We start from the raw sequence: 115343 nt of genomic DNA, 5'->3' as shown, positions 1-115343 counted from the left end.
AACGAATACTTTTTGTTTCATGTCGTTATTTCGATCAAAGAAATTCTTTGTCGCTTCCAGCAGGTCTTCGACGGAAGTAAAGTGCTTCCCCTGGGTTACTTTTCTTCGACCGTGCATTTCCCGTCCCTCTTTCAGGGAATAAAGGGCATGTTTTGGTTCTGCTGTGCCTGCCACCATACCCTCTGCTCATCGGCTGCCATGGATATTGGAAATGTTCTATTCTTGCACAGCAAGCTTTTCGGAGGCGCTGTGTGGCAAAACATTTGTTACCAGCAAAATTAAGCATTGTAGATTTTAAGCTATCCTGCATAATCCTGCTAATGAGGGTGCTGTTGGCAACCGGCAGGGTTTGAAAAGCAGATGCTCCGGTTTCGGTTGCGCCACGTGCCTGGTAGCTACCGCAGCGTTAACAGAGGAAGAGAATTAATTCAGGTGGGTGCAGCAAAAGGAGACGCCGTTAGCGTGCGACACGCTGAAGGTGGTCAGCATTTTCCGGATCAAGTTCGGAATCTTTTATTTTCCGGGAGCGACCGGAGAGGTTTGGTATTCAAGGCCTGGCATTCATAATGGTGCATCAAAAAATGCGATGGCCTGAAAAAACCACCGGTAAGCTGCTGCAATTCCAGGTGAGCGTAGCCTGCTGCGTGGCAACCGGTGGAGCAGGGGTAAGCGTGCAAAGAGTAATTATAAAATTACGCCGGTATTTGAAACTGTATAACTAAAAAAGACATCCGACCTGGCAATTAAACATTAAAAGCCAGCCCCTTTACTTCTTTATTCTTAGGGATGACTCCCGAATAATTAACTCAGATATTAAGGTGATTTTGTTGGATAACATAACTTCCGATGCTCCGCTTAACTGATAGAGCATATTCCGTACAGCCACTTCGCCCATTTCGTGACCGGGATAATTAATGGTAGACAAATTAGGTTCCACGAGTGTGGAGATGAAGTCGTTGTTAAAACCCACCACCGCAATATCCTGCGGAATCTTAATGCCCGCTTTTTTTAGTCTGGCCATACAGCTTGCGGCGCAGGTATCGTTCGACACAAAGATGCCGTCGGGTAGCTGCTCGAGTTTCAAAATTTGCTCTGCTGCTTCTGTGCCTGCCTGCTGGCTGAGGTTATTGACAATTATGTTGCTTTCGTTGAAAGGAATATCATGATCGATATGGGCGTACTTGTAGCCTTTCAACCTGTCGGAATAAACGTTCCGGTTCAGATTTCCTGTGATATGGATAATGTTCCGGCAGCCCTGCTCTATCAGGTGTGTCGTAGCCTTATGAGCTGCCTGTAAATTATCGATTACAATGCTGTTACACTTTTTATGTTCTGCCACCCGGTCAAAAAAGATGACAGGAATGCCTTTGTTGATAAAGGGCAGAAAATGATCAATATCTTTTGTTTCGTAAGAGAGCGACACCAGCAAACCATCTACCCTGCTGTCGAACATCGTTTTGGCATTGCGGACTTCTTTCTGGAGCGTTTCCTGCGACTGGCTGATAATAAGATTATAGTCAGCTTCGTTTGCTACTTTTTCCATGCCAGCCATTACAGTAGACATAAAAGGACTGTCTAATCTTGGAACGATTACACCAATCGTATTGGTCCGCTGCTTTCGGAGGTTACTGGCAAAAAGGTTGGAACGATACCCCATCTGACTGGCAGTATCACAAATCTTTTGCTTTGTTTTTATATTAACTGCCGGATGATCATTCAGCGCCCTACTTACTGTAGTAGGAGATATATCCAGTTCTCTGGCAATATCATAAATTGTAATTTCTTTTTCCAAGACTCAAATACTTATCGTAACAAACTCCGCAATCGATTGCAATATAAAAAAATATTTTCATTTCCTGCCACTGTTGCAGGTTCAAATTTTGAAACACTTTGAAAAATTTAATTTACGGCAAGACAGCCATTGTACCGAAAGCAACAGGGTAAATCATGCTTTAAAGGTATCTATCTGCCTATCTTAATTTTTTTCCGGAGGAAGATAAAAATGTTGAAACCGATTGCAAAAAATACTTTATATTTGCTTTACCTCGCACCACTATTTTACCTACAGCAGGAATAAAACGTATTGCACGGGGCTCCTTTCAATATAAGTGCTGTCGGCCTTAGCAATATACCAGGTGGAAGTTGGTTATTACAAAACATGTATGGCGCGCATGATTAACAAAGGCTAAATAAAAAGTTATGTTCACTTTTCATCATAATTAAGTTAAAGATAATGGCAAAAAAAATTCATTTCGGTTCCTCCATGATGATGTTGTCTGTAGTTGGTATTCTGGCTGGAGGGTGCCAGGAGCAGACAACTGAAAACCAGGCAGAAACAACTGCCGAAGCACCGGCAGCGGAACCTGCAGAACGGAAGTTCCTGACAAAACCGCTTGTTACAGACATGTATACAGCTGACCCCTCAGCGCATGTATTCGAAAACAAGATTTATATCTACCCATCCCACGACATTGATGCGGGCATTGCGGAGAAAGACGACGGCTCTCACTTCGATATGCGGGACTATCATGTGTTTTCGATGGATAGCGTAAATGGCGAAATCAAAGATCATGGCGTGGCGCTGGATATCAAAGATATCCCATGGGCAGGCAGGCAGCTATGGGCACCGGATGCCGCCTACAAAAACGGCAAATACTACCTGTACTTCCCGGTAAAAGACAAGGAGGATGTATTCCGTATCGGCGTGGCTACCAGCACCTCGCCTGCAGGTCCGTTTAAACCAGAGCCAAAGCCTATCGCCAATAGCTACAGCATCGACCCCGCCGTTTTCACTGACACTGATGGGAATTCCTATATGTACTTTGGCGGTATCTGGGGCGGGCAATTGCAGCGCTGGAGCAGTGGCAAGTACAACCCCAATGACGCGTATCCGAAAGACGACCAACCTGCCCTTATGCCTAAAGTAGCCCGCATGAGCAAAGACATGCTCAGCTTTGACGGCGAGGTGCGCGATGTGCAGATCCTGGACGAAAATGGCAAGCCACTGTTGACAGGTGATAACGAAAGACGCTTCTTCGAAGCGGCCTGGGTGCATAAGTACAACGGTAAATACTACTTCTCCTACTCTACCGGCGACACCCACAACATTGCCTATGCCATCGGCGACAGCCCTATGGGGCCCTTTACCTACAAAGGCGTATTGCTAAACCCGGTACAGGGCTGGACAAACCACCATTCCGTAGTGGAACACAACGGCAAATGGCACCTCTTCTACCACGACACCGAATTGTCAGGCAAAACACACCTGCGTAACATCAAGGTTACGGAGCTTAAACTCCGCCCTGATGGCACTATCGAAACGATAACAGCTTACCAGCAGTAGTTTTTGTTGAATGTATACAAAAGATAGCCTGCTCTTAAACAGGTTTTCGTTCTTGTATAAAGTCACGATAAAAAAGACGCCTCCAAAGCTCAAACTGCTTTGGAGGCTTTTTTTATCTCTTAACTATTTTTCACTATTACAGGAGCAGTGGCTTTGGTCGCAGGCGCAACTTTGCCGAATATGAAATTTTAGTTGGATAAGGTATATCCAATTATTACAGAAAATGTCTTATAATCAGAACTCCACTGCGTATAGTTACTTAGCACTTCTCTTGCTGTCAGGTATCGCGCTTCTAAACTATACCTGTTCTTGTATTTAAAACCTGCTCCAAAAGCCATGTTATTTCGTGTCCTGATTTCTAAAGAGCTTTCCATACCGCTATTGTTCCAGGAATAATCAATTGTTGAATTAACAGAGTTGATATCGTAAATAAAAGAAGCATTCATGAATATGCTGGAGGCGTTATTAAGATAGAAATAGTACCTGACACCTACAGGTATTTCAATGGATTTGTAGTCCACTTTTGCGGTAACTACCGTACCGGATGCATGTCCTGGCTCCGATACATTTTCAGTTTTAAAATACTGGTAGGTGGGCTCTACCATGACTGCCCATTTGTTTTTGTTGAACGGCAAAAAGTACTCGGTTTCAACGCCTAGCCTGAAACTGGCCTTAGCGCCAAAATCTGCTTCTCTTGCATCTGTATCAGAATGTTTAACAGACAGGCTACTGATATTTAAACCTGGCCTGAACGTCAGGTTTAAGTAATCTCTCTTTTGCTTCTTTTCGAGGTTGACATAGCCCGGGTCCTGGCATATATTATATTTCACAAAGATTCGCTCTAAATCCTTTTTGTCGTACGCAATGCCTTCAACATCGTTCTTTGAAATATCCTGACATTGTAAATCCAGGAAAAGCTGCTGCCTGAAATAATGGTTCTCTGCTACAGCATCCTTATTAAGCCGGTAATACTTGTGCACCAATTGTTGAATTTCGGAATCATTCATTTTATAGAAGAAACGGGTTAAGCTCCCATCTTCATAAATGAAAAGCGATGCCTTCCCTTCTACAAGCACCTTCAGGAACAATTGTTCTTCCTTAAATATCGGACTTCGGTCCGCACTCATAAACCTGATATCGTCGCTTGACCTATCTATGTTTACCGAAGCTCTGATGTATTTGAAGTCTCCCGGAATTCCGAATTCTTTTACAGACTGAATGTCTGCTTTTTGAGTTTTTGAATCCTGAGAAAGCTTATATTCAAACTGGGTAGGATTATTTCTCCAGTCAACATTTTTAATGAAGCAATCTTTCTTTTGGTTTTCATTGTTAATAAAATACCCCTGTTCAAAAGCAATTTGTGAAAAGCATTTTATACTAACCATAAGGGCAAATGCAAGCAGTAATAGGTGTTTCTTCATAAAAATTAAGTGATTTCTATCCCTGCTTTTTATTATTAAAAAAGGAAATTGTATTTCTGCTGCAAAATAGCCAAAAAATTCTTAATCAAAATACGCCACTACCGCAAATTAATCCTGTTGTCAACACGCGCTTAACGATTCGCTTTAGTAGCCGCCTGTTCCTTCATCAGCTTATTTGCCCACTGGATAAAATGCTTTACATTAGGTGCATCGGTATGGCCGCCGTCGTGCTGCCGCCAGGCCAGTTCCCCATCCAGTTGCCCGACATTGACGCTTGGCATTTTAGCAGTTTTGTAATCGTGGCCTACGCCTAAATCCCGGGCACCAAGAAGCTGAAAAGCTGGCCCGGCCGCTACGGTAGCCATGTAGCTTCCCTGCTGGTCGAGCCACCTGGCATCCCCTCTTTCAGGGATGCCGTAGCTGATAAAGGTAAGGCGGGGGGCGCACAGCGCAATCAGTTGGTGCGCATCCACCGGGATGTCGTTTGCTGTTTTGCTGCCGAAAGCAGCCTCTGCGGCGCCATATTTCAGAAAATTACCGGACATCCAATGATAGCCGCCGCTTCCGGTTAAGTTCTCCACGGCCTCCCCAAAATTACGCCGATGCAGCTTGGCGCCACCTTCCCCCGAAGAACCAATCAGGCCCATGTAAAAACGCTGGTCGAATGCCATGGCTACAAGGGCTGCTTTTCCGTAACGCGATACGCCCTCTATGCCCACGCGTTTGGCATCCACGGCAGGGTCCGTTTCCAGGTAGTCCAGGCCACGGGATGCTCCCCAGGCCCAGGCACGCAGGGCACCCCAATCGTCGGGTTTGCGGGGCTGCCCTTTGTTCACCAACCCGATAATACCCTTTGTCAGGCCCGCCCCGTTATCGGCCTGAATACTGCCGGGTTCAATTAAAGCATAGCCCCAGCCTGCTGCCAGGAGTTGCTGCGGCGTTGGCGGGTCGCCGTCCTGTGGCCCTCTGGCAGTGGCAGTGGTGGCTGGTGCAATAGGGTTATAAGCCGGGTACTGCTCAAACACCGCCTGCAGCGACGGGTCTGTCTTCACCAGCAACTCTTTTAAGGCGGCATTTATCTTCTCCAGGCTTTCCTTCGGCGGCTGTGCCGGGGCAGGCAGGGCGCTGCGGCCAAACATCATGAGTACCGGCACCGGCCCTTTCGCGTTGGCTGGCGTTACCACGGTCATGGCAATTTTCACGTCCAGCAGCGGGTATTCGGAATTATCCACCACGCCCTCCAGTTGCTTTGCGTTTACCGGTGTCCAGCCCACGTATTCTCTTTCGGAGATAAGTGTTTTCCAGGTGACTTTCGGTACATTCCGGGGTACCCTTCCGTATACTTCACGCTCGAAATCTTCTACTATCTCAGGTCGCCGCTGCTGCCACCACATTTCCGGAGTCTTTACTTTCTTCCCGTTCTTCAGGGTGAGCAGCTCCGGCAGGTTGGGGTAAGGATTGGCCAGCGCTTCGTCGTAGTTGGCATGGTTGGGAGCCGATTCGTCGCCACTTGGTCCGGGCCGCAACGTTTTGATGCCCAGCTGCTGCATCATCTGCTGGTGGTCCTGCTGGGTGGTATAATTAACTACCGGCGGATACTTACCAGCGGCACCGGTAGTAGCCTGCTGTGCCGAGGCAGATGATACTGCCAGGGCAAACAAAAGATAAAAGACTTTTTTCATGCGGGAACGTGCCATTAGAGTTACAACTTATTCATCTGTCCGGAAAGGAGAAGCAGGCAATCCTTCTTTGTTATAAAGGTTGGCGCCATAGGGATTATCGGCCCAGGCGTAGCGCACATATTTCGGATTCGGCACCTCTTCGCTCCACACCACCACTTTGTCTCCTTCTATTTTTGCATTCGCCCAGACAAACTTTTTATCCTCGCCAGCTATGGCAAACCAGGTAAGTTCTTCGTCGTCTATGGCTGTAAGCCCACTGCCGGTGTTGGTAAAGCTGATGATAATTTTATCGCCTTCTACTTTTGCAGACTGGTAAAGCGGACCTGATGAAACAAGATTCTTCTCGCCATACACCAGCTTCTGTGCCGCCAGCGCCAATCGTTCACCTACATCCTTTTTATTGTCGGGATGAATATCGTTCCACTCGCCCAGCTCTATGGTTACTGCCATGGCGGTGTTAGGCACAGCTAATGTCTGCAAGGCAGCCTCGCGCATTAAGGCCCAGTTGCTTTCGGATGGGGTGTAATTCACTTCCATAAAGTTTGGCAACTGCACATACAGGAACGGCAGGTTCCCTTGCTGCCATTTGTTTCGCCAGTCGTTTATGAGGGCCGGTAATAACTTCTTGTATTCGGCAGGATTTCCGGCATTACTCTCCCCCTGGTACCACAGGATGCCTTTGATAGCATAATTAACAGCCGGCGCCACCATGGCATTATAGAGTGCAGTTGGCTGGTTCTGGGCGTTTATCCCGCCACCACCGCCTCCACCGGAAGCTGGCTGGTAAACCTCCCCTACTTTATACTGCCAGGTGCCCTTCAGGTCGAGTGTTTGCCCGTTTGCTTCGATGAAATAAGGTTTATCAGGCACGAACCCACCTTTACCGCCATTGTTGGTCACCCTGACCACAAACAGGTTTTTTCCGGGTTTCAAAACACCGGCGGGCAGGCTGTACCTGCGCTGCGGGTACTGGTAAGTCGTTCTGCCCACCTCTTTCCCGTTCACATACAGTACATCGGCGTCTACAATCCTGCCTAAATGCACTTTTGCCGGTACGCCAGCCATAGCTGCAGGCACGTCTATCTCACGACGGTACCAGACCACGCCGTTCAGGTCCCGGATGCCCTGGTCTTCCCAGTAGCCCGGCACGTTGATGTTCTGCCAGCCCTTCGGCACATAAGCTGTATCAAACCACTTTACAGCACTGACAAGGCCTTTGTCCTGTTCCGGTTTCCGCTGGCTATTGGCTGCAGCTGCAGCAGCTTTCCTGCTCAGGCTATTCACGTAGCTCGTATCCCGGTTCCGGTTAATGGCAGCAACAGCGTTAGAAAAATCTTTCAGACCTTCTTCACTCATCCAGGCTTCGATGGGCGTACCACCCACACTGGCGTTAATCAGGCCAATCGGAATCTTATACTTATTGTACAGTTTCCGGGCGAAAAAATACGCTACCGCCGAAAACTCATTCACGTCCTCCGGGTTAGCCGTTTTCCAGGTAGCGGCGGCAGGCAAATCTTTGGCCGGGCCTTGCAGGTTGGTGGTGGTCGGAATCCAGAAATGTCGTATCTGGGGGTAATTGGCGTTGGCGATATCATCGGCATAGGTTACGTTGTGGAGCTTCATCTGGTGCACCATGTTCGACTGCCCGGAGCAGAACCACACATCCCCAATTAAAATGTCTTTCAGCGTAATCGTATTCTTCCCCTTTAGCTCCATGGTGTAGGGACCACCTGCTTTCATGGCGGGTAAGGTAGCGAGCCATTTGCCGTCGGCACCCGTTGTAGCTCTGGCCCGCTTCCCGTTAAAAGATATGTTTATTTTTTCGCCTGGCGTTGCCCAGCCCCATACTTTCAGTTTCGCATCCCGCTGCAGCACCATGCCATCCTGAATTAAGCTGGGCAGGGTAATATCAGCAAAGGCCGACGTGGAAAGCAACAGAAACAACAGCAGGAGTTTGGGAATCAGTTTTCTTTGTTTCATCAGAGTTGAATAGTATTTTAATTAACATGTAATACAAATGGTTTCCGCAGGCTTCTACCACCCCGCATTTACTTCCTGCCCTGGTTACAGAAGAGCAGCAGAGGGTATGGTGGCAGCTGCAGTATAATAACTAGTGCTGTCTAGTGCTGTTCCGGACATCCTTGTCCGGAACTTCTCTGCTGCGGACGTCCGCGTTTGTAGCAATTAGCTCCTTCGCAGACGGGGACACGGATGTCCCCTACAGAAAGCATTCGGACAAAGATGTCCGAAAGAGCGAGAACATACTTTCCCGTGAGCAGCAGTGGCTATGGTGGCAGGTGCAGCAGGATAACTTACCGGAACAAACCTGGCGGGTTTTGGAAACCCGCCAGGTTTACGTAACGCTGCCTGTACCCTTACTTCCCGCCGACACTTTTCAATGCAACTGTACCCGCTTCCAAACCGGCAGCTTCTGCTTTTAACCTGATAGTTCCTTTCTGGCCGGGCTTTGCGCGAACAACCACAAGGCAGAGGCCATTAAATGCATCGCGCTCGTGCGAAGGAAAAGGCACCAGGTTCGTCGCATCGCCATTGTCCGTTGCCACAATTTCGCCCGGACCCTCAACCGAAAACCGAAGTGCATTTTTGGCGTCTGGCACCGTCAGCCCACTTTTATCGGCTACACGCACGGTCACAAACGACAGGTCCTGCCCTTCGGCCTGGATTGTAGCGCGGTCGGCAGAGAGCTGAAGCTTCTGCGCTTCTCCTGTAGTCTTCACCACATCCTCTGCCCATTTCTTCCCATTTTTATAAGCTACTACTTTCAGCTCTCCCGGCGTGTATTGCACATCGTCCCAGCGCAGGCGGTACTCGTACTGGCCTTTTTTCTTCCGTCCAAGCGATTTTCCATTGAGGAACAGTTCCGCTTCGTCGCCGGAGGTGAACACGTGTACCGGCGTTACCTGCCCCACCCGGTCGGTCCAGTTCCAGTGCGGCAGGAGGTGCGCCATAGGCAGCTCAGGGCGCCAGTGTGACTGGTAGAGGTAGTAACGGTCTTTTTTAAAGCCGGCCAGGTCGATAATTCCGAAATAAGAACTGCGGGCCAGGTAGTAAGGCGTTGGCTCACCGAGGTAATCCCAGCCGCTCCACACAAATCCGCCAGCCACGTAGGGGTGCTTTTCCAGGGAGGCAAACACCTTGTCGGCCGAAGACCCGAAATCCACCGAATATAATTCGTAGGCACTGACCTGAATGCTTTTGGGGTCGCCGCCCAGTCCCTCTTTCACGGGTGAGCTGATACCGTCCGTAACCGGGAACAGGTACTCGCCACGGGAGCTGATGGCTGCTGCATTTTCGCTGCTGAGAATGACCTTATCAGGAAACTTATCGTGGAAGGCAGGGTACAGCGGGGAAGTTCGAATTCCCTTTAAACCGGCATAGGCGGGTGCATCGCGGATTCCTTCGCCCTGGTAATTGAGGCTGATTATGTCTACGACTGCCGGAAGCGGCATGTGGGGTTTGGCATAATTCATCGAGACGGTGGTCGGGCGGGTGGTATCCTCTTCCTTTACGATCGCGTTCAGCCGCCTGGCTACTTTTGCTCCCTCCTCATCGGTATACTGCTCCCCTACTTCATTGCCGAAGCTCCACATGATAACGGAAGGGTGGTTGCGGTCGCGGCGAACCAAGGCGCGCAGGTCCTGCTCGTGCCAGTCGGGGAAGATGAGGTGGAAATCGAGCGGCGGCTTTTTCAGCTCCCAGGCATCGAACTGCTCGTCCACTACCAGAAAGCCCATCCGGTCAGTGAGCTCCAGCAGCTCGGGAGCAGGCGGGTTGTGGGCCATCCGGATGGCATTGCAGCCCATGTCGCGGAGCATCTCCAGCTGGCGCTCGGCGGCACGCTCGTTAAACGCGGCCCCTAAAGCCCCCAGGTCGTGATGCTGGTTTACCCCTTGTATGTAAATGCGCTCGCCGTTCACGAAGATGCCTTTTTCAGCATCGAAGCGCAAATCGCGGATTCCGAAGGGCGTTTCGTACACATCCAGGGGTTTGCCCTGCACAGCAACAGTGGTAACGGCTACATAGCGGTTTGGGGTTTGTGTTGGCGGCGGCCCCCACAGTTTCGGGTTGGGGATAGTTACGGAACCAGAAATAGTTTCACTATTCTTTGCCTTAACGGCTGCTTTGGCAGGATGTATCTTTGCGACAGGCTTACCCGCTTTCTTACCATTGGCATCCAGCGCGTAAATTTCCGTGGCAACCTCAATGTTTTGATCTGAAGTGGCGTCATTATCCACCGTCACTTTTAAGTCTACTGTTGCAGCAGCCTTTGAAACCTTGGAAGTGGTCACAACCGTACCCCACTGCCCCACGTGCACCGGATTGGTCTTGGTTAGCCAGACATTGCGGTAGATGCCGGCACCCGGGTACCAGCGGGAGGAACTTGGCGGGTTGTCGAGGCGAATGGCCAGCTGGTTCTGACCGCCTGGTTTGATATACGGGGTGAGGTCGACGCGCCAGGAAGTGTAGCCATTCGGCCAGCCGCCCACCAGCTGCCCGTTCAGCCAAACCATGGCGTAGGACATGGCGCCATCCACATCCAGAAAAACAGATTTGCCCGCGTCGGAAGCCGGTATCTCCAGCTTCCTGCGGTACCAGGCCACCCCATGCACCGGCAGGCGGCCCATGCCTCCTCCTATCTCAGTGTTCCAGCCTTTGTAGAATGGACCTTCGATAGCCCAGTCGTGCGGCAGATCCACCTTCTCCCAGGCCCCATCGTTAAAGCCGGACTGCACAAACGGAAAATTATTTCCCGGATTCCCCTCCGGACGGGTGTAACGGTTGGCGGGGTCTTTCAGGAATGCGTTGCCCGTTGGCAGAATCCACGGTTTTAAAACGGCTTTGGTAGCTGCCACCGCCACTGCTTCGGTTGGTCTCGCGTCGGCGGGCCTGGCATCGTTGTCCTCTTTAACCTCCGGGCGCAAATCATAAATCAGGGAATCGGCATCCGCAGCTGAATTGTATTTATAAAATTTCCAGCCATCGTTAATCAGTATGCGTTCCCGGGCGGTCCTGTTTGCACCTGCAGCTACACTTTTTTTATTCGAAGCACTTGCTTTTTGCTGCGCGTAAAGCTGGTACGACTGAAGAAGTATAAAACACAGGAAAAAAGTTATTACCAGATGAGGGCACTTTGGGATTTTTAAACTCATTTGAATGTATATTGTGTAACCAATTATTATTCCGTGTAAAGCAACACTTTCCACTGCTTGCTATTTTTGCCGGAACAAAAAAAACAGCTTTACATAGGCTGCCAGGTTTTCTGCACCTGCCACCACAGGCGCTGCTCCCTAAGCTATTGTTACAACCAGTGTACGAGGCAAAGCAGGAGCGACCTGTAGTTCATGCACAGCCTGATGCTTAATGTATGAGCACGTTTAAGTACAAAAATGTAAATTATCCGGAGCTATTACAACCGCTTACCAGGTTAAACAGCCCTGAAAGAAAGAGGCAGGTGAGCAGCAACCCCTGCCACCCACTTACCCATATTTCATAACTTACTTCTGGCACAATTGCATTTTTTTATCTGCTGCACCGGTTACCATAGCCTCAGATGATAAAAATTTTGAAACATGGTATTACGAAATAATCCTTCACAGAGGAAAAACCGGTTAATTCACTACAACCTTTCAGGAAGAGAATGTTTCTCCGTTATGTATCTGAAGGATATACAATCCTGGTTTCACGTTTAAATTAAACTCGGACGAGGACCGGTTTATTTGCGCAAATTCCTTAACAACAACTCCTTTTCCATCAATTACCGTCAGTCACCTTGTCGATTCTTTCCAGGCTGTTTACCACGAATTTGCCGTTTGAAACAGGATTTGGGTAAACATCAAAAGTAACCTCCTGCATAGGCCTTAGAATTTTTGATTTGTATAACTTATTTAACTAAAAGGGGTAAGCAGCAATTATTATATCCGACAATGGAAGAACATAAACTACCATTCGTTATTTTTTCATCAACCCAAAAACCACCTCCGCACAAATCCGGCGCTCAAAAAAGCTCTCAAGGTATTACAGGAAGGTTTTTTTAAAAGAAGTTAGGACAACCTGCTTATTTGAGTTGTAAACATGGAAAAAATTTTCGAATATTACAACCGATTGCAGAAATCATCTCAAGCTTTTTTGTTCAATCAGAAAAACATTCTCTTTCAGAAGCAGACAGGCTTAGCGCAGGCTACCTGGAGCCACCTTACACAATGCTTCATCTTGCTTCAGGTATATACTTTTGTAGAAATAACAAAAGAACAACTTAGGAACAGGGAGAACGGATAGCGTAAAAACAAAAGAAACATAAACCACACATGAAATCGGTTTCAAATATTTAATGGCATGCTGTAAATGAGTAAAGCAATAACGATTTATGATATAGCCAAATGCCTGGGAATTTCACCTGCCACCGTAAGCAGGGCGTTAAACGACCATCCGGCAGTTAATGAGAAAACGAGGGAAGTGATATTGGCTACAGCTTTTTCGTTAGGTTATAAATCGAACTTAGTTACAAACAATTTAATAGCTTACCAAAAGACCAGCACCATTGGTTTGATACTGCCCGAGTTAAACAGCTATATCAGAAACTCAATTGTAGCAGGAATAGAAACAATTACAGCTGAAGCAGGTTACAAGCTTTTGTTAAGCCAGACGCAGGATTCACTGGAAAAAGAAATCCTGAATGCAAAGGTTATGTTTGACAGCAGGGTCGATGGTTTGCTGGTGTCGCTCTCTTACGAAACAAAAGATATTGAGCACTTCCTGCCATTTTTAGAAAACGACATTCCGGTTATCTTTTTTGAAGGGGTAATGGAACATAAAAAATGCCTGTGCATTGTGATCGACAATTTACAGGCAGCTTATAAAGCTACGACACACCTGCTAGAGCAGGGCTGCCGGAACATTATCCATATTACAGGTAACCTGAACCGGAATGTTTATTCCGACAGGCTGAAAGGCTACAAGTACGCGCATATCGATCATGATATTCCATTTAACGAGAACAACATAATCGTCAATAACCTCAGCCAGCAGGCAGGCACAGAAGCAGCAGAGCAAATTTTGAAACTCGAGCAGCTACCTGACGGCATCTTTGTGTCGAACGATACCTGCGCCGCAAGCTGTATGGCCAGACTGAAAAAAGCGGGGATCAAGATTCCTGACGATATAGCCATCGTTGGATTTGATAATGAACCCATATCAGAAGTAACAGAACCAAACCTAACTACTATAGACTATTCAGGCAAGGAAATGGGAGAAGTAGCAGCAAAAAATCTACTTGTGCTGATAAATAACCTAAACGGATGGCTGAATACATTTATTACTGATACTATTGTTCTGAAAACGGAATTGATGATCAGGGATTCATCCTTAAAAAGATGATCCAACAGCGTTGTAATACCTTTTAGTTAGTATTAAAGTATCTACTCCAATTTAAAACGAATAAAGATGCAGAAATTATGTTTTCTTCTTGTTTGCTTGCTTTGGCTCATACACCCGCTACAGGCTGACGATGGCTACAGGCTCTGGCAGCGCTACGATAGAATGCAGGATGCTGCCAAACTACAGCAATACCAGCAAACAGTAACCGGGCTATGGGTAGAGGGGACCTCTCCAACGCTTATTGCAGCAAAAAAAGAGTTGAGCAATGGCCTGAGTGGTTTACTGGGCAAAGAAGTTCCGGAAGTAAAGCAACTAACTCAGAACGGAACAGTTATAGCTGGCACGCCTGCCTCTTCCAGTCTGATAAGCTCTCTCAACATTAGCGAAAAACTAAAGTCTTTGGGCGAGGAAGGGTATCTGCTTTTAACAACCAATGCCAATGGCAGAAAAAGTACGGTCATTGCCGCCAATACCGATATTGGGGTGCTTTACGGCAGCTTTCATTTCCTGCGTTTGCTGCAAACCCAGCAAGACATAAGCAACCTTTCGCTCAGCAGCGCCCCTAAAGTAAAGCACCGCGTGCTCAACCACTGGGACAACCTCGACCGTACCGTGGAGCGCGGCTACTCCGGCTTCTCGCTCTGGGACTGGCACAGGCTGCCCGACTACATCGACCAGCGCTACATTGACTATGCCCGCGCCAACGCCTCCATCGGCATCAATGGCACGGTGCTCACCAATGTAAATGCCAATGCCCTGGTGCTAACCAAAGATTACCTGGTGAAAGTAGCTGCCCTGGCAGATGCCTTCAGACCGTATGGCCTTAAAGTTTACCTGACCGCCCGCTTCAGCGCCCCCATCGAAATTGGAGGGCTTAAAACCGCCGATCCGCTCGACCCGGCCGTGCAGGCGTGGTGGAAAAAAAAGGCGGAAGAAATCTACTCCTACGTTCCCGACTTCGGCGGCTTCCTGGTGAAAGCAAATTCGGAAGGACAACCGGGCCCGCAGAACTACGGCCGCAACCATGCCGACGGCGCCAACATGCTGGCCGATGCTGTTGGGCCAAAGGGTGGCATTGTGATGTGGCGGGCCTTTGTGTACGACGACAAAGAGCCGGACGACCGGGCAAAACAAGCCTACAACGAGTTCAAGCCGCTGGATGGTACCTTCCGCAAGAACGTGCTGGTGCAGGTAAAGAATGGCGCCATCGACTTCCAGCCGCGCGAGCCGTTCCACCCACTGTTCGGCGCCATGCCCAAAACACCGCTCATGATGGAGTTCCAGATTACACAGGAGTACCTGGGGCAAGGCACCACCCTCGCCTACCTCTCCCCTATGTATAAAGAAACGCTAGAAGCCGATACCTATGCCAAGGGCAAAGGTTCTACCGTAGCCAAAGTTGTAGATGGCACCCTCGACAACCACCAGCTCACGGGCGTGGCAGGCGTAGCCAACATCGGCACAGACCGCAACTGGACCGGCCACCTCTTCGGACAGTCTAACTGGTATGCCTTCGGGCGGCTTGCCTGGAACCACACCCTCTCCTCTGAAGAAATAGCCGACGAATGGCTCCGGATGACCTTTACCGGAAATCCTGCTTTCGTGAATCCGGTAAAAGACATGATGCTTGCCTCGCACGAAACGGTTGTAAACTACATGACACCGCTTGGCCTGCACCACATCATGGGCTGGTCGCACCACTACGGCCCCAGCCCCTGGATTAAAGACAAGCACCGCGCCGACTGGACCTCTGTTTACTACCACCGTGCCGATGAAAAGGGAATAGGATTCGACCGTACCAAAACAGGCAGCAACGCCGTAGCGCAGTATTTCCCGCCGGTAGAGAAACAGTTTGCCAGCCTGAAGAATTGCCCGGAAAAGTACCTCCTGTGGTTCCACCATGTCAGCTGGGATTTTAAAACAAATTCCGGCAGAAAACTGTGGGATGAACTGTGCCTCCGGTACCAGGCGGGCGTAGACGGGGTGCGCCAGATGCAGAAAACCTGGGCAACCGTAGAAGACCATGTAGACGCAGAGCGCTTTGAGCATACTAAATCACTGCTTCGGATTCAGGAAAAAGAAGCCGTTTGGTGGCGCGATGCCTGCCTGCTTTACTTCCAGACTTTCTCGAAGCGGCCCATCCCGCAAGGCGTGGAGCAGCCTGCCCACACGCTGGATTATTACATGAAACTTGATCCAAAATTTGTACCCGGTATTTAAAAATTCTTTCTATAAAATTTAACATGAGTAATTATTCAACCGCAGCATCTCCGGTTGCCATCGTAACCGGAGGAGCATCAGGATTAGGCTATGCTATTGCTGAAAAATTTGTAAAAAATAATATCCGGACCATCATCATCGGCAGAAACGAGGAAAAGCTGCAGGCAGCAACGCAGGCGTTCGGAGAATACGCCACCTACATTGTTTGCGACCTGAGCAACCTGGCCGAAATTCCGAAACTGGTAGCCGAAATTGCAGAACGCTTCGGCAAAATAGATATCCTGGTGAACAATGCCGGCATCAATCAAAAGAAGCCTTTTATGGATGTTACCGACGAAGATTTCCAGAACGTGATCATGACAAACCTGACAGCGGTATTCAGTTTAAGCCGTGAAGTTGTGAAGGTGATGGTGGAGCAGGGAAACGGAAGTATCGTTAACATCAGCTCCATGGCAGCGCAGTACGGCATTCCGAAAGTTATTTCTTATACAGCCGCCAAAACCGGTATCGAAGGCATGACCAAAGCGATGGCAGTAGAACTATCGCCGATGGGCATTCGGGTGAACTGTGTGGCGCCTGGCTTTATTGCTACCGACATGTCTGCCAAAGCCCTTAACAACGATCCGGAACGCAAAAACAAAGTGTTGTCCCGCACCCCAATGGGTAAACTTGGCGAACCAGCCGATGTAGCCGAAGCCGTTTATTTTTACGCCACACAAGCTGCCAAATACGTAACCGGCACGGTGCTGCCGGTAGACGGCGGCAACTCGATCGGATTCTAATATTTATCCTACCTCTTCCTGTTAAGTACTGCTGAAAGGAAGAGGTAGTTTTTCGAATAAAATAAACAAACGGTAGTTCGTATTAACAATTACCCCCCCGGAGCGCTACCAGTTCTCCAGGGGAGCTATCGCAGGGCAGGTACCCTGGTCAATCCTTAGATAATTGCAGCAAACAACATCATCTTATAAACTTATTTAACAACATCAACCAAAAAAGTAGATGAACCTAACAAAAGCTTTCATAATGCAAACGTTGGCATTTGCCTGCTTCGCAACTGCCTGCATTGACTCCAAACAAGCCCCTCCGGATCAGGCAACAGCCGGCATAACCCCAGCAGAACAGGCAATAACAACACAGGCCCCAACTGCAACAGCGCAAAAATCTTTAAAAGAGGCCTACAAAGGCGACTTCTATATTGGCGCTGCCCTAAACACCGGACAGGCATTTGGAAGAGACTCCAAAGCTGCCGAAATACTGGCAAAACACTTCAACAGCATTAGCCCGGAAAACCTGTTGAAATGGGGTTCAATCCATCCAAAGCCTGACACCTACAACTTCCAGCCTGCCGACAGTTATGTGGCGCTAGGACAGCAACACAACATGTTTGTGGTAGGGCACACACTGGTATGGCATAACCAGACGCCGAACTGGGTATTCGAAGATGAGAAAGGTAACCCCGTGACGCGGGAGGTGCTGCTTAAACGCATGGAAGAGCACATCAATACAGTTGTAGGACGCTATAAAGGCAAAATCCATGGCTGGGATGTGGTAAACGAAGCCCTTAACGATGATGGCACCATGCGCCAGAGCAAATGGTACAAGATCATAGGCGAAGACTTTATACAGAAGGCATTTGAATTCGCCCATAAAGCCGACCCGGAGGCAGAACTCTATTACAACGACTACAACATGTGGAAACCGGCCAAGCGCGACGGCGCCATCCGGCTGGTGCGCAGCCTGCAGGAAAAAGGCATTAAAGTGCACGGCATCGGCATGCAGGGGCACTGGGGCGTGCAGCCCGACAAACCTACGCTGCAGCAGATAGAAGAAAGTATTGTTAAGTTTGCTGACCTTGGCGTGAACGTAATGATTACTGAACTGGACATCGACGTACTGCCTAACCCAAGCAACCGGCAGGGCGCCGACATCGATGCCACCTTTGAGTTCGACGAAAAATACAACCTCTACACCACCGGGCTTCCGGAAGAGCAACAGCAGCAACTGACGGCACGCTACGCCGAAATATTTACGCTGTTCCGCAAGCACCGCGACAAAATCAGCCGTGTCACCTTCTGGGGTGTAACCGACCGCGACTCCTGGCTCAACAACTGGCCCATGAGAGGACGCACCAGCTATCCTATGCTGTTCGACCGCAACTACCAGCCTAAACCGGCTTTCGAGGCAGTACTACAGGCAGCAACTAAATTGCCTTAAGGGAGGCCGAGATTTCAGAAAACGTGCAGCTGGTTTCTCTCTACGGGAGGAGCTGAGGCAATGGTGGCAGGTGCAGCAAAGTTTTCCCATATGAGATTAGTCTCACAGAAGCCAAAAAGAACAATCAAATCATCAACAGGTTTATTTATTATCAAAATGGAGAACAATAATTTAACAGCAAAGCAGAATCTCCCTTACATAGCAGGGATCACGCTGGTCGCAACCCTTGGCGGCTTACTTTTCGGCTACGACACAGCCGTGATATCGGGCGCTATCGGAGCCTTACGGACTTACTTTAATCTTACGGCAGCCGAAACAGGCTGGGCAGCTTCCAGCGCGCTGGTGGGCTGTGTGCTCGGTGCGGCAGTAGCAGGCTGGATTGCCGATAAATATGGCCGCAAACCCGGCCTGTTGCTGGCGGCAGTGCTCTTCACAATTTCCGCCATCGGCTCAGCTATTCCTGAAACGTTTACCGAATTTATCATTTACCGTATTGTAGGCGGTGTGGGTGTGGGTATCGCCTCCATGCTTTCGCCTATGTACATTGCCGAGATTGCACCGGCGCACCTGCGGGGCCGGCTGGTTTCCTTTAACCAGTTTGCCATTATTTTCGGTATGCTGGTGGTGTACTTTGTGAACTACGGGATTGCCCTGCAGGGCGACAGCACCTGGATGGAGAACACCGGCTGGCGCTGGATGTTCGGCAGCGAAACCATTCCTGCTGTGTTGTTCTGTCTCCTGATGCTGCTCGTGCCGCGCAGTCCGCGCTGGCTGGCCATGGTAGGACAGGAAAATAAAGCGTTCCAGGTTTTAGCTAAAATAACAGGTCCTGCGAATGCAGAACAGGCTTTAACAGAAATAAAAGCATCGCTGCACCAGGATAAGAAGCAGGAAAAAGTGAAGCTGGTTGGCCAGGGTTTTGGCCTGGTCGTATTTATCGGCATTATGCTCAGTGTGTTTCAGCAGGTAACCGGTATCAACGTGTTCCTGTACTATGCTCCTGAAATTTTCAGCCAGTTAGGCGGCGGCTCTACCGATACTTCGCTGTTGCAAACCATTGTGGTAGGTGCTGTCAATCTGATCTTCACCGTAGTAGCTATCCTGACGGTAGACCGTATTGGCCGAAAGCCGCTGATGATGATTGGCGCGCTGGGCATGGGCGTGTGTATTTCAGCTATTGGTTTTGCAGCGTATCTACAGTCTACCGATGTGTGGCTTTTGGTTTTTGTACTGGGCTACATTGCCAGCTTTGCGCTTTCGCTGGGGCCGGTGGTGTGGGTGCTGCTGTCTGAAATTTTCCCGAACCAGATTCGTGGTAAAGCCATGGCCCTGGCAGTGGCTGCCCAATGGATTTCAAACTTTGCGGTAAGCCAGACCTTCCCGATGATGATGGACAACCCTTTCCTGCTCGACAATTTCCACGGCGGCTTCCCCTTCTGGTTCTATGGTGCCATGTGTGCGGTAACCATTCTGTTTGTCTGGAAATATGTTCCCGAAACCAAAGGTAAAAAGCTGGAGGAAATGGAACAGCTCTGGCTTAAAAAGGCTGCGCCTGCCAAAAAGAAAGTGGCTGTTGCCAATTAGGCTTTCAGCAAACTATTGCTGTTGGAACCGCCACCTTTCGTGCTGAAGGGTGGCGGCTTTTTTTTATGTCAGGAGCTGTTGGTAAAACACTGCAGTACCTACGAAAAACAGTCAAAACAGTCAGGTTTCAACAAAGCCTCCCCCCTATTCCATCGTATCAGGTATTACAGCTTAAAAGTTAAGAAAGATGCCACTGCAAACTATTGCTGCATTTATGCGCTAAAAAATTTACTGCACCAGCCACCACACCTGCTGCTCGTACAGGAAGTGCAATACACCTGGTATTTATTGCTTCGAAAGATTTATATCGAATTTGTATTTACAAGCTATCCTAAAACTTCTCTTCTTTTAGCAGCAGCAGGTGTGGTGGCTGGTGCAGCAAATAAAATAGGCTCAAATTTTCTAAAAATTCAGATCCGTTCAAGGAAGATACTTTATACGATTTGCTTTAACACCGTCCAAAGGCGACATGTAGTAGAGACGTGCAAAGACACTCTTGGGCTCTGTCAAGTTACTCAAAAGTTGAAGCGGTTTCAACTTTTGAGTAACCTGCTGTTTGGCATTTTTTCCGCATGTTAGCAAAAGTTAGTGTTTAGAAGGATGGTGTAAAGCGTTACACATATCTTTGGATGTACTGTTCATAAAATTTGTTTCAGCTTTTTGGAAAGCTAAAAAAATAGCGCAAGTAATAAGTATCCTGGTAAGGGGCTTACTACTTGCGCTTGAATTGAACAGTTTAAATCAGTAGCTGATTAATACTGTTCGATACAATCTGTTTATTTTATTAAATTCTTAAAAGCTGATCCGAAAATCAAATAACTGGTATTTCCGTTAATCGTACCCTCGTTTTGTCCCCACAAAAATGGCCAGTCGTCGTAGTTTTCGAAATGGTCAGGTTTCCGGAATAAGATACCTGGAGCAACATTACCCGGAATAAAGGAAAAGTCAGCCCGGTTATTACCGTAAAAAACTGCTTTTGGCCGGGTAGCACCCACCGTTGCCACCAGCGAATAATTATGATAGGGATGACAGCCAAATAAATAGTTAGCGGCCTTAAATGCATGGCTGGCCTCGATTATATCCGGGAAATGTTTACTGGCAAAGGCGATGGTCGTACCAAAGTTCATTACGTCTCCGCTGCCTGCCCAGTTTGTAAGGCCAATCGGCACGCCATACGGATTATTTTTTTCAAGATCGCCGATGTAAGCTTTGTACTTTACCACATACGGACGGAGCTTTTCTTTGTAGGATGCATCCAGGTGTGGGATAGCATCCAGTGCCGTTAGAAGGTTGCCACTTACGTTACTTTCAAGCGCAGGCCATAACAGTTCCTGGAATTTATCAACATATTGTTTTTCACCGGTTGCGATATAAAGCTGAAGATTAGTAGCCATATTGGCTGAACCGCCGCGTCTGCCAGCTCTGGTTGTATCCTTCGGCTGATTGGCGAGTAATTCCGTTGCCTCCTTCAGTAGCCTTTTTGACTGTTGCAATGCCCGTGCCGAAAGATCGTCGTTATATCCCTTCAAGGCCCGGCTTGCTGCGGCAAACATGGTGGCTGCCCGGAGATCGAGGTTGGGATTGCGGCTTGTAAATGCCCACATATCATCCTTCACGCCGCTCGACCGGCCGTCCGGGGCTACTTCGTAAGGCCCAAGATTGGGGTTGTAAGGAAGACCGTCTGTTAAGGAGGCTGCGTCGCCCAGGTGATGGTAATTATCGAGCACTGCGTTAGAAAGCGTTTGTGTCATGTGACCGACAATCTCTGCCTGGGCTACCAGGTTCAGGGTGCCGTGCTCGATAAACTGCAATACATCCGGCTTCCCATCCGGACGGTGAAGATCTACATATCGCTGCTTTTGATCAACAAACGTCTGATCGCGTAAGGGTTTAAAACTTTCCCATGTTCTGACAAAGTTCTGCACTACGTTAATGTTCGATCCGGTTTCGATATCAAAATCTCCGGCATCGAAAAAACCGCCTATGTTTAAGCCAGGAATCAATTCCAGCGGTTTATACTTCGTATCAGTTGTTGGGCCTTGTGCGTGAAGGTCGAAGTGATCGGTGTTTGGCGGAGCCTGCCGGTAACCTTCCTTGAAAGGCTCCCCATGCCACACCCGGTATGCCTCGTTTACGAACATGTGATTCATATGGATTGGAATCCAGATGTCGCTGGTGGCATCGGTAATCTTATTGTAGACGCTGTTATCAATTAAAAAATTATTGGTTCTGATGTCGCCATACTGGATGTAGTAAATACCGGGAGTCTTTACGGAAGAAAAGTCGAACTTCACATAATGGTATTTGTAGTAGTCGCCCCAGGGCACTATATTTCCGGTAAATACTTTGGTAGCTTTGCCGTCGTCGCCTACTTTGTATAACGATGATTTTGAGAGTGGTTTGTCCTGCTTGTCGAGTTCAATAACAGCTACTTTTGGTTGCGAAGGAAGGTAACCCACCTGGGAAAAACCGATATTTGGCTCTCTCTTCCAACCTTTGATAGCATTTGGTTCAACGGTCCAGGTCAGAACTTTGCCAGTTTTTCCTGCCGGAAGCATACTGCGCACTACAAACCAGCCGTTTTGTGCCAGCATACGGCCATCAAAAAGCATCAGGTCGGCATCCGGCGAGGTGATTTTCACTAAACGTTCAGGATCATCGGGTGCCATCAGAATGGTACGCCCGGTTTCGAGCGGGAGCGGATCAATAAATTTACCAGTCCCTCTGTCGTCGGACGTTATATAGCCTTTGAACTGCTTTGGCTTTTGACTGTTCGGCTTGGCTACGGTGTTGCCTACCACATAGCGCGGAAACCGGTTAGGTCGGCCATCCATTAAATAGGCCTTGTTCCAGTATTGCGAAGGCAGAAATTCGAGGTTAAATCCGGCACTCCCTTCCATTGCTTTAGGAAGCGGTTGATCCAGGTAAACAGCGATCTCCACCCCTTTCCCCTTTGCCGTAACAACCACCCGCGAATCAAAGTTATACTCTTTATACCGTAAGGTAGCCTCAATGGTCTTAGCGCCACCGTCTACCTTTCGGTTTAATACTTCCGGAATAAGATCCCACTGCTCTGGCGTATTCGAAAGTCTCACCGCGCCTCCTTGCGCTGTTCTAACGCCATGGTGAATCAATTCTATACCGGCATTCTTCTCATCATTAAAACCTCCGGTAAAAAGGTTACTGTACACCAGTACATTGACACCTTGGGTCTCAAAATATTCCTTATCATTGAGTTTTAAATCCTGGCCCGAAGCGTAGTTGAATGCCGCCAGTAGTAGCACGACAACTGATAAAAGGTTTCTTTTTTTCATATTTATTGGAATTTACCTACTAATAGCATAATTAACTATTGTCCTTTGCACTGCAAAAGCAAAGGACAATAGTTAATTATGCTCTGACTACTTTTTAGGCTGGGCCTTGAGAAATTTGTTTACATCCAGCCAGTGCATAAAAGCATCGAACCAGCGATTACTGGTTCGGTCGGGATTGCCCAGCCCAAAACCATGGCCGCCGTTCTGATAGAGGTGAAACTCGACTGGTATGCCCGCTTTGTACCAGGACTCAACCACGCCAAACTGACCGCGGAAGAGAAAGTCATCGGAGGCGATAGCATTAAACATGGGCGGAGCATTTTTCGGCACCTCCACTGGTCCCATACCGCCATAGATGGGCCCGATGAAGGCCAGTTTCATCGTCTTGGAGTTGAGTGTTGCGTGCATGGTAAGGCCGGCCCCAGCGGAGAAGCCGATCATCCCTAACCTGTCCATATCGACACCCCACTCCCTGGCTCGTTTTTGAATCAGGGCATAGGCGGCCTCCGCGTCTGCGAGTTGGTTTGACAGGTCTTGCTGCGGCCGGCTTGGCGGGGTTGCACCGGGCGAAGTGTTGGAAGAAGCGGTTGGGGCCGGGCGGGGTTGATTCATGGATGCCGAAAACTCATCGAGTGATTCAGGCGTTGGGTGGAGCCGGTATTTCAGTACGAATGCAGCAATTCCTTTGTCGGCAAGTGCCTTGGCAACTTCCCAGCCCTCGTTGTCCATCGAAAGCCACCTGAAACCGCCGCCGGGTGCCACGATTACGGCCGCACCTGTTGCCTTGCCCGGTGCAGGCAGGAAGGGGGTTAAAGTGGCAGTCGAGATATTCCGCGCCATCGGGTCACCCCACTGGCGGAACCAGGTTTCAGGAGCTTTCTGCCCCTCCACACCACCCGTACCAAGCGAAATGGCATTCGGCTCGGCAGGGGCTTTGAGTGGATAAATGGTACCATCCTGCGCCATTGCTGATGCAGAAAAAACTAATAAGAAGGCCAGAACAGACGTTTTAGCCAGTTTTACAGGATTGTAAGTCATAGTGAGATGGTTAGAAATTAACGTTTAAATATTTGGTATGATCACGACAAATAATGCCAAATCGCATTTACTATATACCTTATACCAAATCGTATAAAGCACCTTCCATTCATTGCCGAAGCTAAAATTCAGCTCAATTTTTTTTGCTGCACCTGCCACCACACCCGCTGCTGCTTCCATTAGGGCATATGTTAAATGTGATTTGGTATTACCTGCCAAGCAGCAGGCGTGGTGGCAGGTGCAGCATAATTTCCGATATCAAATTCCGACAAGTTGTGACGTCATCTATATTACTTTTCAAGAATATCTCCCTGATTATAAACCAGTTAAATTATAAGAAAAACAATTTTTTCGTGATTACGGCCCCGTTACTCATGTAACTTCGGACTATATACAAGCCCTTTAGGTTTTCGCTTTTCTGCACCTTGTGCCCCATGATGGTATAATACTCCTCGAACAGAACTGTCGGGGCAACATCTTCCTCTCTAATGCTGGTTACGCCGCCGCCTACGCCGGCATTAAGGCCATTCAGCGTTATGTCATCCAAAAAGAAATCAGTGGCAGGGGCAGCCAAGCCCCAGACAAGCTGCGTGGCCCCTGTAGCAAAAGTTGCCACGTTATCGGTATTGGAGGCAGCCAGGGTCCAGGTGGTACCGTCTCTGGAGTACTCAAACTTTAAACTCACAGTTTCTTTTCCGGATACTGTGGCACGGAACCACACCGGCACGCCAACACCCGGCGACAAATCGTTTACACTTACGTTCACCCTTGTTTCCAGCCCCGTTGCCGTGGACCTGTAAATCCTGAACTCGGTTTTGTTTTGTGCCTGGTTCTTATAGGCTAAAAACAGGTAACCTTGCATAATCCCCTGCACATAGCCTGTGGTTTCACCCCCGACATTCTCGGTATCGCCCCTCAGCAGAACGCCAATTTTATAGTCAACCCCACTTGAACCTAAGTGCTGCTTCCAGGTAACGGAGTAGTCGTCTGCATCTTTGGGGAAAAGGTCCAGGTCCAGCACACCTGTGGCGTTTCGTTGGCCGTTAGAATAAGGCCTTAGCATATTGCTGGTGTAGTTGTTGGCATCTCTGTAAGACACCACGCCTGCAGTGGCACTGTTCATATGGCCTACCGTGACACCTGTTGCCGGTGGAGAAGAGGCTGAGGTGGTCGCATTATCGCTTGAGAAATCATATACCAACGTGGGCACATACGCCGAAACGTAACCGGATACTTCCATGGTGGTTTCAGGCATCCTTTCCGAGCCGATGGTAATTTCATTCTTATATACGCCCACCGGCAGATTCCCCTTCATCCGGACGTAGACAGGTACAGACTCCACTGTTCCATTCACAGGAGTAATAGAAATTGAGGGGCTATAGGCAGCCGATTCCTGGTTCAGTGAAAGCTCAAAGCCTTCGGGGGCGCGAACGGTAAGGTCGCTTACCAGGGCGCTTCCCCATACCCGGAAAGACTGGGAAAGCGACGGGCCCGTGTTCTGCGCATAACTGAAGCGGTCGAAGTTTAATCGCGAGACAGCAACATTACCTGTAAAAGAGGCAATATTATCCATTCGCCAGTCAAAGTTATTCGAGCCTAATCCCCAAACCAGCTGTGCAGCGCCTTGGGTGTGGCTGTTGTCGGTATAGGTTGTGGCAGTTCCGCCCATCCAGTTTATGCTATCCTGGGAGCATTCAAAAATCAGCTGGTTGCCGTTGGCTGTTGCCCTGTACCAGTAAGGCTTCCCGCTTCCCAGCTGAAACGTGGTGGTATAAGCCGGCTTGGCTTCCAGCCCGGTCGGGGTAACTACGTAAGGCCGCAGGGTTACAGTGTTATCGGTGTTGTTTTCGGAAACAAAGAGGTATCCCTGCTTCAGCCCTTCTGCATATGTACTTGTGCCATTGCCCCTCATCAGCAAACCTTTTTTACCGCCGGCAGCTGTATAATATTCTTTCCAGACTACGCCATAATCAGTGGCCGCTGAATAGAACATATCCAGATCGGCTACTCCTGTTGCATTGGCAGTGCCTGCCGAATAAGCTTTGAAGGTATTGCTTGTCACACCTGCCGCATTGGTATAGGCTACCACACCAGCGGTGCCACTCCGCAGGGTTACCAGTTCTGCCGGAGGAGTGGCAGCGTTGGTGGTGGCCCTGTCGTTCTCGAAGTGGTAGACTCCGTTGTCGTTGCCCTGTGTAAGGACGATGTTGTCAATAACCAGGGAATAAGACGCAGCGCGACTGGCTTTGTACTCGATTATGTTCGTCCCAGCATTCAACTCTACTGTTTGGGTATTATACTCCCATGCATTTGCGGTAGTCGGACTGGTGAACGTGGGGGTGGCAACTTTTACACCATTTACATAGAGGTCCAGTGAACTAACATCACCGGCGACCGTGTATCTGGTAATCAGCTTATACTTGCCGGTACGCAGGGCCTGAACGGTACTCCGCACGCTGGCTGATGCACTGGTGCCAACCTGCAGGTAGCCTTGCCCGGTATAGTTACGGATGGACCCGCTGTAGCCACTGGTCGTGATTCCCTGAATGTTTTTATAGTCAAAGATTTCCCCTTCGTATTGGCGGGGGCCTGCGTAAACCGGCGGAGAAACAGGCGCAAGCAAGTTGGCCTGCGTATAAGCGGTTAAGCGGCCTGTTGCCGTGCCTGCACAGTTTATGGTGATGTCCAGCGGGCCGTTGTGCTGCACCGTTAAGGTGAATACGCCATTGGACCAGTTGCTGGTAACGATGCTGCCCTGGTGATTGCCCCTGTCGGTGTAGGTGTAGGTAGGCGCCGAGGTGCTTCCGTAAATCCTAATCACGTCAGTTTTCAGGCCGGTATTCAGTGCATTGTCGTGGTTGCTCAGGTAAAATGTAACTCTGTCAGCGTATTCCTTCATCACAGAAGCAGTGTACTGGGAGTAGGTCAGCTCCACTCGCTCAGCAGTGTTGTACTTGAAAGGGATGCTGGCGCTGGCGGTCTGGCCTGTCTTGAACGGGTTGTAAATGACCCAGCCGTTCTCATGGCGCCCGGCATAGAGGTTGCCTGTGTATTCCTCCGGAAAGTTGCTGTTGAATTCATCAACCTTGCTTTGGATGGTAGGCCAGCGGCTCGCATACGCTGACTGGTTTATTTTGTACTGGAAGGAGTTGGCCGCCTCGTCCTTTAGTTTAAACACGGTCGGGATGGTGGGGTAGCGGCCTGTTTTCTTGAAGAAGCTCTTGTTAAACTGAAGGTTCCCGTCGCCGTCCATGCGGTACAGCCCCTCAAACAAGGTTTCGGGAGAGCTGTATACCAGGTCGCTGCTGCCGGTGTTTACATCTTTCACCACCACATACTTCGTGCGGTCGATTACTTCCTGCCGGGTAGGGATACGCACCGTCCCGTCCAGAATCTTCCGGAAAATATCGACCGTTACGTTGATAAATTGCGGGAAGGTTTCCCAGTTCCTGGTCATGTAGCCGTCGGTGGTGGGTATTCTGTTTGTTTCCCGGAAGCATTGGGTCCAGATCAGTTCAGGACCATCCAGCATGGTGGCGCCTGTCAGCATCATGTGCTCCAGGTGAACTGCGCCTGCCGTTGCCATGGAGAAATTTTTATGTTCTCCATTGGCGTCAGTCCAGCCCGTGTCGTCGTAGCGGATGCCGTAGTTCCCGCTGTAACCTGACAAATAGGCTCCGAGGCAGAGGCTCTCCATATCGGATTGGTACGACTCCTGGGTGTATTTCTCAAACAGGAGGTAGTTCTTCGTGTAGCGCTCGGAGGCCGCCGCGAAAGCCGGGTTTTGCTTGAGCATGCCAATCGGGTTAATAGCAGGGCTCCACTGGTTCCCGCACCAGCTGACGGTCAGGTAGCCGCCGTATTTGTTGCTAAGCTTGAGGAGGTTCGCAAAATGGTTTATTCTGTCTGTCCACTTGGGCGAAATCGGGTCCTGGTCGTCGTATCCCCAGAACTGCTCTGCGTAATTGAATCCTATTAAGTTCGGATATTCCCTGTAAAACTCTTCATACACGGAGAGCTCGAAATCAGAGAACTGGGCATAGCCGCCACTGGAGTGCTGCACCATCGCCCACATCTGGTTCTGGGCGCAAACCCGAAGCCACGACTTCGCAATTTCATAGCCATACTCCGCAACCCGGAACCGGCTGGTGGCTTCATCGTGGCTTATGGACAAGGAAATGTTCATCACCACGTAAGGGCGTATGTCAACTGGTATCAGATTTATTATCTTCTGTGGGTCGGGGTAGTTCCAGGTATCGATATGAATAAGATACATGGGTTGAGATGGCGAAATAGGGCGTCTCAATGGCGTGTCTGCCTGAGCATCCGCATGTACCTGAAAGAAGAACCAAAGGAGCAGCAAAAAATGAAAATGGAATTTGCCTTCCTTCCTTTTACAAGAGTAGTCTTTTTTCATTTGGTATATACTTTAATTTATTGATAACAAATCAATTAAGCTTCAATCATATCCACCACCTTGCCCTTCTTCAGAATTCTTCCTTCCCCGACCGGCAACTCCACAGAAACCTGATACAGCGCAACTACTGTTCTACTGCACCACCAGCTTACGCACCGAAGTGTTTTTACCGTCCGTTACCTGGATGAGGTAAAGCCCGGGGGCAACATCCAGGTCGAGGGTAACAGTTGGCTGGTTCGTGACTTTCCGCTCCTTCAACAGCTTTCCGTTGAGGTCGAGCACCCGGATGTGGGTTGTCTTTTCTGTTCCTTCTACAGTGAACCTGCCGTTTGTGGCGGGGTTGGGATAGAGGCTGAAACTAATCTGCTTGTTCTCTTTCAAGGCTGTAATGACAGTAGCGGCTACATAGCTCCGGAGCCAGGTGAGGGCGGGGCGCTCGGTGCCGTCGGCGTAAACCAGCGGGGCGCCTTGTTCGGTTCGCCACATGCCGGGCCGCCAACCCCAGAGCGTAATTCCACGAACGGCAGGGTGTTCCCAGAAAATCGGGAAAATCCGCTGGTATTCTGAAAGCTGGTACTGGTCTGCCTGCGCCTGGCTGGCAGGAGTCTGGTTACTGGCCCTGTCGTCTACATCAAACTCTGTGATGTACACCGGGATGCCGGTAGCGGCGATGGTGTTCAGGTTGTTTAAAATGTTGGTGGACGATACCCAGCCCGTTGCAAAATAATGCCCCTGTATGCCTACCGCATCAATCAGGCCTTCCGCTTTCAATAAATTTATGATGCCCACATATTGCAAGGTTCTGCTGGAGCTGCTGGTGAGATTGTATTCATTCAGCAGCAACTTTGCACGCGGAAAAGACTCTCTTGCCATCCGGAAGGATGTGAGAATCCAGTCCCAGCCGGTGGTGCCGTTACTGCCGAGTGCTTCTATGTAATTGCCGCTGCCCTGGTCGTTGGCATCGCGCTTTCGGGGAGGGTCGTTGATGGGCTCGTTTACCACTTCCACCTGGTCTATGTCGGGGTAGCGGGCGGCAACGGCGGCAAACCATTCTCTTATTTCGGCCAGTTGCTCTGCCGCAGGCAGGTTTTCTATCCAGGCCGGCTGCTGGTTCCCCCATACCAGCACGTGCATCCTGAACGGCATATTGTTGCTTTTAGCCAGGTTGTAGGCTGCATCGAGTGCGCTCCAGTTCATCACGTTGCGGGTGCCTTCCACGCTGCCCCACTTGCCGGCATTCTCCGGCGACACCTGATTCCAGTTGTTGGTGTAGTTTGGTAACTGGGGGTTACTGTAAATGTTGCCCAGGAATTTGGGTTTGCCCTGGGCTATCGGTCCCGGCGGATTCGTGGTGCTGGTGTTATTGTCGAGGTTGGAGACTGTGTATACCTGACTGCTAAGTCCAAAAGCAAACTTATCCAGGTCCAGGCCGTCTTCGCGGCTCCCCCACTGGAATGTCTGCGTGAGTGCTCCGGCGGGAACTACAAAAGAAACGCCACCGCCAATCGATGATACATTCAGCCACTTCCAAACAAGCGTAGTAGCCGTGCCTTCGTGTGTTACCACATTGGAAGCCCCCGTAAAGCCTTTATTATCAATCTGGTTTATCAATACCCAATCTTCGGGAGTGGTAGCAGCCTTTGTCCCGAAACCCCTGCCGTAGAAAAAGCTGTCGTCGTCGGCGGCGCCTGCCCCTACGAGGACCCTGACATAAAGCTGGTATGTGCCTGCCGCCGGAAAAGTGACGGAGTAGGTGGCTATGCGGCTGGCCGTTTGGGGAGCAGTGGCAGGCGACGCAAAATTGGCCGTAGGGGTGAGGTACGTTACGCCTCCCCCCGTCCTGAGGTCCAGTACTGTGTCGGTAGTCCGGGTGCCGGACTCTGCCTGAACTATGACAGGGGCCGTCTGTGCCAATGCCGCCGGACTCGTAGCGATGAGCAACAGCACCAGGATAGTATTGTAGAAGTTTTTCAAAGGCATAGAGTTTAAATGGTTTGTACTGCGTTATTTAACAGCGCCAGGTAAGCGTTTAAAATGCTTTCCCACAAGTTCTTTTCAAGCTGAAAAAAGCGAAAAAGCTTAATGAGCTAAGCCAAACACCTGCAAAAATTAAAAGCTCATGACCACGGTTGTAATGGTTCTGGCTTCCATGTTGAAGGTTACCATTTTTTCATCGGGTGTAAGCGTAGTTGCAGCGTGGTTCGCCTGTACCGATGTGGTGTAGGAAACAGCTGAAGCGATAGTTGTTGGGGTTACCAAACGCACACCATAAACCGGTGTATTTCCCGGGTTTATAATCACCGCCACTATTTTGTTGTCGCCTTTGTAGGTGGTTATTTTGAGTCCGGAAGCGTTCATGCCTGCCTGGGCAGCTACTCTCATATAACCGGGTCTGACATACTTGGCATAATGCGACATCGCATAACCTCTCTTGAGTACCGCGCCCCGCGTATTTCCTTGTTCCCCGTCGCCTAGGAAAGAATAGAAGCGCCTGATATACCACCAGATATAGGCATTCCAGTTAAAGGACATGGCACTATGAACAGTTCCAAGCATATTAAGCGTCTCTTCCCAGATAACCGCTTCATCCCGGTTCCAGTTATTTATGTTCACACCGCTATTCTGGTTCATCAGGTATTCGGTCATCCATACTTCTTTCCCCTTTTGGGCAGCAAGCGGATAAGGCGCCAGTCCTCCTCCATAAATGTGCCCCCCCACAATATCCAGGTTAGCCGCAGCTGCAGGGTCATTCAATATTTTATCGGTATAGGATTGTTTGAAATTAAAGGATTCGGCAGCTACTAACTTGGCATCTTTTACAATGTGACCGAAGTTTTTCACAAAATTGTAAACCTGGTCAATTGTCCAGTCGCAGGATTCGTAACTCACCTGGTAGTCGGGTTCGTTCTGAATGGAAACAGCGTGAATGGTTAAACCTTTGGAAGCCATGTGCTGCACAAAATCATTCAGGTAATTGGCATAGGCTTCGTAGTTCAATTCGAGCAAGTGTCCGCCTACCAGGCTATTGTTGCTTTTTAAATTTGCAGGAGGCGACCAGGGACTGGCCAGGATGGTGGCGCCATATTTCTGAGCCTCCCGGATTGTCGCTTCCACCCACGGCCATTCGCTGCGTACCGGCGAAAGCCGCACACGGTAGATACTCAGCCCCAACTCATGCTCGCCTGTTCCAAATGCCGACTTAATTTCGGTTGCCGTCAGGAAATCGGTTCCCCACATCATGTTGCCGCCGCCGAATCCGGTTATTTTCTGAAAGGTTGTACTGGGGTCGATGTTGACATTAATATATTGGACTGGTTTGGCTGCCTGTGTCAGTTCAATTTCGTGGGTAATATCTCCGTCAAGGGCTCGCAGAATTAACTTTTGCCTGTTCTTGACAAAGGACTCGTTTTGCTTATACTTTACCGAAACCTTGGTTTGCGTAGCGCCCCGGCTCTTTACACCAGCAGTAGCGGGCGTAATTTGCTCAATGAAAGCGGCTCCCGCTACAACCTCTCCGGCACTCAGATTCCACTGCGTATGCGCCCAATCTATATCCAATGACAGGATACCACCATCCGCTGAAAGTTCCTGAGCAGGAAGCGAACCTGCTGCAAAAGAAAGGACTGGCGCTCCGGCTATTTCGTCGGCCTCTTTTTTGCAACCCAGCAGCAGCATTCCTATCCAGAAAAGCAAAAGGTATTTCCTGTTCATAGTTCTGAATCATTAAGTTTATTTTGCTTTAAGTGCCTGGGCAAAATTAAATTACCACATCTCTTACTCCTGTCATCCCGCAGGGATCCTGTGGGATGGTGTTGAATAAGTTGCTAAGCGCTACTATAAAATAATTATTCATTTGAAATTACGCGTTTAGCCAGCTGTTCAGAGACTTTCCCACAAGAGCCCTGCGGGATGACAACAAATGAATTTGTTAAGAATAATTTCGACCTCATACTTAGGACGATTTAAATTGATAGCCTGATGTGTCGTTCCTGCCGGCGCAAGTGACTAAGCAATTTCTTCTGCTGATTTTCCTGGGCTTGTGGAAAAATAGCTGAGTGTAGTTAAAAACTACACCCAGAGCTCAGAACATACCTGCAGAGACTGTGGTGACAGGTGCAGCCGCCTTATCGTTGCAGGTAATAATCATTATCAAACTTCTTCTTTTTCAGCACCCGCTGTACTGCCTGGATAATGTGCGCATCATCCAGCCCATACTTCTTCATCAGTTGCTCGGGGGTGCCGCTCTCGCCGAAGGTGTCGTTCACGGCAACATACTCCATCGGCACCGGGTCGTTCGTAATCAGCACCTGGGCAATGCTGTCGCCGAGGCCGCCGAGGCGGTTGTGTTCTTCTGCACTTACCACACACCTGGTTTTGGCTACTGATTTCAATATTGCTTCCTCATCGAGGGGTTTGATGGTGTGGATGTTGATAATCTCGGCACTGATGCCCATTTCTGCCAGCTTCTCTCCTGCTTTTATGGCTTCCCACACCAGGTGTCCGGTGGCGAAAATGCTGACATCGGTTCCTTCGTTTACCAACCAGGCTTTGCCTATCTCGAACTTCTGGTCAGGTGCGGTGAAGACCGGAATTACCGGGCGGCCGAAGCGTAGGTAAACCGGGCCATGATGTTCGGCAATGGCAATGGTGGCTGCTTTGGTCTGGTTGTAGTCGCAGGGGTTTATCACCGTCATGCCGGGCAGCATTTTCATCATGCCAATGTCTTCCAGTATCTGGTGTGTGGCACCGTCTTCGCCCAGCGTGAGGCCGGCGTGGGAGGCGCAGATTTTTACGTTCTTATCGGAGTAGGCGATAGACTGGCGTATCTGGTCGTACACGCGGCCTGTGGAGAAGTTGGCGAAGGTACCGGTAAAGGGAATTCTGCCGCCTATGGTCATACCGGCAGCGATGCCCATCATGTTGGCCTCCGCAATGCCTATCTGGAAAAAGCGCTCCGGGAATTCTTTGATGAAGTCGCCCATTTTCAGGGAGCCTACCAGGTCGGCGCAAAGCGCCACTACCTTTTCGTTTCTTCTGCCTGCTTCGAGCAATCCTGCTCCGAAACCGGAACGGGTGTCTTTCTTTTCGGTGTAAGTATATTTTTTCATGGGTATTTCTGTTTTGTTGCTGCGTTTTAAGTTGCGGCAGCGGATTGTTACTTTATTCAAAGACTATTTTTCAGAGAAAAATTTAGCTGCACCAGCGACCATTGCCTTACCGGCTGCTGAAGTAAATTTTGAGTACTGGTTTATCCCCCTTGGCGAAGGAGGCAGGGGGATTGATGGCTTCTGCTGTCCTATTGGCATTTGAGCGCCTCAAGTATGTTAATTCATTTTATTGCTTTAATTCTGCAGTACCGGGTCAATCCCCCTACCCCCTTCGCCAAGGGGGATTTTGTCGCTATGCTGCCTTTTCTGCTTGTCAGGTAACGTAACCACTCCTCCTTTTTCCCGCTAATTTTTGCCTCCAAAGAGCCTTTTTTCAGCTCGTGCTTTTGACTAATAATCCTCCAGGTTACACATCAACTGACCCAGCGCTGCCTCCAGCTGTTCGTCGTTTGGCGCTACGCCATGCCACTTGTGGGAGCCCATCATAAAGTCGACGCCGTGGCCCATGTTGGTCTGCATGAGAATCATGATAGGTTTGCCTTTGAAGGCTTTGGATTTAGCCATCTCCAGCCCCCGAATCACATCCTGCAGGTCGTTGCCGTTCATTTCCATTACATCCCAGCCGAAGGCTTCGAACTTGGCGCGCAGGTTGCCCAGGGCCAGTACCTTGTCGGTGGGGCCGTCTATCTGCTGGCCGTTCACGTCGATGGTGGAGATGAGGTTATCTACTTTGTTGTGCGGGGCGTACATGGCGGCTTCCCATATCTGGCCTTCCTGCAGTTCGCCGTCGCCGTGCAGCGAAAACACGAAGCTGTTGTCGCCGTTCAGTTTCTTGGTAAGTGCAGCGCCTATGGCTACCGACAAGCCTTGCCCTAAGGAGCCGGAGGCTACGCGGATGCCGGGCAGCCCCTCGTGCGTGGCCGGGTGCCCCTGCACGCGGGAATCAATTTTGCGGAAGGTCTTTAACTCATCTTTATCGAAATAGCCTGACCTGGCCAGCACGCTGTACCAAACTGGGGAGATGTGCCCGTTGGAAAGGAAAAACAGGTCTTCACCTTCCCCATCCATATTGAACTCCGGCTTGTGGTTCATGATGTGAAAGTACAGCGCCACGAAATAATCGGTACAGCCTAAGGAGCCGCCGGGATGGCCTGACTGGCACTGGTGCACCATCCGCACGATGTCGCGCCGCACCTGGTTGGCAATATGTTCTAATTCTTGTAATTCCATTTGTAATTTGTTCAATTTAAGATGAATCAGGTATAGCAATCCCGGGCAGCATAACAGGCAGGCTGTTATGCTGTCGGTATTGCGCAATAAAAGGGAAAGTTGGTACTATCTTAGGTAACAGCAGCTGCTGTTAAGGGGCTTTTACGGCTGCAGTAGTTTCATACACCGGGTCCTTGCCTTCGTAATGGAACCAGTCGAAGGATGCTTTTCCGGTAGAAGGCTTGCCTTGCGAGGTGGCATACACGCCAAGGGTTGCCCCCACAAAACCACCTGCCGCACGCGTGCTCAGGAAGGTTCCGTCTACGTTGTCCTTCAGCAGCGTCCAGTCGCCTTCCCTGGTGCCGTAGTAGAAAGCGTACTCTCCGGCCTGGAAATCAACTTTCAGGAAAAGTGGCTTTTTAGCGTCTTTTTTCCTGAGGGGAGCTTCTGCCAGTACCGATGTTTCAGGTCCGCCTTCTGTTGCCTTTTCTGATTTGCGCAGCTGCACCACTTCCTTGCCGTTGGCGATTGTCTTGCCCAGTGTGTAGTAATTTGATTCGCCCTGGAAAGCGACAATACCGGCAAACTCGTCTGCAGACGCCGGCTTGAAATCCATTTTCGTGCTGGCGTTTCCGTAGATGTGCTGCTGGCGCCTGGCCAGGTACGAAGGGTTGGCGTTACCGGAAATTGTTTCCGGCCTTACATCCAGTGTCAGGCTACCGGCGGGTTTGCTCAGGCTGTACCACTCGGAGCGTGGCGTGCGGAGCATCATCCAGTTCATCGGCAGTTTGCTTTCATTGAATTCATCCCGGTACGTAAAGTTACCGTTCAGCGGCAGCTTCGGGGTTTCGCCCAGGGGCAGGTTGGGCCGTTGGTAGGAGAACTGCACCTCCTCAAAGTCCGGGTTGATAACCGGCCAGCCATCTTTCCATTCTACCGGGGCCAGGAATGTTTCGCGGCCGATGTTGTAGTGGTCCTGCGGCGTGTAGGGGCGGGTAGCCAGGAAGACGGCCCACCACTCCCCGTTCTGGGTCTGCACCAGGTCGGCATGCCCGGTGGCAGAAACCGGGTTCTTGCGGTCGGCGGGCAGGTGACGCTGCGTCAGGATGGGGTTGTTCGGATTCGATACATAGTCGCCGTTCACTTTTTTGCTGCGGAGTATCACTTCGGAGTGGTTCACGCTCGTTCCGCCTTCGGCCGCCATCAGGTAGTAGTAGCCGTCTTTTTTGTAGATGTGCGGACCTTCAATCCAGACTGGCTTTTTAGAAATGTCTACGCCACCGTTTACCAGGATAACCGGCGCACTGGTGGTTTTGAGGTTTTTATAATCGAATTCCTGCAGTTTGATGGTGCGGTGGCCGCTGTAGAGCGGCTTGTTATCCGGTGCATCGCTGTTGTAGATCACATAGGCTTTTCCGTCGTCGTCGAAAAACAGAGAAGGGTCGATGCCATGCACATCGCGCAACCACACCGGGTTAGACCACGGACCGGCAGGATTGGTGGCTGTCACGACAAAGTTTCCGCCCCGGTCGATGAGGGTGGTTATCATATAATACACTCCGTTGTGGTAGGAAAGCGTTGGGGCAAAAATGCCTCTGGACACGCCGTGCCTGTCCAGGTTGAGCTGTTCCGGCCTGTCCAGGATGTTGCCAATTTGGTTCCAGTTCACCAGGTCCTTGCTGTGGAAAATCGGTACCCCGGGGAAGTAAGCAAAGGAAGAGAGGATGAGGTAATAATCTTCCCCTACCCGGCAGATAGCAGGATCCGGGTAAAAGCCTGCCAGAATCGGGTTCAGAAACTTCTGTTTGTCCTGTGCAAAAGTTGTTGTGCTGAACAGACAAAAGCAACAGGCAAGTAACAGGAATGCCCTTTTCAGAAATCGGTTATTTTGATTCATACTTCGAATAGTTTTAAACTACTTTTATTTTATTCCTGATTGCTGCCTAACACAGGCTTACCTGGCTCATAAAGTGTTTCCTGTGGTCCCAGGTAACTTAGTCTTAAACCACCAGCATCAATCACTATTTTCTGTAGTACAACACCTGGGTCTACCATCCAGAATTTAAGCACATGCTCGCCCGGCTGGCTCACTTTGTGGGTGGAGGTTTTAATGTTGATGTTGTTGGCTACCCACTGGTCCCAGAGGCGCCTGTTTCCTTTCTCATTCTCATGCATGTTGATGATTTGCGGAGCTTCATCATCGATTGAAACAGCGTAACGCAGTCCCTGTGTGTCGTGGAAGTTGAGCGTGGGTGACAGATAGGCGTGCACTTTTACTTCCTGTCCTTCGAGCAGGTGGATGCGGTACTCCAGGTGCGGACTATTGCCGCCGGGTGTCTGGCTTTTAGCTGTTACCGGGAAAGGCGTCATGGCGGAACCGGTGCGTCCCAGGTCCGGGAGAAGCTGCCATTTTACAGGACCAGCCTCTACGGCACGAGTGTAATTTGGCGCTTCTATGGAAATATAGCCGCTGTTCTCTACAAACGTTTTGTTATTAGCTGGCTTTTGTACTGCAGCGTTATTCACCACGGCCATTACAGTTACTTTCCGGTTGTCCGGTCCGGTAATGATAACCGGCACGCGCTGCACACCTTTTGGCACCTGCTTCCAATCTACGCTTACCCACAGGCGCTGCTCTTTGTCTACTTTGCCTTTCTGCATAGACAGCTGCAACCATGGCACTCCTGCCTGTGCCGTAAATTCGAAAGGCGTCTGGCCCTGGTTAAACACCTCAATGGCGTACGCCTGCTGCAGGTAAGGTGTAAATGCCGGCAACACCGCTTCCTTCTTTTCTGACGGCCAGGCTGCTTCTGAACCTTCTATGGCCACGCCCATGTCAGCTGCAACCGGCACTTCCAGTTGTTTTACTTCCGGCATCACGTCTTTCTCGGGCTGCTGCCAATAGGTGTAGCTGATGTGGGTCTGGTCCATCATGTGGTCCCATTTGCCGCCGGCCATTTCTTTGTTGTAGTAGCGCGACAGTTCGGCGTCTTTTTCAAACAGCTGTTTTACCCTGGCAGCCAGATCGTTTGTAGCAGCACGTCCCTGCCGGGCATACAGTCGGTTCCAACCGGTAGTGATGTGCAACTCATTCAGGTTGGCGCAGGCTTTTACCGGGTACAGCACCAGTTGGTAGTAAGCATCTTTGTATTGAGCAGGCAGCGTATTGTAAATCAGTTCTGCCTCGCGTGCCAACTGGTTGTATTCGGCTACTATTCTTTCTGCCTCATGGTAGTTCACCAGGCTATAGGTAGTTGGCGACAGCAGCTCAGGCTTACGGCGGCTGTTGTACTTGGTGTACTTGCTTACAATGTCGGCGATAGCATTGGCATGTTTTTCACCAAACTCACGCGCTGCCCACAGCTGGGTGTATTCCTCCAGTCGCTCCACCGGCCACTTTTCGGGGTTCCAGGCGTAGTTCAGGAAAAATTCAATGGGAAATTCCATTGGCTTGATATCGCCAACATTTACAATCCAGATTTTTGTGGCGCCGTGGCGGTAAGCCAGGTGCATCTGCTCCCACACCCGTGGAATAGGGTTTGTGTTCAGCCATTTATAGTTACGCGGACCGCCAACGTAGTCGTAGTGGTAGTAGATGCCGTAGCCGCCGGGATGCGGCTTGTCGCCGGGCTTGGGCAGTTTACGGATGTTGCCCCAGTTGTCGTCGCAGAGTAGCAGTGTTACATCGTCGGGCACGCGCATGCCTTTGTCGTAGTACTCCTGCACCTCTTTGTACAGGGCCCAAAGCTGCGGCGTCTGGTTGGCCGGTTTACCTGTTACGTCGGCAATAATTTTGCGCTGGTCCGCTACGATTTGTTCCAGCAGGGCAATGTTGCTTTCTTCCGACATGGGTTCGTCGCCATCGCCGCGCATGCCAATGGTGACGATGCTTTCTTTGTTGCCCATGCGCTCGATGCCCTCTCGCCAGAATTGCTGAAGGCCGGCAGCGTTGGTCTGATAGTTCCAGGCGCCCCCTTTGCCATAGCGTCGCCACTCGTCGTGCGCGCGCATGAGGGGCTCGTGGTGTGAAGTACCTATCACCACCCCGTACTCATCGGCCAGCGGTGCACTTAGCTTGTCGTCGTCGCTGAAGGCGCTGCCCCACATGGCTGGCCAGAGGTAGTTGCCTTTCAGGCGCAGGATGAGTTCGAAAACTTTGTCGTAGAACTTGTGGTTGAAGCCACCAAACTCTTTGCGGGACCATCCGGAAAGTGCGGGGGCTTCGTCGTTAATAAAAATACCTCTGTACTCCACCACCGGCTCGCCCTGGGTATGACGGCCCGGCAGCACATGCAGTTCCTGCTGTTGCTTTACCGGCACATCGGCCCAGTAATACCACGGCGACACGCCAATCTGTGCCGACAGGTCATACATGCCGTAGATGGTGCCGCGCTTGTCGCTGCCTGCTATTACCAGTGCCCTGTCCACACCACGCATCGGCTTTTCTACCACCTGCAGCAGGAACGTTTCTCTTTTTCCGGCAATACCTTTTACATCCAGCTTCTTATCCTTTACCAGCTTATCGATAACCGGACTTTTCCCCAGTGTGCCCACCAGCACGATTTCTTTTACCTTTGGCAGGTTCTTTCCTATTATAAGTTGTGGCTCCGCTGTTGTCACACGCTGAAGGTCGGCCTGCAGGTGCTTTGCTACCCGGATGACACCAGGAAAATCGGTTTCGCTTACATACAAAGGCGCAGGTTTGCCTGCCGTAGCCAGTGCAAAAGTACCCTTCCCTTTCTCAGTAGTTATATAAGGCTTTTCTCCATTCACCGCTAAAACTGCGGGAGCATTGCCCAGCAGGAATACGGCCAGCACAAGCAGCATCACTCCTGGTTTGGAAAGCAGCAGTGACTGTGGTGGCTGGTGCAGCGTATTTTTCAGAAGTGTCTTTACTAAAAGCATTCAATATTGGTTTAATAGGTTTCCTGAAACAACCCGCAATAGTTGCACGAACATTAGTTCAGGTGGCACATTGCAAATTTATTTATTCAACTATTGGCAGGAACAAATTCACCTTACATGTCTTATGTATCAGGTTACATTTGCACAATGGTATGTAACAAACATTTGAGCTAGTGTTACACAAGAGCTTAATTTCAACGAATTGGCGTTTTTTGCTGCCTGGCAAAAGTACCGGCGAAGCAAATGTTTTCTTACCTTATTGCGGCACAAAAATTCTGCTGCACCTGCCGTTATGCATGAAACCGGTTTGTAAATCTGAGCTCTGGAGAATGAAGCGGAACAGCCTTTGATGGAGACAGGTTCACAGTTATTCCAAATAGTAAAAAGGATATTCCATTACGATGCGGCTTTTAGCAGATGTTTCTGCAGCTAGCCCACAAGTTCCCTCAGGGATGACAGGAGGGAGAAAGATAGGGAAGCGAATAAATACTATTTGGTATTACTGTTCATCTTAGGCATTCATTTATCGGGTAATACAACCTAATGCCGTAAACTTAGGGAATTCTTGGGTGTAGCTAAAAACTACACCCAGAGTTCAGGCATTTGTTTTACTTTCGTTGACGGCATTGCAATACCACCTAATAAAGCGACCGCTCTATGCCCATTTCCAGCCCCCGCAGCTCGGCCAGTCCTTTTAGCCTGCCGATGGCGGAATAGCCCGGATTGGTAACCTTGTGCAGGTCGTCGAGCATCTGGTGGCCATGATCGGGGCGGAACGGAATGGGCTGCTCACGCTCACGGTTAATAGCTACTAATTCCCGCATCACCCCATACATATCCACATCGCCGTCCAGGTGATCGGATTCGAAGAAATTTCCTTCCGCATCTTTGCGCACGTTGCGCAGGTGCGCAAAGTACACCCTGTGTCCGACAGCCTTCAGAATCTCCACCGGGTTGTTGTGGCCGCCCGCTCCCAGTGAGCCTGTGCAGAAACAGATGCCGTTCGGCTTGCGGTCCACCCGCTGAATGATGTGCAGGAGGTCTTCTTTGGAACTGGCAATGCGCGGCAGGCCGAGGATAGGGAAAGGTGGATCGTCCGGGTGGATGGTCATCACGATGCCTTCTTCCTCGCAAACATCCATGATAGATTCGAGAAAATAGGCCAGGTTTTCCTGCAGCCCGGCATGGCCGATGTTCTTGTATATTTCGATGCTGTCGGTGAGCTGCTCCAGCGTAATGCTGCCTTCCGTGGGAACGCCCATCAGGATGATGTCGTGCAGGCGCTTCAGGTCTGTTTCGGAAGACTGCTTGTGCCGTTCTTTAGCTTTTGCTACGATAGCCGGTGCATAGTCCTGTTCGGCACCTGCTCTTTTCAGGATAAACAGGTCGAACACCGCCAGGTCTGCCCAATCGAAGTAGAGTGCTTTGGCGCCATTCTCCAGCTCCAGTTCCAGATTGGTGCGGGTCCAGTCGAGCACGGGCATAAAGTTGTAGCAGACGGTTTTAAGGCCGCAGGCTGCCAGGTTGCGGAGCGACTGACGGTAGTTTTCCAGGTACAGTTCGCAATCTGCGTTGCGGGTCTTGATAGCTTCGTGCACCGGCACACTTTCTACCACCGCCCAGGTAAGCCCGGCTTCTTCGATAATGCGTTTGCGCTCCTGTATCTCTTCCAGTTGCCACACTGCCCCATGCGGCACGTGGTGCAGGGCACTCACAATACCAGTAGCGCCAGCTTGTTTTATATCTTGCAAAGTAACCGGGTCGTTTGGCCCGTACCACCTCCAGCTTTGTAACAGCGTCATAGTTGTTCTTGTATGGTAATTGTACTTAGAGTCTGATTTCTGAATTGCTATTTCCTGATTTTGCAGATCTGGCTCTCATGTCCTCGCATGTCCTTCCTGTTCATCATTGATGCCCGTGCCGCTCCGCAGACAAATGAAGCCGCTTCTAACAAACACATGGCCATACCCAGACATAAAAATCATATTAAATTTTTAAAATTGCAACCGATTGCGAAATATAATCATAGCATGTAAACCAAATAACCAGCCACTCTTTTCCTATCATCAACCGTTCCTGTTCAGCACCTTCTTTTATTGCAAAACCAATGTACCCTCTACGGTCTTTTTACTCTTTTTCGTAGCGGCATTGGGCTGGCTGCCGCCTACGCTTACCTGCACATTACCAGGCAGGTGGTGCGCATAGCCGTCTTCCCCTATTACCGTCAGATCCTGCGGTCGGAGCGTAAACGTCATCACCTTACTTTCCCCTTTCCGGAGCGGGATGCGCTGGAAACCTTTCAAAGCCCGGATGGGGGTTCGGTACCCCGGTATGTCCCTGCTGATATATAGCTGCACCACTTCCTCACCATCCATCTTTCCTGTATTGGTAACCCGCACGCTTACCTGAACCGGGCTGTTTACTTTGCTCGTAGCAGGAACCTGTAACTGGTCATAAGAAAAATTGGTGTAACTCAGGCCATGACCGAAGGCGTAAAGAGGCTGCCCTTCAAAATACCGGTACGTACGGCCATCCATCGAATAATCTACAAAAGGTGGCAGATCGTTATCGCTCTTGTAAAAAGTTACCGGAAGCCGGCCTGCCGGGTTATAGTCTCCGAACAGTACATCGGCAATGGCAGTACCAGCCAACTGGCCGGCGTACCAGGCATTCACGATGGCCGGCACATTTTCGGCTTCCCATGGAATAGCAATGGCACTACCTGTCATCATGACAAACACCACTGGTTTACCTGTTGCTTTCAGGGCTTTCATTGCCTCCGTCTGTACCTTTGGCAGCAGGATAGAGGTGCGATCGCCGCCAGCGAAGCCAGGTTCGTCCACTTTCATTTCTTCGCCCTCCAACTGCGGCGATATACCACCTACAAAAATAATAGCGTCAGCATCTTTCACACGGTTGGCCAGGGCCTTGAAGTCAGTCCTGGCCATATTGCCGGCACGCAGGTGAACGGAAGCTTTTCCTTCAGCCTGGTAGTATTCCAGCACCAGGCGGTAGGCTTTACCTTGCTGCACAGGCAGCTTATAGGTCCTGGCGCCCCAGCGGTTGCGCGTCCAGGCATTGAGCTGCTCCTTGCCGTCCACCAGGAGGCGGTATCCGTCGTCGCCTTCAACTTCCAGCATAATTGAGCCTGTCGAGCTGGCTGTATAGTCGGTGGTGTAACGGGCCGAGAAGTTGTAGGCTTTCATGTCATTCACTACCGTTTCTCCTTCCTGCCAGTTGTGGGCTATGTTTGGCTCCTGGCGCACGGCCACCGGCTGGCCCTTCAGTTCCTTGTTATTAAAATATTCAGCCTTTACGCCAGGTTTACCCTCGAAGCTGAGTTGTTTGCTAATATCGGTGTAGACAAGCAGCGTGTCTTTTGTGAAGGTGCTGGCACGTTCGTACACCACTTGCGTGTTTGGTCCTACCTTGTTTCGGATGCCTTGCAGCGCTGTCACGATTTCGGACGGGGTGCCATTGTAGTTGCCGAGCACCGCGATGGCATTGTCGGCATTCGGGCCTATTACAGAAATCTTCTTCAGGTTCTTGCGCAGGGGCAGCGTGTTTTTATCATTCTTGAGCAGCACCATCGACTGTTGCGCCATCTTGAGGGAATGTGCTTTATGCGGTGCACTTTCCAGTACGCTTACCGGCGTTCGCGCATAGGCCACCAGGGCCGGCGGATCGAACATGCCCAGTCGGAACCGGATGGTAAACAGCCGCTTCACGGATACATCTATCTGCCGCTCGGTTATCTTGTCGTCTTTCACGGCCTGCACCAGTGCTTTGTAGGCGTCGGTACCGCAGTCGATGTCGGTGCCGTGCATCACGGCGTCGGCAGAAGCACTTGCAGCATCGGGGTGGGTTTTGTGGTTTTTGAAGAAATCGTCGATGGCCCAGCAGTCGGAGGTAACGTAGCCGGTAAACTGCCACTGGTTGCGCAGGATATCGTTCATGAGGATATCGGAGCCGCAGCAGGGTTGCCCGCGGAAGGCATTGTAGGCACACATCACACCGGCTACCTTGGCGTTTACCACCAGTTCTTCAAACGCTGGCAGGTAAGTGTCCCAAAGGTCGTAGTCGGAAGCGGTGGCGTTAAACACATGCCGCTCCGGTTCCGGACCGCTGTGAACAGCATAATGCTTGGCACAGGCTGCTGCTTTCAGGTACTTCGGATCTTCTCCCTGTAACCCACGCACAAAGGCTTTGCCCAGCATGGCTGTCAGAAAAGGATCTTCGCCGTAGGTTTCCTGCCCACGGCCCCAGCGCGGGTCGCGGAAGATGTTGATATTTGGTGTCCAGTAGGTAAGGCCTACGTAACGCTGCCCTGATTTTCCTTCTGCAATGGCTTTGTTATAAATAGCTCTTCCTTCCAGGGCCGAAAAATCAGCCATATGGTACAGGGAGGTGGTATCAAAAGTAGCCGCCATGCCGATGGCTTGCGGGTAAACGGTTACTTTATAAGGCGTACGCGCCACGCCGTGCAGCACCTCGTTCCACCAGTCGTAGGAGGGAATACCCAGGCGGTCGATGGCGGGAGCCGCGTTCAGCATCTGGGCTACTTTCTCTTCCAGGGTCAGGCGCGACACAAGGTCATTTACCCTTGCTTCGGTGGTGAGTGAAGGGTCCTGGAAAGGGTACTCGTACTTTTCTTTCTGTTTAATGGTAAATGCTACTGTTCCCAACACTACAGCCATTAAAAGAAACGACAGGATAGCTCTCATTTATTTGTTTTTACAATACTTATAAATTAATTCAGAATTAGTCTACTATTGTTGTGTTTGTTACTATGAAATAAAATCAGCTGCACCTGCCACCAAACCTGCTGCTCCTGTAAGCGCAGTTGCTTTTTCTTGCTGCACATCGGGGCAGGCCCCCTAAGCACACAATCACTTACTTGCCTCCCCTCCTGAAGCTGCCTGCTGTGTAAGTATTTTCAACAGCATGTGGCGTTTTTATCCCAGCTCTTACTTACTGGCAGAACCCTCCGCTACCTCTCTTTTACTAGGTGATTCGTCCATGAACAAATAAGAAGGTTTGTACCCGCCGAAGTCCACCACTATCTTTTCAAACACCACCCCAGGGTCCAGCGGCTTCAGCGTGAGCGTCTGCACTCCATCGGGTGTTTGCGGAATATCCAGCTTCACTTTTTTCTCAACAACGCGACGTGCTACAGTCGGGTAAAAGACAGAGTAAATATTTTTGGGGTCTTCGTTTAAATCGGAATTGAAATTTACAACTGTTTCCGGTCCGTTGTTAAAGCTAACGGCATACCTATGTCCGCTCAGGTTTTTAAAAGCCAGCGTGGATTTAACTACTACATGTACCGTGGCAGAACGCACCTCTGCCGGTAACTGCATTTTATACGAAACAGCGGCTCCTTCTACGGGTTGGGAATAAGGCATTACGGCAATGCCGCTCAAAGTACGGCCTACATAGGGAATAACCGTCCAACTGGCATTGGATGCCGGGTTCTTGAGGTCGTAGTAATGTTCCGCCTCGATGGCTACATAGCGGTCTTTCGGCGTAAATACATATTTGCCTTTCGCTTTCTCAGGCTCCTTAAGGCGGTGAATCTCCGGCAATTTGTCTGCCGGGAAGTTGTCGTTCCAGGAGGTGTAGCCAATGTGCTTCTGCGACATCATGTTTTTCCACTTGCCGCCGGACATCACGTTGTTGTAATCACTCATTAAGAAGGCATCCCGTTTAAACGTCTGCTCCACTTTGTTTGCCCAAAAGTTAGCTTCCGGATTTTTTTCGGCATACAGTTTATGATTCATTGCCTGAGCATAGTACATCTCATACAAATTTGCCATTGCCTGAACCGGGAAGAGAATCAATTGCTTGTAGGCATCACGATACTCAGGTTTAAGACTAACATACTGACGCAGCGCTTCTGCCTCTAATTTGAGATATTCGTCCGACACTTTTTTCCATTCGCCTGTTTCCAGGTTATAGGTATTGCGGTCAAGCATTTCTGGTGTCACCCGCCCGTTGTACTTGCTGTACAGGTTGAGTATGCGCATCGCTTCGTCGGCTTGCTCCTCGCCAAATTGCTGGGCACAGAACTGGCGTGCGTGGTCGAGTAGATTATTGGCGTTATACTGGGTTGGGTTCCAGGCCATATCCAGGAACAAGGTAATCGGATATTCCATGGGCTTGAGGTCGCCGACGTTGAGCACCCAAAGCTTATTTACGCCGTAATCGTAGGTCAGCTGCAGCTGTTCCCACATGTGCTGAATGGGCGTCACGTTCAGCCACTTGGTATTACGGGGCGCTCCTACATAATCCACGTGGTAATACATGCCCCAACCGCCGGGATGCTTGAGTTCCTGTTTGGTGGGCAGGCGGCGCACATTGCCCCAGTTATCATCGCAGAGCAGCATGATGACATCGTCGGGAACGCGCATGCCTTTTTCGTAATAATCGAGCACCTCCTTGTACAGCGCCCAGACCTGCGGCGTTTCTTTGGCAGGGCGTTTCGTGGTTTCGGCGATGATTTTACGCTGGTTTTCCACCACCTTCTCCAGCAGCTTTATATCCGTTTCTTCCGACATAGCCTCGTCGCCATCTCCACGCATACCGATGGTAATCACATCCTCTGTGCCTTTTACCCGCTCAATCCCTTCCCGGAAAAATTTATCCAGTACAGCCTGGTTCGTAGCATAATTCCAGGCACCGTGTTCTTTCCTTTTGCGGGTCCATTCCTGGTGGTTACGCGCCATCGGCTCATGATGGGATGTACCGATGATGACGCCCATGGTATCTGCTGTTTTGCTATTTAAGGGATCATCCTGGTAGAAAGCCCATTGCCACATAGCTGGCCATAAGTAATTTCCGCGAAGGCGGAGAATCAGTTCAAACACCCGTGCATAAAAGCGATGGTCACCATAGTCGGTTCCGTAGGTGTGCTTTACCCAGCCGGTCAGGGCAGGCGCCTCATCGTTCAGGAAGATGCCACGGTAGTTTACGGCAGGCTCGCCGTCGGTGTACTGCCCCGGGAGCGCGTAAATATTTTTGTTGGGTACCACCGGCACATCAGCCCACCAATACCACGGCGACACCCCAATTTGTTTGGATAGCTCGTACACGCCGTAGATAGTCCCGCGCTTATCGCTTCCGGCAATCACCAGTGCCCTGTCAATACCTTTCGCCGGGTTATCAACGGTGGTAATGATGAACTTCTCCCGCTTGCCGGCCAGCTCTTTCTTCTTGATTTTACCGGATTTCAGCAGCCCGTCAATCAGTTTGCTTTTCCCGATGGTGCCTACCAGGATAACTTCTTTGTTTCCGGAAGCTGCATTGAGAAGTACCGGCGCCTTACCGGTTACAGCCTGAAAGTCCTGCTGCAAACTGGTAACCGCAATCCTGACACCTTCAAAATCGCCCTGATCCAGAAGGATGGGAAGGGGATTACCTTCCTGCACCAGGGGAAGTGAATTGGCTTCTTTTGAAAACTTAACAAAAGGGTCGGCACTCCACGCTGGCAGGGCGAACAGCACCATCAATACTACAAAAAGTTGCTTCATCGTATTCATTTTCTTTGATGTTTTTTACTGGTCTGTGGTTTAACAGGCTAGAGCATCGTATAAGTGGAGAGTAAATTGTTGTACAGGGGACCAGCTCATTTTATGAAGTATAAAAGCAAAATATCTGGCCTTTTGACCTGTATCTTGCTTTCATTATCTCCCGTCTTACATCCAACTAACACTTATTTTCTTATTATTACAAAGCTACATAAAGAACCGTAAAATGCAACCGATTGCTAAAATCATCTGCAACAAACTGAATGAATATCTGCCTGTTTTCTTCTAAAAAAAATAGACTGCACCTGCCACCATTCCTTCTGCTCATGCAGCATCCAGAAATTGTCCATTTTTTTTCTTTCCAAACCAGAGCTGGTAATGACATTCATATGAGCAGCTTCTACGTCATCGGCTATCACTTAAAATTAAAGATGTATGATAAAAAGGACTGGCTGCCCAATATGAGCAGCCAGTCTTTTTTATCAGGATTCAGCAGAGCAATTACATTCTGTATCCAGGGTTTTGGTAAAGATCTTTTTCTCCTGCAGTCATTTCCAAAGCATCGAGCTGGCTTTGTGGAATAGGCCGCAGGTAGTGATACGGTTGAATGGTACGCGTTACCGTTACAGGCGTATGATCGCCATAGTTTCTGCCGGCAATCTCGTAAGTGGCAGCAAGTTCTTCCCATTTTTGGGTACGCACCAAATCGTACCAGCGGTAACCTTCGCCAAAATATTCACGCGAACGTTCTGCCAGAATGTAGTTGATGTCGATAGTTGCCGGGGTGGCAGCAATCATAGCAGCGCTATTATCAACCACTTTGGCAGTGTTGCCGTTGTTGTCCCAGCGCCACTTGCCGGCACGGGCACGAATAACATTAACCAGTTCCCTGGCGTTGTAACCAGCCTGCGTAGTTGCGCCCATCACAGCTGCTTCGGCCGCTACAAAGTAAAGCTCCGAGAATTTGGCGATGTAGAAAGGACGGGTACTGCCGGCATTCGGTTGTCCTAAACTGGTTTCAGAGTCATGGTCGGTACGGTGAGGACCGAGCTTCCAAAGTCCCGGGTATACAATTCGGCTAATGCCGCGGGGATGGACAACAAAATCGGATCTTCCAGGCAACTCTCCTGCACCTACATTACTTTTGCCTGCTCCACTTGGATAAGAGATTGCCGTTGCCGGTTGCTCATTTAAGAAGGTAAGTATGGGCTCACCTGGATTAACCGGCAGACTGTTTGCGTTATACACAACCTGAGCATTGATTCCTCCTTTAGGCCAGTTGCCACGGTAAACGGTTGTAAAGGTGCCATCGTAGCGAGAATCATTTGTTTTGTCGGCAAAGGTATTTGTAACTACACCGATGGTTGGAGCCATACGTATCCAGGGGCGACCTAAGGCTTGTGTTGCTTCACGCTGCACAGAACTTACAGGATTCGTCCAGTCTGGATTTAGTGCACTCCTGATATTGGTATAGTTCCAGGTCATCATCCAGCCGGCAAAGTTATCGGGGGCGCCGCCACTTCCAAATGTCAGGCTGCCTCCGTTATAAAATTCGCTTGTTTCCGTGTGGTCGGCGTACAGCAGCTGTTCTTTGTTGCGGTCATTTGTCGCTACGTTTACATCATAATAGGTATCCACTAAACCGAAAGGCCCTGGATTTTGAATAGCGTTAACAGCCACATCGTATGCCTGCTGAAAATACCACTGGGCATCATGCCCGTCAGGGTCGGTTCGGGGAGCCTCCGGATAAGTGGGGATATTGTTGGGATTTCTAAGCCACCAGCCATAGGTTAGGTAAGCTTTTGCCAGATAAAGGCGTGCAACCGTTTTGGTTACACCGCCGGTAACACGCGGGTTTACCGGCAAATCTTCAACCGCTTTGAGCAGATCCGGGAATATGGCTTTGGTATAAACTTCAGGCACTGTGTTGCGCACCGAGGTTCTCACCGGATTTGTATTGAACTTCAGTTCCCCTGCGCCCAGATCCAGGGGCACGCCGCCAAAGGTTTGTACCAGCATAAAGTAATCGAAGGCGCGGAAGAACCTGGCTTCGGCAATCAGCGCACCCGGAATGGTGCCTACTGCGGCAGCATTTTCAATAATACCGCTGGCGGTGTTAATGTTCGGAAATGCGGCTCCCCACAACACATCGGCGCGACTTGTGGTAGGAGTAATCTCGCCCTGACCGGAAAGGTCCATCACCAGGAAGTTTTGATCCGCACTCTGCGCGTAGGTTACTTCATCGGTACCTGTTTCGGTGGTGTTGTAATAGTAGGCTTGTCCGTAAATATAACGCAGGTGCGCGTACATTGAAGTTAGTCCACCGTAAACACCTTTTTCGGTTCGGAAAAAGTTGGGTTCATAAATACTGCGCGGCTGTTCTTCCAGAATATCCTCGCAGGATACCAGGAACAACGACATCATCAGGGCTGTGCCTATTATAGTTTTTATACGAAAACGATTCATCTTTATCATCTTTTTTAGAATGTAAAATTGAGACCAACCAGGTAGTTCCGTGTTGCAGGTGCGTTCGTGCCAATTGTTAGCAGTCGGCTTGGAGTGCCAGTGGCTACCGCCACATTTTCGTCGGCATATGAGTTAGTTTCGGGGTCCTGACCTGATTCTCTGTGGTAAGGCGAGAACATCACAAACGGGTTCTGAGCAGAAACATAGAGCCGCAGATTGTTGATACCGGCGTTTTGCAACCAACTGTTGCTGGTAAAGTTATAACCTAGTGATATCGTGCGCATTTTCAGGTAACCTGCATCAAAGTAACCCAAGGTACTACCATATTTTGGGTTGTCGCCGCTCATTAAGCCGCCTGGTTTTGGATACTTGGCACCTGTATTCTCCGGTGTCCAGTAGTCCACACTTACGTTCCCCCTGCGCCCGCTCATCATATTGAGGTAACCTGATGTTCCGTAGAGCGTGCTGATAAGTATACCGCCGCTTTGGAAGGCACCGACTGCCGTCAGGTCAAATCCCTTATAAGCTACACGGGTATTGAACCCTCCCTGGAAGTCCGGATTTACATCCATGATCTGCCGGTCCAGAGGCCCGATTTGCCTTACAGGTGTACCATCGGCATTGTAATCGCCTGTATATTTCACCTTGATCATACCTACATTTCCGCCCGGTTCCAGGACATTCAGATACGGGTCTCCCTCTTGCCAGAGGCCTATTTTCTCGTAGTCGTAGATCACATTGATCGGATGGCCTACAAACCACCAGTTGGATTCATCCCGCGGTTGTTCCGAAGCAAGTGCTACCAGTTTGTTGCGGTTGCCATACAAGTTAATACCGGCTTCCCATGTCCAGCCGTTGAGTTCGTCCAGTATCACACCGTTAAGCGACAATTCCAGGCCTTTGTTCTGGGTTTCCCCGATGTTTGCCACATAGCTGCCTACGCCCGATGTAGCAGGCAGACCTACCCGCAGCAGAATGTTATTGGTATTTGTAACATAATACTCTACAGTACCGGACAGGCGATGGTTCAGGAGGGCGAAGTCCAGGCCAAGATTCAATGTCTGGGAGAACTCCCAACCTAAATTAGGATTCGGCAGTTCGGTCACATATAAAGCGGTTTCATAGGTATCAGGACCAAAGTTGTAAGGCCTGGTACTTAAGCGACCAAGGGTAGCATAGGGATTGATAGATTGGTTGGAGGTTTGCCCATAGCCCGCACGTAACTTCAACATATTTATCAGGCTCACATCCTCCATAAACGACTCCCTCGCAACATTCCATCCGGCCGATACCGCAGGGTAGGTATGCCACTTATGTCCCGGGGCCAGCCTAGAGGAACCATCGGTGCGTAACGTAGCGCTCAACATGTAGCGGTCGTCGTAGGAGTACATAACGCGTCCCATCCACGACATTAAGCCACTCTGCCAGTAGTTTTGGTCATTCGGGTTAACGGTAATTTCGCCGGCAGCCTGCCCCAGGTTGTAAAATTGAAAGGCATCCGCAGGAATATCTCTTGCTGCAATACGAGAACTATTGAACCTGGATTGTGAGGCAGAGTACAACCCTACTACGTTCACGTTATGCTTTCCGGCGAAGGTGCGGTCGTAGGTCAGCATATTTTCAATTGTCCAGTCGTAGGTATGCGAATTGCTAATAGAAGCGGTTGAAGGAGTTGTAAGTGTAGCACTGTTTATTCCTTCTCCTGTATAGGCGCCACCGTGGCTCTGGCGGTAATTCAATCCAAGGTTGGTACGATATTTTAAGCCCTCAACTCCCGGAATTTCTACTTCGCCATACATGGTGTTATATGTTCCAAAAGCCCTGGTTTCGCTGAGCCATTGATCGCTTAAACCCTCTACCACCTCTCCTGTAATTACAAACTGCTCATCCAACGGCATCCTGATGGTTCTTTTCAAGGTACCGTCAGCATTGAACGGATTGGCAATAGGGGACGCACTTAAGGTTCCGTATAGCCCTATATTAGAACCCTCCGTAACATTGTAGTTATTGTAGGTAGTAAAGCCAAGCCGGAAATATTTACCTACTCCCTGGTCAAGGCCACCGCGCATAGAGTAACGTTTGTACTGCTGTGTAGGAATCACGCCTTCATCCTCAAAATAGCCCGCACTGAAGTTGTAGCTACCATTTTCGGTGCCACCTGAAATGCCTAAGTCGTGGCTTGACATTTTACCGGTTTTGTACAACAAGTCTTGCCAGTCGGTGTTTACGTCATCGGATTCATCCAATGCATTTGTAAACATACCGGCTGCCTTACGGAGCGCAACAAACTCCGGCCCGTCCATCATGGGATATTTGGCAAACACATCTCTTATACCATAAAAACTATTATAATTTACCCTTGCTTTTTGTCCTGCTTTCCCTTTGTGGGTTGTCACCAATATAACCCCGTTGGCACCCCGCGAGCCGTAAATGGCCGTTGCCGAGGCATCTTTCAGGATATCAACGCTTTTAATGTCGTTTGGATTGATATCGGAGATAGACCCGGCAAAAGGAATATTATCCAGTACTACCAGCGGATCGTTGCTGGCATTTAGTGAGCGCGTTCCGCGAATCCGGATTTGGGTTGAGGCGCCCGGCCTGGAGGATGTTTGCGCAAACTCCACCCCTGGCAAACGCCCCTGCAGCGCCTGTGTGATATTACCAGCCGGCACGTCGCGCATGGCATCTCCACTAATGGAAGCTACTGAGCCAGTTACAGCTTCCTGCCGTTGAACGCCATACCCAACTACGACCACCTCATCCAGCGCCCTGGCATCGGTAGCCATGGTCACATTAATCGTAGAGCGGTTGTTAATGGGCACCTCCTGGGTCTGGTATCCCACAAAAGTAAATACCAGTGTTCCTGTTCCGTTCGGCACCGTGATAGCATAATTACCATCAACATCAGTAGGGGCAGCGGTGGTAGTGCCTTTCAGCATTACGGTTACACCCGGCATACCCACTCCTCTTTCGTCTGTAACCCGGCCTGTTATATTCAGGTTGCCGGTTTGCGCCAGAGCCTGTAAACTTAAAAACATACAAGTTAAAAGCACAGAGGCAACTTGCATAAGCTTCAGTTTACCCAACAGCCTGGTATTTGCTCCTGGTTTTCTCGTTAAATCCCAATTCATAGATATATATTTATTTAAGTTTTGTGTTTAATTAATAAACTATAACAGTTATGACACTGATAACAGGAGGTGGAGACATTGTAAAGTTTATTATATCTTGAGTAAAGTTTTAAATTGTGCTACCTGATCTAGTATTACTGTTTTCTAACTGCAGCAGCATGGGCATCAGACCTTATGCCTGCAACGCCAACGTTGGCATTTTGATTTAAAGGAAAATCTCTACAGTATAAACTCCCTATATCCCACAGCATTTGTTGCTTTACCTTTGTTTATCTTGCCAAACGAAGCAGCTTTAGCAGCCATAGAATTGAAATTATTATTGTTATTTTCCTTAATACCCTCCATACACCTGCATCAAATAGCAGTTTCTGATGTTTTTAAATTCGGCGACTTTGGAAGAAATCTTTTTCATAGGCGGTATTTAAACTAACATTAGTTTGTTTTCAAACATAAACTTGGGAATTATATTTCATAATTGCAACCGATTGCAAATATTTTTTTACTATTTGAAACTTATCCTTACATTCAACATTAAAGCACTGCCATGTTCTACAGCCTTACCAATGCCTTTTTAACCCGGAAGCAGAAGCAGTGGCTGTGGTGGCAGGAGCTGCAGATTGCCTGAACCGGGATGGGGGGCAGATAATTGGGTAAAGCAGGTTGTTTCTGTTAAAACATAAAATCTGTGAATTCAGACAACCCACCTATCCCATACAACAGCAAATGTCACGAACCACGACATCAGTACCGGTCTCCTCAGAAAGTCAAATTTTAGGTGTAGTTAAAAACTTCACTCAACTACTCCTGGCAAGGGATTTTCCGGAAAAATATGACGCTGTCTATAACTTTCCTGTTGCCCAATATTACAATTATACTCTTCAAGTACCCGCTTTCCGGAGATAAGTTTACCAATCCCGTTTCGGCAGAACATAAAAAAAGGTCCGGCACAAGTCCGGACCTTTTTTTATTCATTTAATAAGACTTTCAAACGGTAGCTTCCTTTTTCCTGTTAGTATCTCCACCTGCTCTAGCCGCTGCTCATCCGTTTACAAGTACGGGTGCGTTATGTACCGGGGCAACTGCGAGAGCTGCGAACAGAAACTATTGAACCAAATTCTGGGGATGCGCATCGTTGGCAGAAGTGGCGTACAAACCAATCATAGCACCCGTGAAACCTCCTGCAACATTGGTAGAGAGAATGTCCCCGGAAACGGTTTCACCCACATTCACAAAGTCGGCTCCATTCATTGAATAACTGAACTGGTAGTTATCGCCATCCGCTTTTACCCGAAGCTGGATTGGCTTCTTCACATCAACTTTCTTACTGGCTATGATTTTAGATGTACCTTTCTCTGTTCTTTCCAGCACCAGGTAAACGTCTTTATCTTTCCGGGTGAGGCCGTATACGTAATTGAATTTTTCGCTTTGCAACAACGTGATACCCGCCAGCTCTTTTTCGGATGCTGGTTTAAAATCGAGTGTGGTGGTGTAGGTGAAGTTGTTGTGCTGTTGGCGGAGGAATAGCGTGGACGTTGGCTTCACTTCCTTGATGTTGACCGGTAAGGGGTTAATCTGCAATCCTTTTTTGGAAGTAGAAACAAACGCTTCGCGTGGTCCTCTTAAGCCTACCCAGCGGTAATCCAGTTTGTCGGAAGTAAAGTTATCGGTAAAGGTAAAGTTGCCGTTGGGGAAGAAACCTTCTTTCCCGGTCTTGTTTTCTACGCCTGCAGGTACTTTCAGCTTTGGCTCCATTGGTACAAGACCATTTTCGAATACAGGGAATTCACCAGACCAGTCCACAGGCAAAATAAAGGTTTCGCGGCCTATGTTTACGCGGTTCTTTTCATTGGGGCGGATAGCCAGGAACACGCCGTAATGTTTGCCATCAGGCCCTTCCACTAAATCGGCATGACCAGCCCAGTCTACTTTGTTCGCCCTGTTCGGGTTCAGGTATCTTTGTGACAGGATAGGGTTGCTCGGTGCAGGTTTATAAGGGCCTCTTGGATTGTCACTCACGAAAATCACTTCGCTGTGCCAGCCTCCTGTGCCGCCTTCGGCGCACATTAAGTAGTAACGCCCGTTCTTTTTGTATATATGAGGCGCCTCAATCCAGATTGGTTTTTTCTCAATGTCAACCCCACCGTCTACGATAATCTTATCGGTTCCGGGAATTACCTGGTCCTTTTCGACATCATAATCCCAAACTTTAATCACGCGGTGCCCCTGATACAGCTCTTTTCCTTTATCGGGCGCATCGTTGTGCACCACATAGGCTTTCCCGTTATCGTCGAAGAAAAGCGAAGGGTCGATACCGTCGAACTTTAACTTCACAGGATCGCTCCAGCCTTTCAGGGGGTCTTTTGTTTTTACGACAATATTTCCCAGACCACCGGCAAATGCGGTCGTGATCATGTAGAACGTGTCATTGTTTTGATTATACTTAATGTCTGGTGCATACACGCCGGCACTTATGCCCGTGTTGTGCACGTTTAACTGCGAAGGCCTGTCGAGCACATGGCCTATCTGCGTCCAGTTCACCAAATCTTTGGAATGGAAAATAGGCACTCCGGGGAAAATGGCAAAGGAGGAATGCACCATGTAGTAATCGCCGCCTTTGCGCGTAATAGCAGGGTCGGGATAAGCGCCTTGTATAATCGGGTTGTAAAATTCGCCTGCCTTAAGCGGATTGTCATTGTATACCTTATCGTTTCCTTCGTACACAGATTTTGAGAATACCGGGGCATTTTTAGCCACTTTGACGTTCTGGCTGTTTCCGTTGAACCCCATAAAAGAAAACAAGGCCACCAACACACACAGAAAAGCTACCCGCCTTTTTCCTGATGGCACAAATCCTGATTTAATTTTCATTTTTGTAATATTAATTGTTAATTCTTTATTGTTCCGATTTCTTTTTTTGTTCCTGAGGCTAAGACCTATTTCAGTTTTGCGTTGCAGGCGAAAATGAAACATGGCCTGAAGCGCAGGATCATTATTTACTTCAATTACCTTTTCTTTTTACCCTCATAACTTCGTGCTCAGAGGAGCTTTCTGTCAGAGCCTGACAACTGTTTTCCTGCCATTGTAGCTGACCACTTTATCGAACTTTTCTACCGCTCCATCGCCGACAGCTTTACCTTTGGAGACCAGGATAATATTAAACTTGCGGTCTTTCAGCATGCCCGGGTACTCACCTTTCCGGTCGTTAATCGTAAGGGTTCTTTTTGCGTTGTTCCAGTTAAAAGTAATTGTTGAATACACTCCTTTTTCGTAATTGTAATTGTCGTTTTCATCTTCGTATAGCGTAAATTCGCCATTGCCGCCTTCGTACACACGTATTTCAAGGTTATCCCATTTCTTCTCTGTGGCAAACTGCACTTTAGGACCAATCGGCAGAATAGACCCGGCTTTCAGGTACAAGGGAATCACATCAAGCGGCGTGTCCTTGGTCACCGTCTGGCCACCGGACAATTTTTCGCCTGTCCAGTAATCTACCCAGTCGGAGCCCTTTGGCAGGTAAAGCTTCCGCGACTTAATCGTGCTGAAATCTTCTTCCCTATCCTTTGTATACATGCCTGTTGTTACCGGGCAAACCAGAATGGATTTACCAAACATGTACTGGTCGTTGATGTCCAGGGCCTGTTTGTCTGCGGCAAAATCCATTACCAATGCCCGAATCATACTGGACTGGTTGGCGGTTACATCCCAGGAGGTGGAATAAATGTAGGGCAACAGGGAGTAACGCAGGTTGATGTACCTTTCGATGGCATCGTACACTTTATCGCCTTTTTTGCCAAACTGGTAAATTTCGCGGGGGGCATCGGCTCCGTGTGAGCGCATCATCGGGCTGAAGGCGCCAAACTGAACCCAGCGGGCATACAACTCCCGGTATTCGGGGTCCTTTAGTTTCTCTTTAAACTCCCATAGAAAGAAACCGCCGATATCGCTATTGAAATGCGGAATACCAGTCAACGAGATGTTCAACCCACCGGATATTTGGTTTCTAAGCGCATTCCAGGAAGCCACCACATCGCCTGACCAGGTGTTGGCCCCATAGCGCTGTTGCCCGGCAAAAGCCGAACGGGTAAGTATAAACACACGCTTATCGGATGAGACCTTGCGCTGATTGTCGTACACGCCGCCTACAGATACTAACGGATAAGCATTGCGCACCTTCTGGTAGGACCCGAGGTGGGTGGTGGACGGTTTGTTGTCAAAGTTATCGGGCTCTGTGGAGTCCATCCACCAGCCGTCCATGCCTAACTTAAACACGCTTTCATTCAGGTGCTTCCAGTAAATATCACGGGCTGCAGGGTTAAAGGCATCGTACACCCTTACACCGGAAGGATAATCCAGGTTTGGCGGCCATTTTTCTGAACCCGACTCAGGCCATGTTTTGAAATTGTATAGCGCGTTTAGTTTTTCTAATTCTTTATATTGTTTTGTATGAGGGCCAAACGAGGACCAGACGGATATAATCAGGTGCGCATTAAGCTTATGCACATCATTAACCATCTTTTGAGGGTCGTAAAACTCCGGGTTCAGAAAATCCATGGCATTCCAGAGGTAGTTGTTTCCCCAATATTGCCAGTCCTGGATGATACCGTCCAACGGCACACCCAGCTCCCGGTATTTTTGAACAACGCCTAATAGCTCGTTCTGGCTTTTGTAGCGCTCTTTGCTTTGCCAGTACCCGTATGTCCACAACGGAAACATAGGCGCCTGACCGGTGAGGCTGCGCATATGGGCAATTACACCATCGGCAGTACCGCCATTCATGAAATAATAATCGATGCCATCGCCAACTTCCGAGCTGAATGACGTTTCTTCCTGTGTATCAGCAAAATTGGTTGGAGAATAATTATCCCAGAAAACACCATAGCCTTTTACCGACTGGAAGAAGGGAACATAATCATCGGTATTGCCCTGGACCATGCGCAGTTTCACGTTTCGCTGTGACATTTTGCCCTGTTGCTGAATGCCTAAGCCATAAATGGGTTCACCTTTCGCTAAGACAAAGGCCTGAGTTACCTTGTAGGCACTCACGCCGGCATCGTCGAATTTGACAAACTGGTTCGGGGTTTCTTTTTCGGCCAGGAGTGTTTCTCCATCAGGTGTTTTAAAGGAGATGGCACCGCTGCTCAAGTTCAATACGACAAGCAGGTCTGCACTCTTCAGGGTTATAGCTTCTCCCTTTTGCTGTACACTGAAAGTTGTTTTTTGAGGAGCTTTGATAACTGACAGGCTCTTTTTATCAAACGTATCGCCCTGTGGCCACTTCAGCACCCGTACTGTGGAAGGGTCGTAAAACTGAACTTCCACCGCAACAGACTTTATCGCTGTTTTGATACCAGCATCTGTTTTTTGATACGACTGCCCTCTGCTGGTTAAGCTCCCAGCTAACACCAGGAACAGGAGCATGCAAATGCGTATTTTATTCATTTTCAAAATTTTGTTCAGGCCTGTGTAAACTTGATTTCCCGGGAAGCATGATTTGAACTCACTACTCCGAAAACCGCCAGTAGTCGAAGTACATGATATTGCTTGCTGCTTTTCCTTTAAAGACAAAAAACACATCATGAACGCCCGTTACTTTTTTTACATCGGTTGCTACCACGGCCCATCGGTCATTCCCGCCGGTAAGCGGCACATTTACGGTTCCGAGTAATTCTCCTTCCACACTGCCCAGCCTGATTTCCATGGATACATTGCCGTTGTGGGTTGTACCAAGCCTGGCGGTAAATTTTGAAGCGCCCTTCTTCCGGAAATCAACGTCTTTTACTTTGGTGTAAGCCCCGTTCCGCATGGCCGTAATGAAGACACCAACCTGTTCATTTTGCATGGATTTCACACCTTCAGACCAGGCCATTGTCTCCGCTTCGTTCATCACGTAAGGATTTAAAGTGGCCAGGCTTTTGGTGATTCCTTTCGTCATTTTCACAGGCTGAATTGTGCCGTCTTTTTTGAAGTCAACTTCTTCAACAGCGACAGAGCGGGTAAAGCCGCCACCGCCCGGCAAGGCCCCGTTGTGATAGAAGAAATAGGTTTTCCCCTTAAAATCTATCATGCCCGGATGATTTGTAAAACTGCCTCCTTCGGTAGGCATTAAAACGCCCTGGTACTTCCAGGGGCCGGTCGGGTTGGAACTGGTGGAATAACCGATGTGCTCCGGAATGGGGCCAGCGGCAAATAACAAGTAATAGAGTCCTTTGCGTTTGTAGAGCCACGGGCCTTCTTCGTAAGTGGTCGGCCTTTCCGGGTTTCCTTCGCGCTTCCCGAACGACTCAACGGTGTTGGGCACTTTCACGACTTCTCCCTGGTACGAAATCATGTCTTCGTTCAGTTTGACGTAGTAAAGATTCGGGTTGCCCCAGTATAGGTAGGCCTGCCCATCATCGTCGATAAAAACAGTAGGGTCAATGTCGCCTACGCCGCTTTGTACCAGCGGCTTGCCCAGCGGGTCGGTAAAGGGTCCGTACGGGCTGTTGGCTACCGCTACCCCAATAGCTCCTTTATTATCTCTCGTGGTTACCGGAACATACATGTAAAACTTCCCACCCCGTTCGATACATTGCGGTGCCCAGGCATTGATTTTTGCCCAGCTGAAATCGGAGTAGGCCAATATGGTGCCGTGGTCCGTCCAGTTCACCATGTCATCGGTGGTGTACAACTTCCAGTCATTCATCGTAAACCAGGTAGATTCGGCCTCGTCGTGGCTGGTGTACAGGTATAGCTTGTTGTTGTACACCATGGGTGCCGGGTCGGCTGTATAGGAAGTCTGGATAATTGGATTTTGCGCCTGGCTAAACTGAAGGGCAATAAACACCAGCAGAAGACTACCTACACTTTTTAACTTCATCATAAGTTGAAATACTACTTTATTATCATTTAACTATTTTATCGTATCTTGACATCTGCAGTGGGTATGGTGGCTGGTGCAGACTGAAAAAGTTGTTTTACTTCCTTTATGAGACAAGATTATCACTTTGTGTCTGTTCCTCCGGAGCCCTCTTACTGTCTTTTCCATTGTTAACTTTCGCGCTCCTCGGCCGCGCGGCCGCGTTTTCGCTTCCGTCGCTGTCTACGTGAACCTGCCCTCGCTCCGCTGCGGGCTGCTGAGCAAAGCTCAGCACCGGAACACGTAGAAGGCTCCTACAGCGAAAACTGGAAAAGTTTCTTCCTTCGAGCCTAGCAAAATAGAGATTACCAAACCATCAAGTGTCTCATTCTTAAATGGGAAAGGAAGTAATTCCTATTTCCGGGTAGTTAAGTTGCTGTCCGTAACCGGAACCAAGGAAGCAGCGAAACCACCTCTCCGGAGCATTTTAACATCTACCGAGTCTGATTTACTGATGACTAAATACCTGGTCGAGAACTCTTTATCGTGACTTCCGTCGGCTATTAGGGTCAGTTTGTATTTAACTCCCTCCGGCAGAAAATCAAACTGCACTTTTTTGCGCTTCTCCTTTTGCTCTCCATTGATACCTGCTATGTACCAGGACTTGCCTTTGCGCCTGGCCATGATTACCTCCTGCCCCGGATAGCCGCCCAGTAGTTTTGTATCATCCCAGGCGGTGGGTACGTCCCGGACAAATGTTTTTGCAGCATCAGGCAAGGCATTGTACCCTTCCGGCCTGTCGGCCATGTGCTGCAGGGCTGATTCAAACAATACACCCAGGGCCAGTTCATGCCCATAGGAGGTAACATGCGGGTACTGCGAGTTCGTGAAAGTGACGGGGGTATAATCCATGGCGCCCACCACATTCCGGGTAAAAGGAAGAATGGTATTGTGCGTGGGAGCAGCCATCGTAAAATCCGGTACATTATTATACCACTCTGCCCCTCGAACGCCTTCGTACGTCATCAGGTGCGGATAAGTGCGGGACCAGCCGCGTGGCACCAGGCAGCCATGGAAGTACACCATCATTTCGTATGTAGCGGCATCTTCCAGGATATCGAGGTAGTACTTTATCATATCCTGTTTCTCGCTCTCAAAGAAATCAATCTTCACACCGGCGATGCCCATCTTTTTTAGTTTTGTGAACTCTGCCACACGGTTTTCATGGGTAAGCATCCGGTCTTTTGGTGTAGCGCCAACCCAGGTATGATCGCCGCCCGAGTTATACCATATCAGGGGCTTTACACCTTTGGCGTGGATGTATTCCAGCGCATCGTTCAGATTGCCACCGTTGCCCATCGCATCCCATTCCCAGTCAAGGAGGGTGTAGGGCCAGCCCATACGGGCCGCCAAATCGGCAAACTGGCGCACCACCTGGTAGTCTTTTGTTCCGTGGTTATTGGACCAGTAATTCCAGGAGACCAGGCCCGGCTTTATCCAATCAGTGTTTTTCAATACAGAAGGCGTGGAAACGTCCTCTACCAAGGTGGACGCCACTACATCTGATAAACTGCCCATGATGATAACCCGCCAGGGCGACTGCCACGGAAGCGTAATCGTGGGTTCAGATGCACCCTTTCCGCGTCCGTCTCCCGGGTCAGGGAAAGTTGTTTTGTATTTCGACGGGGCTGCCTTATTGCTCAGTTTGGTGCCGCAGTAGCTGCGGTTCACATCAGCTTCGTGGATCAGGTACCAGGTGGTGCTGTCGGCATTCTCAAAAAGAGCCGGGTAGCCCCACTCCTGCTGCACCTTGCCGTCGGCAGCAGACGAGTAATAGCCTTCATTTGCCGGATTCCATTTTTCGAGCCAGCGTTTGGTGCCGTCCGGAATGTTGTAAGCCGTGAGTTCGTCTTTTACGGTATAAGAACCGCCTTTCTCCGGAAACTCGTACCGAAACACCACGCCATCGTTGTAAGCCCGGATGATGATGTTCATTTTAGACTTATCGGGCCGCTGAAACGAGGCTACTACTTCGTTGGCTTCGTTGCTTCGGTTGATGCGTTTGCCATGCACGGCAGTGTAGGATTCTTTCACCAAGCTGGGTTTACCGGCTCTCAAAAACTTCAGGTCTTTCGAAAAATCCTGGTCGCTGCGTACCAATCCCAAATCAATCTGCGGAATGGCTTCATGGCTTTTGCCATTTTCCAGGTAGCTGACCTTCAGAAACCATCCCCCTTCCCTGCTGTTGTTCTGGCTGAGCAACGCAACACTCACCTTTTGATTAGGTGAAGTAACTGTTGCCTGTTGTGCAAATGCCGAAAGTGTAAAAAACATGAAACTGACCACAGCACCAGCCATTTGCTTTATCGTAAATCCAGTCAGGTAGTCATTTATCATATTACTTTGCTTTATAATTCTCCCCTACCGCCTTTACCTCCGTTATCCGGTCTGTTATATGGAAATAGTCAAAATCCACGTAGCCGCCTGGTGTTTTGGTGGCGTAGTTAAACAGCCCGAAGCGGTAGCCCATGAAGTGCGGGATGGTGTAGGCCATCTTCAGTTGGGAGCCTATCTTCGTCCAGGTTTTGCCATCGAGGCTATAGTGGAAGGTGGCCACATCCCGGCGGTTGTTAAAATCACCTTCTGCTTTCAGGTATACCCTTTTCTGTTTAAGCGGCACGCTTTCTTCTACTACCGGACTACCCGATTCGGCGTTCACCATCACGATGGACTTAGCCCCGTTCTCGAACTTCACTCCCACCAGCCCGTACCGTTGCTGCAGCATGGCAAGACCGGCAAAGTCTCCTTCCTTCATATTGGATACATCAATAGCTGTGGAACCGGCGCTTTCAGGTCCGATGGTTCGTTGCGTCAGAGTATTCCGGGCGAGCAAAAAGTCATTGTCGACACGCCCGGTTTTCAGGCGCAGGTAGCCTTTCCGTTGTGTTACGGACCAAAGCTTATTGTCGGGATTGTGGTTCCACTGCCACACCAGCGGCAGTGCCGGTTCTCCTTTTTTGCGGGTAAATTCATCGGGAGCCACAATATTCGGAATCAGCCCTTTGCTGGCCGGCAGGTCAAGCTCATCGGATACCTTGCCATCCACACCCAATACAGGCCAGCCGTCTTCCCATTTCACAGGTACCAGGTACGGGATTCGGCCTACTGCTCCGTAGTCGCGGAAGAGGTAGGCATACCAATCGCCATTCGGCGTGTCAATCAGTCCGCCCTGCGCTACACCTTTATCCTGTAAAGCCACCCTGCCTTCGTAGGGACCAGTTATTTTATCGGCCCGATGCACAATAACGGTGCGCATGCCGCCTTTGGGCCAGGAGATGTTAAACAGGTAATACTTACCGTTTACCTTAAACAGCTGCGAACCTTCGGCAGGAAGGCCCACATTGGGGCCGGATGGTGCCGTTGCGTTTTCGATGAGTACCCGTTCCGTCCCCGGCTTTGTACCCGACAAGTCCTCTTTCAGCTCCACCATGCTGAGTTTGCCCGCTCCCCAAATCATGTAGATGCGGCCGTCATCATCAAAAAACAGCGTGTGGTCGTGCATAGAGGGCCTAAAGGAAATAGCTTTCCAAGGTCCTTTTTCGATGTCCTTTGTCGTATACACGTGTGTTTTACCGGTAGTTTGGGCAAAGGTGCTCACATAGTAGGTGCCGTTGTGGTACCGCAGGCTGCTGGCCCATGACCCTCTGCCGTAGGTGCTTTTCCCGTTTGCAAGTGTCATATCATCCACATCAGTCAGCACATCGTAAGCGTAACCTACCATTTCCCAGTTTACCAGATCTTTCGACTTCATAATCGGCAGGCCCGGGCTCATGTGCATGGTGGTGCTGCTCATATAAAAGGTGTCACCAACCCGTATCATGGCCAGGTCAGGTACATCGGCGTGAATAACGGGATTCTTTGCACCTTGACCTTGTGTAGGCAACGCTATAAAGAGATACACAAGAGTAAGGAATGCGAGTTGAAAGAGTTTTTTAATCATTGTGTTTTTGTTTTCTTTGAAGAATGCTACCGCGGAAAATTGCTATTCTCCTGTGTTCTGACTGAATGTGTCTATTCATGCCGAAAAAGATTATTCCATCGGCCCGATTAATTCTATAAAAGTCCCATCAGGGTCCTGCACCAGCACAAAGTGTGATTTCTGATTTAATGGTGTAGGTGTACTTCCCAGAAATTTAACATTTCTCTCCTTCAGCCTTTCGATGACTGGCTTTAGTGCTTTTACATTAATGGTAATGTACTGCACACCGGTGTTATCCTGGATAAAGTTTTGTGTGGGATGCGTTTCTTTTTTCCCGAAGTTCACCAGTTTCCATTCATTCGCTTCCGGGCTGTTCTCCAGTTTTAAAACGGTTACAGTAGCAGGTACTCCGTTCGACAGACCTGAGCGCCTGGAAAAATCTTCATTAATTTTAAAATCATAGACTTTAACCATACCTATACCGTTCATATAAAAATCTAACGAACGGTCCAGGTCAGACACCACCACACCTAAGCCAATCAGCTTACTGCTAAAGTTGGATTGCGCATGAGAAGCAAAAGTTATTAACAGTGCTGCTAGCAAGAAAGAAAATTTTAGAACGGACTTCTTCATAACCAGTATTTACTTTTGAGCTGAGGTGTTATTAGCCATTTCAGGTGTGACAATCCGGTAATTCCCGCTTAAGTGCATCAGGCTGAACAGGTACAGCAAGCCGTCGTAATAGGGGTCGAAATAGCCGTCGGCATAGGGCAGTTTGGCATTCCAGACTTCGTCCACCAATTTACGGTTCTCTTTGCTGTGACTGGTCCGGTTTACTGCGTTATAAAGTAATAGTACCTCGTATGCTATTAAGACACTCACAAGGCTGCAAGACGCTGTGATGGCTGTGGTAGCCTGAACGGAATTATATCGTCTTTTTATTGACCTGCTTTACCTGTTTACTTTTTTTCCCTTTTGAATTTGAGGCTTCTAACGACAGCATTTTTTCACCGTACCTTTTGCCCAGTTCCCTGTACCCTTCTGCCGTAAAATGCAGGCGATCCGGTAAGCCGGCACAGCCATCCGAAGAGATAACATGTGCGTTCGGGATGACAGTAGGGAGTGTTGCGATAATGGCGTTCATGCTGGCGCAGGCTCCGTTTTCTTCTGCGCCTACTACCTCCCCGGCTAACAGGGGAACGGAATTTGGCGGAAGGTTCAGGTCCTTGAGCAGGTTGTCGTAAACGCCTTTCACTTTTAAAGGCCATTGCGCATCGCCTGTATTTGATTCTCCCTGGTGCAGCAGGATTCCCTTAATCACACCATCCTTCTGTGCCAGCTTTGCCATCTCTACCAGGCGGCCATAGGGATTTTTGTCGTAAGCATTCAGGGCTGTCATCATCCAGTCAGGTGCTGTGGCCACATAGGACTGGTAAGTACCTTTCTCGAACAGCTCTATTTTGCAGCCGCCTACGGCCACGTTAATCACACCTACTTTTACATTTTTTGGTAGGCCGGCCAGCAGGGTTCTGCCAAAGTAATCTGCGGGCGTCAGGCCGGTGTTGCATCGGCTTAAAGGCGGAACAGCAGTATACCACTCCCCTTTCTTTCTACCCAGGTTCGGGCAATCCACTGCTTCCAAAACCCTGAACCGCTTATCCACCCCTGTAGTATCCTGGGGCTCGAATTTGGTATGGCCCTCCATGTTGGATTGCCCGAAGGCCAGGTAAATGTGGAAGTTCTTGTCCTGTGCAAAAACAGCTGTGTTTATCAGAAAAAGTAAAGCAACTAAAGGGAGTCTCATGATGCGTTTCATAATATAATTTTTTAAGACTTGTGAATCATACATTAACTGAGGGTGCAATGCCCTGTTTATTTTTTAAGGCTGATGGTATAAACACCACCTGCTTTGGTGGAAAGGTCGTACTCATAAACTTTTTTAAGCGGAGTACTTTTCATTTCTGCTCCGGATGCTGTTAAGGGTTCTTTTATGTCAGCTACCTGGTAAAAAGTATTCGTATTTGCGCCCTTTGCATTTTTCAGCCCTTTGCCTGTGAGCGGGTAATAGGACCTGATTCTGCAGTTGCCTCCCTGTGAGGACCGGATAGCCACTTCGCCTGGTTTGCTGTCCTCCCATTTCACATCCAATTCAAAACCTCCCCTGGCTTTGATGCCGCTGATGCTGCCTTTCTGCCAGGCGTCCGGTAAAGCTGGTAAAACATGGATGGCGCCGTCGTGGCTTTGCACCAGCATTTCGGCAATTCCAGCCGTGCAGCCAAAGTTGCCGTCAATCTGGAACGGCGGGTGTGCATCAAACAAATTCGGATAGGTACCTCCTTTCTGTCCTCCTTCCGGCTGAATGGAGGGCGTTAACTGGTCCTGGATTAGTTTCAGGGCATGGTTTCCATCGAGCAGGCGTGCCCAGAGGTTTACCTTCCAGCCCATCGACCAGCCCGTAGATTCATCTCCACGAGCCACCAAGGATGTTTTAGCTGCTTCAAACAGCTTAGGATGACGGTAAGGCGATATCTGGTTGGAGGGATAAAGCCCATACAAATGCGACACGTGCCGGTGGTTGTCTTTTGGATTATCCCAGTCGTGCATCCACTCCTGCAGCTGCCCCCACTTGCCTATCTGCATGGGCGGCAATCGTTTGATGCGCTCCTTCAGTTGCGCTGCCAACTCCTTATCCGTATTCAGAATTTCGGCCGCCTTGCTTGTTTTGGTGAACAGGTCGAAAAGCAGCTGATTGTCCATGGTAGTACCAGCCGCTACGGATGAGCCGGGATGAGCCGACGGCGCATTTTCGGGCGAAACCGAGGGAGCCACTACCAGCCATTTATGCTCAGGCTCTTCCACCAGGAAATCCAGGAAAAAACGGGAAGCTTCTTTTAGGATAGGATAAACAGAGGCCAGGAACTTCTTGTCGCCGGAAAACTCGTACTTGTCGAACAGGTGCTGCGAAAGCCAGGCGCCACCCATGGGCCACATGCCCCAGAAAGCGCCATCCACGGGTCCGTTGATGCGCCAGATGTCTGTGTTGTGGTGCAATACCCAGCCCTGGGCGCCGTACATATCCCGGGCTGTCTGGCGACCGGACTCGGAAAGCTCGCGGAGCATCTGCACCAGCGGCTCGTTCAGTTCGGTCAGGTTGGTAATTTCGGACGGCCAGTAGTTCATTTCCGTGTTGATGTTGACGGTATACTTGCTGTCCCATGCCGGTCTCAGCTGATCGTTCCAGATTCCCTGCAGGTTGGCCGGTTGGCCGCCGGGCCTTGAAGAAGAGATTAATAAATACCTGCCAAACTGAAAATACAGCGCTACCAGGTGCGGGTCGTTCCCTTTGCTGAACTGCTCGATGCGTTTATCCGTGGGCAATTTTACGGCATCGGTTGTGCCCAAATCGAGGCTCACCCGGCTGAAATACTTTTTATAATCGGCCACATGGTCTTTGTAAAGCGCCTCATACTTTTTATGCAAGGCTTTTTGCAGGTAGGCATCGGTCCGTTCTCCGGCGTTCCCGCTGATATCCTGGTAGTTATTAAAATTAGAGGCTATGGAAATGAAAATAGTAACGGCATCCGCCTGCTCCACCTGCAAAGCGTTTTCGTCGGCTTTAACCGTTCCCCCGGTGTTCTGAATTTTTGCCTTTGCCTGGAACTGTACCTTGCCCTGCACCCCCTCAAAATCTGATGTTTTCCCTGCCAGTACCAGTTCATCATTTCCTTTTACAGAGACACTGGCATTGGCCGGCCTGTCCATGGTAGCGGAGAAATTCAGCGCACCTGGTTTATCGGCAGCTATCCGCACCACAATAACCTGGTCCGGGAAAGAGGAAAAAACTTCTGTTTTATAGGTTACACCATTCACCCGGTAACGGGAAGATGCCACCGCCTTTTCAATGTCGAGCTCCCGGTAGTAGTCGGTAAAATTTTCGTGGTCTTTGAAGGATAGCTTCAGGTTACCAACCGTCTCGTAGGGCATGCCATGCGACGATTTACTGATGAATTTCTGATTGACTACGTTCTGGGCCTCCGCGTATTTTCCTTCAAAAATCAGCCTTCTTACCTCCGGCAGCGCTTCTTTTGCCTGGGGATTATCGTTACGATTAGGCTGTCCCGCCCATACCGTATTCTCGTTGAGCTGGATAACTTCCCTGGAAGGATTCCCGAATACCATGGCCCCCAGGCGTCCGTTACCTACCGGTAAGGCCTCCACCCACTGACGCGCCGGCTGGTCGTACCATAATTTTAAAGGAGCATTATCCTGCGCAAAACCCTTACCTACTATTGCCAGGCTTCCAATCATAAAGCAAATAATAAAATATCTCATCATGCTTCGGTTTATCTTTGCACCTGCGGGTCCTGCTGCTTTTCTTTAAACTCCACCCAGTCTACCTCTACCTTTTGAATATCTTTACAAACTGCCATAACGAGCATTACTTGCCTTTTTTCGTTCTGCACCTGCCACCACAGCCTCTGCTGCCTCTACCTGGCACTCGTCATGTTGCCTTCTTCTTTATTCACTAAAACAACCCCGCCCTGCGGCTGAATGGTTAGTTTCACTTCGCCCTTTTTATCTACTTTCAGCTTTTTCAGGTAACTGGTTCCATCAGGGTTATCGCCATAAAACTGCAATTCTTTACCTGCCAGCATCGGGAGTTTTATTTTAAGCTGGACAGGTTCCTTCTGGGCATTGATGCCGGCTACATACCACTCCCCCTCATGCTGCCTTGCCAGTACACAATACTTACCCGGATAGCCCTCGAGGAACTGGGTTTCGCTCCAGGTAGTGGGCACCTCTTTCATAAAGTTTATAGCGAAATCAGGTGCGTCCTGCAGATTGTTGGGTGTGAGGGCAAAGAACTGCACCGGGTTCTGGAAAAGCACGGCGGTAGCCAGCTGGAAGGCGTCTGTTGTTCTCCTATGGTTGCCCCCATCGTTGGTGCGGTTGTAGCGCTTGTTTAGTACTACACCACCGAACTCCATGCTGCCCATGGCATTCCGGATAAACGGATGCAGGGTAGCCTGAAACGCTTCCACATCATTGGCATGCTGGCTGAACATCAGGTTCTCCGAAGCAAGCACGGCTTCGCTGCCTACATAGTTCGGGAACATACGCTCCCATCCCCGGGGCAAGGTGGCTCCGTGGAACACGACCATTAACTCATTGTCATCGGCATCGGAAAGGATATCTTCGTACAGGCGCATGGTTTCCTGCTTGTCGCCCCCGAAGAAATCTACTTTGATGCCTTTCACCCCGTTTTTCTTCATCCACTGCATTTCCTTTTTGCGGGCAATGGCGGTGTTCATTTTATTTTTGGGCGTCTGAGGCGCATCGTTTACAGTACCGTTGGAGTTATACCAGAGAAAAACACCCACGCCTTTTGACTTGGCATAGGCAATTAACTCTTCCATGCGCTCGTAGCCAATCTGCTTGTCCCACAAGGCATCTATTAAGATGAATTTATATCCGAGCTTGTTGGCCAGGTCGATGTAGGCTACCTGGTCTTTGTAATTCATGCTGCGGTCCTGCCACATAATCCAGCTCCAGGTGCCTTTGCCGAATTCATATTTTACAGACGGCTCGTACAAGGGTTCTACCACATCAAACGGAATGGTGGTTTCTACAACAGGCTTCAGACTATTGCCCACCGTGATGGTGCGCCAGGGTGTGGTGGCTGGCAGACCGATGGCTGCTCCGGTGCTGCCGAACCCGTTGTTTTCCGTTTGGTCCGGGAACGCGATGGTGTAGGTGCCATCCGATGTAGGGTCGCTCAGGTGGGAGCCGCAGTACAATCCGCGCACACCCGTTTCTGATACCAGCGCCCATTTATCACCTACTCTAAAAAGGCATGGGAAGGTGTAGCCAAGCCCGTTTGCTGAACGGGCCGCAATATCCTGTTCCAGTTTATAGCCCTCTTCATAACTGGGTTTGGTCCGGGCAAAGCCCACCATGGATTTCGACTGCGGCGTAAGAAAGCCTTTTGCTTCCTGCGGGAAATTGAAGCCGGTTGCTTCCTTCTCCACCACCAGCGCCAGCGGCTCTCCGGATTCGGGTAGCTCGTACCGGAAAGCGATGTCGTTATTGCTCACCCTGAACTCAACCTTCAGCGGCTTGCCGTCTTTGTTTTTCAAAGAGCAAACCAGTTTGTTGGCCTCGTAGCGAATGTCGGAGCGCTTGGTCCTATCCATTTTATACACCTGCTCCACTTTTTCCTGCTCCGCACCTACCCAGCTAAGGTCAGAGGCGAAGTTCACCAGGTGGGTGGTCAGGCCTAAAGGCGAATTTTCCAGTACAGACTCTCCTCCGTAAGCTACCCGGTAAAAGGCCTGCCCGTTCTGGAGCAACACTTCTACCTGCAGCTTATTATCCGGGCTGGACACTTTCGCCTGCTGGGCCTGCGCCAGCACCGGGAGGAGCACCAGTAAATAAAGGAAGAGGTTAAATGCTCTGTTTGCGCTTTTTCTTTTCATCATGAGCTGGTTGTTGTTGAGCTGCCTCTATGAGGGCTCTGACTACAGATTTAGGTTGATTATTTCGGTCGAAGAGCAAGGGGTAATCTGTCCGGCCTCTCACAGGAAAGTCGTTTTTCCAGGACTGCGCATCATTTACGCCCCATACCGTTACCCTTTCCATCTTATCCTGATGCTTTAAAAAGAGTTTGAAGAAACTTACGTAGCGGTCGTTAAAGGCCACCGTCACTGAATCAGGAAGCCCGTTGGTATAAGGATTAAACCTTTGCTGGTATTCGAAATTGGTAGCCACATCGGCTCCTACGTTCCGTCTTGGAGAAGGAAGCGCCGAAATGTCCATTTCGGTAACCGAGATTTTCACGCCCAGTTCAGCAAAAGCAAGCAGGCTTTTCTCAAACTCCTCGATGGAGGGGTGGTCTAAACCTAAATGCCCCTGCATGCCGATGCCATGTATGGGCACTCCCTGCTGCTGCAGGTTCTTTACCATGGCTACCACACCATTTCTTCGGCCAGGCAGGGCCATGGAGTAGTCGTTGTACATCAGCTTCGCATTTGGGTCGGCTTCGTGTGCAAACTGGAAGGCCAGTTTCACAAAGTCTTCGCCAATAATTTCGTAAAACTTACTCTTCCGCCAGGACCCATCGTCCATGATGGCCTCGTTCACCACATCCCAGGTGTGGATGCGGCCCTTGTAGCGGCCCACTACGGTGTGGATATGGTTTCTCATCCGCTCAATCAGCACCTCCCGCGATACATCCTTGCCCTCGCTATCACGGAAAAACCAGCGTGGCGCCTGCGAGTGCCAGATGAGCGTGTGCCCGTTGACGTACATGCCATTTTGCTCCCCAAACGCTACAAACTTGTCTGCCTGGTCAAAGTAAAACTGCCCCTCCCGTGGCTGCACTAATCCACTTTTCATGATGTTCTCGGCTACAATGGCGTTAAAATGCTCTTTCACAACCTTTACGGCGGCAGCATCTTCACCTGTAATCTGCTGGGTGTTGAGGGCAGTACCAATGTAAAATTTATCTTTATAGGCATCCTTAAGCGTCAGTACCTGCGATTCCTGCTTTTGTTCCTTCAAGCCGGCGCAACCAAAAATAACAGCGCAAAGAATGGCTGCTATTGAATTATTCACTATTCCTCTTCTCTTCATTTTTTAATCATTTGCTGCTATTCGATTGATGCAGAAAAACTGCTGCACCTGTATTAACTTCCTGTATTAATTATTCCTTAATTACGTTTATGAAATGCCATACCTCAGATTTTATTTTTTCCTAAAACAGCAGCGCTTCCCTGAAACAAACATTAGTAATTTTTTCACAAAACAAATTTACCCATGTCGGCGGTTAGTGTAGCAAAAAGAGTACTACATGTCTTTTGTAGCATGTTACATGTAGCCGAAAAAATGTAACAGATGTTTATCAGGATGTTACATAAGGCCAAAAACAAGCCAGGAAAGACCTTTTTTACCATTTCAGCGTTACTGCACCTGCCACCAGAACCACTGCTCCTGGTTCCGATATAGTTACACGGGGAACAGTGGATTGCTCCCCTATTGTATGAGAAGCTTGCTCCTAAAAGAAAAATTATCACCTGTTATTTCCAGCAAATACATGCCCTGCTCCAGTCCTGTACTGATAAAGCTTTCGCCATACTGCAGTTGCTGCTGCCCGAACACCCGTTTTCCACTTGTGGTGTAAATGGTAATCCTGTAATTTTTAACAAAAGGAGAACGGAGTAAAACTGTAAAATTTCCATTCGTGGCAGGATTTGGAAAAATCTCAAAGGCCTTACTTATTTCATTATCCTTTATGGAAGTCGTATTACAACCAGCTACAGGAACATTGCTGTTGGCGTACTGGGCGAACCACTGCATTACCGGTGCTGCACAAGCTTCCCAATCACCATTGTAGGCCAGACCACCATTGGGATCGCCCTTATCCAGCAGGTTATCGGGGGCCAGCACATTCCAGCTTACATTCCCGGATTGATTGGCGATAAAATTCAGGTTTGCTCCAAATCCTTCCCCTCCTGCTGTTCCGGTTGTTGCCTTGCCCCAGGCGCCATAGCCTTCAGGCGCCCAGTCGGTTTCAGTAATAGCAATGGGAGCAATATCTGCAACCGGTTTTACATGCTCATTCCAAGCTCTTTGAAAAGCTTCGTAGTTCTGAGTACTACCCCAATAACCCGGATACACGTGTACTGCATACCCTATGTTACCACCTGTTATCGGATAGGTGGCATAACCTGCATAATGAGATTGCCAACCTGTGCCTGGTATCCAAAGTATATTATTGGCGCCATTATTCCGGATGATGTCTACCAGTGGTTGAAAAAAGTTTTTCAGAGCAGCAAAATGCGCGAGTCCGGTTTTTCCGTAAACACCATTTGTTCCCAGGATATCGACAGGTTCATTGGCTAACTCAAACATTACATGGTCGACATTCTTTAGCCCTGGGTGCTGCGATAAATAGGTCCAGATGGTTTTAAGATAGGCATGGTAGGCATCATTCACCGCAATACGCTCCGGACAAACGCCTGGTGGGCGCAGAATGACATACATTCCCCTTTCGCGGGCATGGTTTATCAGCGGAATAATAACCTGATCGGTGTAGGTTACCAACCGGTCGTAACTGAACCTGGAGATATCGTTTTCAAAAATTGGAGGCCCGGGCGTGTTGGTCCAATAAGGATCGATGTGAAGCCGGATGTAATTCAGGTACCAGCCATCGTTTGTGTTGGTGAGCCTGTCCATCACTGCTTTGTTATAATTCAGCGCGCCCTGCACATTGTAATTATCCCAGGTGCAATACCGAGAGCTAAACCCATACTGGCAGCCATTAAACCATGGACTTGGCGTAATGGCTATACCGTGCAGCACGACATTATTCCCGCAGTTATCTTTCAGATTACGCCCCTCCACATGCAGTGGCGGCAGGGGCATACCAGGCCAGGCCATCAGTTGCAAAGGGAGTAGCCCCAGTAGCACCGACAGCAATATCAAGTTGAGTTTTTTCAAAGCTTATGGGTTTAAGGTTAGCAAATTACAGTCAGCTGCGTATTTAGCTTTCCTATCTGACATTTGTGGAAGCCGGTATATCCAGGACAGTTATGTTGGAAAACTTAGATTTATCTACAGGCTTAAACAAGAGTTGGGAGAACATGTACAAATCGTTTTTCCACACTTTAAAGTCGTGGCCGCCCGGTTCTACATAAAAAATGTGAGGCACCTTATTTTGGTCCAGGTACTCATGTGTGCGGGTACTGATCCGCATCAGGTTATCCTCAGTTCCACAGGAAATCCAGAGCAGCTGTAATTTCTTTTTGGCTTCTTCCGGATTGGGAAGTAATTTATCCGGTGTCTTCGTATTAGGTGCAGACGAAAAGCCACCTACCCAGGCAAATTTATACAGGTTGCCTAAACCAAAATTCAGGGACTGACCGCCACCCATAGATAAACCTGCAATGGCACGACGTTTCTGATCTTTGTGTACAGGATAATTCGCTTCAATGAAAGGAATAAGGTCGTTAAGCAAATCCTGCTCAAAGGTGGCAAATGCCTGCACTTTGGTGCTATCGAAAATATTACCTACTGCCCGATCGTCTTTCATCGCACGGCCATTGGGCAGCACGACCAGCATGGGTTTGATCTTTCCCTGCGCGTATAGATTATCCAGGATTACTTGGGGCTGGCCATTTCGCAGCCACTCAAATTCATCACCGCCGATGCCGTGCAACAGGTATAAGACCGGGTACTTTTTCTTTTTCGAGTATCCCGGAGGAGTATAAACTACTGCTTTACGCTGTGAGCCAACTGTCTTTGAATTATACGTTACTGTGTCGAGTTGCCCATGTGGGATGCCTGTTTGTAACTTGTCAAACCCTTCTGGAGCTATCTTCTCGTTTTCCTGCGCCCAGGAACTAATTGAGAATAGAACAAAGCTTAGAATAGCAAGGAGTATCTTTTTCATAATTTTTCGGGATTTGTAGTGAGATTAGGAGGATAGGCTAATGATGTCATTTAGAATTTTATTGACGAACACATCATGGATTTACTATTACAATGATTAAAAATCATCCTATTTGAGGAGCAGAGACTATGGTGGCTGGGGCAGCAGAAAAGTTCTAAAGCTCTAGGCTAGCGAAATCTTTTACCTTGATTGGCGAACTAAAACTGATGACAATTTATAAATCTACAGCTCCTGTTACCACACCCACTGCCATAGCTCCGCTATAGCAATGATATTGTTACCCGGTTCAGCAAACACCTAAAAATAAGGGTTAGCAACAAGAACAGATTCGGCGAAAAATTCTATTCTTATTGCTAACCCTTCTAAGTATCAACAAAAAATTATTTAGCTTTCAGGGCATCTGCAAAACCTGAATAAGCAGGCTTTCTGGTAAGGTTTGCGTCAGATGTCCACATGCCAAGCGGATCAGCGGTCGAGGCTGGAGTTGGGTCAGTTGGTCGCCAAACAGTAATACCGTAGCGTTTAGCAGCAGGAATAATCTCCATGTACTTTTCAACCACATACTGATACATCTCTTTCTGAGCGGCATAATGTGCTTCAGTAGCTTGGTTTGCAGCAACACCCAACGCTACTTCAAGCTCAGAAACTTTAATCATTTTGCCGGTAGCTGCTAGCAACTGGAACATCTCCCGGATGGCGTCTTTATTCGAATCAATTCTGATACGCATCTGAGTTGCTATGCCATCCACTTTGGCACCCTGGCTTTCCAGGTATTCCACGTACTTGATAAGTCCTCTGGTTTTATCAAGGTTGCTATGCAGGTTATGATCGCTGATAAAGAGCAGATCACTGGCATTACCATGTTGCCGGGCAAGTTTAAAGGCTTGTACACCATAATCTTTACCTAAATAATCCTGCCAGTAAAACTCATCTGCAGCCATATTAGCTTTACCAATTCCGGTTTTCAGTTCATTCGGGTTAGTATCATCCATCGGGTCTTTCACCACAGTCCATGCTTTCACATAAGGTGCTGCAGTTTTCACCATACCGGAAATCCACTGCTCCATATGCCCGGCAATAATTTCTTTTTTCTCCGAAGGAGTTTTTTCTACGGACGTCGATGTGCCTCCTGTAGTGGCACCTTCCATGGCTAATACAACCTTGTCAATGTAAACCGTCCCAGCAAATTCACCGTAGCTGATTACTAAACGGCTTCTGTCATCTGCATTTATGGTAGTGGCAAGATCTACCTGTTTCCATTCTGTAGTAACACTCACCTGCCCAAAGCCGCTTGAGCTATAATTAGGACTCTGTATTTCAGGTCTTATGATACCTTCTGTAGTTCCTTTTACCCAAAAGCTTAACTTGTAAACTTTTCCATTCTGCAATGCTCCTCCGGGCAATTGATAAAGAGTTTGAACTTCCCAAAAACCACCGGTTTTAGAAGGGTTTGTAACAAAGAAGGCTTTTCCGCCCTGTACACCCTCTCCTGCTGCGGTTACTCCTCTTGTGGAGTTGTTTCCCCAGCCTCCCCAGCCAGTTCCGGTTTCAAAATCGCCCTCATTAACAAGGTTCGTGACTATTTTTTCGCCCTGGGTATTATACACATAAAAGTTTTTAGCATCCAGGTAATAGGTTACATTAGGTTTGTATCCTAAATCAAAATGAAGCTTGATTTTCTCTCCCTGGAAGTCCTTGATCTTAAACCTGATTTCTTTCCAGCTGGTACTGGTAGCAAACGTTTTAGTTGCTTTACCGGTCTTCATCCAGTCTATCTCAGGCGTATTATTAGCTAATCCTTCGAAAGCGATACGCCCCTCTCCCGGTTTATCAGACTTAATATAAGCAACCACTTCGTATTCTTTTCCGGGTACAACGGTAATCTCCGGAGTTACCAGTTGCAGGTCCTGAGGCTGTGATGAACCGGCACCTGATGTAAGCTTTATCGCTTTTCCTGCGCCCATACCTTCAGCATCAACAACAGAAACCCCGCTGGTTGATGTCCAGCCTTGCATCGTTCCAGTACTTAAACCGGAAAGGTTTAACGAGTTAACATACACAGGGGACTCCACAACCAAAGGAGCCAGTAAGCCCTTAAGGTAAGTAGCATTCTGGTTTAAGTGCCAGGTAAGTGCCTGGCCATAAACTGAGGCACCAGCATCTTTTGCTGTACCAAGCAATGTTTCTACATTACCCAGGCTCAGGCTTCCGTTTGCTTGTACAACTGCTCCGTGGTTCATTTCACTTCGCGGCGTAATTTCATCAAAATTCCGGTTGACCAGCCTGTACATTACCCCTTTCTGTACATATTCAGATAGAGCAACCCCCGCCCCTAACTTAAAAGTAGGATTAGCTTCTCTATTGATATAGGTTTTAAGATCGGCGTAGGCATCTATCTCTTCCTGTGCTGCAAAACTTGCCGGTTTCTCTACTTCAAATTCGAGAGGCTCCTGCTCACAAGCTGTCGCCATTGCCAGGCCAGCAACAAAAAGGCATGTTTTATATATATGTTTCATTTTTAGTTACTTTAGCTTTTTTATATCACTGTACTACCGGAGAAAATGTTTCAAATGCAACTCCACGGTTCCTCATCACTAAGGTATCAGTAGATTTTATCTGCATGTTCGCGAAGTCTACAGTATAATTCAGATAAATGGCATCGCGATCGACGTTACCCCAGCTGTTTTTTTCTCCTCTTTTCTCGAACTTGCCGCTACCAGTAACAGTGTATTCAGTTGAATTAGAAGATACTGTAATGTTACCTTGTTCATCAAATGTCAATATTAAATTAACATTGATATTTTTTCCATCTTTATCCTTATAAACTACCGGAAAATCAATTTTACTCAATGATTGAGTAGTCAATTTTACAACTTCATCAAGTTCAACATACTGTTGTTGTCTTACAAGCGTCTGGTCAAGTGAAGTATCTCCGTTCTTACCTTTGATCTCATCTTTACCCCTGCGTAAATAAAATCCATGCCATGGATTAATATATTTTACTGCATATAAAATAAAATCCTTAGGAAGAACACTCCATTCTCCTGCTACACCTCTCTTTGCATTCTGAACCAAAGGTTTACCAGATAAAATTGTATCTGCATTCACAACGTTTGTCATGCGCAGAGGGATAACATAATTATTCTGAAGAGCCAGCGGATCTGCGAAAAATTCAGGAGTAAGTTCTACTTCAACACCACCTATCAGTTTGCCTGCAGGAATAACAATTTTATTGGATGCCAACTTATAGTAGTTACTGGGCATTGCCTTTACTGCAGTTCCATTTTGATCAAACAATATACCTTGGGTAAGTGAATTATCAACCGTAAAGTCTACTGTAACATCTTTTTTATTGTCATACACACCTCCTGTTGTAGCCATTATCTTCACTCTGCGTTGATTGTCAAGTGAAGTATCCACAATATCTTCACCGAGCGTGAGGGTCCGCACAGGGTATTGATAAGCAAAATAGGTTGACTGATACTCGTAATCCGGGAATACCACTTCCTTATTTTCGCAAGAAGTAAGGAAGGCCAGTAAGGCTAAAAAATTAAAGCATATTTTTTTCATCTTTTATAACTTTTTGTTATATGATTATTTAACAGATGTAATAGGTTCTAACCTTCCTTACCACCCGTTGTTTTGTGTTAAAGCATTAAACTTCAGAATTTCGCTATATGGAATTGGGCCATGGTACATATAGTCAGTAAATATCCTTTCCTCAACAATGAATGGCTGGTGGTTTCCATCTACAATCATTACACCCCGAGCCGGAACATTGAGGTTTTCCTTCCACCGACGTAAGTCCCAGAAGCGGAACCCTTCAAAACTCAATTCTAAACGACGCTCATTTCTGATCAGTTCACGCATAGCTTCCTTATTACCTTTAACAGATTCCAGGTAATTATCCGGTTGAGTAATTCCGGCGCGTCTTCTGATTGCAGAAATAACATCATATGCCGAGAATCCAAAAGAACCGGTTCCCATAGGTCCCCACGCTTCGTTAGCTGCTTCTGCATAAGCAAGATATATTTCAGTATACCTGATACGTGGTTGATAACGTCTTTGCTGGGTGGTAGTCTGAGGATTAAGGTTAACATCCGGACGGAGTAACTTCCTTAAATAATAACCTGTTCGTGTAGAGGTTTCTACCCTGTTAAGAGCATCATTATTAGGAGTACCATCTGGATTAGTAAGAGCATCCGCAGCCGTCTCGATTATTGTATTGTTTACTCCTAAGGTACTTCTGTTCACAACAATATATTTTGCCAGACGCGGGTCTCGGCCAGCATAAGGATCTGAAGGATTAAAATTACTGGAAGCATGTGTTATTGGGTAACCATTGCTCATTGGAAATGCGTTCACCAGATTCTGCGTAGGATTTAGACGGCCATTACCAAATAAATCAGGAGGAAACATCTGTCGTTCAAGTGCATTACTTTCACCAATATCCGTTCTCCACAGAATTTCTGGTGGATTAGCTCCGGATGCCAGCCCTGCAAGTTCTGCCGTATTATTATACCAGGTACCGCCATTAGGGGCCAATCCACTTACACCCCCATTAAGCTGTAATACTTCTCCTGCAAATTTTGCAGCATCTTCCCAGGTGGTAGTGTTACCTGCACTATAAGCAGGGCTAGCGGCTAAAAGGGCAGCCTGCGCTCTTATCGCTTTTGCTATACGACCTGACATTCGCTGCCTGGCAAATTCACCAAACACTCGCCTGTAATTATCCAGATCATTTACATCATTTCCAGTTCTATACTTTTCAGGAACCTGGGATATATTAGTTATACTACTGTTCAGATTATAATCTAAAGGAAGAAGTTCTTCGGCCATTTTCACATCGCTGTAAATTTGCTGCATATTCGCTTCGAAGGTATCCCTGGGTTTATTAAAATCTGATTTTGGATCTTCCGGCTCCAGTAAAATAGGCACACCTAGTAATTGGCCATTAGACCATCCTGCATGATTCAGCAACAAATGATACATAAACAGCGCCCGCAGTCCATAGGCTTCCCCTTTCATCCGGTCATTGAACATAGCGCTAGCTTCTTGGTTTTGCGCCCAGTTTACCTTATCAGTCTCTTTTAGCATGAGGTTCAGGTATTGAATGGCTGCTTTCGAGTTTGTCCACTGGTTAAATGGATCCATGTTAGCTGCCCATTGCCCTGTAGCGGCCCTTAAATAGGCGCTGTTTACATCATTACTTACAGCATCATCCGTTGCAACATCATTGAAAGACCATGAGTTTGTTGGGATGCGATTATATGCATTTAGCAGAATTCCCTGCGCAAATATTGGCTCTCCGTACATCCCCTCAATCTCCCGTATGTTTTGGTTTGCAGGTTCGAACAAATCATCGCAACTGCTAAACATTACAGCAACTGTCAAAAAGAATATTATTTTCTTTTTCATTTCTCTTTTTTTAATTCTTATTAAAATAATGCTTTAACCCCTAGATTGTAAAATCTTGTCTGAGGAGCCCCCCCTACATTCATCTCCATCAACTCACGTTCTTTAGAGACTGTAAGAAGATTGAACCCACTAGCATACACCCCCATTTCGCGGATAAATGAATTCCCAAAGACTCTCTGAGGCAGGTCATAAGAAACCTGAATTTTAGCCAGATCGAATCTGTTGTTTTTGTAAAGCCAGAAGTCTGAATTGCGGAAGTTATTATTTCTTCCTAAAGTTGTCAGTCGTGGGAAAGTTGCTGTCTCTTTAGTTTCTTCTGTCCAGCGACCACGTACAACTTCAGAATACTTATCTTCGCCGGCTATCCAAAAGTATGAATTGTTCTTCATGGCATAAGCACCATAACGGCCAAGGCCTAAAGCAAAGAAGGTAAAGTTTTTCCATTTAGCAGTCAGGTTGAGGCCCAAAGTTAGCGGTGATCCGTACCAACCACCTCTTCCAAGAAATACTTCATCCTGTGCATTTATTATTCCATCACCATTCTGATCTTTGTACTTTAAATCACCTGGTTGTACCGGACCGAAACTCTGTTTGGGAGAACTCTCTATTTCATCCTGGCTTGTGAAAAAGCCTTCGCTTTGTAATCCCCAAATGGCATCCAAAGGTTTTCCTTCTCTATATTGATATTCATCTTCGAAAAATTCTGCTCGTTTAATAGCAGTGGTCTTATAGTAACTTCCTACAAATCCTACTGTCCATTCTAGTTCATTGAGCTTATTGTTAAGCCTCAGGTTATAATCGAACCCTACCCGCTGATCATCATTATAGTTGATATAGGGAAGAAAATTAGCATTTGGGAAACCTGTGACAAAATAACTTGGATACAAAACAGGTGTTTGTACAACATTACCAGTCATTTTATTTGCAAAAACCGAACCCTCAAAGTTTACCAGGTTATTAAATAATGATGCGTCGAGGCCCACATTTACTTCATCTCTCTTTGCAAATGTCAGATCAGGGTTAGCACCTCGTCTTGAGTCTGTAGTTCTGCTAAGCGATCCGTCTCTCCAGCCAAACCAGGATCCTTCTGTCTGGTTATAATTTTCTGTATACAGGTAATAGTCGTTAATACTCATGTCTGTATACAATCTACCAGCCGATGCGGTTAGCTTCAGGTTGTCTACTACCGATGAACCTTGCAGGAAATCTTCTTCACTGATTCGCCAGCCCAGGGATACTGTAGGCGAAAAAGCTTGTCGGTTAGCCTCAGGCAGTCTTGCTGAGTGCACCAAGGCACCATTGAAGTCTGCATAGTATTTATTCTTGAAATCATACCCCAGGTGAAGTCCCAGGTTTGCATTACTTGTCCTGTGGTACACACCAGAGTTAGACAACTGGAAACCATTAGCCACCAACATGGCTGAAATGTTGTGGTTATCATTTATCGTATTCAGGTAATTAAACTGACCGGAAAAGGCGAGGTTTTGCCTGAAGGTACTTCCAGAAACATTTTGATTACCTGTTCTTGCATCAGTACCAAACTGTGTTAAACTAGTGATCTGGTCATATCCTGCATAACTGTTCCAGGTTGGTGCAAATACAGCATAATCGTTGTTAAAGGATTGGGTATAAGAAGTAGCGTAGTCTAGCCCTATGGTGGACTCAAAGCTTAAGCCTTGCAACACATTGCTCAGGTTAGCACCAACTGTCGTGTTAAACTGGAACTGGCGGCTTGTGAATTGCGAGTTTCCTCCAGCGTAAATGGTTGCAAAGGGATTTGTTTGTTCTAATTGTGTACCACCTAAAACAAACCTGCCGTCAATAATATTACTGCTATTGTTTGCCAATATTAATGAGGCCTCATCATTGGCTTCGATCATACTTATCGGCACAAGTGGAGCAAACCTATTCGGGCGAAGTGTAGCAGCACTTTGCCAGTAATTAGTATTTACACCGCGCTGATTGTAGTAGATAGCAGCAGCATCAACTTTTGCATAAATGTTATCTGTTATACTTACATCTACATTACCGCGAACATTAAGACGGTCGTTGCTATTATGCTTAAGGGCTTCACCAAAGTTTAGCAAAGAGCCTTCGGTATTAAACCCAATATTAGTATAGTAACGGGCTTTTTGATTGCCCCCTGAGATTTCAACAGTTGCATCGTGTCTGTTATAAGTTTTCTTCAGGTATTCTGGTGAATAGAAATCTATACTCGGATATCTATAAGGATTCTCCCCAATGGCATGGTTATAAATAGTTGACTCTGAATACAAATCACTCAGCCCGTCATTACGGCGCGCTTCATTATACAGTGTCATATATTCTGCCGAGCCAAGATACTTAGGGTAGCTTTTTGGAACATGGATGCCACTATTTACCCTGCCTCTAATTTGCAGATCTCCTACCACTCCTCTTTTTGTAGTAATATACACAATGCCTTTTGCTCCACGACTACCATACAGAGCCACTGCTGACACACCTTTCAAGAAAGTTATCTGGTCTATTTCAGTAGGCATAACGCTACCCGCATCGCGAGGTACCCCGTCTACCAATACTAAATATTCGTCCATCCCCCAGATGTTGCCATGGAAGCCATTAGCTAATCCTTCCATATTTTGTAAGCTGGAGGTAGTGTAGTTTTTTTCCAGCATTTCCGACACGTCAACAACTGTAACTTCCGTGGTAAGATCCTTTTGGTCGACTTTTCGGTGTGCTACCTGTACCGGCCTGTTATATTGATCTAAGGCAATTGTAATTTCGCTCAAATCTGAGCTCGCTACAACTGATTTTGATTTATATCCCGAAGCGCCCACTGTCAGAATAGCATTAGGTGATGTACTTAAGGTAAATGCCCCCAGGGAATCTGTAACAGCAGTAATGCTATTATCCAATTCATTTTTCACTACAACACCTCGTAGCGGATTACCTTTAGCATCACGAACTACTGCCTGAATATTTATTTTATCAGTAGTCTGCGCGTGCATCATCACTGGTAATACAGTGGCAATCGCACCTAAAACTACCTTCTTATATATGTGTTTCATTATGTTCAGTTTTAAACTTTATTATTTAAAATCATAATTAGATTACCAACCTGGATTTTGATAAAGCTCCGGGTACATGTTTACATCAGCTACCTTCAAAGGTAACCAGTAGTGTTTATCACTGAACTTTCGTTCCAGAATAACCTGCTCTCTTAGGTTAGCTACTTTGTTTTGGCTTGGATCCTGCGCATTAAATGTACCTACCCTATCAAACTCTACAGACTTTTTAAGTGTATATGGGCTTTCGGTGAGTAATAACCAGCGGCGAAGGTCATTAAAACGGTGTCCTTCATATGCAAGTTCCACAGCCCGTTCACGTCTTAATTCCTCCATAAAGGCATCTAGCGAGCCAAGGAAGCTGGAAGCGACTTGTCCAACACCGGCCCTGTCACGGATCACATTTACGGCTTCAACTGCAGTCTTACTATAATTTGGAGCTTTACCGGTAGGAGACCCATATGCCTGCGCAGCAGCTTCTGCATACATCAGATAAACATCAGCTAAACGCATGTATGGAACTTTGATATGAAGGCTGTTACCGTAATCATATCCGTTATCATATTTGTTTGCAGTTATTGGAATAAACTTGTAAAGCAGGTATCCCGTACGGCTACCGGTTGCTACATTCCTGTATCTACCGCCGGTGGAAAGATCGGCATAACGGACAGTAGCATGGTCAGGAACACTCGTAGGTATACTTCCCTGCACAGTCTTTACGCCATCATACACAATATCATTATAAAAGCGTGGGTCACGGCCTTTCCATGGATACTCCGGATCATACCCGGAAACCGGATCAGCCTTTGTTATATCTTCAATAGGCAACCCGTTTGCCATTCCATAATAGGCTACATAATTAGATGTCGGCAAAAACTTTACATCTCCGTCAGCTAATATCGCTGGTTGATATTGCTTACTTGTACCCCAGTTTGATCCGTTTGCACCCCATGTAGGAGACCGGAAAATGGCCTCGGCAACAGTCATATTTGAAGTAGGATCAATAATACTTCCCGGCATTCTCCAGTTTTGTCCTGTTGTATAGAAATTACGGGAGTATTGTGCAAAAGGAAACAAACCATATTGAGTCTGGCCATTTTCTACCAGGGATAATAACTCACCAAATGCTTCGGCAGCTTTTTTGGCATATTCCTGGTTATAGGTACTATTTCCTGTTGAAACTTTATTCATCAATGGACTTGCCGCCCAAAGATAATTTTTCCCTAAATATCCCAGCGCCATGATCTTGTTGATACGCAGATCATTTTGTCCAAGCGTTTTTCTTCCTGCAACAGTATTATCCCAATTTATAGGCAGTAAGTCAGCGGCTTCCCTTAAATCTTTTGCAACTTTTTCAGCGCTCTCGTGGTAACTGAGTCGGGGCAATCTTAACGGCTCATCGGAAGGGAGTACGTAATCGATGTATGGAAGCCCTCCAAAATACTGAATAAATTGAAAATGGAACCATGCCCTGAAGAAAAGCAACTGACCTTTAATCAGTTTCTTCTCCTCTTCTGTTGCATCGGTCATTTTATCCAGGTTAGCAAGACCAAGGTTTGCTTTGCGTATGCCGTACCAGCCAAGTGGCCATAACCTCTTCGACATCCTGTCATTATTTGTACTACCGCCACCATCCATCCATCCGGCCCCCCAGCCATCATGTTCTCGCTGCCATCCCCAGAAATTTCCGTTATCAATTTTCACATCAAAATGGAAATCACGAGCTGTAGACTGTATTTCGTCTTCTCCCCAGTTCCATGAATTTGTCCAATAGGCATTGGTAAAATCAGGAATGGCATGATAAAGCTCTTCTGTATAGCCCTGGAAATTAACATAATTTTTAAATGCCTGGTCCGGAGATACTATAGATTCAGGGGTCCTTTCCAGGTAATCTTCGCAAGAGGCAAACATAATTATGCATAGTGCCAAGCTGCCTCTTACGATATATTTCAGATACTTTTTCATATTATTTATTTAATTAAAATGTAATATTAGCCCCAACATTATATCTTTTTACAGTTGGGTACGCGCCTTGTGAAGCCCATCCTGTGCCTGCAAAATTAGATTCTCTGTCGTCTGGCATTTTAGTCCATAACAGTAGGTTATTACCGTTTACAAAAAGTCTCACATTGTTCACACCTAGTCGTTTTACTAAATTAGAATCAAATGTATAGGCCACTTCCATGTTCTTCAGACGGACATAAGAGCCATCAAACATATACTGGGTACCTCTGTAATAGCCAGCCGGCGTAGAAAGCCAACGAGGCAGAGGTGTATCAGCATTTGGATTATCTTTAGACCAGTAAGTACCTTCGGCGTATACAACATTGTTTTGTCCACCTAAGCTACCAAATACCACCTGCCGTGTTACATTATTTACACCGTAGAACTGCGCAAAGCTGCTAAACCCTTTCCACTCAAAACCGAAAGTAGCATTGTAGGTGTTTTCAGGCGTACCCGAATGACCGTATGGAATAACATCCCGTGCATCAATCAAACCATCAGCATTATAGTCAATGAGATGGTAGTTTCCTGGCAATTTGAACCCATCATTCTGGTCATGCATTGTGCTGGCATAAAGTTCATCCCAGGTATTGTAATAATCATGATTTACATGAGAAGTAGCCTGCCCTATTCGTCTTCCTTCCTGCTTTTGATATTCAGGAAGCAACTGCGGATCGTCCCGTTCAATGATTTTGTTTCTGGCATGTGTCATATTCATATTAGACCACAAGCGCAACCCGTTCCCGAAGGTGTGGTTAAGGTTAAGCTCATACTCAAAACCCCTGTTGTGTACTTCTCCTAAGTTGGCTGTCGGAGCTTGCAAGCTACCCAGACTACCGTAGTAGAAAGGAATTGCACGCTGATTACCTGCTAAGAGAATATCTTCTCGCTTATCCTGGAAGAAATCTACGCTACCTCTTATTAGGCCTTTTAGAAATTCAAACTCAATACCTACGTTTCCTTTTGTAACTGTCTCCCATTTTAGTGCCGGGTTTCCAACTGCTGCCTCTCTGTACCAGACATATGGACTTTGGGCTCCTCCTTCTCCGACTGTGCCTAAATTAGACCGACCACCATATGCCCATTGTGACATAAACAGGTGCTGGAGGTCAGTTCCAGCATCGTCCCCAATTTGCCCGTAGTTGGCTCTTACTTTCAGGTAATCCAGAAAGCTGATTGATTTCATGAATTTTTCGCTCGAAATTAACCAACCAACGCCTGCTGACTGGAAGAAGGCAAAACGGTTTTCCGGGCTGAATTTTTCTGATCCGGTATAGGCCCCGTTGTACTCAAACATGTATCTACTGTCGTAATTATAAGTAGCCCTATACACCCAGTCTTCGCGATAGCTTGGAATCCGGCTACCCATGGCCGTTTCGTTACGGTTAAAAAGAGCCATGGATGTGATGTTATGCTTCTGCCCTATCTTAGTGGCATAATTAAGTTGTGCCTGGTAAAAAAGCCTACGCTGAGTAAACCTATTATCTACTAAGCCGCCGGTTGTTGTCCATGCTACAGATTCCCGATAATCAAACCTGTTGTTTGCATCAAAAGCCTGCCTGTAACTTTCTAACCCTGTAACAGGATCTATCCATTTTTCCTGGACAGTATTAAAACCTTCATCAATTCCTCTATCGACCTCAACAAAGGTATTATCAAAGGCAAGGGTACCGGAAAACTTCAGGCCTTTTGTAATGAAATCCAGCTTTTGATCCAGTGTAAAATCTGTGTTAAGGCGTGTAGTTGTATTATACCTGTAACCAGTGGTTCCTATTACTCTCATAGAGTTTTCTGCTCTACTGGGATTTGGCGCATAGTAGCCCCATGTACCATCAGAATATTGCGGATAAAATACATCAGGTGCATTGACGTAGGCAGAAATCCACGCATTGTATTCGTTCAGGTTTATTCTAGGCCTTTTCTGCACACCGTACGAGCCGGCAAGGTTACTTCTTAAAACGGTGGTAGGTGTTAACTGAAAGTCCAGGTTACTCCGAACGTTCATACGGTTATAACCATAACCACCCTCGTACCCTCTTTTATTATCATAAACTTTGAAGAGGTCATTTTCCTGCATATAATCAACAGCAGTAAAATACTTTACAAGCTTTGTACCTCCACTAACATTAAGACTTGCATTATAGGCCATTGCATAATCCTTAAACAATTCCTTCTGCCAGTCTATATTCGGATATCGTTGCAACTCTTCCTCATTAGCCGGGTTTCTGTATTTATCAATAATAGCCTGCGGACGATAATCTACCCAGCTTGCCGGCCTTACCGAAAGCTCATTCTCAATTACCCGGTTCCGAACCATGTATGTATCATAGGCATCGGCTTTACCTGGTAATTTTGAGGGTGCCTTCACAGTAGTCTGCACTCTTGCCCTGATAGTAGCTTTTCCTTCGGCACCTCTTTTGGTAGTAATCAGGATAACGCCATTGGCTCCTCTTACGCCATAAACAGCTGTAGCAGAGGCATCTTTCAGAACAGACACAGACTCAACTGAGCTTATATCCACCGTATTCATCGGCCTCTCTATACCATCCACCAAAACAAGTGGCTCTGCGCCCCTCAAGGAACTGGTTCCACGAATTACGATTCGGGGATCTTCTTCACCAGGCATCCCTGTACTAGCTGATGTAACAACACCCGGAACATTTCCTGTTAAGGCGGCACCAATGCTTTGCACGCCACCGGACCGCTCGAGTACTGCGCCTTTGGTTTGCGCAATGGCCGCAATCACACTTTCTTTTTTCTGCTCACCATATCCCACCACTACAACTTCGGTCAGCGTTTTAGTGTCGGCAGTCAGGGTAACATTAATCTGCGTTTGGTTACCTACAGTTACTTCCTGTGTTACATACCCTATAAAACCAAAAACCAATACCGATTCCTGGGAAGGAATATTAATTTTAAAGTTGCCATCAATATCTGTGACCGTACCAGTGCTAGTACCCTTTACATAAACACTTACCCCAGGTGCTCCCTGTTTGTCATCACCCAGGATTACCCTGCCGGTAACTGTCCTGCTCTGTTGAGAAATGGCCCGCTCATTAGCTTTGGGTATAGAATTTTCATCCAGAAGGTAAACTTCATCTGTGTTTTTTGGCTGGAAATTAATATCAGATGCCCATGATACTCCAACAAAAAAACACTGAACAGAAACCCCTAAAAATACATACTTTACCAGATGCAGGTTTTGTCGTAGTAATTTTTTCATATTATCATTATTAAATTTTAAACTATTTGAATGGCCCTGCCCGCTAATCTGGATCAACCGATTAGGTTACATACACCTGAATTATAGATTCAAATTCATCTAAGACTGTATAAAAGTATCTTTGATTGCTTTTTCAATGCTCTTATCATGCGCCAGTTTATGTCATGTAAAAAAGCGGTCTTTAAAGGCTGTCGCCACCTAAATCCCGACCAGATCTACATCCGGACGTTATTGAAACCAAGGAGCAAACACTGGGAACTAATGGTAGTTATTATCATATAAAAAATATTGAACCCCATCTTCCATCTAAACTTGTAAGATTTGCCTATAAGGGTCTAAATGTATAAACTATTAATTAAAACTTTGCAATCGGTTGTAATTTTATTTCCAAATATTTTCTCTTTCTCTTTATACATATCATCAAAACTTCTACCTACTTATAATTAAGCTAAAAACAGGAAATACCTATATATTATATGACGTTTCGGATTTTTAAAACCAATTCACTCTTCCAGGACTTAAAAACCGCCTAATCAACAGTAAAAAAAAGAACAGCACCTCTCACCTCTATCATTCATCCTTTTGTACGCTTTAAAGGGAGATATTTTAACCTAAATACTGAAATCGGTTTCAGTGCATTTCCCTTCACAAACTTTATATGCAGCAAAACGGGTGCGTGCCTATTTTTCTCTTATCACATCATGTATCCCCTTACCAACCCAGCGAAATAGTTCTGCTGCCCCTGCCACCATTGCCTCTGCTGCTCAACTTATGACAGCGGGTTTATGCACTTTTATTATTCCCTGATCCAACTTCTCATCTTCATCTTATTTCATCACTTCCTGAATCAACTCCACTATACATTTGCTGCATTACTTTCAGCACGATCAAGAGCAACTCAGGTCATTAATATCGACTGCTGCTTTAATGTATACTTTCACTTACATTACTCCTGTTATAGCACATAAAAACACAGACTAAATACATTCTACCCAAACGCTAACAGCGCCACTTTAAAGAGCTGCCTGGAATATTATTCCCGTATTAAAGCATCCGACTTTTATTCCTGCCATATTTTGTAGTCAAAACATATATAATCCCGGATATTTTGAAAAAATAACACGCTCTTATCAGTCACCTAACTAACAATTGTTCTTATTTTTCTTTAGCAAATATATCTTACTATTATGAATGGATGTTAGTCATATGCTACACGTCTTATATACCATGTTACATTTACAAAATTTTATGTAACACATCTTTATGCCCATGTAACATAATGGCCTAAATACAGCGTGCAGGCGGTTTTTATCAAGTAACGATTTAAGCCAGAGGCAATGCAGGTAACATTGTTTTGCGCGTAACCTATGGCCCAAAAAGTAAGAATATCAACCCTGCTCTGGAAAATAAACCCCTGTATTCCAGGTAAAAAAATTTGTGAATTCTTTGTAAATTGTGTAGTTTAATAGTTTTAGAGAGGGAAAGATTACTTCCCGGCAGTAAACTAATCTGAACAACAGTTTGTTGGATTCTAAATTAATTTTACATCTTGAATAGAGTTGTGTTGCTGCTCGAGCCTGCTATACATTTAAAAAATATTTTACTTTGAAAATAAAATACACGCTTTTTCTTCTATTCTTCTGGATTATTAATCACGCATTTTCACAGTCCGGGAAAATGTTCTCTGTAGATCTGGAACTCTCCAATAGTCTCATCTACCAGGTTTACCAGGATAGCAAGGGCATTATTTGGGTTGCCACTGAAGATGGGTTGAACCGTTACGATGGTTCCAAGTTTACAATTTACAAGCACGATCAGCAGGATCCTCATTCCATACTGAATAACTATGTACGCCTTTTGTTTGAGGACAGCAAAGGTCACTTGCTAATCGGATATTATAATGGTCTGCAGGTTTACGACCATGCTACCGATGCGTTCAAGCAAATTCCCCTGTTCCCGGCAGGTGGTGAGCAACTTGATGCCCACGTTATCAGCATAACAGAACGGCAAAATGGAGAGGTGCTTGTCGGAACTGCCGGCTATGGGGTATTCTCGCTAAAATTTGAAGGCACAGAGCCTAAAGTACAGCAAATCCAACAACAGATTCCGGCTAATTTTATCGACTACCTTTTTGAAGACAAGGATCAGAACCTTTGGATAGCTTCCCAGGACAAAGGCATTATCCGCATTGGCAAGAATGGCAAAGTAAAGTATTTCAATAGTTCCAAAAAGACACCCAGAAGTACCATTACCAGCATTTGCCAGGATAAGGAGGGCAATGTGTATCTGAGTAGTGTGAGCAATGGACTGTTTGTTCATAATAAGATTGCTGATGACCTTAACCACATCCCCTACCCCCCTTCTCCGAATTTATCTATCAGCACGTTATATTTAAGTAAAACGAATGAGCTCTACCTCGGAACCGATGGCGAAGGAATAAAAATCTATGACCTTAAGAAAAAGATAATAACTGATGGCAATTTCAATGTAGCAACCTTCGATTTTAAAAAATCTAAAGTCCATTCAATTCTGGAGGATCAGGCTGGCAACCTTTGGTTAGGTATTTACCAAAAAGGGGTAATGCTGCTACCCGCCACCGCCAGTAATTTCAAGTACATCGGCTATAAATCAATAAACAACAACACAGTAGGCTCCAATGCTATCCTTTCTGTTGTCGAAGATCATGAGGGGACACTCTGGGTTGGTACTGATAGCGATGGCCTTTATAGTATTGGTGCTAATGGAGAACAAAAAGCTCATTTTACCCATACAGACGATCCCGCCTCCGTATCTTCCTCCATCATGAGCATATACGAAGATTCGAACAAAGATCTGTGGTTGGGCTCATACCTGCATGGTTTGGCGAAACTGAACCGCAAAACAGGTAAATGTGACTATATCACTTCTATCCGGGATGAAAATTCCAACCCGGTAGAGCGGATCTTTAGTGTTGTAGAAGACCGGCAAAACACACTCTGGATCGCAACTATGGGAGCCGGCCTTTTCTCTATGGACTTACGCTCGCAAAAGGTTACCCAGTATGTAGCCCCGCCGGGCTCGAATAACGAAGGGGCTAAGAATTTCCTGCATAACCGCTGGATTAATTGCCTGCTGCTCACCAGCAAGAACAAACTCTACATAGGCACTTATGATGGAATTGGCTGCCTTGACCTGAAAACTAAAAACTTTGCCTCCACGCATGGCACCAATAATTTATTGCATGGCTATATAGTTTACTCCCTGCACGAGGACCAAAAAGGAAATATTTGGATAGGCACCTCAAAGGGCCTGCTGTACCTGGACACCAGCACCAGTAAGATAAAAGCCTATACAATGGAAGATGGGCTTCCCAGTAATGTTGTATCTGCTGTCAAGGGAGACAAATCCGGTAACATCTGGATCAGCACGAACTATGGTATTACAAAGCTTAACCCAAAAAACAGCAGCTTTATTAGCTATTACGCGAACGATGGCTTGCAGGGAAATGAATTTAGTAAAGGGGCAGCATTTGTAAATAACAGCGGACAAATCTTCTTTGGGGGGATTAATGGCATTACGTACTTTAATCCGGAAGAAATCACAAATACAATCTCCGCCTCCGGGAAAAAACTGGAAGCTCGCATCACAGGCTTTTATATTCATAATCAGGCGGTAAAGAAAGGAATGAAATCCGGTAAGTACGACATTGTAGATACTGCCGTGATGGATGCAGCGAATTTCCACCTCTCGCACAAGGACAATTCCTTCAGTATAGAATTATCCACGATAGACTTTGCCAATCCTGAGCGGATTACCTACCAATATTCCCTGCAGGATGGAGACTGGATTAACCTGCGACCGGGCACCAACACCGTTAACTTCACCGATATGGCTCCTGGAACCTATCATTTCAGGTTTAGGGCAAAAGATTATAGCCATTATTCTGCTATTAAGGAAATAGTAGTTGATATTTCCCCGGCCTGGTATTTTTCTGCCCTGGCAAAAGCTGCTTATTTGCTTATACTGGCCTTCGTGTTTTTGTTGGTGGTGCAACAGATACGCCACCGGCAGCGCACGCGTCTGAAGATGCAGGAGCACATGCACGCAAAGCAGATAAACGATGCCAAATTACAGTTCTTCATAAATATCTCCCACGAGATTCGCACACCAATGACCCTGATCATCAGTCCCCTGAAAAAACTGATGTCCGTGGACAAAGACCGGGAGCGGCAGAAGACATATGCCACCATGCATCGTAATTCTGAACGTATCCTGCACCTCATTAACCAGCTCATGGACATCCGTAAGATCGATAAGGGGCAGATGCAGCTGGCATTCCTGGAAACTGAAATTGTTGGATTCATAAAAGAGCTTTGTACCATATTCGAAGAACAAAGCCAGTCTAAGAACATACAATTACGCTTCCACCATAAAATGGAGCTGCTACCGGTATGGATTGATCCGAATAATTTTGATAAGGTTATCCTCAATGTGTTGTCAAATGCATTCAAGTTCACACCCGAAAACGGGAAAATAGATATTTACCTGCACACCGGGGAAAATGAAAGCGTGGCAAATGAATTGCGCCAGTATTTTGAAATAATCATTTCGGATAGTGGTATCGGTATTGCGGAAAGTGAGCAGGAAAAAATATTTGAGTGTTTTTACCAGGTTCAAACACCACAGAATCATTTTGTGGGAGGAACAGGCATTGGACTGAACTTAACCCAATCCATTGTAGAACTTCATCATGGCAGTATCAGAGCAGAAAACAACAAGGAAAGCAAGGGGTGCCGCTTCGTTATGCGTCTGCCTTTAGGCAAGGACCACCTGCAGAAAGAAGAGCTAGCAGAACCACTGCCTCTTGTTCAGAAACCTGAACCTGCCCTTCATGTTTTATCAACACCGGCAGATGATACGGATGAAGTGAAAGCAAAATCTAAAACCAGGAAACGCGTGCTTGTGGTAGATGATGATGAGGAAATACGAAATTACATTTGCCAGGAATTCGCTTCAGAGTACCACATGACGGCATGTGCCAACGGGAAAGAAGCGTTATCCATTTTGTTAAGCAAAACGCCTGATTTAATTATCAGTGATGTAATGATGCCTGAAATGGATGGAATTACCCTCTGCCGGAAAATCAAACAGAATGTGAATATTAACCATATTCCGATTGTTCTGCTCACAGCCCGATCGGAAGAGGAAGATAATTTAGAAGGTTTAGGGATTGGTGCTGATACCTACCTGGTGAAGCCATTTAACATTGAAATTTTGAAAAAGACGGTTGAGAGCCTTATAAAGAACCGCGAAATGCTTCGGAACAATTTTAGTGGCAACCAACAACAAAATACTAAAATCCAGAAAATTGCGATAAAGTCGGCAGATGAAAAGCTGTTAACTAAGCTCCTGGACGTCATCAACCAGAACATTGACAATCCTGCTTTAAGCGTTGAAATGCTAGCCAGTGAGATTGGTATCAGTAGGGTACACTTACATCGTAAGATGAAAGAACTAACAAACCAGTCAACACGTGATTTTATTCGGAATATCCGCCTGCAACAAGCAGCAGACTTACTCTCCAGTAAACATATAAATATTTCTGAGGTAGCCTTTGCTGTAGGGTTTACAAACCTTGCTTCTTTTTCAGCTGCTTTTAAGGAACTTTATGGCGTACCTCCAACGGCTTATATGGAAAGCCATGCAGGCAGCACGAAACAGTTGAAACCAGTTGAACTGTAACAGCCAGGATAGAAATGCGCTGGCTGTTACACCTGAGTAGTAAAGTTTATACCAATGTTCTTCTTTGAGGTAAACCGGTTTCCCCAGTCAAAGCTTATTGATTCCAGCAAAAGAGCTCGCTCCGGATCCAGGTTTTCCCTCTCCTGCCGCATTCGGCTGACCCACTTGCCCAACTTTGGGTCCTTGCTCCATTTTACCGGTACACGCGTATGCCCATGCTCCTGTTTAAATTCAAGCAGGCGATAAAACATTGTCTGCCACGGCACAATTATTCTGCGGTTCAGTGACCAGTCGAAGCCAATCTTATTTAACAGCTCTACCTTCTGTGTACTCAACTCCTGCTTTTGCCGCCTCAACCTGTACACCCATCTCGACAAATGAGGATTTGGCGCCCACTGAAACGGAACGCGTGTATGACCTGATCTGGTTTTGAAGTCGACCAGGGCCTCGTACATCTTCAGCCAATACCCCTCCTGCACACTCCACGGGAACCGGATTTCATTCAGCCGATCGATGCGCGCTTGCAAGAGCTTTCCCTTGTAGAAGAGCTTGCGCTGCCAGCTGGTCCAGCGCTGGAGCTCCGGATCTAGCTTCAGCGATACCTGGCATGTACCATGTTGCTGCCTGTAGGCCTTCAGCTTCTCAAAACTGTCGTTCCAATGCTTGTCATAAACTGATTGCAGCTTGCATTCTGTATTTTTGCTCCACACAAAACCCAACTGGTCCAGCTTCTTCCTCTTTGCTGCCGGTAGCTTACCTTTTGCTTCAAGTCTTCTTTGGGTAGATACCCATATGCCCAGGCTCCTGTTTTCCCTGTAGTTTGTAGAGACAAAGCTGTGACCAACAAGTCTTTTGTACTCTTTCAGTTGTTTATATCTCACCTCCCAGCTTCTCCTTTTCATATCTTCGCTGCTCCAGATAAAGCCAATCTCTTCCAGCCGCTTTAACCTGTCCTGTGGCAACTGGCCCTTTTTCCAGGAAACCCTTTGGCGCTCAATCCAACTTACAAGCTTCTCATGCCTGCACGGCACCCGACAATGACCATGCCTCCTGCTAAAGGAGAGCAGCTGCTGGAAAAACTCCTCCCACTGGGCTTCATACACATCCTGTATTCTCCAGGTAAACTGCAGTTCATTGAGCCTTCGCTCCCTGTCCTCGCTCAGCTTACCCTGCTTGTGCATCCTCCGCTGCACAACAACCCAAAGTGCCAGCTGCTTATCCATTGACCACTGCAGGGGCACACGGCAATGGCCAAAGGTTCTGTAAAAGTCTTTTAACCTCCAGAACATCTGGTTCCAGCGATGTTCCCTGCTAACAGGCATGTCCCAATCTACCTCCAGCTCATTTAGTTGCTGCAACTGAACATCTGTCAACAGCCACTTGTTTAGGATTTGCCGTATCAGCCAGTCTTTTAGCTGCTCATATTCCTTATCATCAGGCAGAACACAATGACCGGTCTCCCGCACGAAAAGGACTAACTGCTTATACATGGTATCCCAGGAATTAGCAGTGTATTGAAAGACACTGTTCAGCTCCGCCAGCCTCTCCTTTAGCTCAGCAGGAAGCATATACCTGATACGTCTCTGGATGCTTACCCACTGCGCAAGTTCTTCATCAACAGCACCTGTACTGAGCGGATTTTTTTGAACATGAACTTTCAATCTGCCATAGTTCTGATACCACTTCTCCAGGAACTCCCTGTTAAACAAACCTTCACCTTGATGTTCCATATTCACCCTTTACTTCAAGCAATTATATTTCTACTGACTACATCTTACATCTATTTGTATACAAAAAGTATCTCCAGCAACAGATAAGTGATGAGGAAAAACCTCATCTTCAGGATACTGAGTAACTATTTTCTCCGGAAGCCTAATGCATATAAGATCAATTTATGAAGCTGCTACCCTAGGTGAAGAAGTAGAAGACCTTCCCTTCTTCTAATAGAAACTTCATCAGACCTGTTGTGGCACACCAACTGGTCATGAGGATTGGTTCATAAAGCTTTTGTCTTGGCTTCCGTCACAATGTGCTGCAAGTGACCCCAAAACAAGACCGGTATGGTGGATTTTGTTTATGTTCGACAGATATTGGAAACATCTCTAAGCTGTTTTCACAGTTCCGCCCTCCCCAGCTCTCCTGCTTAAGTTTCTTTTTGACTACGAAAGGTCAACCCAAAAAACGTGTTAACTAACACACATTCGTAACTTCAACAAATATATTTCGCACCAAGAGAAGACAGGCATAATTATGTTACAAGTGTTTTATATCATGTTACGCTTATACATTTTCATGTAACATATCTTTAAGCAAATGCAACATGATAACTAAACATGAATAGGTAAACAATTTAACTGAGCCCCCAAAAAGCTATGGTGCTCCCAATAGTTTGGACAGCTAAAACGGATAAATTTAGAATGATTTGGTTAACATGTTTAATTTTTGAATAGTATCCTCTTTAGGAATCTGTTCTATACCGTAATATACTTGTGCTGGCGTGTTATTTCCCAGCGACTGATGAGGTTTTTGCTCATTGTGGAGCTTGAAATACCAGCTTAGCCCCTGGTGCAGTGCATGGCCATCCTGGTAATCGTAGAGGTAAATATGCTGATGTTTTACGTCTCTCCAAAGGCGCTCGATGAAAATATTATCCAACGCTCTCCCTTTACCATCCATGCTGATACTAACCTCCCGATTCAGCAGGTAGCCGGTGAAGTCCAGAGAGGTAAACTGGGAGCCCTGGTCGGTGTTGAATACCTCGGGGCGGCCAAAGACAAAAGCCTTCTCCAGGGCTGAGAGGCAGAATCCGGTGTCCAGGCTGTTGGTCAGCTCCCAGGAGAGCACGTAACGGCTGTACCAGTCGAGGACGGCCACCAGGTAGAGGAAGCCCTGCCGCATGGTAACATAGTTGATAATGGTGCTCCAGACCTGGTTAGGCCTCACAATGGGCACGTTCAGCAGCAGGTAGGGATATATCTTGTGCCCGGGGCTTGGCTCGCTCAGGGTAGGCTTGCAGTAGATGGCTGCAATGCCCATCAGCCGGTAGAGGCGGTGAATCCTTTTCAGGTTTGCCTCATGCCCTGCTGCCGGAGCCAGGTCCACATACGGCGGTAACCATAGAAAGGGGTAAGCAGGTACTGCTCATCCATCAGGCGCATGAGTTTGAGATTCTCCTCGCTCTCAGGCACCGGCTGGTAATAGTAGCCTGAGCGGGAAATACCCACAAGTTCGCTCTGCCTAGAAATACTTAAGGTGGAGAAGGGCTCTATCATGGCTCGTTTAGCGTGTAAGGTGCTAACTAAGCTTTTTTTAGCCATTCCAGCTCCATTTGTAGCTGGCCTATTTGCTGATAAAGCAGCGCTTCCTTATTTTGCTGCTCAACTGCTTGCTGCTGGTGTTTAGAGGAATGGGTGAAAAACTCCTCGGCCCCTTGTACCAGTTGCTGTTTCCAGGTGGAGATCTGTGAAGAAGTAACGCCATACTCCGAGATAAGCTGGCTGAGGGTCTTGTTCTCTTTAACTGCCTTCAGGGCGATTTTTGCTTGCCGCTGTGCTTTTTGTAGTTTGTCATGATGCTAATTTTAGGTGGTTTAGTTTAGCATCCTAATTTTAAACGATTTTACTGTCTAACTTATGGGGAGTACCATAATTTTTTTCTGTACATTATGGAGATATTAGATAGATTATTTATTTTTAAAGGTTTATTTAATTATAATATAATAATTCATTCATGCGTTTGTTAAAACTTTATTCTTTATTAGGGATAACCTTTTTTATTGTTTGTACCTGGGGTTGCCATAAAAATCATCTAGATGAAGAAGGGGCTACCGATGCTCAAGAACCTGGTTTATTTACCATCTTGTCCCCAGAACAAACTAACATAAGTTTTAACAATACTCTTATGGAGTCGCCGTATGTAAACATTATTGTTTACCATTATTTTTACAATGGCGGCGGGGTTGCCATCGGGGATTTAAACAACGATGGCCTCCAGGACATCTATTTTTCCGGTAACATGGTAGGCAACCGCCTGTACCTGAATAAAGGTAACATGCAATTCCAGGATATAACGTCCCAGGCCGGCGTAGCAGGCAAAAATAATACCTGGAAAACCGGCACCACCATTGCCGATGTAAACGGCGATGGTCTTCCGGATATCTATCAATGCTATTCTGGACTTTTATCTGGCGAGAGCCGCATTAACCAGTTATTTATAAACCAGGGGCCGGACCAGAATGGTACTCCCAAATTTATAGACCAGGCCCGAGAATATGGGTTAGATGATTCGGCTTACAGCACCCACGCCACGTTCTTTGACTTTGACCGGGATGGTGACCTGGATATGTTCCTGCTTAACCATAATCCAACCCCTCTTAATAACCTGGATGATATCACCATTAAAGAGATCCTGAAAAAACCGAACCACGATGTGCACGCCAAATTGTACCAAAACAACGGGGGCAAGTTTACCGACATCTCCCAAAAGGCAGGCCTGGCTAATTCATCTTTTTCGTTTGGTTTAGGGGCGGGCGTTTCTGATATAAACAAAGACGGCTGGCCGGATATTTATGTATCCAATGATTATTCTGCCCCGGACTACCTATTAATTAATAATAAAGACGGCACCTTCACCGACCAAACCAAAGACGGCATCGGGCATACTTCCTTATATTCCATGGGCAATGACATAGCCGATATGAATAATGATGCCCTGCCGGATATTTTCACTTTGGACATGCTGCCTGAAGACAACCATCGGCAAAAATTACTATTTGGCCCCGATAATTACGAATATTTTGAAATGCTTGTCCGCTCCGGGTTTAATCACCAGTACATGCGCAACATGCTGCATGTAAACAACGGCAACGGTACTTTTAGCGAGGTGGCGCAGTTAAGTGGCATCTCCAACACTGACTGGAGCTGGGCTCCTTTAATGGCCGACTACGACAACGATGGCTGGAAAGATATTTTTGTAAGCAACGGGTACCTGAAAGATTTTACAAACCTGGATTTCCTAAAGTTCCGGAGCTCATATATCCAGTATCTACAGGGCCGGCCAACCCCTAAGAGCATTAAAAATTTACTGGATAAGATGCCGTCTTCCAATGTTACCAATTACATTTACAAAAATAACGGAAACCTCCGGTTTAGTAATAATACCATAGATTGGGGTATTAATAAGGCCTCCAACAGCAACGGCGCTGCTTACGCCGATTTAGATAATGACGGTGACCTGGACCTTGTAGTCAATAACCTGAATGAAGTAGCTTTTGTATATCAAAACCAATCGGAAAAGCTCCTGAAAAACCAATACCTACAGCTTAAATTAGCAGGAAACGGTAAAAATACAGCTGGTATGGGTGCTAAAATCACCCTATACCATGCAGGCAAACAACAATATCAGGAACAAATAACATCCCGGGGCTTTCAGTCCAGTGTATCGCCGGTTATACATTTTGGTTTAGGCACAAATAAAACCGTAGATTCCCTGCGGGTAGTTTGGTTAAGCGGGAAGCAACAGGTATTGCAAAACGTAAAAGCTAACCAGGTGCTTACGCTGGAAGAAAAAAATGCTGGTTCGGTTTACAAACTGCCCTGGCCCAAAAGCCTTGCTTTTACAGAAGCGCCTTCGCCGGTACAATTTACCCACCAGAAAACCCCAATTAATGATTTTAAACGGCAGCCATTACTCATTAACCCGCTTTCGTTCTCCGGCCCTTGTCTGGTTAAAGCAGATGTAAATGGCGATGGCCTGGAAGATATATTTGCCGGTGGGGCAGCTGGCCAGGCCGGGAGCCTTTACCTGCAAGGAAAAAATGGGAAATTTATCCAAATATCAGCGGCCGCTTTTGAGGCAGATAAAAACGCCGAGGACACCGATGCTCTTTTCTTTGATGCCAACAATGATAAGGCACTTGATTTATATGTAACCAGTGGCGGGTATCACAATTTTATGCCCAAGGATCCGGCCCTGCAGGATCGGCTGTATTTAAACGATGGCAAAGGCAATTTTAAGAAAAGCCCCGACTCTTTACCTGCTATGTTAACCAGTACCAGCTGCGTACGGGCTACAGATATTAATGGCGATGGTGCATTGGATTTGTTTGTAGGTGGCCGCGTTATTCCGGGCCGATACCCGGAAGCCCCCCGCAGTTATGTTTTGCTCAACAACGGAAAAGGCCAATTTACTGATAACACCGCCGCCGTAGCCCCAGCTTTAAAAAACCCGGGTATGGTTACCGATGCCGCCTGGTACGACTTAAACAACGATTCTAAAGCAGAACTAATTGTAGTAGGAGAATGGATGCCGGTAACGGTATTTGCAAACAACAACGGCAAGTTAACGGATAATACCCAGGCCTACTTTGCAAAGAAATACAATGGCTGGTGGAATAAACTAACCATAGGCGATTTTAACCAGGATCAACACCCTGATTTAATTATAGGGAACCTGGGGCTAAATTCCCAATGCAAGGCCTCCGATAAGGAACCCGCCGAATTATATTATAAAGATTTTGATGATAATGGCGCTATAGACCCTATTCTTTGTTTTTACATCCAGGGCAAAAGTTACCCTTACGTTACCCGCGACGAATTATTCGATCAGATGAGCAACATGCGCACCCGGTTCCGGGATTACAACAGTTATGCCAGTGCTACCCTTAAAGAAATATTTAAACCAGAGGAACTAAAAGGGGCGAACCATTTGTCTGCTAATCACTTACAAACAGCTTATTTCCAAGGCAGTAGCAATGGGAAGTTTATAGAAAAGCCGCTACCTTTGCCGGTGCAATACGCGCCGGTATTTGCTACAGCTGTACTGGATTATAATAAAGATGGTGCGCCGGATGTGCTCATAGGCGGCAATATAAATAAATCCCGCTTACGGTTTGGTAAAACAGATGCCAATTACGGTATACTGTTACAAGGCGATGGCAAGGGGAATTTTAAATATGTACCGCAAAACGAATCTGGCTTCCGGGTGTTTGGAGATGTAAGGAGTATTTTGCCTGTTAACAACAGCGTTTTATTTGGGTTGAATCAACAGTCTGTAAAAGCATATAAATTAAAGTAATGAGAAAATTTTTACCCATCATTTTTATTTTAACTGCTCTTGTAAGTTGTTTCTCTCCGGGAAAACAAACAAAAAAAAACCTGGACTTTAGTACCGCACAAATTACTCAGGTTATAGATCAAATGACAGACCTGATGGTGAATGATGTTACCAATCCGCCCCTAGCTGCCCGCTTTTTTTCTTATGCAACCCTTGCCGGTTACGAGGTGGTTTCTCAGAACGACAGTACCTATAAAAGTATGTACGGTCTGCTGAATAACTACCCCCAGATTCAAAAACCGCAGGGAATAACGAATTACTCCCCTGAATTAAGTTCCTTGTTGGCCATGCTGGAAACTGCTAAAAAAATGCAACCATCAGGTGTTTTATTAGATTCCTTTGAAGTAAAGTTTTTAGACTCTTGCCGCCGCGAAGGCCTGGATGAACAGGTTATCGCTAATTCCCTGACTTATGCGCAAACGATTAGCAAAGACATTCTGGCTTATGCCAAAGCTGATAAATATAACCGCATCAGTAATTACCCCCGGTATATTCCGCAAGAAACAGAAGGAGCCTGGTATCCTACTCCCCCCGGTTATTTTGCTCCCGTAGAGCCTAACTTTAATACTGTCCGCACCCTTACCCTGGATACCTGCATCCAATTTATGCCGGCACCGCCCATTGCATTCTCTACAAATAAAAATTCTGTCTTTTTTAAAATGATGCAAAAAGGATATGATGATACCAGAAATTTACCGGAGGAACACCAGGTCATTGCCGCCTTCTGGGACTGCAACCCATTTGCCTTGCAAGATAACGGTCACCTGATGGCAGGCCGTAAAAAGATATCACCGGGTGCGCATTGGTTAGGCATAACCGGCATCGCGTGCAAAGACGCCAAAGCAGGTTTTGCCAAAGCCATGAAAGTACATACCATGGTTTCTATAGCTCTCCTGGATGGGTTTATAGCTTGCTGGGATGAGAAATATCGGAGCAACCGGGTTCGCCCCGAAACAGCTATCCGGAAATATATAGATCCTACGTACCGGCCACTCCTACAAACCCCGCCTTTCCCGGAATATTTAAGTGGCCATTCCACCATTTCTGCTGCTTCTGCGGTTATTTTAAGTTATTATTTTGGTGATAACTTTAAATACACCGATACCGTGGAAGAGCGTTTTGGTTTTCCTGCCCGAACATTTAATTCGTTTCAGGAAGCGGCCATTGAAGCTGGTATTTCCCGTTATTATGGAGGTATCCACTTTATGGATGCTATTGACAACGGTCGTACCCAAGGCCTGCAAATAGGTGAATGGGTGCTGGGCCAGGTAGAGCACAAAGCACAGTTAGTTGCTACGGTTAAATAACTTCAGCTTTTTCGTTAACGTTTAGTTGCAGCCTCTCATCTATCAGGGAGTGTACCCATAACTTTTATCTCTGGCCTCTGGCCACCGGATTAACAGACTTTTCAATTAGGATGGTTTCCTTCACCTCGTAAAACTTTTAAAAGCTTTTTAAGGTGAAAGTAAACTAAATTTTTCCGGAGGCCGAGGAGGCAATGCTGTACTATTTTTAGAGCATGTTTAAATTTTCTCTAAACTACTAAATTCTGTCATTCTGTTAGCTCCAGATGAGGTTGTTTGTTGAATCCTTAAGATGGCCTTGGAGCTACCTTATACCCATGATTCAGTAAAAAAGGTAGCAGAAGAATTGAAAGATAAGCCCGAATCACAGATTATGAGCCGCAAGGATAAAGCAGGAACGATGCAATGACAGAAAGCTTTTAAAAACAAAAAACTTTTCTGATTTATCATGGCTCCTACCAAATCGAAGTACTACCCAGTCGGCTATAATTTAATGCTTGGGAATCTGGCACAACAGGAAAAGGAGACAATTTGCATTGGATTACAGACACCCTATCAGCCGGAAGAACTGGTGCTCAACGAAGCTGTGACGGCCTATAAGATCTCTCAAGGAAACTGTTGCAGTATTAACTATGCCTACTCCCCTTTACCAAGGCCATTACTCTCTTGAGATTATCATTTATAACAAGTTCATCAGCTTCCAACTGCTCCCGGTATGCCAATTACACCTTCATTTGCATAATTCCCAAGTATGCGTTTAGAGCCTTACCTGCTTCTTTTGTACCGGAGGCTCGTCCGGCAGCGGCATTCCATCTAGCAGGCTCACATTCTCTACCGGTTGCCACTTCGGCACGCTTTCCGGCTATGGTAATTCTCAGGTAAACAGGCACCGGGCCTGTTTGATAGTTTTTGGGCTTCTTCAGGTAGAAGAGAAGGCTGAAATTGACTCTCATAATAGTGACCTTTAAAGTTAAACAAATGTAGCTTTGCAGTCACCTGTAGTCAAGATGTACAGCTATTGTACATCTTGTAAATCAGATGGTTATGTAAAATCTGGTGAGTAAAGAATAACCCTTAAATGACTCACCGAATCACTCACCTTTTCTTTGCGAAAAATCGAATAATTTGGTAGAGTTTTAAAAACAAAAAAGCCTGCAATCATTTGATTTGCAGGCTTTTAGCTGTTTTTGGTATCATTACCAGCAGAGAGGGAGGGATTTCTCCAACCTCCGTAAATATTTGATTTCCAGATATCTTTTATATATCTAATGCTTGGGTAACCGAATTTTCACCCTCACTCAAACAGTAGTATTTTCTCCATTCAAAATTAACAAAAAAGCCTTGAAATTCAATACTTAAAGAACGACAAGCAACTAAAAATTTCATCAAGTTTTAGCTACCAAAGACCTTTGACAGGAAAATCAGTTTGGTATTACCTGCCAAAATCATCCTGCACCCGCACAATATCTTCTTCGTCCGAAGGATGTTCGGCATCGGTATGCTGCCATATCTCTGCCAATACCCCCCACTCCTGCAGACCCACTAATCGGTGGCGTTCACCCTGCTGCAGTGTTATCAGGTCACCGGGATTTAGTACCTTTGTTTCCCCTTCTTCGTTAGTATCGCTGGTAACGACGCCCACCGTTCCCTGTACAGCTTTCCAGATTTCGGCACGGCGGTGGTGGTACTGCCACGACAATCTTTTGTTGGGTGCCACTACCAGAATTTTTGGGCTGAGTTTTCCAGATATCCGCAGGTTGTCTACCGACAAGCCATCGAAATATGTATCGGCGAACTGCTGTGCCTGGTCTTCGTTTATCACGAAGAAACCTCCCCACGGACGTGTCTGGTCCTTCTTATCTATCTGAAAACCCTGTGAAGCTAAGCGCTGTTCAATTTCCTTGAACAAGACTTCTTTCCCGTTTTCTGTTGTCATTTTATAATAGTGCTAAATAGGTGATGTATAGTATTGTCTAATTTTTTATTTGTCCCCACCTAATAATTAAGCTGGATAGTAACTATGGTGACAGGCGCTATTGCACTAAAAATTCTGCTGCACCACCCAACAAAGCCACTGCTCCTCGTTTTACTTCGTAATCCGGAACCAGTCAAAGTCAGCGTAGCCGCCAGTCCGGACATCAGGGCTGCTGGTGCAGAAAATACCGACTTTGGCTCCAATCCATTTGTCCGGCTGTGCTTTCATGGCTTTGCCTATGGATTTATAAGTGATGCCATCCTCGCTGTAGCTAAAGTTATAGGTGGCTTCGGGGGATTTGACCTGTACCCGCAGGTACACCTCTTTACCTTTTAAGGGTTGAGAGGCTATCACCACTTCTTTGCCATTGTTTAGTGCCTCCAGGCATGCCACCTGCGACACTTGGTACCCTTGTTCGCTTTTGGTAATAGACAGGTAAGAATAGTCGTTGCCCATTACGAGTAGTCCTGCTTTCTTAGTCTGCCACACATCCCACTCAATGTTCAACTCTACTTTGGTGGTGGCTGTAAAGTCAGGGGCAGGAAATTTCTGCAGCAGCAGGTTTGGTACCGGCCACAGGTTGGTGGCATCAGCTGGCATGGGCATCGCAAACAGGCGCAGGAATTCGTTACCGGGAAGCAAAGCGCTCCAGGTTACTTTAGGGTTTGCCTGCCATTGCCACTGCAGGCCCAGTGTATCAGAATTAAACTCATCTGTTTCGGATGGTGTGGCTATGGGATATGACCTTCCTACATTTGGCTTTTTATAGGTGGCCACAGGTTCGCCGATACCGTTGCCGTCTTTGTCTTCGCCCATAACAGGCCAATCGTTTACCCACTTCACGGGTTGCAGGTGCAGGATACGGCCGTACGCTCCCAAATCCTGGAAATGGATAAACCAGTCTTCGCCTGTTTTGGTATCGACCCAGGCACCCTGATGCGGGCCATTAATTTGTGTGCTTCCCTGCTCCAGCACTACCTTCTCCTCGTAGGGTCCATAGATGTTCCTGGCGCGCAACACCAGTTGCCAGCCGGTAGCCACTCCCCCCGCAGGCGAGAAGAGATAATAATAGCCGTTGCGCTTGTATATTTTAGGGCCTTCCACGGTATGGTGGTAGTCATGACCGGAGAAGATGTTTTTGCCTTCGTCTAAAACTTCTGTACCGTCGCTGCTCATTCTGTACATGGTGAGCAGGCTGTTCATACCGGCACGGCTTGCGGCCCATGCTATTGTCAGATAAGCTTTTCCGTCTTTGTCCCAGAACGGGCAGGGGTCAATCATACCTTTGCCCGCCAGCACCAGCACCGGCTTCTCCCAGTCTCCGGTGGGGTCTTTGGTCTTGACCATATAAATGCCATGGTCTGGGTCTCCCCAGTAAATGTAAAAATCCCCTTTATGATGCCGAATGGCCGGAGCCCAAACGCCATAGCCGTGTCTAGGCGTATCGAAGAAATCAGAAGGAATCTGTTTTTTGACGGCATGGTTAATCAGCGTCCAGTTCACGAGGTCTCTGGAGTGCAGGATAGGCAGGCCGGGCATGTTGTTGAAACTGGATGCTGTCATAAAGTAATCGTCTCCAACCCTGATCACATCCGGGTCGGAATAATCGGCATAGACAATGGGGTTTTTGTAAGTCCCGTCTCCCTGGTCCGCTACCCAGACTTCGGATACATACCTATTTGTGGCGCCTGCAGCTGTAGTTGCTACAGCATTTGTAACGTCGGAAGGTGCATCTGCTGTTTTGCAGGATACGAGGTTAGTTAAACCTACTACACCTGTAAAAACAGCAAAAGCAATCCTGTTAAGATAATTCATTTAAGTGCTTAAATTTAACTGATACCTCCTACCGTTGCGGGGGAGAAAATATTGCCGGGAATTCTTAACTAATACTGTTTCGATAGCGCCAGTACTAGCGGGCCATCCAGCCGCCGTCTACCAGCAATATAGCACCGTTCACGTAAGCGCCTGCTTCTGATGCAAGAAATACAACCGGGCCTTTAAAGTCTTTTGGCTCCCCCCAGCGACCGGCAGGGATGCGACTAAGTATGGCATTGGAACGTTCCGGGTCGGCACGCAGGGCTTCGGTGTTGTTGGTGGCAATGTAGCCGGGAGCAATACCATTTACATTCACGCCTTTAGAACCCCATTCATTGGCAAATGCTTTTACCAGACCAGCCACTGCCGATTTGCTGGCAGTGTAACCCGGTACATTAATACCGCCCTGAAAGCTGAGCAGGGAGCAGGTGAAGATAATTTTACCGCTGCCTCTTTCTGTCATGTCTCTTCCAAATTCGCGGGTGATGATAAACTGGGCATCCAGGTTTACTGAGATTACTTTATCCCACCACTCGTCCGGGTGCTCGGCCACTGGCTTGCGCAGAATCATACCGGCGTTGTTTACCAGGATATCAATAGTATGATTGGCTTTTACATCATTAATAAAGCTGTACAAGCCTTCGCGGTTAGAGATATCAACTACATATCCGGTAAACTTCCGGCCCACCTCCAGGACAGCTTTTTCGGTGTCGCCCCCTTTTATGGCTTCCACGTTAGAGGCACCTACTATATCGGCACCTGCTTCTGCCAGCGCAATAGCCATGGCCTGACCCAAGCCTGTGTCGCTTCCTGTTACCAGGGCGGTTTTACCTTTAAGTTCAAATTGGTTGAGAATACTCATTGTTGCTTTGTTTGTTATGGATAATTACAATATCTTGAATAAGAAGCCTTAATAAACCGCATGCAGGGGCTCGGCTACCAGGAAGGCCGCTCCGAATACACCGGCACTGTCGCCCAGCGATGGCTTCACCACGGGGGCTTCGAACACATGGTCGAAGACGTGCTTCTGCACTTCGGCTACACCTTCGGTGTAAATTCGGTCAATGTTACCAACTCCTCCGCCCACCACAATTACATCCGGGTCCAGGATATTGACTACCACACTCAAGGCCAAACCAAAGCCTTCGGTGAGCCGCTTCATGGTCTTAGTGGCGGCTTCATCGGTACCGTCGTCTGCCCAAGCAGCTATTTCTTTCAGACTACGCTTTTGCCCTGTCAGGTCGGAATAATAGCCTTCGAGCGCAGGACCTGCCAGAATGCTTTCGTTGCACCCCACCTTGCCGCAGAAGCATTGTTTTCCTTCAAAATCGGTCAGGTAATTATGTCCCCACTCCCCTCCGATGCCATGGTGACCGGATAGCACATGCCCGTTTACGACCACACCGCCGCCTACGCCTGTACCCAGGATGATACCGAACACCACCTTCGCTTCCGGGTATTGTTGTTTTACCACGCCCAGCTGTGTTTCTGCCAGGGCAAAGCAGTTGGCGTCGTTTGCCATCTCCAGCCTTATTCCAAGCAAGCGCTCCAGGTCCGCTTTAAAGGGCTTTCCGTTCAGGGCGGTGGCGTTGCAATTTTTCATTATACCTAATGATGGGACATTGATGCCTGGTGTACCCATGCCTATTCTATCAGGTTTGTAGCCGGCGGCCAGCATCATTTTATCCACCAGTTTCTTCACCTGGCCCATAATGTGCTCGTATCCTTTGTCTGCCTCGGTCGGAACCCTGTCCCGGAAAATGACAACGGGCTCCAGTGCTGACTTAAGAATAACGCCCTCCATCTTGGTGCCCCCCATGTCGATACCCCAGAGGTTATCTAAATTAAAATTGTCCATAGTACAGTATGCTGAACTTATTCTTTCTCTCAAAATCTTACTTCTAACGGCGAAGCGACACGTTTGGCAAAACTTGCCAGGTACTGGTCCCAAGCTTCCTTGGTGGTAAATTGTCCGCTCTTCTCCCAGCCAAAACCTGCATAATACACCAGCTTGTCGTTGGCCGGTTTGGTGATAACGTAGAGGTGGCTCTGGTCTTTGGTGTCTACCCGGTGGTCTTTAAAACTTTGCACGGCAGACGGAACCAGCACAACGCCTGTTCCCAGGAAGGAGTCATCCATGGGCTCCCAGTAGCGGAACCAACCCTGCTCCGGATTGCCTTTTACTTCTCCTTTTTTATCGTGCAGCGTGATGCCGATGGTGTAGTTGGGCACAGGCTGGTCGCTCTGCAACTGACTCTCGAAGCGCGTCAGGTTACTGCCCAGGTCCAGGCTGATGCGTTTTTTTTCCTGAATGGTGCGGCCATTGACCTGCCAAGGGGCGTAGGTCAGCTCAAACATGGTACGTATGGGACCTTCAGCAATCGTTTTGTAACCTGTAAAGTTTCTGGAAACATAGAGCGTGTCACCTTCCAGCACACCGATGCCGCCGATGCCCCTGCTCGCGCCCACGTGGTAAGGATCGTAGCCTTCGCCGTGGTCGATGTGATAGTAGCCTGGCTCCGGTTCATTCTTTTTGTACCAGTTGTTGATGATGGGATAGTCCACACGCTTCAGCCAGGCGTCCATGCCGCTGGTGAGGGTGCCGCCTTCTTTACCTTCTTCTACCAACTGCTGCGCCACAGGGCCGTAAGTACGGAAGGCAACACGGTCGTTCTCCCAGGTATAGTCGTCGGTGCGTTCGGGCACGAAGCGGCTGTAGGTAGTCAGTTTGCTTTTGGGTTGCCTGGCGGCTCCGTCTTTGGCTCCTTCTATCGTAAACTTCTTTTCTTCGTTGGCTTTGAGGCTTGCCTGGAAAAGGATTACATCTATGGTGCCGTCCTGGTCGTTGTCGATAGCCTGAGTAACGAGCAGGCTGTCAGTAGCGTCATCTTTTATGAGCAGGTTTTCTGCACCGTATTCCTGCAACAGTTTAGATACCTTATTGGCAGGCACGCTTACTGTTTCGGCGGTACGGTCCAGGTCGAGGTTGTTCTTGACGGTGAAGGAAACGGTGTCGCCACTCTGCTGCTGGCAGGCCGACAGGAGGGCTGCACCAAGCAAAAGACTTTTCCAGGGTTTCATGCGTTTGTTTCGGGGAATCAAGTTCATGTATGTCGGGTTCTTCAAATCTCTTTCTTAACTGTGGCCAGAAAGCTGGTCACCTCTTTAGTAAAAGCCTCTGGTGCCTCCATATTGGACATATGACCGGCATCTTTCAGCAAAATTATTTTTGCGTTCGGAAACAGGTCTTTTGCCTCGGCTTCTGATGTAGCGCTCCGCCCGGGACCGCCGTCGAGTTCGCCTATCAGTACCAAAACGGGAACCTTTATTTGCTGCTGTTTTAGTTTTGGCACGACAGCGTTACCCAGGAGCAGGCGTGGCTCTATGTGCAGAGGCTGCCAGGCTTTCCACTTGTAAATCATGTCCCAGAGCGGACGGCGCATCTCTTCTTTCCGGGAGCCGCCGGAGCGCATCAGGGCCTGAAACCACTCCCACTTGTTTACGTCAATGCCATTCTTTTTGTAAGCTTTTATCTGCTCCTGCCGCTTTTGCCGCTCTGCCTCCGTAATGGGTTGGTCGGAGCCGGTAAAGTGGTAGTAGATGCCGCTGGCTGCCGTCAGGGAGAGCAGCTTCTTCGGGTGCAGCGCCAGCATATCAGTGCCCACATAGGACCCCAGCGACAGGCCGACCAGGTGCGCCTTTTCGATTTTGTGGTGCTGCATGAGGCGGGTTAAATCACCGGCATGGGTGAAGGGGACGTCTTCTACAGGGTCGTCGGACCAGCCATAGCCGCGCATGTCGTAGCGGATGACGCGGTAATTTTTAGCCAGCTCAAAAAACTGCTTGTCCCACATGGTGCGGTTGAGGGAGTGGCCGTGCAGCAGGATGAGCGGCTCGCCTTGACCGGCTTCTTCGTAGTACAGCTTGGCATCGCCTACGCTCACCCAGCCACTCCTAACTATGCTGCTGTCCTGCGCTCTTTGCAGCACATCCCGCACCAGCAGCGGCAGCACCGGGCTGGCGTAAAAGGAGCTGAAACCGTCTTTCTGTGAGGCGACGCGCGTGAGGAAGAAACCGTACACGTTGTTCTTTTTATCGATCCAGGGATAAGCGCCGGCCCAGCTGGGACTGCTAAGCAGCATGGGTTCTCCTGCTGCATTTACTTCTTCGCGCCAGTTCCCCAGCCCGTAAATGTCTGTTCGGTCGGTTGCACGGGCATTGGCGACATATTCTCCTGCGGCTACTTTCGCGTTTTGTACCTGGTCAGCCTGTAGTTCCTGTATCGCTTTTTTAGAAAGAATTCTTTTGCCCTGAAATTCCCCGTCGTGCGTGAGCATGGAGAGAAAGTTCAGGTATCCTTTTATATCGGAGCGGGCGCCGCCGCCCAGCATCGGGTTGTGCCCGGGTGTAGGGTCTACGGGGGTAAAGTGCGTGTGGGGCATGTTCAGCGGCCGGGCCATTTTCTCTTGGAAAATGCTTTCCCAGTCCTGACCGGTTGCCAGCTCTGCCATCCGTCCGGCCACCTGCATAGCCAGTCCGCCATATTTAAACCTGGTGCCGGGCAGGGTGTCGGCGGGCAGGCTGACGATATGCGCCACCGATTCCTTCAGGGTCTGGTAATTGTCCGGCTGGTTTCCTTTAGGCTGGTAATCGGGGTAGCCAGCGGTGTGCGAGAGTAACTGCCGGAGCGTGGCCTGCCCCTTCTGGTCTTTAAACTCGGGCAGCCATTTTTCTACTTTATCTTCCCAGGAGAGTTTGCCTTCATCTACTACAGCGGCAATGGTGGCAGCTGCCAGCCACTTTCCGGCCGAGGCGATGTAGACTACGGTTTCGGGGGTGTAGTTACCGAAGTAGTTTTCGTACACCACCTGGTCGTCCTTTACCACGATGAGCGATGCGCCGGTGTAGTAGCCGTTATCTACCCAGCCCTGCACCTTGCGGGTAACAGGCGAGAAGTCGTATGGCTGCTGCAGCGTTTGCTCTACGACCTGTGTTACAGTACCCCTATCAGTCACTCCTCTTTGGGGACTGCAGCCCAGTAGCAACAGGCAGCTGCTCAGATAGAGGAAGGCATTTCTGGTGAGCCGGGGGTGTAACATTGTTTCAGGTGTCGTGATTTAACTGTTCTTCGTGCTGCTGCTTCTTAACGTAATGCAGTGTATAACAGCTTCATTTAAGTAGAGCTACTAAACGTTTAGTTTGGACAAACCAGAAATAAAAAATATGATTGAACGTGGTAGATTGCGGCTGTAAAAGAAAAGAACAGCGAACTTCAGCAATCTTGAAAGATAAAGCAGCCGGCAAGAAAGTAGTTCTTTTCTTACCGGCTGCTGTAACAATAATCTGTGCAACTTCAGAGCTATTGATGCTGGATGAGATTTTGTCTTTTTATCGTTTCCTTCTCGTCTGTTATATGCAGGATATAGGTGCCGTTTGGCAGGGTGCGTGTATCAAGTACAACTTTATTCACTTTGCTCGCATTTTTTCCCCTGCGTACAGCTTTACCCTTTTCGTCATAAAGTGTCACTTCAAACTGCTGTGCTTTTGTGTCTTCCGTAACAGCACCATCAGCCTCCTGCTGATAAGATACTACAAGTTCGTCCTCTGCGGGGTTTGGTGTGGCGGTGTAATAGTAGCCATAGCAGTTCCAAGAAGGCTGAACTTCTATATTTACATAGAAGGTTTCCCCATAGCCACAATTATCCAGATAAATCCGGACTGGAATCTGCAAGGTTCCACTGAAGTAGTAGTTGGGTGTTATACCGAAATAATTATGCCCTCCACTGGTAACACCGTAGTCATTCCCCGGCTCTACTTCAAACTGAATATTATATGTGGCATTTGAGTAATTGCCATAATCATCCCAGTAGATGGCATTTACTCCCCAGGTTTGCCCTCCACATATTGTTTCAGAGGAGAAAGAACTTTTAATATTTAATTTTTCAGTATGTTATAGTTTCTTGATAGATGTAACTTCGAATTTACAACCAAAACTTGTTCTTAAAACAGGTAAGGTCACCAGGTTGCAACAACTGCTTTTTTGTCCACTAATAATTACTTTCAATTCACTAACTTTATAGTCGTCACTGAGATTGCATGGCACCAAAATATTTTCAGATCCAACAATATATCCACCTCTGTTTAAACTAGCTGAGTCTGTTGTAATACAAAAGACATCATTAACAATAACAATTTTTCCTTGCTTATTGATGATTGTTTCTGCTAATACTTCATCCTTACAGCTTTGTCCACAAGCTATTTGCATAATAGGTTCCTCTGTCTTACAACTGGTTGCGAGCAGGAATATCATTATCAGGCACATTAACTTTTTGTTCATAAAATTGATTATTTTATAATTAAAATAAGATTCAAGGTAAACCGTATGACTTAAGCATTTTTTTAGTAAGATTACTTTAACTGCATTTAATCAGAGGATTAGTGTATTGTTCCACTATGACTACAAGAGAAGAGCAGAAAGAGAAACAGGAATAGTATTAAATTTTTTCTCATAGGATAAATATAAAGTACTGATTAAAAATATTACTTAGTAAAGCGGATATCGAACCGCCCCTCGCGCACCTCTACTTTCTCCCCATCGGCGTTCACGGCATCGAACCAGAAGGTGCCCGCGATAATTTGGCTATTATCGTCGAAACGGGTAATGTGCAATCCACCTTGGTGGATGCTGTCGGTACGATACTCGTTTATTACTCCACCTTTAATAATGGCAAAAGCTCCACATATCTCTCCTTCATCTTTGCAACTCCGTAACACATAGGACTTCCCCTCTTCGATAACTTTGTTGTTGGAGTTCATATTGAGCCCCTCTAGATGTTCTTTCGTTCTCATACTCCCTGCTATTCCAAGAAAGTAACCTTGCCGGGCCGGGTTATTGATGTACTCGTACCAGGCCTGCACATCCGGTCCGGCCAGACCTACGTTGTTGGGCACCCATGCCTTACCGTTCACCAGTGCGCCAATCTTCATCTTACCTGCCTGTGTGGCGGGTGGCAGCTTGTCAATTTCGTTTTCATGCTTCTTTTCGCAGGCGCTGGCTACCAGCAGCACCAGGAGGAGGTGTAGTAAGTGTTTCATAGGGCTAAAAAGGGTAGGGTAGTAATTGTATAATAAATGAACTTGTATATAAACAAGATGCTTTCATAAATTTATTCTCGCTAAATACAAAAACAATCCAAGTATCAATATCCAATATTTAAAAAAACATTGATATAATTTACTACTTTATCATCCCAGGAGAGTTTGCCTTCGTCTACTAAAGTGGCAATGATGGCAGCTGTCAGCCACTTTCCGGCCAAAGCGATGTAGGCGACGGCTTTCGGGGGTAAAATTACCGAAGTAATTTCGTACACCAACTGCTCGTCCTTCACCACGACTAGCGATGCGCCGGTGTAGTAGCCGTTGTCTACCCAGCCCTGCACCTTGCGGGTAACTGGCGAGAAATCGTATGGCTGTTGTGCTGTTTGCTGCACGCCCTGTGTTACAGCACTCCTATCAGCTATTCCTCTTTGCGGACTGCAGCCCAGCAGCAACAGGCAGCTGCTCAGGTAGAGAAAGGCGTTTCTGGTGAGCCGGGGGTGTAACATTGTTTAGGTGTCCGTGATTATACTATTCTTCGTGCTGTTGCTTCTTAACGTAAAACAGTGTAGTACAGCTTCATTTAAGTAGAGCTACTAATGGAATTTTAGCGCACCTCCTTTAGGAGTGTAATTAAGCGTGAAGTATCAAATTTAGAGTTTAACCTATTGGTCATAAGACGTAGCAAAAATGACTTTGCGTAAGCGCTAACCATATATAACCCAATATGATATTGAATGGGGTGGACATAACTCTAAGTTGGCATTATATTGGCAATTGAAAATAGGTTCACACCTCCACTTACTTATGAATATTCAGTATCTTAATTTGTCGAAAACACCATGATATATCATAATCATAAAAATGGCACATTGTAAGAGGATAGTATTTTTCGTTCTCTTTTAGGATTCTATAACTAAAGTAAACTTTGTAATTCAATCTTACGGCCTCGGGAAATAGGAATGAGTATCCATAGGTCGCAAAGTGGGATGGCGGGAAATTATAAAGTGTATCCGGCAGATTGTATGCCAGTAAAGTATCTCTGAAATCATTTGTTACAAGCACAAAGCCTTTTCCATCGAAAGATTCTTTGAGCGCAGTACACTGGTTAAATCCGATAATATAGCCTTCTCTTAAGTTAATTTCATTATCCGGAACCACTTCTTTATTTTTGCATGATATTGCTATTATACAGAAAAAAAAGCCAGAAACAATTTATTATGAATTTCATATTATGTACTTTAAAAATTTTCTATATACAATTTAATACATCATCATTGTTTACCTATTTTCACCAGCTTGAACACATTTATATAAAACGACACAACTACGTAAATAGTAAATAAGGAGCAGGTGTGGTGGCTTCTGCAGCGAAGTTATTATTTCAAATTCCGGCAAGTTCTTTCGCAGTCTATAAAAGTACAACTCATACACTCGTTAAAGCCAATTTTGAAAACATCTAAAGTACGAATTTCAAAAAATTGAGCCATTATTCGGTGTATTATAGTATTTTTAAAGATTCTGGTTGATAAAATTAAACAGTGAGTTATGGTACAGAACCTGTTATTATTTGCTATTTTTGAAATTAAACATCAATTCAGTTGTGTCCTGAACATTCAATTTTGATGCAACCTTTAAAAAATCGAAGTCAACATCTATAGCCTTACTTAACATCACTCCATGTTTTAGAGCTTGACTTGGCTTGATAAATTGATTTTTGATCTGTCCATGTGCAATTGAAGCAAACAAAAAGCACAATAGAAGTGTTGGGATAAAATTACTTACCTTCATTTGTTACACAAGAGTTTTTTGAGATGAAAGTAATTGTTATAAATGCCGAAGGCTCACATACATTATATTGTTTTCTTGGATAGCCACCATCTTTATATTTAAAATAAAACACAGAATCTGGTGAGAAATAAGAGTTGGGATTACCTAATGATTTTGCTAATAATGAATCTATACTTGCTACTACAGAATTTTTGTAAGTTTCACTGCTGTAAGTACTTTTCCATTCTTTACCAATCTTATGATCATCTGGAATTTGGATAACAACTCCCTCACAATATTCACCAATATATTTACCACGAACACAATCCGTATGTATTAAAGGTTGGTCTTTACAACTGAAAGCAAAAAGTCCAATAAACAAAATTAAATACACATTTCTTTTCATAACCTGTTTGTTAAAATTTTCTCTATTTTTTTATCAAAGCAAATCATTCGACACACTCCACAGGCTATTCGCCAAAGCAAGCGTATTTAACTTCATTAGTGTCCAAGTATAATTAAAAGGTTTTCAATTGGTTACAAATGTTATTTTCCGGCATTTGTATTTGTGTGTTGTTAAGTAGTTGATTAAGAGGTGTTTTTTCAAAAGCAGAGATAGAG

At 47.4% G+C, this 115343-nt stretch carries 65 protein-coding genes and 1 pseudogene; 11 read left to right on the top strand and 55 right to left on the bottom strand.

What is annotated here, in order from left to right; genetic code table 11:
* Positions 1-766 precede the first annotated feature (766 nt).
* On the bottom strand, positions 767-1792 hold the full coding sequence (locus DCW36_RS10190; RefSeq protein WP_114778527.1) for a LacI family DNA-binding transcriptional regulator: 1026 nt from the start codon (positions 1790-1792) through the stop codon (positions 767-769).
* Between the two features lie 441 nt (positions 1793-2233).
* Here DCW36_RS10190 and DCW36_RS10185 point away from each other — a divergent pair, with 441 nt between their 5' ends.
* Complete coding sequence (locus tag DCW36_RS10185) at positions 2234-3343, top strand: glycoside hydrolase family 43 protein (RefSeq protein WP_114778526.1); 1110 nt, start codon at positions 2234-2236, stop codon at positions 3341-3343.
* Between the two features lie 188 nt (positions 3344-3531).
* Here DCW36_RS10185 and DCW36_RS10180 read toward each other — a convergent pair whose 3' ends face one another.
* The 4 genes from DCW36_RS10180 to galB all read right to left on the bottom strand — a co-directional run bounded on the left by DCW36_RS10180 (position 3532) and on the right by galB (position 11617).
* Positions 3532-4764 (bottom strand): porin family protein, encoded by a 1233-nt coding sequence (locus tag DCW36_RS10180; protein WP_114778525.1) that lies wholly within the window; start codon positions 4762-4764, stop codon positions 3532-3534.
* 131 nt (positions 4765-4895) lie between these two features.
* Positions 4896-6446: an alpha/beta hydrolase family protein gene (locus DCW36_RS10175; protein WP_114778524.1), complete on the bottom strand. Its 1551-nt coding sequence runs from the start codon at positions 6444-6446 to the stop codon at positions 4896-4898.
* Between the two features lie 27 nt (positions 6447-6473).
* Complete coding sequence (locus DCW36_RS10170) at positions 6474-8426, bottom strand: sialate O-acetylesterase (protein WP_114778523.1); 1953 nt, start codon at positions 8424-8426, stop codon at positions 6474-6476.
* A 395-nt stretch (positions 8427-8821) separates the two neighbouring features.
* Positions 8822-11617, bottom strand: coding sequence for a beta-galactosidase GalB (gene galB, locus DCW36_RS10165; RefSeq protein ID WP_114778522.1), 2796 nt, complete (start codon positions 11615-11617; stop codon positions 8822-8824).
* Between the two features lie 1192 nt (positions 11618-12809).
* Between galB and DCW36_RS10160 the strand changes: the two genes are divergently transcribed.
* The 6 genes from DCW36_RS10160 to DCW36_RS10135 all read left to right on the top strand — a co-directional run bounded on the left by DCW36_RS10160 (position 12810) and on the right by DCW36_RS10135 (position 20441).
* A complete protein-coding gene (locus DCW36_RS10160) occupies positions 12810-13841 on the top strand; it encodes a LacI family DNA-binding transcriptional regulator (protein WP_114778520.1) in 1032 nt (343 codons plus the stop codon).
* A 66-nt stretch (positions 13842-13907) separates the two neighbouring features.
* Positions 13908-16061 carry an alpha-glucuronidase family glycosyl hydrolase gene (locus DCW36_RS10155; RefSeq protein ID WP_114778519.1) on the top strand — a complete coding sequence of 718 codons (2154 nt, stop codon included), beginning with the start codon at positions 13908-13910 and terminating at the stop codon, positions 16059-16061.
* Positions 16062-16084: 23 nt separating this feature from the next.
* On the top strand, positions 16085-16843 hold the full coding sequence (locus DCW36_RS10150) for an SDR family NAD(P)-dependent oxidoreductase (RefSeq protein ID WP_114778518.1): 759 nt from the start codon (positions 16085-16087) through the stop codon (positions 16841-16843).
* A gap of 244 nt (positions 16844-17087) precedes the next feature.
* Positions 17088-18278 (top strand): endo-1,4-beta-xylanase, encoded by a 1191-nt coding sequence (locus tag DCW36_RS10145; protein WP_240676120.1) that lies wholly within the window; start codon positions 17088-17090, stop codon positions 18276-18278.
* 156 nt (positions 18279-18434) lie between these two features.
* Positions 18435-19862, top strand: a complete 1428-nt coding sequence (gene xylE, locus DCW36_RS10140; protein ID WP_114778516.1) for a D-xylose transporter XylE — start codon at positions 18435-18437, stop codon at positions 19860-19862.
* A 21-nt stretch (positions 19863-19883) separates the two neighbouring features.
* Positions 19884-20441 carry a hypothetical protein gene (locus DCW36_RS10135; protein ID WP_125185163.1) on the top strand — a complete coding sequence of 186 codons (558 nt, stop codon included), beginning with the start codon at positions 19884-19886 and terminating at the stop codon, positions 20439-20441.
* A 197-nt stretch (positions 20442-20638) separates the two neighbouring features.
* Here the strand turns inward: DCW36_RS10135 and DCW36_RS10130 are convergent, their stop codons facing one another.
* From DCW36_RS10130 to DCW36_RS10105, 7 genes are all read right to left on the bottom strand, one after another.
* Positions 20639-23176: a cellulase N-terminal Ig-like domain-containing protein gene (locus tag DCW36_RS10130; RefSeq protein ID WP_114778515.1), complete on the bottom strand. Its 2538-nt coding sequence runs from the start codon at positions 23174-23176 to the stop codon at positions 20639-20641.
* 87 nt (positions 23177-23263) lie between these two features.
* A complete protein-coding gene (locus tag DCW36_RS10125; RefSeq protein WP_114778514.1) occupies positions 23264-24214 on the bottom strand; it encodes an alpha/beta hydrolase in 951 nt (316 codons plus the stop codon).
* A 24-nt stretch (positions 24215-24238) separates the two neighbouring features.
* Positions 24239-24394 carry a hypothetical protein gene (locus tag DCW36_RS22570; protein ID WP_164891092.1) on the bottom strand — a complete coding sequence of 52 codons (156 nt, stop codon included), beginning with the start codon at positions 24392-24394 and terminating at the stop codon, positions 24239-24241.
* Positions 24395-24545: 151 nt separating this feature from the next.
* Positions 24546-28631, bottom strand: coding sequence for a glycoside hydrolase family 98 domain-containing protein (locus DCW36_RS10120; RefSeq protein WP_114778513.1), 4086 nt, complete (start codon positions 28629-28631; stop codon positions 24546-24548).
* Positions 28632-28763: 132 nt separating this feature from the next.
* Positions 28764-30611, bottom strand: coding sequence for an endo-1,4-beta-xylanase (locus DCW36_RS10115; RefSeq protein WP_164891091.1), 1848 nt, complete (start codon positions 30609-30611; stop codon positions 28764-28766).
* 129 nt (positions 30612-30740) lie between these two features.
* Positions 30741-32342, bottom strand: coding sequence for a glycoside hydrolase (locus DCW36_RS10110; protein ID WP_114778512.1), 1602 nt, complete (start codon positions 32340-32342; stop codon positions 30741-30743).
* 413 nt (positions 32343-32755) lie between these two features.
* A complete protein-coding gene (locus tag DCW36_RS10105; protein ID WP_114778511.1) occupies positions 32756-33739 on the bottom strand; it encodes a transketolase family protein in 984 nt (327 codons plus the stop codon).
* Between DCW36_RS10105 and DCW36_RS10100 the strand changes: the two genes are divergently transcribed.
* Positions 33738-33941: a hypothetical protein gene (locus tag DCW36_RS10100; protein WP_125185162.1), complete on the top strand. Its 204-nt coding sequence runs from the start codon at positions 33738-33740 to the stop codon at positions 33939-33941. The two genes, DCW36_RS10105 and DCW36_RS10100, sit on opposite strands and share 2 nt — an antisense overlap.
* 188 nt (positions 33942-34129) lie before the next feature.
* On the opposite strand, the gene DCW36_RS10095 is transcribed toward DCW36_RS10100, so the two are convergent.
* The 27 genes and pseudogenes from DCW36_RS10095 to DCW36_RS09965 all read right to left on the bottom strand — a co-directional run bounded on the left by DCW36_RS10095 (position 34130) and on the right by DCW36_RS09965 (position 87929).
* Positions 34130-34969: a transketolase gene (locus tag DCW36_RS10095; RefSeq protein ID WP_114778510.1), complete on the bottom strand. Its 840-nt coding sequence runs from the start codon at positions 34967-34969 to the stop codon at positions 34130-34132.
* A gap of 130 nt (positions 34970-35099) precedes the next feature.
* Positions 35100-36845 (bottom strand): glycoside hydrolase family 43 protein, encoded by a 1746-nt coding sequence (locus DCW36_RS10090; RefSeq protein ID WP_114778509.1) that lies wholly within the window; start codon positions 36843-36845, stop codon positions 35100-35102.
* Positions 36846-36874: 29 nt separating this feature from the next.
* The gene (locus tag DCW36_RS10085; RefSeq protein ID WP_240676119.1) at positions 36875-39853 is read right to left on the bottom strand and encodes a glycosyl hydrolase 115 family protein; all 2979 of its coding nucleotides are present in this window, start codon (positions 39851-39853) and stop codon (positions 36875-36877) included.
* A gap of 638 nt (positions 39854-40491) precedes the next feature.
* Entirely contained in the window at positions 40492-41655 is a 1164-nt protein-coding gene (uxuA, locus tag DCW36_RS10080; protein ID WP_114778507.1) for a mannonate dehydratase, read from the bottom strand.
* 291 nt (positions 41656-41946) lie between these two features.
* Positions 41947-44577 carry a glycoside hydrolase family 3 C-terminal domain-containing protein gene (locus DCW36_RS10075; protein ID WP_114778506.1) on the bottom strand — a complete coding sequence of 877 codons (2631 nt, stop codon included), beginning with the start codon at positions 44575-44577 and terminating at the stop codon, positions 41947-41949.
* A 243-nt stretch (positions 44578-44820) separates the two neighbouring features.
* The gene (locus tag DCW36_RS10070) at positions 44821-47382 is read right to left on the bottom strand and encodes a glycosyl hydrolase 115 family protein (protein ID WP_114778608.1); all 2562 of its coding nucleotides are present in this window, start codon (positions 47380-47382) and stop codon (positions 44821-44823) included.
* Positions 47383-47880: 498 nt separating this feature from the next.
* Positions 47881-49845, bottom strand: coding sequence for a RagB/SusD family nutrient uptake outer membrane protein (locus tag DCW36_RS10065; RefSeq protein ID WP_114778607.1), 1965 nt, complete (start codon positions 49843-49845; stop codon positions 47881-47883).
* Between the two features lie 14 nt (positions 49846-49859).
* Positions 49860-52883 carry a SusC/RagA family TonB-linked outer membrane protein gene (locus DCW36_RS10060; protein WP_240676118.1) on the bottom strand — a complete coding sequence of 1008 codons (3024 nt, stop codon included), beginning with the start codon at positions 52881-52883 and terminating at the stop codon, positions 49860-49862.
* A 1194-nt stretch (positions 52884-54077) separates the two neighbouring features.
* Positions 54078-55844 carry a glycoside hydrolase family 43 protein gene (locus DCW36_RS10055; protein ID WP_114778504.1) on the bottom strand — a complete coding sequence of 589 codons (1767 nt, stop codon included), beginning with the start codon at positions 55842-55844 and terminating at the stop codon, positions 54078-54080.
* Positions 55845-56027: 183 nt separating this feature from the next.
* Positions 56028-58415, bottom strand: a complete 2388-nt coding sequence (locus DCW36_RS10050) for a glycoside hydrolase family 31 protein (RefSeq protein ID WP_114778503.1) — start codon at positions 58413-58415, stop codon at positions 56028-56030.
* A gap of 61 nt (positions 58416-58476) precedes the next feature.
* Entirely contained in the window at positions 58477-59835 is a 1359-nt protein-coding gene (locus tag DCW36_RS10045; RefSeq protein ID WP_114778502.1) for a glycoside hydrolase family 43 protein, read from the bottom strand.
* A gap of 390 nt (positions 59836-60225) precedes the next feature.
* Positions 60226-62208 carry a glycoside hydrolase family 97 protein gene (locus DCW36_RS10040; RefSeq protein ID WP_205702911.1) on the bottom strand — a complete coding sequence of 661 codons (1983 nt, stop codon included), beginning with the start codon at positions 62206-62208 and terminating at the stop codon, positions 60226-60228.
* A 1-nt stretch (position 62209) separates the two neighbouring features.
* Positions 62210-63811, bottom strand: coding sequence for a glycoside hydrolase family 43 protein (locus DCW36_RS10035; RefSeq protein ID WP_114778500.1), 1602 nt, complete (start codon positions 63809-63811; stop codon positions 62210-62212).
* A 90-nt stretch (positions 63812-63901) separates the two neighbouring features.
* Positions 63902-64393, bottom strand: coding sequence for a VOC family protein (locus DCW36_RS10030; RefSeq protein ID WP_394344803.1), 492 nt, complete (start codon positions 64391-64393; stop codon positions 63902-63904).
* Positions 64394-64432: 39 nt separating this feature from the next.
* Positions 64433-64672 (bottom strand): hypothetical protein, encoded by a 240-nt coding sequence (locus DCW36_RS10025; protein WP_128396965.1) that lies wholly within the window; start codon positions 64670-64672, stop codon positions 64433-64435.
* A gap of 43 nt (positions 64673-64715) precedes the next feature.
* Positions 64716-65594, bottom strand: a complete 879-nt coding sequence (locus DCW36_RS10020; protein ID WP_240676117.1) for a sialate O-acetylesterase — start codon at positions 65592-65594, stop codon at positions 64716-64718.
* 68 nt (positions 65595-65662) lie between these two features.
* On the bottom strand, positions 65663-68125 hold the full coding sequence (locus DCW36_RS10015; RefSeq protein ID WP_114778497.1) for a glycoside hydrolase family 95 protein: 2463 nt from the start codon (positions 68123-68125) through the stop codon (positions 65663-65665).
* Positions 68126-68277: 152 nt separating this feature from the next.
* Positions 68278-70269 carry a glycoside hydrolase family 97 protein gene (locus DCW36_RS10010; RefSeq protein WP_240676116.1) on the bottom strand — a complete coding sequence of 664 codons (1992 nt, stop codon included), beginning with the start codon at positions 70267-70269 and terminating at the stop codon, positions 68278-68280.
* Positions 70235-71422: an endo-1,4-beta-xylanase gene (locus tag DCW36_RS10005; RefSeq protein WP_114778495.1), complete on the bottom strand. Its 1188-nt coding sequence runs from the start codon at positions 71420-71422 to the stop codon at positions 70235-70237. The genes DCW36_RS10010 and DCW36_RS10005 overlap by 35 nt, the downstream gene beginning before the upstream one ends.
* 399 nt (positions 71423-71821) lie before the next feature.
* Positions 71822-73288, bottom strand: a complete 1467-nt coding sequence (locus tag DCW36_RS10000; RefSeq protein ID WP_114778494.1) for a glycoside hydrolase family 5 protein — start codon at positions 73286-73288, stop codon at positions 71822-71824.
* Between the two features lie 55 nt (positions 73289-73343).
* A pseudogene (locus DCW36_RS09995) lies at positions 73344-74240 on the bottom strand (alpha/beta hydrolase); the annotation flags it as partial.
* Positions 74241-74620: 380 nt separating this feature from the next.
* Positions 74621-76756, bottom strand: coding sequence for an endo-1,4-beta-xylanase (locus DCW36_RS09990; RefSeq protein WP_114778492.1), 2136 nt, complete (start codon positions 76754-76756; stop codon positions 74621-74623).
* Between the two features lie 25 nt (positions 76757-76781).
* On the bottom strand, positions 76782-77810 hold the full coding sequence (locus DCW36_RS09985; RefSeq protein WP_114778491.1) for a DUF5627 domain-containing protein: 1029 nt from the start codon (positions 77808-77810) through the stop codon (positions 76782-76784).
* 57 nt (positions 77811-77867) lie between these two features.
* Positions 77868-79658 carry a RagB/SusD family nutrient uptake outer membrane protein gene (locus tag DCW36_RS09980; RefSeq protein ID WP_114778490.1) on the bottom strand — a complete coding sequence of 597 codons (1791 nt, stop codon included), beginning with the start codon at positions 79656-79658 and terminating at the stop codon, positions 77868-77870.
* A 20-nt stretch (positions 79659-79678) separates the two neighbouring features.
* Positions 79679-82705, bottom strand: coding sequence for a SusC/RagA family TonB-linked outer membrane protein (locus DCW36_RS09975; RefSeq protein WP_114778489.1), 3027 nt, complete (start codon positions 82703-82705; stop codon positions 79679-79681).
* Between the two features lie 42 nt (positions 82706-82747).
* Positions 82748-84667 (bottom strand): RagB/SusD family nutrient uptake outer membrane protein, encoded by a 1920-nt coding sequence (locus DCW36_RS09970; protein WP_114778488.1) that lies wholly within the window; start codon positions 84665-84667, stop codon positions 82748-82750.
* A gap of 13 nt (positions 84668-84680) precedes the next feature.
* Positions 84681-87929 carry a SusC/RagA family TonB-linked outer membrane protein gene (locus tag DCW36_RS09965; protein WP_114778606.1) on the bottom strand — a complete coding sequence of 1083 codons (3249 nt, stop codon included), beginning with the start codon at positions 87927-87929 and terminating at the stop codon, positions 84681-84683.
* Positions 87930-89534: 1605 nt separating this feature from the next.
* Between DCW36_RS09965 and DCW36_RS09960 the strand changes: the two genes are divergently transcribed.
* On the top strand, positions 89535-93650 hold the full coding sequence (locus DCW36_RS09960) for a hybrid sensor histidine kinase/response regulator transcription factor (protein WP_205702910.1): 4116 nt from the start codon (positions 89535-89537) through the stop codon (positions 93648-93650).
* Between the two features lie 26 nt (positions 93651-93676).
* Here DCW36_RS09960 and DCW36_RS09955 read toward each other — a convergent pair whose 3' ends face one another.
* From DCW36_RS09955 to DCW36_RS09945, 3 genes are all read right to left on the bottom strand, one after another.
* Positions 93677-95380: a helicase associated domain-containing protein gene (locus tag DCW36_RS09955; protein ID WP_114778487.1), complete on the bottom strand. Its 1704-nt coding sequence runs from the start codon at positions 95378-95380 to the stop codon at positions 93677-93679.
* A 682-nt stretch (positions 95381-96062) separates the two neighbouring features.
* The gene (locus tag DCW36_RS09950; RefSeq protein ID WP_114778486.1) at positions 96063-96752 is read right to left on the bottom strand and encodes an IS3 family transposase; all 690 of its coding nucleotides are present in this window, start codon (positions 96750-96752) and stop codon (positions 96063-96065) included.
* On the bottom strand, positions 96713-96922 hold the full coding sequence (locus DCW36_RS09945; RefSeq protein ID WP_125185161.1) for a transposase: 210 nt from the start codon (positions 96920-96922) through the stop codon (positions 96713-96715). The genes DCW36_RS09950 and DCW36_RS09945 overlap by 40 nt, the downstream gene beginning before the upstream one ends.
* 628 nt (positions 96923-97550) lie before the next feature.
* Between DCW36_RS09945 and DCW36_RS09940 the strand changes: the two genes are divergently transcribed.
* Both DCW36_RS09940 and DCW36_RS09935 read left to right on the top strand, forming a co-directional pair.
* Positions 97551-100724: a VCBS repeat-containing protein gene (locus tag DCW36_RS09940; RefSeq protein ID WP_240676115.1), complete on the top strand. Its 3174-nt coding sequence runs from the start codon at positions 97551-97553 to the stop codon at positions 100722-100724.
* Positions 100724-102070, top strand: coding sequence for a vanadium-dependent haloperoxidase (locus tag DCW36_RS09935; RefSeq protein WP_114778483.1), 1347 nt, complete (start codon positions 100724-100726; stop codon positions 102068-102070). The genes DCW36_RS09940 and DCW36_RS09935 overlap by 1 nt, the downstream gene beginning before the upstream one ends.
* A gap of 719 nt (positions 102071-102789) precedes the next feature.
* Here the strand turns inward: DCW36_RS09935 and DCW36_RS09930 are convergent.
* The 13 genes from DCW36_RS09930 to DCW36_RS09875 form a co-directional block, all read right to left on the bottom strand.
* The gene (locus DCW36_RS09930; protein ID WP_114778482.1) at positions 102790-103020 is read right to left on the bottom strand and encodes an Arm DNA-binding domain-containing protein; all 231 of its coding nucleotides are present in this window, start codon (positions 103018-103020) and stop codon (positions 102790-102792) included.
* A gap of 479 nt (positions 103021-103499) precedes the next feature.
* Positions 103500-104003: a cupin domain-containing protein gene (locus tag DCW36_RS09925; RefSeq protein ID WP_114778481.1), complete on the bottom strand. Its 504-nt coding sequence runs from the start codon at positions 104001-104003 to the stop codon at positions 103500-103502.
* A 150-nt stretch (positions 104004-104153) separates the two neighbouring features.
* Positions 104154-105857, bottom strand: a complete 1704-nt coding sequence (locus tag DCW36_RS09920) for a glycoside hydrolase family 43 protein (RefSeq protein WP_114778480.1) — start codon at positions 105855-105857, stop codon at positions 104154-104156.
* A 94-nt stretch (positions 105858-105951) separates the two neighbouring features.
* Positions 105952-106719 (bottom strand): SDR family oxidoreductase, encoded by a 768-nt coding sequence (locus DCW36_RS09915; RefSeq protein WP_114778479.1) that lies wholly within the window; start codon positions 106717-106719, stop codon positions 105952-105954.
* Between the two features lie 48 nt (positions 106720-106767).
* Positions 106768-107715, bottom strand: a complete 948-nt coding sequence (locus tag DCW36_RS09910; RefSeq protein WP_114778478.1) for an ROK family protein — start codon at positions 107713-107715, stop codon at positions 106768-106770.
* A gap of 29 nt (positions 107716-107744) precedes the next feature.
* Positions 107745-108965 (bottom strand): DUF4861 domain-containing protein, encoded by a 1221-nt coding sequence (locus DCW36_RS09905; protein WP_205702909.1) that lies wholly within the window; start codon positions 108963-108965, stop codon positions 107745-107747.
* A gap of 14 nt (positions 108966-108979) precedes the next feature.
* Positions 108980-110956, bottom strand: coding sequence for an alpha/beta fold hydrolase (locus DCW36_RS09900; RefSeq protein ID WP_114778477.1), 1977 nt, complete (start codon positions 110954-110956; stop codon positions 108980-108982).
* Positions 110957-111216: 260 nt separating this feature from the next.
* Positions 111217-111588 (bottom strand): T9SS type A sorting domain-containing protein, encoded by a 372-nt coding sequence (locus tag DCW36_RS22565; protein ID WP_164891090.1) that lies wholly within the window; start codon positions 111586-111588, stop codon positions 111217-111219.
* Positions 111589-111807: 219 nt separating this feature from the next.
* Positions 111808-112194 (bottom strand): hypothetical protein, encoded by a 387-nt coding sequence (locus tag DCW36_RS09890; protein ID WP_125185160.1) that lies wholly within the window; start codon positions 112192-112194, stop codon positions 111808-111810.
* 203 nt (positions 112195-112397) lie between these two features.
* Complete coding sequence (locus tag DCW36_RS09885) at positions 112398-112952, bottom strand: hypothetical protein (protein WP_114778475.1); 555 nt, start codon at positions 112950-112952, stop codon at positions 112398-112400.
* A 104-nt stretch (positions 112953-113056) separates the two neighbouring features.
* On the bottom strand, positions 113057-113461 hold the full coding sequence (locus tag DCW36_RS09880; protein ID WP_114778474.1) for a serine hydrolase: 405 nt from the start codon (positions 113459-113461) through the stop codon (positions 113057-113059).
* 1057 nt (positions 113462-114518) lie between these two features.
* Positions 114519-114743, bottom strand: coding sequence for a hypothetical protein (locus tag DCW36_RS22560; protein ID WP_164891089.1), 225 nt, complete (start codon positions 114741-114743; stop codon positions 114519-114521).
* On the bottom strand, positions 114730-115128 hold the full coding sequence (locus tag DCW36_RS09875; protein ID WP_125185159.1) for a hypothetical protein: 399 nt from the start codon (positions 115126-115128) through the stop codon (positions 114730-114732). The genes DCW36_RS22560 and DCW36_RS09875 overlap by 14 nt, the downstream gene beginning before the upstream one ends.
* Positions 115129-115343 lie beyond the last annotated feature (215 nt).

This window comes from Botryobacter ruber (genome assembly GCF_003347595.2).
Classification (GTDB): Bacteria; Bacteroidota; Bacteroidia; order Cytophagales; family Hymenobacteraceae; genus Pontibacter; species Pontibacter ruber_A.
This window is presented reverse-complemented; position numbering and strand designations above follow the sequence as displayed.

Excerpts from the sequence above, each read along its gene's own strand:
- DCW36_RS10185 (WP_114778526.1), top strand. The coding sequence starts at position 2,234 with ATGGCAAAAAAAATTCATTTCGGTTCCTCCATGATGATGTTGTCTGTA.
- DCW36_RS10180 (WP_114778525.1), bottom strand. The coding sequence starts at position 4,764 with ATGAAGAAACACCTATTACTGCTTGCATTTGCCCTTATGGTTAGTATA.
- DCW36_RS10175 (WP_114778524.1), bottom strand. The coding sequence starts at position 6,446 with ATGAAAAAAGTCTTTTATCTTTTGTTTGCCCTGGCAGTATCATCTGCC.
- DCW36_RS10170 (WP_114778523.1), bottom strand. The coding sequence starts at position 8,426 with ATGAAACAAAGAAAACTGATTCCCAAACTCCTGCTGTTGTTTCTGTTG.
- galB (WP_114778522.1), bottom strand. The coding sequence starts at position 11,617 with ATGAGTTTAAAAATCCCAAAGTGCCCTCATCTGGTAATAACTTTTTTC.
- DCW36_RS10160 (WP_114778520.1), top strand. The coding sequence starts at position 12,810 with ATGAGTAAAGCAATAACGATTTATGATATAGCCAAATGCCTGGGAATT.
- DCW36_RS10155 (WP_114778519.1), top strand. The coding sequence starts at position 13,908 with ATGCAGAAATTATGTTTTCTTCTTGTTTGCTTGCTTTGGCTCATACAC.
- DCW36_RS10150 (WP_114778518.1), top strand. The coding sequence starts at position 16,085 with ATGAGTAATTATTCAACCGCAGCATCTCCGGTTGCCATCGTAACCGGA.
- DCW36_RS10145 (WP_240676120.1), top strand. The coding sequence starts at position 17,088 with ATGCAAACGTTGGCATTTGCCTGCTTCGCAACTGCCTGCATTGACTCC.
- xylE (WP_114778516.1), top strand. The coding sequence starts at position 18,435 with ATGGAGAACAATAATTTAACAGCAAAGCAGAATCTCCCTTACATAGCA.
- DCW36_RS10130 (WP_114778515.1), bottom strand. The coding sequence starts at position 23,176 with ATGAAAAAAAGAAACCTTTTATCAGTTGTCGTGCTACTACTGGCGGCA.
- DCW36_RS10125 (WP_114778514.1), bottom strand. The coding sequence starts at position 24,214 with ATGACTTACAATCCTGTAAAACTGGCTAAAACGTCTGTTCTGGCCTTC.
- DCW36_RS22570 (WP_164891092.1), bottom strand. The coding sequence starts at position 24,394 with ATGGAAGCAGCAGCGGGTGTGGTGGCAGGTGCAGCAAAAAAAATTGAG.
- DCW36_RS10120 (WP_114778513.1), bottom strand. The coding sequence starts at position 28,631 with ATGAAAAAAGACTACTCTTGTAAAAGGAAGGAAGGCAAATTCCATTTT.
- DCW36_RS10115 (WP_164891091.1), bottom strand. The coding sequence starts at position 30,611 with ATGCCTTTGAAAAACTTCTACAATACTATCCTGGTGCTGTTGCTCATC.
- DCW36_RS10110 (WP_114778512.1), bottom strand. The coding sequence starts at position 32,342 with ATGAACAGGAAATACCTTTTGCTTTTCTGGATAGGAATGCTGCTGCTG.
- DCW36_RS10100 (WP_125185162.1), top strand. The coding sequence starts at position 33,738 with ATGGGTATTTCTGTTTTGTTGCTGCGTTTTAAGTTGCGGCAGCGGATT.
- DCW36_RS10105 (WP_114778511.1), bottom strand. The coding sequence starts at position 33,739 with ATGAAAAAATATACTTACACCGAAAAGAAAGACACCCGTTCCGGTTTC.
- DCW36_RS10095 (WP_114778510.1), bottom strand. The coding sequence starts at position 34,969 with ATGGAATTACAAGAATTAGAACATATTGCCAACCAGGTGCGGCGCGAC.
- DCW36_RS10090 (WP_114778509.1), bottom strand. The coding sequence starts at position 36,845 with ATGAATCAAAATAACCGATTTCTGAAAAGGGCATTCCTGTTACTTGCC.
- DCW36_RS10085 (WP_240676119.1), bottom strand. The coding sequence starts at position 39,853 with ATGCTTTTAGTAAAGACACTTCTGAAAAATACGCTGCACCAGCCACCA.
- uxuA (WP_114778507.1), bottom strand. The coding sequence starts at position 41,655 with ATGACGCTGTTACAAAGCTGGAGGTGGTACGGGCCAAACGACCCGGTT.
- DCW36_RS10075 (WP_114778506.1), bottom strand. The coding sequence starts at position 44,577 with ATGAGAGCTATCCTGTCGTTTCTTTTAATGGCTGTAGTGTTGGGAACA.
- DCW36_RS10070 (WP_114778608.1), bottom strand. The coding sequence starts at position 47,382 with ATGAAGCAACTTTTTGTAGTATTGATGGTGCTGTTCGCCCTGCCAGCG.
- DCW36_RS10065 (WP_114778607.1), bottom strand. The coding sequence starts at position 49,845 with ATGAATCGTTTTCGTATAAAAACTATAATAGGCACAGCCCTGATGATG.
- DCW36_RS10060 (WP_240676118.1), bottom strand. The coding sequence starts at position 52,883 with ATGTTTTTAAGTTTACAGGCTCTGGCGCAAACCGGCAACCTGAATATA.
- DCW36_RS10055 (WP_114778504.1), bottom strand. The coding sequence starts at position 55,844 with ATGAAAATTAAATCAGGATTTGTGCCATCAGGAAAAAGGCGGGTAGCT.
- DCW36_RS10050 (WP_114778503.1), bottom strand. The coding sequence starts at position 58,415 with ATGAATAAAATACGCATTTGCATGCTCCTGTTCCTGGTGTTAGCTGGG.
- DCW36_RS10045 (WP_114778502.1), bottom strand. The coding sequence starts at position 59,835 with ATGATGAAGTTAAAAAGTGTAGGTAGTCTTCTGCTGGTGTTTATTGCC.
- DCW36_RS10040 (WP_205702911.1), bottom strand. The coding sequence starts at position 62,208 with ATGATAAATGACTACCTGACTGGATTTACGATAAAGCAAATGGCTGGT.
- DCW36_RS10035 (WP_114778500.1), bottom strand. The coding sequence starts at position 63,811 with ATGATTAAAAAACTCTTTCAACTCGCATTCCTTACTCTTGTGTATCTC.
- DCW36_RS10020 (WP_240676117.1), bottom strand. The coding sequence starts at position 65,594 with ATGAGACTCCCTTTAGTTGCTTTACTTTTTCTGATAAACACAGCTGTT.
- DCW36_RS10015 (WP_114778497.1), bottom strand. The coding sequence starts at position 68,125 with ATGATGAGATATTTTATTATTTGCTTTATGATTGGAAGCCTGGCAATA.
- DCW36_RS10010 (WP_240676116.1), bottom strand. The coding sequence starts at position 70,269 with ATGATGAAAAGAAAAAGCGCAAACAGAGCATTTAACCTCTTCCTTTAT.
- DCW36_RS10005 (WP_114778495.1), bottom strand. The coding sequence starts at position 71,422 with ATGAAGAGAAGAGGAATAGTGAATAATTCAATAGCAGCCATTCTTTGC.
- DCW36_RS09990 (WP_114778492.1), bottom strand. The coding sequence starts at position 76,756 with ATGAAACATATATATAAAACATGCCTTTTTGTTGCTGGCCTGGCAATG.
- DCW36_RS09985 (WP_114778491.1), bottom strand. The coding sequence starts at position 77,810 with ATGAAAAAAATATGCTTTAATTTTTTAGCCTTACTGGCCTTCCTTACT.
- DCW36_RS09980 (WP_114778490.1), bottom strand. The coding sequence starts at position 79,658 with ATGAAAAAGAAAATAATATTCTTTTTGACAGTTGCTGTAATGTTTAGC.
- DCW36_RS09975 (WP_114778489.1), bottom strand. The coding sequence starts at position 82,705 with ATGAAACACATATATAAGAAGGTAGTTTTAGGTGCGATTGCCACTGTA.
- DCW36_RS09970 (WP_114778488.1), bottom strand. The coding sequence starts at position 84,667 with ATGAAAAAGTATCTGAAATATATCGTAAGAGGCAGCTTGGCACTATGC.
- DCW36_RS09965 (WP_114778606.1), bottom strand. The coding sequence starts at position 87,929 with ATGAAAAAATTACTACGACAAAACCTGCATCTGGTAAAGTATGTATTT.
- DCW36_RS09955 (WP_114778487.1), bottom strand. The coding sequence starts at position 95,380 with ATGGAACATCAAGGTGAAGGTTTGTTTAACAGGGAGTTCCTGGAGAAG.
- DCW36_RS09945 (WP_125185161.1), bottom strand. The coding sequence starts at position 96,922 with ATGATAGAGCCCTTCTCCACCTTAAGTATTTCTAGGCAGAGCGAACTT.
- DCW36_RS09940 (WP_240676115.1), top strand. The coding sequence starts at position 97,551 with ATGGAGTCGCCGTATGTAAACATTATTGTTTACCATTATTTTTACAAT.
- DCW36_RS09935 (WP_114778483.1), top strand. The coding sequence starts at position 100,724 with ATGAGAAAATTTTTACCCATCATTTTTATTTTAACTGCTCTTGTAAGT.
- DCW36_RS09930 (WP_114778482.1), bottom strand. The coding sequence starts at position 103,020 with ATGAGAGTCAATTTCAGCCTTCTCTTCTACCTGAAGAAGCCCAAAAAC.
- DCW36_RS09925 (WP_114778481.1), bottom strand. The coding sequence starts at position 104,003 with ATGACAACAGAAAACGGGAAAGAAGTCTTGTTCAAGGAAATTGAACAG.
- DCW36_RS09920 (WP_114778480.1), bottom strand. The coding sequence starts at position 105,857 with ATGAATTATCTTAACAGGATTGCTTTTGCTGTTTTTACAGGTGTAGTA.
- DCW36_RS09915 (WP_114778479.1), bottom strand. The coding sequence starts at position 106,719 with ATGAGTATTCTCAACCAATTTGAACTTAAAGGTAAAACCGCCCTGGTA.
- DCW36_RS09910 (WP_114778478.1), bottom strand. The coding sequence starts at position 107,715 with ATGGACAATTTTAATTTAGATAACCTCTGGGGTATCGACATGGGGGGC.
- DCW36_RS09905 (WP_205702909.1), bottom strand. The coding sequence starts at position 108,965 with ATGAACTTGATTCCCCGAAACAAACGCATGAAACCCTGGAAAAGTCTT.
- DCW36_RS09900 (WP_114778477.1), bottom strand. The coding sequence starts at position 110,956 with ATGTTACACCCCCGGCTCACCAGAAATGCCTTCCTCTATCTGAGCAGC.
- DCW36_RS09890 (WP_125185160.1), bottom strand. The coding sequence starts at position 112,194 with ATGAACAAAAAGTTAATGTGCCTGATAATGATATTCCTGCTCGCAACC.
- DCW36_RS09885 (WP_114778475.1), bottom strand. The coding sequence starts at position 112,952 with ATGAAACACTTACTACACCTCCTCCTGGTGCTGCTGGTAGCCAGCGCC.
- DCW36_RS09880 (WP_114778474.1), bottom strand. The coding sequence starts at position 113,461 with ATGTTACACCCCCGGCTCACCAGAAACGCCTTTCTCTACCTGAGCAGC.
- DCW36_RS22560 (WP_164891089.1), bottom strand. The coding sequence starts at position 114,743 with ATGAAGGTAAGTAATTTTATCCCAACACTTCTATTGTGCTTTTTGTTT.
- DCW36_RS09875 (WP_125185159.1), bottom strand. The coding sequence starts at position 115,128 with ATGAAAAGAAATGTGTATTTAATTTTGTTTATTGGACTTTTTGCTTTC.